Genomic DNA, 115,343 nt, shown 5'->3' with positions numbered 1-115,343 from the left:
GGTGCCGAAGCTCGAGTTGCTCGCGCGGCTCGAGGCAGTCGGGGTGCCGGCCGGGCCGATCAACACCGTCGCGCAGGCGTTCGAGGATCCACAGGTGATAGCGCGGGGGATGGCGATCGACGTGGTGCGGCCGGATGGGTCTCTGGTCCCCGGGCTTCGCACACCAATCCGGTTTTCGGATGCCGATCTCGCGACCGGGCGGGCGGCGCCGATGTTGGGGTCGTCGGAGTAGGCGGACGCCCCAGGGCATCGTCCCTTACACCGCCACCCGAAAACGTCGTCACCCCAGCGCACGCTGGGGTCTCTCGCGGCAGAAGCGCGCGGCTAAAACCGGGAGACCCCAGCTTTCGCTGGGGTGACGGCTGGATCGTTCAGGCTACCACCGGCTTCCGGGCGTACAACCCGTACGCCAGGATCAGCGCGTAGCAGATAGCCGGGAGCAGCAGCGCGAAGTGCAGGCTGCCCGACTTGTCCGCCAGCATCCCCGTCAGATACGGAATGATCGCGCCGCCGACGATCGCGGTGGCGATCACGCCCGAGCCTTCCGCCGCACGCTTGCCGAGACCTTCCGACGCCAGCGAGAAGATCGTCGGGAACATCACCGCGTTCATCAGGCCGATCGCCAGCAACGCCCAGCCCGACAAAGCACCCTCGGTATTCGCCGAGATCAGGATCAGCGCCAGCGTGCCCGTCGCGACGCCCGCCAGCACCTTGCCCGGCGACACCTTGTTCAGCACGTACGCGCCGATGAACCGGCCGACCAGCGCGCCGCCCCAGTAGAACGGCACGTGCTTGCCCGCCGCGACGTCGCTCAGGCCCATCACGCTCGGCTGCATGAGATAGTTGACGATCAGCGAACCGACCGCGACTTCGGCGCCGACATACAGAAAGATGCACGCCGTCCCCATCGCGAAGCGCGGGCGCTTCAGCAGCGTGAATGCGTGGAAAATGCTGCCGGTCTGGTCCTGCTCCTCGTTGAGCCGGTTGCGGCGCGTCCACACCACAGCAGCGACGATCAGCAGCGCGATCGCGAGGCCGATATAGGTGTGCACGACGGTTCGCGAGGACTCGGTCCGGTACGCGTCGAGCGCGGCGCCGGTGAGCTTCGAAGAGTCGACCGTCGCCAGCCCACCGAGGATCAGCGCTGAGCCGACATACGGGAAGATCGTGGTCCCGAGCGAGTTGAACGCCTGCGCGAACGTCAGCCGGCTCGACGCGGACTTGGGATGGCCGAGCGCCGAGATCAGCGGGTTGGCGACGACCTGCACCACGGTGATGCCCGCGCCGAGCACGAACAGCGCGAACAGGAACATGCCGAAGCTCGCCTGCCCTGCGGCGGGGATGAACAACAGGCAGCCCGCGGTCATCGTCACGAGGCCGATCGACGCGGTGCGCATGTAGCCGGCTTTCCGCACGATCGCGGCGGCGGGGATCGAGAACAGCGCATAGGCGAGGAAGAACGCCGACTGGACCAGCATCGCGGTCGCATGGTCGAGCGTGAAGAGCTCCTTCATCTTCGGGATGATGATGTCGTTCAGCGAAGTAATGCCGCCGAAAATAAAGAACAGCGCGAACACGAACACGCGCAGGTCGGGCGCATCGTAGCCGTGGCTGGCATCGCCCCCGGCTGCGGCGGTGGATTTGGTATCGACGTGCATCTGTATTGCGCCCTCTCGCGGTATTATTCGCGCGACATAAGCCGGGCGGCCGCCGCGTGGCAATGCCGGTTGGTGCGATCCCGCGCGGCGCGCTAGGGCGGTGGGCATGAGCCGCTTCACCGTCAACAACGAGCCGATCGAATACAGACTCGATAACGATACGCCGCTGCTGTGGGCGCTGCGCGATGCGTCGAACCTGACGGGGACGAAATATGGTTGCGGCACCGGCCATTGCGGCGCGTGCACGGTCGATATCGACGGGCGCGCGATGCGGAGCTGTCGCGTGCCGATTGGATCGATCGAGGGCGCGTACGTCACGACGATCGAGGGCCTGTCGAGGGAGCGCAATCATCCGGTGCAACTGGCGTTCATCGCGGAGGCGGTGCCACAATGCGGGTTCTGCATTCCGGGGATGATCATGGCGGCGGCGGCGTTGCTAAAGCGCAATGCGGATCCGGGCGAAGAACTGATCCGCGAGCAGATCACCAATGTGTGCCGGTGCGGGGTGTATCCTCGGGTGGTCGAGGCGGTGCAGCGCGCCGGGCGGGCGATGCGCGGGGAAGAGGTTATCCCCGCGGGGCCAAGGCCAGGAATCGATCCGGCGGACTCCGCTCGGCTGGTGCCTGCGCTGGTGCCCCCGCCGGCGCGGTAGTGGGCGCTTCATGATCAACCAAAGCATGTTCTCCCGCGAAGGCGGGGGTCCAGTCTGGGCTCCCGCCTTCGCGGGAGAACAAGGAGGGCGCGCCGTTGGATAGGTCGCCCATGCAACTGCCGTCCGTGTAGCGACCGCCCCTGTAGCTGCCGCCACCCCGCCGCTGCACCACCCCGGCGGAGGCCGGGCCTAGTTGGAACGTCCAGCGTGACAGATCGCAGCACGTCGTTACATTCCATCCCCAACTGGGCCCCGGCCTCCGCCGGGGTGGCGGCTACGACACGATGCAGCGATCAACCGCCCTCGCCCCCCAACCTGTCTGATCGCTGACGAACCCATTCAGCCTCTCCACACACCGATACTTCTAGACCCAACCCATCATAGGAGCCGGCTCGTGCGCCGGCAGTCGAGGACCACGGCGATGACGGGCAAGTTACTCAAACTCTTGATGGCAGCGTCGGCGTTGGTGCCGGCTACGACGATGGCGACCGCCGCCACCGCGCAGCAGGTCGACCAGGACCGCGGCGACCGCGGGGACCGCGGCAGCGATGGTCCGCGCCAAGATCGTGGCCAGCGCCCCGATCGCGGTGACCGCCCCGACCGCGGACCGCGCCCGGACGGTCAGGCTTTCCAGCAGCAACGTCCCGATCGCCCTGCCGCGCCAGACCAGGGCCAGCGCCCCCAGCGCGCCGACCTCGGCGTGCAGGCTCAGGTACGTCGTGACGGCCCGGATGGTCGCGGCCGGCCCGACTGGAACGGTCAGCGTGGCAACCGCCAGGGGTGGAACGGCCAAAATCGTCCCGGCCCGCAAGCCGGTCAGGATCGCGGCGGCTGGAACCGCGACCAAGGTCGCCCCGGCTTCGATCGCGGCAACCAACAGGTAAATCGCGGCCAGTTCGACCGCAATGGACGCAATGACGGTCGAGGCGACGGTCGGGGCGACTGGCGCAACGGCGGCCGTGACGGCTACCAGAACCGCCAGCCCAACCGTGCCTACGGCAACGTCCCGGGCTATGGCCGCGGTGGCTACAATCAGGGGCACTACAACCAGGGCGGCGCTTGGAACCGCGGCTGGCGCAACGACAACCGCTACGCCTGGAGCAACTACCGCGCGTCGAACCGCGGCGCCTATCGCCTTCCGCGCTACTATGCGCCGAGCGGCTGGGGATCGGGCTATCGTCGCTTCGGCGTCGGCTTCTCGCTGAACAGCATTCTGTACAACCAGAATTACTGGATCCAGGACCCGTACACCTACCGCCTGCCCGAGGCATACGGCCCGTATCGCTGGGTGCGCTATTACAACGACGCGTTGCTGGTCGATCTCGACAGCGGCCGCGTGGTCGACACGGTGTACGACATCTTCTGGTAGGCGCCCCCTCTAAGAATTGCGCCTACCCGTCACGCAGTAACAGGGGAGAGCCCCGTGGTGACAGACGTCGCCGCGGGGCTCTTGCGTTTCCCCTCTTGCCTTTCGGGGCGAGTTCGCCAAATCCTGCGGCGTGGGTATCTTTTCAAAAGCCAAGAAGGTCGATCCGGCCATGGCACTCCGCCAGGCCGCCGGATCGCAGGTCGCCGCCCGGCTCAACGCCAATCCCGCGGTGCAGCGCATCGCGATGGACACGGTGCAGTTCTATTACCAGTCCGACTTTCTCGATCCCAAGACCTGCAAGCAGCTGATCGCGATGATCGATTCCAAACGGCGACCATCGACCTTGCTGTCCGATCGCCCGAACAGCAGCTTCCGCACGAGCGAGAGCTGCGACATGGATCGCTGGTCACCCGAGGTACAGCCCACCGACGAGGCGATCGCGACCTTGCTCGGGATCGACCTGCTCCACGGCGAGACGATGCAGGGACAGCGCTACGCCCCCGGCCAGCAATTCCGCGCGCACCATGATTATTTCCACGAGTCCGAAAGCTATTGGGCCAAGATGCAGGAGCAGGGCGGCCAGCGCACCTGGACCGCGATGGTGTTCCTCAACGACGTCCCCGAGGGCGGCGCGACGTGGTTCCCGCAGGCGGGCATCAAGATCGCTCCGAAACGCGGCATGCTGCTCGCATGGAACAACATGAACCCGGACGGGACACCGAACGGGCTGACGCTGCACGAGGGCATGCCGGTGATGGAGGGCGTGAAGTATATCGTGACCAAGTGGTTCCGCGAGCGGCCGTGGATCAAGTGAAGGGGCAGGCTGACCGTCGCGTAACTCACCCCTCCTCCGTCATGGAGCCCCCGGCGCGGATTCCTCATCCCCCCGTTCGTCCTGAGTAGCCGTCGAGTAGCTCCAACGGAGCGTATCGAGACGGCGTATCGAAGGACAGGTTGGCGCGCGGAACCCATGCTTCGATACGCGCCCTCGATACGCTTCTGCGAAGCTACTCGGTCGCTACTCAGCACGAACGGGCGCGGGGGCGGGAGCGTCTTCTCCTTCCACCGCGCCCCACCAACAAGCCCCCTTTCCACCCCTTCACGTCATCCTGACGAAAGTCAGGATCCAGAGCCATGAACGCCCACTCCCGTAATCCTGGATCCTGACGTTCGTCAGGATGACGGTGCGAGCGCTCGTCTTGCCCCCTCCCCGCTCGACAATCCCCCCGCAGCCACTACGTCCAAGGCATGACAGTTCTAGGCGTAACCTCCTCCATCCTCGGCCAACCCTGGCGCTGGCGCGCGCTCGCCGCCGACGGCCGGGATGGCTTTGGCGTCGACGCTTTCGGGGGCGGCTCGGGCGACGATCTCGTCACCCAACTCCTCCTCGCCCGAGGCTGCCCCCGCGACGCGCTCGACGCGCACCGCATGCCTTCGATCCGCGCGTTCATGCCCGACCCGTCGATCTTCCGCGACATGGACCGCGCCGCCGAGCGCCTCGCCGACGCCGTGCAGGCCGGCGAACAGGTCGCGATCTTCGGCGATTACGACGTCGACGGCGCCACCTCCGCCGCGCTGATGGTCCTGGTCCTGCGCGATCTCGGCATCGAAGCCCGCCCCTACATCCCCGACCGCCTACTCGAAGGCTACGGCCCCTCGGGCGAAGCACTCGTCCGCCTTGCCGGCGAAGGCGCCTCGCTGATCGTCACGGTCGACTGCGGCGCGCAAGCGTTCGACGCACTCGACGCCGCGCGCGACGCGAAGGTCGACGTGATCGTCATCGACCATCACAAATGCTCGACCGCGCTCCCGCACGCGCTGGCGCTGGTCAATCCCAACCGGCTCGACGAGACCGAGGGCGCCGCGCATGGCCATCTTGCCGCGGTCGGGATGTGCTTCCTCGCCGCCGCCGCGCTCGTCCGCACGCTCCGCGCACGCGGCTTCTTCAAGGACCGCGCCGAGCCGAAACTGATCGACCTGCTCGACATCGTCGCGCTCGGCACCGTCGCCGACGTCGCGCAGCTCCGCGGACTCAACCGTGCGTTCGTGTCGCAGGGCCTGAAAGTCATGGGCGCACGCAAGAACATCGGCGTCGCAGCCTTGATCGAAGCCTCGCGCCTGACTCGCAACCCGACCTGCACCGACCTCGGCTTTGCACTCGGCCCCCGCATCAACGCCGGTGGCCGCGTCGGTCGCGCAGACCTCGGCGTCCGCCTGCTGACCACGCAGGACCCGGACGAAGCCCGCCAGATCGCCACAGAACTCGATCGCCTCAACGAAGAACGTCGCGCAATCGAAACCGCCGTGCAGGAAGCCGCCGACCTCCTCTCCAGCCGAGACCGTGCGGTCGCCGTCGTCGCCGGCCACGGCTGGCACCCCGGCGTGATCGGCATCGTCGCCGGCCGCCTCAAGGAAAAGCTCGGCCGCCCGGCAATCGTCATCGCGATCGACGAGCACGGCATCGGCAAGGGCTCGGGCCGCTCGATCCCCGGCGTCGACCTCGGCGCCGCAGTGATGGCCGCACGCGAACACGGCTTGCTCGTCGCTGGCGGAGGCCACGCGATGGCCGCCGGCCTTACGATCGCCGAAGCCGCGATCCCCGCCTTCACCGACTTCCTCGAAGAGCGCCTCGCCGCCGCGGTCCAGCGCTCGAATGGCGACCGCGCGCTCCTGCTCGACGCGGTCCTCGCCGCCGGCGGCGTCAACCCCGGCTTGGTCGAATCGATGGAAGCCGGCGGCCCCTACGGCATGGGCTGGCCCGCGCCACGCGTCGCGATGGGCCCGGTCCGCGTCATCAAGGCGGATATCGTCGGCAACGGCCACGTCCGCACGATCGTCGCCGGCGACGACGGCCGCAGCATCAAGGCGATGGCGTTCCGCTCAGCCGAATCCGCACTCGGCCAGGCCCTGCTCGGTGCCGCCCCCCACCGCAAACTCTGGCTGGCGGGCCGCGCGAAGATCGACGACTGGTCCTCGCGGCCCTCCGCCGAGCTTCATGTCGAGGACGCGGCGTGGGCAGACTAAATTCTTGTATCGAAACGCTTGACGCCTCGCCCCCTTCCCCTTAGTCGGCCTCCACCACGCAGGCCCCTTCGTCTAGCGGTTAGGACGCGGCCCTTTCACGGCTGAAGCACGGGTTCGATTCCCGTAGGGGTCACCATCGGCTGAAAACAGCTGATTTTGGTGAGTGCACTTGGAACGATTGCCCTCGACATCGGAATGATTTTGCTCCCAGCCTTCTGGTGGGCGGTTTCCGCGAATTACTGTCAAGGATATGCCGCGACCGCACGGGAATCGTGCCGTCTACGTTGCGCGGTCGAGTATCCGGCGTGCCTGCTTCAGATGTGGTGCGTCCACCATCCGACCATCGACCTGCAATGCGCCCGCCTCCGGCTGTGCAGCGAACGCAGCGACGATTGCGCGCGCATGTGCGATCTGCGCCGCATCGGGCGTAAACGCGGCGTTGATCGTCGCCACCTGCGCCGGATGGATCGCCATCATGCCCGTGAAACCATCGCGCGCCGCGCGCTTTGCATACGCCGCCAGCCCCTCCACATCGCGAAACGCGGGGTAGACCGTCTCGATCGCCGGTACCCCCGCCGCATGCGCGCCGAACAGCGCGAGCGACCGCACCATCTCATACGGCGCCGTATAGCGGCCATCGTCCTCACGCGAGGTTGCCGCGCCAATCGCGGCGGGCAGGTCCTCCGCCCCCAGGTCAGCCCCGCTAGCGGCATGCCGCACGCCGCATAGCTGCCGAGTTGGAAGATCGCGGCCGGCGTCTCGGTCGCGATCGGCAGGATCGGCGTGTCGATCCCTGCCTCGGTTAGCCGCTCTGCAAGCAAGCGAACGCTGGCCGCCCCTTCCGCCTTGGGCAGCACGATTGCGTCGGGCGCCAGGCCGCGCAGCGCCACGAGGTCTTCGCTGCTCAGATCGGTATCGAGCGGGTTGATCCGAACGAAGACCGAGACCCCGCCCCGCTCCGTGCGCAACCGCGCCGCGACCGCCGCTCGCGCGGCGTCCTTGGCCGATGCCGCCACCGAATCCTCGAGATCGAGGATCAGCGCGTCGGCACCACTGGCCGCGGCCTTGTCGAACCGTTCAGGTCGATCGCCCGGCACGAACAGCAGCGATCGCAACCTCATGTCGCAGATCGCTTGATCAGTGCGCTACGCAGGCACTGGCACACGATCTCGTCGCGCTGGTTGAGCAGGCGGTGCGCGAACGTGACGATCCCCGCGTCGGGTCGCGACCGGCTTTCCTTGAGCGCATGCACCTCGGTCTCGGCGCGCAGCGTGTCGCCGATGAACACCGGCTTCGGCATCATTAGCTTGTCATAGCCGAGGTTGGCGACCAGCGTGCCGAGCGTGGTGTCGCCGACCGATAGCCCGACCATCAGCGCGAAGGTGAAGGTGCCGTTGACCAGGATCTGTCCGAATTCGCTTGCGCGCGCGGCCTCGGCATCGAGGTGCAAAGGCTGCGGGTTGTGAGTCATGACCGTGAACAGCAGATTGTCGGTCTCGGTCACGGTACGGCGGATCTCGTGGACGATCGTGTCGCCTACCGTCCAGTCGTCGTAATAACGCCCGGCCATCATTCGCTCCCCTTGTCGATCCGCGCCAGCATCGTGCCTTCGGATACTTGCGCGCCTTCGGTTACCTTCAGCTCCGCGACGACGCCATCGAACGGCGCCAGCAACGCCTGTTCCATCTTCATCGCCTCCAGCACCAGCATCCGCTGGCCCTTGGTCACCGCCTGCCCGTCCTCGACCAGTACAGCGATGACGCGGCCCGGCATGGGGGCCAGGATCGCACCATCGCCCTCGCCCGCCCCAGCGATGTGGTCGGCACGGCGCGGACCGAACGGCCACGCCTCGCCGTCGAGGAACAGCACGCCGTCCGCAACGACCGCCGCCGACGCCTGGTCGCCGGTCACCAGATACGGCTTGCCCGCGACCTCGACTGCGACCTGCGAGGACGGCGCCGCATTGGTGCGGAACCCACGCAGGCTGGTCCAGGGATCGCCGGTCACGGCAGGCAGGATCGCCGCCGCCGCCGCCGCCAGCACCGCCAGCGAAGGTTCGGCCGCCGGGATCAGCGCATCGGCATGGCGCTCGATGAACCCGGTATCGACCCGCCCCGCGACGAAGTCGGGATGCGCTGCGGCACGCGCAAGGAACGCGGCGTTGGTCCTGACCGGCCAGACCTGCGTACCCCCCGCCGCCGCCGCAAGCTTGCCCGCTGCCTCGCCGCGCGTCGCCCCGTGGACGATAAGCTTGGCGATCATCGGATCGTAGTAGGGCGTGACCTCGCCGCCTTCCTCGACACCGCTGTCGATCCGGACGCCGTCCGGAAAGCGTAGCCGGTCGAGCGGCCCGGTCGACGGCAGGAACCCCGTGCTCGGGTTCTCCGCATAAAGCCGCGCCTCCATCGCCCAGCCAGTGATCGACAGCTCGTCCTGCCGCTTAGGCAAGCGCTCGCCCGAAGCGACGCGCAACTGCCACTCGACCAGATCCTGCCCGGTGATCGCCTCGGTCACCGGATGCTCGACCTGGAGCCGCGTGTTCATCTCCATGAACCAGATGCGGTCGGCGCGCAGGCCGTCCGATCCGTCGGCGATGAACTCGATCGTTCCCGCGCCCACATAGTCGACCGCGCGCGCCGCCTTCACGGCCGCCTCGCAGACTGCGGCGCGCGTCGCATCGTCCATGCCGGGTGCGGGGGCTTCCTCGATCACCTTCTGGTGGCGGCGTTGCAGCGAACAGTCGCGCTCGAACAGATGGACCGCCTGCCCGTGCGTATCGCCGAACACCTGCACCTCGATATGACGCGGCGAGAGGATGTATTTCTCGATCAGCACCTGCGTGTTGCCGAACGACGCCGCGGCCTCGCGCTTGCAGCTCTCCAACATCTCGGCGAAGTCGCCCGCGGCATCGACCTTGCGCATGCCCTTGCCACCGCCGCCCGCCACCGCCTTGATCAGCACCGGATAGCCGATCGCGTCGGCCTCCGCTTGCAGGCGCTCAGGTGACTGGTCCGCCCCGAGATACCCCGGCGTCACCGGTACACCCGCGGCGATCATCCGCTCCTTGGCGGCGTCCTTCAGCCCCATCGCGCGGATCGCTGCGGGCGGCGCACCGACCCAGACGAGACCGGCGGCGATCACGCTCTCGGCGAACTCGGCATTCTCCGACAGGAAGCCGTAGCCGGGGTGGATCGCTTCCGCGCCGGTCGTGCGCGCGGCCTCCAGCAGGCGGTCCTGCCGCAGATAGCTGTCGGTCGCCGCCGCGGTGCCGATGCACACCGCCCCGTCGGCCTCGCGGACGAACGGCATGCCGGCGTCGACGTCGGAATGTACCGCGATCGTGCGGATGCCGAGCCGCCGCGCGGTGCGGATGATGCGGCGGGCGATCTCGCCGCGATTGGCGATAAGGAGACTCTGGATCATGCTTAACTCTCCAGTCGCAGGGCGATAGCGTCGGTGCCACGTTCGGCGACCGCGTCCAGGATGACGGTGACGATGCGATCGAACCGCGCGCCGATCGTCGCGCGCGCCGCTGCGGCGTTGGCGATATGCAAGCGGATCGGTGGCGTAACGACCGCTACGAGCAGGTCGAACAGTGCGTCGAGACTGCCGCCATACCACTCAACGCCCGATGCCTCGCGGATCAGCGCATGGAAGGCGGCCTCGTCGGCAACCGTCGCGCCGTCGATGGTCAGGTCCATGCCCATCACATCCGGAACAGGCCGAACTGCGCGCGCTCGGGGATCGGCGCGTTCAGCGTGGCGGAGAGAGCTAGACCGAGCACGTCGCGGGTCTGCGCGGGGTCGATGATCCCGTCGTCCCACAGCCGCGCGGTGGCATAATAGGGATTGCCCTCGTCCTCGTATTTCTGGCGGACCGGCGCCTTGAAGGCCTCGGCCTGCTCGGGCGTCCAGCTGTCCGCGTCGCGGTGGACGGTCGCCAGCACGCTCGCCGCCTGCTCGCCACCCATTACCGAAATCCGCGCATTGGGCCAGGTGAACAGGAAGCGCGGGGCAAACGCACGCCCGCACATCCCGTAATTGCCTGCGCCAAAACTGCCGCCGATCAACACCGTGATCTTGGGCACCGACGCGGTCGCCACCGCGGTCACCAGCTTGGCGCCGTTCTTGGCGATCCCCTCCGCCTCGTATCTGCCGCCGACCATGAAGCCGGAGATGTTCTGGAGGAACAGCAACGGCACGCGCCGCTGGCAGGCGAGCTCGATGAAATGCGTGCCCTTCAGAGCGGACTCGGAAAACAGCACGCCGTTGTTCGCAAGGATCGCGACCGGCATGCCCCAGATCTTCGCGAACCCGCAGACCAACGTGGTGCCGTACAACGCCTTGAACTCGTGGAACTCGGACCCGTCGACGATCCGCGCGATCACTTCGCGCACGTCATAAGGCGCGCGAACGTCCTGCGGCACGATGCCGTACAGCTCCGCCGGATCGTATTTGGGTGCGCGCGGGGTGGCGATCTCGATGTCGACGGACTTCGGACGGTTCAGCGTCGCGACGATATCGCGGACGATCAGCAGCGCGTGCTCGTCATTCTCCGCGACATGATCGACCACGCCCGACTTGCGGCCATGCGTTTCCGCGCCGCCCAGCTCCTCGGCCGAGATAACCTCGCCCGTCGCCGCCTTCACCAGCGGCGGGCCGGCAAGGAAGATCGTGCCCTGGTTGCGAACGATCACGCTCTCGTCCGACATCGCGGGCACATAGGCGCCGCCCGCGGTGCAGCTTCCCATCACGCAGGCGATCTGCGCGATCCCCTCCGCGGACATCTGCGCCTGGTTGAAGAAGATCCGGCCGAAGTGATCGCGGTCGGGAAACACCTCCGCCTGATGCGGCAGATTGGCGCCACCGCTATCGACCAGATAGATGCACGGCAGGCGGTTTTCGCGCGCGATCTCCTGCGCGCGCAGATGCTTCTTCACGGTCATCGGGTAATAGGCGCCGCCCTTCACGGTGGCGTCGTTCGCGACGATCATGCACTCGCGCCCCGACACGCGACCGATCCCGGCGATCATCCCCGCACCGGGCGCGCCGTCGTCGTACATGCCGTTCGACGCCAGCGCACCGACCTCCAGGAACGGCGATCCCGGATCAAGCAGGCGCTCGACTCGGTCGCGCGGCAACAGCTTCCCGCGCGACACGTGCCTCGCACGATGCTGCTCCGATCCGCCAAGCGCGGTCTTCGCGACGGTCGCACGCAACGTCTCCGCCAACGCCCGGTTATGCGCGGCGTTCGCCTGGAACCCCTCGGACGTCGCATCGACCTGTGTCGTGAGCGTCGGCATTACTGGGCCTTGGGCGCGTCGTGGCCGATCAGCTCGCGCCCGACCAGCATCCGGCGGACCTCGTTCGTCCCTGCACCGATATCGAGCAGTTTGGCGTCGCGCCAATACCGCTCGACCGGCCAGTCCTTGGTATAGCCCGCCCCGCCCAGCGCCTGGATCGCCTCGTTCGCGACCTTCACCGCGTTCTCGGACGCCAGCAGGATACACCCTGCCGCATCGAACCGCGTCGTCTGACCCGCGTCGCACGCCTTGGCCACCGCATAGACGTACGCACGCGACGAATTGAGCGCGACGTACATGTCCGCGATCTTCGCCTGCATCAGCTGGAATTCGCCGATCGGCCGCCCGAACTGCTTCCGCTCGCGAACATAGGGCAGCACCACGTCGAGACAGGCCTGCATGATCCCGAGCTGGATGCCCGACAACACCACGCGCTCGTAATCCAACCCCGACATCAGCACGCCGACGCCGCCGTTGAGCGGCCCCATCACTTGGCTCTCCGCCACGAAGCAATCGTCGAACACCAGCTCGGCGGTCGGCGATCCGCGCATCCCGACCTTGTCGATCTTCTGCCCGATCGAGAAACCGGCGAAATCCTTCTCGATCAGGAACGCGGTGATGCCCTTCGATCCGGCGTCGGGGATCGTCTTGGCGTACACGACCAGCGTGTCAGCATAGGTCGCGTTGGTGATCCAGAACTTGGTGCCGTTTAGCCGCCAGCCGCCATCGACCTTGTCCGCGCGCAGCTTCATCGACACGACGTCCGAGCCCGCGCCCGCTTCCGACATGGCAAGGCTGCCGACATGCTCGCCGGAGATCAGCTTGGGCAGGTATTTCGCCTTCTGTTCCGCATTGCCCCAACGGCGGATCTGGTTGACGCACAGGTTCGAATGCGCGCCATAGCTGAGCCCGACCGATGCGGACGACCGGCTGATCTCCTCGCACGCGATCAGATGCTCGAGATAGCCAAGCCCGAGCCCGCCATCGGCTTCCTCGACGGTAATGCCGTGCAACCCCAGCGCGCCCATTTCGGGCCATAGCTCGCGGGGAAAACTGTCCTCGGCATCGATGCGCGCCGCGATCGGCTCGATCCGGTCGAGCGCGAACCGCCGCGTGGTGTCGCGGATCGTGTCGGCCATCTCGCCGAGCCCGAAATTCAGGTCTGCCATCATCATCTCCTGTCGATCTTTTGACGACTATCTACGAGATTGCCCGATCGCTGGAAAATTGAAAGATCGCGATCAACGCTATAGATGATGTCTATGATCGATCGCTATCATCTGCGGTATTTCCTATCCGTCATCGATACCGGCAACTTCTCGCGCGCGGCGGCGGCCTGCAACGTGTCGCAGCCTACTTTGTCGGTCGGGATCGCCAAGCTCGAAACCGCGCTGGGGCACCCGCTGTTCAACCGCACCAACCGGCGCGTCGCGCTGACCGATGCCGGCGCGCGGCTCGTCTCCCATGCCCGCACGATCGAGGCGACCTTCGCCGCTGCCGAGCGCGAGGTGGTCGGCACGCCAACCCAGCAGACGCTGCGGCTCGGCGTGCTGGCGACGACGCCACGTCGCTGGATCGAGGATTTCCTCCGCGAGCATCGGTCGCGTGCCGCGGGCAGCCAGATCGAGATCGTCGAGGGCAAGGAGCGCGACCTGCGCGAGCGGCTCGCGCGCGGCCGGATCGACGTCGCGCTCATGCTCCTGCGCGATGGTGACGATTACGCCAGCAAGCGGCTCTTCACCGAAGGCTACAGTCTTGCGCTAGGCGTGTCGCACCCGCTTGCGGGTCGCGACGTGATCCGTGCGGAGGAGCTCGGCAACGATCCGATGATCGTCCGTCGCCACTGCGAACTGCTGCCCGAGACCAGCCGCTTCTTTACGACGCGGGGCGTGCGCCCGGTGTTCGCGTCGCGCACGACCAGCGACGACAAGGCGCTGAGCTATGTCCGCGCGGGCCTCGGCATCACGGTGATGCCCGACTGTTTCGGCGAGCCCGGCATCGTCCGCGCACATCTTGAGGGCTTCGACTTCACCCGCGACATCGGCCTCGTCTTCGCCCCGCACGCCGACCCGAACGAGCTCGCGCAATCTCCCACGATCACGGCGCTGGTCGCAGCGGTTCATCCCGACGAAACGCGCTGACTATCGGCAGGTCGAGCGCCCTGCCCCGATCCGTGCGACCATGCATTGGCGTTCAGGGCTGCAAGCCGGCGGTGTGACCAAATCGCTTTCGATAGTCCCGCGGGCTCAACCCCATCAGTTTGGAAAATGTCAGGCGGAACGACCCCGGATCGCCATACCCGACATCATACGCGACCTGGTTGATCGGCGTCGTCGTCGTCTCCAGCATCTCCCGGGCCTTTTCGATCCGCAGGCGCTGGTGATATTCGTTAGGCCGCAACCCCGTGGCCCCATGGAACCGCCGCGCGAACGTACGCAATTCGAGCCCCGACCAACCAGCCATGTCGGTGACGCTCGCCTTGAGCGGGCCGCGCGCATGCAAATGCCGCTGCGTCTTCAGGATCGCGGCATCGCCGTGTCCCATCTCGGGCGAGAAGGTGCTGTAGAAGCGCTGCTCCCGCCCCGGCGGATCGATCATCATGAAGCGAGCGGTCTCCATCATCGCGACAGCACCCAGCAAGCGCCGGACGACGACGAGCCCGAGATCGGTCCATGCCATCACCCCGCCGACCGTGATCAGGTCGTCCTCCTCGGTCAGCAACGCGTCGAAATCGACCTGCACGGCGGGGAACATCGTCGCCAGATCGGGTGCGCAGATGAGGTGCGTGGTGGCGCGACGTCCGTCGAGCAGCCCCGTCTGCGCCAACAGGAACGTCCCGCCACAGATCGATCCGAGCACCGCCCCCGCCGCATGACGCGCCGTGAGCCAGTCCGACCATTTGCGGTCGGTCTCGATACCCAGCGCAGCGGTCTCGCACGGAGGGATGATGATGACGCTCGGTACGTCCGACCTGGTGGCCGATCTGGTGGCCGATCCTATCGCTGATTCTACGGCGTTCGGCGCGTCGGGGACCGTATCGAAGGTCCGCATGATCCCGCCGGCGCCGGTATCGGCGAAGTGGCTGAGCCGAACGACCGGCGCATCCATGCCCAGACGCACCCGGCTCAGATCGTCAGTGATCCGGAACAGGTCGGTCAGCCCGTGGACGATACCGAGCATGACCTTGTCCCGCACGACGATGGCGATCTCCACAGGTCGGGGCGCGAGGGTTGTTCGGGTCGTCATTTGTCAGTTTTCCCCCGCGTTTTGTCAGTTCGGCCCGTCACGCCCGTAATAGATGCAAGTTAATACACCCATGGCGGCAACACGCCGACACTATTCGGGGATCACACCATGCCGACGCCCAAGCATTCAGGAATACAGCCACTTCTCAGTGGGTCGCGTCGCGATATTCTTTTGGGAACCGCGATCATATCCGCGCTCGCGCTTGGTGGTGAAAGCATGGCCGGTCCGCTGAAACACGGTCAACACGCTGCAGGAGACAAGACCATGAGCACGATCACCGTCAAGGATGGCACCGAAATCTTCTACAAGGAATGGGGCGCGGGGCAGCCGATCGTGTTTCATCATGGCTGGCCGCTCAGCGGCGACGACTGGGACACGCAGATGATGTTCTTCTCGCAGCAGGGCTATCGCGTGATCGCGCATGATCGTCGCGGACATGGCCGGTCGAGCCCGGCATCCAGCGGCAACGACATGGATACCTATGCCGCCGACGTCGCTGCGGTCACCGCGCATCTGGGTTTGCGCGATGCCATCCACATCGGTCACTCGACCGGCGGTGGCGAGGCGATCCGCTATGTCGCGAAATACGGCAGCAACGGCCGCGTCGCCAAGGCGGTGCTGATCGGCGCGATCCCGCCGCGGCTCACGCGGTCGCCGAACAACCCCAATGGCGTGCCTCCCGAGGCGATCGACGGCATCCGCGCCGGCACCGCCGCCAATCGCGCGGACTTCTACAACGGATTCGCGACCGGCCCGTTCTACGGTTTCAACCGCGCCGGCGCGAAAATCCTTCCCGCCGTCTCCGCCAACTGGATGCGGCAAGCGATGGTCGGCGACATCAAGGCGCAATATGACTGCATCACCGCGTTCGCCGACACCGACTTCACCGCCGATCTGCAATCGATCGACCAGCCCGTGCTGATCCTGCACGGCGAGGACGACCAGGTCTGCCCGATCGATACGACCGGGCGGATGGCGGTCAAGCTGCTCAAGAACGGCTCGATCAAGACCTATCCCGGCTATCCGCACGGCATGGCAACGATCCACGCCGATGTGCTGAACCCGGATATCCTGGCGTTCATCCGTAGCTGAGCGGGACGGCGGACGGGTTATTCCCCCGTCCGCCAACCGACAGATCCTGTTCGTCCATCACGCCGCCGCGTTGCGCGGGCGCGCGGGAGACTCGCCATGTCCTCGACCCTGCCAGACGCCGCGATCCTCACCGTCGTATCCGACCCGCTATCGCACGGCCAGCTACGCGCCCGGTTCGCCGATCTCACTGAGACACCGGCAATCCTGAAGGCGTTCGACTTCGCACGTGATCGCATGTCACCGGTGCTGTTCAACCACGTCACCCGATCCTGGATATTCGCGGCCAAGATCGGCGCGCGGCGCAACGAACCGTTCGACGCCGAGATCGTCGCGGTGACCACCCTGCTCCACGACCTGGGCTTTACCGCGCACGGCAAGGGCCCACACCGGTTCGAGGTCAACGGCGCCAACGTCGCGCGCGCGTTCGTGCGCGACCTGGGATTCGATGATCGCCGCGCGCAGCTCGTATGGGATGGGATCGCGCTGCACGTCACCCACTCGATCAGCCTGTTCAAGGAGACCGAAGTCGCCTTGTCCTCGCGCGGTATCGGCGTAGATTTTGGAACCGCGGACTACGCCACGCTGGATCCGGCCGAGATCGCCGCGGTGATCGATGCGGTCCCTCGGCTCGACTTCAAGACCGAGTTCGCCAGTTGCGCAATCGCCATGGCAACAACCCAACCGGAGTCGACTTACGACACCTTTATCCGCGACTTCGGCGACCGCTATCTCCCCGATTACCACGCCCCGTCATGGGTGGACGCGATCGCCGCCGGCCCTTTTGCGGAATAACTGCCCCTGCCCCGGGGCTCTCATCACGCTCGAACACGTGGGCCGAGCCGCTAAAGCGCGAAGCCAGCCACGATCCACGTTTAGGACGTGAGCTTGTCCTTGGTCTCGGGCATCGCCAGCACGTACAGCCCCAGCCCCAGCGCGGCGATCGTTGCGAGTGTCAGGAAGCTGGCGGTGTAGCCCGCCCAGACGATGATCGCGCCCGCCAGAGTCGCCGACAGCGCCGCGCCCAAACCCTGCGCACTCGCCACCGCGCCCTGGCTGACGTTGAAGCGGCCGGTGCCCTTGGTCAGGTCGGCGATCACAACCGGGAACAACGCGCCGAAGATCCCTGCGCCGACGCCGTCCATCGCCTGCACGCCGACCAGCCACCACGGATTGTCCGACACGGTGTAGAGCGCGCCGCGCGCGGCGAGAAATGCGAAGGCGACCAGGAACAGCGGCTTGGTCCCCCAGCGATCGGTGTTCCGCCCGACCACGATCGCGACCGGCACCATCACCAGCTGCGCCGCGACGATGCAGGCGGCGGTGAGCGAGGTCGCCTGATCCTTGCCGACGGTCCGCGCGAGCAGCTGGCTGACCGAGGTCAGCATCGCCGCGTTGGCGAGATGGAACAGGAACGCGGTCAGCGCGAAGATCATCAGCGGCTTGTTTTCGAGCAAGGCCTTCCACCCGCTCGGCTGCTCGCAATCCTCGTCACCCTCGTCGGGTTCGCAATCGAGCCCGCGCGCGACCGCATTGTCGATATCCTCGTTCTTCAGGCGCGACGCACTGATGATGCTGGCCACGGTCAACCCGCCCATCAGCCAGAACACGACGACCGGGCCGAACTTCCAGCTAGAACGCCCGCCAGCGCCGCCGAGACCGCGTTGCCGGCGTGGTTGAACGCCTCGTTGCGGCCGACGCGCTTGGCGAACAGCTTGGGTCCGACCAGCCCGAGCGTGATCGCCGAGATCGCGGGGGCGAACACCGCGCCGGCGATCGCCGCGATCGACTGCGTCACGGCGACCGCGGTAAAGCCGCTGACGACCGGCAGCGAAATGCTGCTGAGCGTCACCAGCAGGGCGGCGATCATCACGATCCGCGGCTTATTCTTGGCGCGGTCGATCAGGCTGCCGACCGGCGTCTGCGAGATCAGCCCGACGATCCCGGCGATCGTCAGGATCGCACCGACGGTCGCCTCGTTCCAGCCATGCGCGGGCCCACGCACCGCGATAAGGTAGATCGCCAGATACGGCCCGAGACCATCGCGGACGTCGGCCAGGAAGAAGTTCAGCGCGTCGAGGGTCCGCGTGGGGACCTTGCCGGACTGCCCGCTTCCACTTGTGATTTCGGGCGCCTTGTCCGCGGTTATGGCCATCAAGAGTCCTTCGAAGTCGCTTTTCGTCGAGCGCTAAAGATCTGGCCGGCGGCAAAGTTTCCGACGCCGAAGAATATATACGATCCGCTTTTCTCAAATGATCTCGTAGGTTAAACGGAAACTGAACGAGCAGGTTCAGGTTCAAATCATGAAGAAAATGTCACGGAACGATGCCTTCATCGTTGCGCTTGGCTGCAAATGACGGACATGACTTGGAAGCAACTATAATGGCAGGATGCCTGACCTGGATTCACTTTGGCGACCTGCATGTCGACGACGCCGATGGGTATGAAGGACTGTCGCGGTTTCGCGCACTCGTGGCGATGGCGCAGGCGCATATGGGTCGGGGGCCTGAGGGCAGCGCCGTCGATTTTGCATTCCTGCCGGGCGACAATGCCAATCACGGGACGGACGACCAATATGCGCGGATCGCCGACGCGATGACCGGGCTGTCGCTTCCCTGGCATGTGCTGGCAGGCGATCATGACTTCGAACCCGGCGACCTGACCGCGATGCATGCGATCACGGCCAACTTGGCGCCCTATGCCGTCACGATGAACGGCTATCGCTGCCTATTCCTCGATATAGTCTCCGCCGGTGACGGCGGCCCCGACTTCCGGATCGACCCCGACCAGCGGCGGTGGATCGAACGCGAACTGAGCGCCGCGACCGCCGCCGGTCTGCGCAGCGCCGTGTACATGCACGCCTATCCGGGCGATCTTCGCGACGACCCGGACGGGATCGCCGGGCTGTTCGCCGCGCACCGCGTCGCGTTCGTCGACACCGGCCACACGCATTACAACGAGCTGCTCAACGACGGCCGCGTCGTCTATGGCGCCACCCGCTCGACCGGCCAGATCGAAGAGGGCGCACCGGGGTTCTCGGTCGTGACGCTCGACGACGGCGTGCCGAGCTGGCGGTTCCAGGCGATCGACGATCCGTGGCCCTTGGTGCAGATCACCGCGCCAGCCGATCGTCGCCTGATCACCGATCCGGATCATCTCGGCCAGGTTCCGAACGGGTCCTTCGTCGTTCGCGCCAAGATCTTCGGCAACCCTGCCCCGACCCAAACCTTCGCGCAGCTCGACGATGGCGTCGCGGTCGCGATGACGCGCAACGAAGCGGGGCTGTGGGAGGCGACAATCGACGATGCCGCCGATGGTCTCCACCGGCTGACAGTCCGTAGCGATGGCGGCACAGACGTGATCGAGATTCTTGTCCGCGCGCCGCGGCCCGCCGACCGCCCCGGACCACCGCGTCTCAAGCGCAATCCGCCGACCGCGCTCGGCCGCGACGTCCACGCCATTGGCGCATGGCCTGAGCGTGGGATCGACGGTGCGCAGCGTGGCCCGAACAAGAACGGCCTGGACTGGTGATCCGCATGACGAGCGACCATGCTCTAGCCGCACGACAGATGGTTTCTAACGGGGTACCCCATACGTGACACACCCCGACATGGTGGCCCGGTACGCGATCTGGGCGATCTGCTTCATCGCGACGTTCGGCGTCATTACCCGGCCGTTCAAGCTTCCCGAAGCGGTGTGGGCCGTGACCGGCGCGGTCGTGCTCATCGTGTTCGGCCTGCTGCCGATCGGTGACGCGTGGATCGCGGTGCTGAAGGGCGGCGACGTCTATCTGTTCCTGATCGGCATGATGCTGCTGTCCGAGGTGGCGCGCGCGGAAGGGTTGTTCGACTGGGTCGCGGTGCACGCCGTGCGGATGGCGAAGGGGTCGACCAGCCGGCTGTTCGCGCTGGTGTTCGGCGTCGGCATCGTCGTCACGACGTTCCTGTCGAACGATGCGACCGCGGTCGTGCTCACGCCGGCGGTCTATGCCGCGGCGAAGAAGGCGAAGGCGGATCCGCTGCCGATGCTGTTCGCGTGCGCGCTGATCGCCAATGCGGCAAGCTTCGTGCTGCCGATCTCGAACCCCGCCAATCTCGTACTGTACGGCGGCAAGATGCCGACGCTCGGCGCGTGGATGGCGTCGTTCGCATTGCCGTCGGTGATGGCGATCGGCGTGACGTTCGCGATGTTGCGCTGGGTCGAGCGCGAGCGGCTGGGCGGAACGTGCGAGACCGACGTAGAAACCACCACGCTACCACGTGGCGGACTGGTCGCGCTCGGCGGGATCGTCGCGACCGCGGCGCTGCTGATCGTCGCGTCGGCCCGCGGCTATGATCTCGGGCTGCCGACGTGCCTGGCGGGCATCGCGACCACCGCGGCGATCTGCATCGGTGGTCGCAAATCGCCGGTGACGACGCTGCGATCGGTGTCGTGGGCGGTGCTGCCGCTCGTCGCGGGGCTGTTCGTGCTGGTCGAGGCGCTGGCGAGCACCGGCGTGATCGCGATGCTTGCGCGCTGGCTGGCGGAAGGTGCCGCCAATTCGCCTGCCGCAACGGCCGGGGTTGCCGGGACGATCCTCGCGTTCGGATCGAACCTGATGAACAACCTGCCCGCCGGACTGATTGCGAGCACCACGCTAGGCCAGGCACACGTCCAGCAGATCGTCACCGACGGGTTGCTGATCGGCGTCGACATCGGGCCTAACCTGTCGATCACCGGCTCGCTGGCAACAATCCTGTGGCTCACCGCGATCCGTCGCGAAGGCGAGGATGTCGGCTTCTGGCGTTTTCTGAAAGTTGGCGCGGTGGTCATGCCACCGGCGCTGTTCGCCGCGCTGGGCGCGCGCCTGCTGATCGGCTGATCGCATGCGCGAAACGACGCGGGCGTTGTCGCCCGCGTCGCATCTCGGTTCAGGCGCTCAGCTTGGCCGCAGTCTCGGCGATCCGCTTGCCCTGATAGCGGGCGCCATCGAGCTCTTCCTTGCTCGGCATGCGGCTGCCATCGCCGTCCGAGATCGTCGTCGCACCGTAGGGCGAACCGCCCTTGACCGCGTCGACGCCCATCTGCGCCTGGAAGCCATAATCAAGCCCGACGATCGTCATGCCGTGATGGATCAGGTTAGTGATGATCGAGAACAACGTCGTTTCCTGGCCGCCATGCTGGCTGGCCGTCGAGGTGAAAGCACCGCCGACCTTGCCGATCAGCGCGCCCGAGAACCACTGGCCACCGGTCGTATCCCAGAACTGCGCCATCTGCGCGGGCATCCGGCCGAAGCGGGTCGGCGCACCGACGATGATCGCGTCATACTGCTCGAGCGCAGCGGGGCCTTCGATCTCGGCATGCGCGGTATCGGTCTTGAAGTGCGCGGCTTCGACTACCGACTGCGGCGCGGTTTCGGCGACGCGGCGGATATCGACCTCGGCACCACCGGCGCGCGCGCCCTCGGCGACGGCATCCGCCATCTGCTCGATATGGCCGTAGGACGAGTAATACAGCACGAGAACCTTGGTCATTGTCAGTCTCCTGGAAAGTCCGTCACCCCAGCGGACGCTGGGGTCTTAATGAGGCGAGTGCGGCGGCCTGAACCGGGATACCCCAGCGTTCGCTGGGGTGACGGTTAGGTCGCCGCGCGAGTTTATTCCGAGTCGACCAGAACGATCTCGGCATCATCCTGTGCCGTGATCGTGACAGTCTGACCGCCCAGCAGCGCCGCACCGTCCCGTGCGCCGAACGCTTCGTCGCCGATCGTGATCGCGCCGGTCGCGGGCACCAGATACGCGTGTCGCCCCTCGCCGATCGCGTAGTCGACGCTGTCGCCGGCCTTCAGCGTCGCCGCCAGGACACGGGCATTCGCGCGGATCGGCAACGCATCGCCGTCCCCCTCGAACCCACTCGCGAGCGTCACGAATTGCCCCGACCGCTCGCCCTTCGGGAACGGCTTGGCACCCCAGCTCGGCGAGCCGCCCTTGCGCGAAGGCTCGATCCAGATCTGGAAGATCGTCGTCGTCTCGGGTTCGAGATTATACTCGGCATGGCGGACGCCGGTGCCCGCGCTCATCACCTGGACGTCACCCGCCTCGGTACGCCCTTTGTTGCCGAGCGAATCCTGATGCGTGATCGCGCCGCTGCGGACATAGGTGATGATCTCCATGTCCTGGTGCGGATGCGGCGGGAAGCCCGAGTTCGTGGCGATCTGGTCGTCGTTCCACACCCGGATCGCGCCCCAGCCCATCCGCGCGGGGTCATAGTAGCTGGCGAACGAGAAATGGTGGCGCGCGTTCAGCCAGCCATGATCGGCATGGCCGAGGCTTTCGAAGGGGCGGCGGTCGATCTTGATCATCGTCGTGGTCGTCATGAAATGTCTCCACTGGTTGCAGCCAAGATAAGCGCGGCGATCGGAACGTAAATAGAAACGCTGGAAACCGATCGTTTCGGTGCTAGCGTAGCGTCGGTCAGATCAACCACCCCGGCGGAGGCCGGGGCCCAATTGGAAAGGTCGAGATAACGGAGGACTGCGCTTCGTTATCGCCGTCTCCCAATTGGGCCCCGGCCTTCGCCGGGGTGGTACACTTATGATGTTTGCGGAGCCCTCCTTATGCGCCTGCCCGATCTCGAAGCCTGGGCGATCTTCGCCAGCGTCGTCGAGCATCGCTCGTTCAGCGCCGCCGCCGATGCGATCGGGCTGAGCAAGGCGACCGTGTCGAAGGCGATCACCCGGCTGGAGGCGCATCTCGGCCAGTCGCTGTTCCACCGTACCTCGCGCAGGCTCGCGCTGACCGAGGCCGGCAAGCCGCTCGCGGAGCACGCCGCGCGCATCCTCGCCGAAGCGCGGCTTGCGGAGGAATCCGCCAACGACGCGGCCAGCGCGCCGACCGGCCGCGTCCGCCTCGCCGCGCCGATGAGCTTCGGGATTACCAACGTCGCGCCACTGCTCGCCGAATTCCTCGCCGCGCATCCGGGGATCGAGGTCGACCTGCACCTGTCGGACGCGCGGGTCGACATCGTCGCCGAAGGGTTCGACGTCGCACTGCGTATCGCCGAACTCCCCGACAGTTCGCTCCGCGCGCGCAGGCTCTGCACAATCCAGGCGCATCTCGTCGCAGCGCCGCGCTATCTCGAAGCCCATGGTACGCCGACACATCCCGCGCAACTCGGCGAACACAAGCTGTTCGGCTATTCCAACGTCGTCGGACCCTGGCGCTTTCAGGGCCCAGGCGGCGCGGAGGTGTCGGTGCGCGCACACGGGCCGTTGACCGCCAATAGCGGCGAGGCGATCATACCGGCGTTGGTCGCAGGGCTCGGGATCGCGCGACTTCCCGATTTCATCATCGACGCGTATCTCGCCACGGGCGCGCTCACGACGATCCTGTGCGACTGGGCGCCTGCCCCGATCGGGTTACATCTTCTGACCCCACCCAGTCCGCTACGCCCCGCCCGTGTCGAAGCGCTGATAGAGTTCCTGACGCGGCGACTGCGCGACCCGCTCTGAACGCACAGCATGCGCGGCTGCGATTCAGCGGCGCGACTCGTCCCGGCCCCGGCTCGCCCTGACGCGGCCCAGGGCTCACTCCGATTCAGATCGGCATCCTTATGCGGTGACGTGCCGTTCCTGGCGTCGCTTCAAATCGACGTCGGCGCCGAGCGTCGATATGCGCGCAACCGCCAGCGATCGAGATTTTCCTTGTCCACCATCGTTACCGCCGCCGACTATGAGCGGTTGGCCGACGCGGAGCTCAATGCCGCCGCGACTGCCGATACCCTCTCCCAACGTCGGGCGCATCTTGATCAGGCATCGGTCTACGCGACGCTCAGCGAAACGACTCGCCATGACGTCGACCGACAGACGGCACGCGGTTGATGAAATAATTGCCGATGTCGCGGCACGTTTCGCGTCACGGTGCGGGCTCGCCTGGAATTATCCGGCAACCTCGCCGCAGTGCCGATCCGCCGGGCGGCTACATTTCCCCTGCACCCGAGCGCGCGTCGATTTGGCCCGCCACCGTACAGGGCCGCGAGCCTTAGTTCGAAATTAACCTTTTGCCTTCAGATGTTGTGTGGTTAATGAATCGAAGTCGAGCTGCTGACATGGGGTGTCGGGCGGTCTCGCGAAAAGGGGACAACGCATGCGGGTGCTGCTGATCGAGGACGAGCCGACCACGGCGAAGGCTATCGAGCTGATGCTGACGACCGAAGGGTTCAACGTCTACATCACCGATCTCGGGGAAGAAGGCCTCGATCTGGGCAAGCTGTATGATTACGACATCATCCTGCTCGACCTCAACCTGCCCGACATGCACGGCTATGACGTGCTCAAGCGCCTGCGAGTCGCGCGCGTGTCGACGCCGGTGCTGATCCTGTCGGGCGTGAACGAGATGGACTCGAAGGTGCGCAGCTTCGGGTTCGGCGCCGACGATTACGTCACCAAGCCGTTCCACCGCGAGGAACTGGTCGCGCGCATCCACGCCGTCGTCCGTCGCTCGAAGGGTCACAGCCAGTCGGTCATCCGCACCGGCAAGCTCGCGGTCAATCTCGACGCGAAGACGGTCGAAGTCGATGGCAGCCGGGTCCATTTGACCGGCAAGGAATATGCGATGCTGGAGCTGCTCTCGCTCCGCAAGGGCACCACGCTGACCAAGGAAATGTTCCTCAACCATCTTTATGGCGGGATGGACGAGCCCGAGTTGAAGATCATCGACGTGTTCATCTGCAAGCTCCGCAAGAAGCTCAGCCTGGCATGCGATGGCGAGAATTACATCGAGACCGTCTGGGGTCGCGGCTATGTGCTGCGCGAACCCGACGAGGTGCTCGAAGCACAGGTCGCGTAACTCCCCAGTTTTCGGGAGCGCTAGAGGCCGCGGTACCGGGGGTGCCGCGGCCTTTTGTGTGTTTGGGGGACTTCGCTTTATCCTCCCCCGCCAGGGGGAGGTGGCTGGCGCTTGCCAGTCGGAGGGGGAGGACTCGGAACAGAGGTTGCGCAGGTCTCCCCCTCCGTCACCTTCGGTGCCACCTCCCCCTTGCGGGGGAGGATTAGGCGTTGCCCTTACTTCTTCCGGCGCAACCGTCGGAACAACCCGCGTTTGCTGAGCGACTCGAACATTTCCTCCGGCCCTTCGGGATCGAGCACCTCGTTGTCGGCCAGCCATTCCTCGACCGACGTCAGATCGGGCACCTCATAGGGCCGTACCGTCTTGCCTTCGCCGCGCAGCCGCTCGATCGTTTCGATCAGTGAGCCCGTCTCGGCGATCAGATCGGTCACCACCGATACCTCCACACCGAGATGTTCCGCGATCAGCCCATCGCGAATCGCCGCAATGCCCTGCGACGTCGCTTCGTCGCTGGCGCGGATTGCGAGGTCGCATTCGGTATCGAGCCGCAGCGAGCGGTTGTTCATGTTCGAAGAGCCGAGCCGGAACACGTCCTCGTCGGCGATCAGGATCTTGGCATGGCAATAGATCGCCTCGCCCCCCGCGGTGTACGGATGATACATCCGCAGCCGGTTATACGTGTCGCGCCGGTGCAGCGCCTCCATCAGTCGCGCGCGTGCGGTATCCATCGCGATCGGTTCGAGCCAGCCTTGCGCGGTGGTCGGATTGATGATGACGATCTCGGGGCCGTTGGCTTCGCCGAGCCGCTTGGCGACTGCCTCGGCGATCTTCCGCGACGCGAAATACTGGCTCTCGATGTACAGATGCCGCTTTACGCGGGCGATCTGGCCCAGGAACAGCGCCTCACTCTCGTAGACCGGCTCCTGGTCCGACATTTCGGGTTCGCTGCGCGCGATCGCGACGTCGACGTCGTGGAAATCGACCTCCAGCCCCTCGGGCCAGCTCTTCCCGCCTGGCTTGCCTGCCGCCATCTTCATCCCGCCCGCAAGATGCCAACGGCGACGGAACAGCTCTCCCAGCGCATGCGCGATCGGGCCCTGCACCGCGCTGATCGCGTCGTGCCACGGCTTGTACGGCTTGCCAGACGGCTGGACGCGGTGCGGCTCGTCGTCGCGGTGATCGCGCGTGTCCCAGCGATCGCCGGTCATGTCGATCCCGCCGCAGAACGCCAGCGCATCGTCGATGATGACGATCTTCTGATGATGCGACGCCGCGGTCGGATGATGCCCATCGAGCTTGGTATGGATGCGCGGATGCTTCATCCACTTCATCATCGTGAAGATCGTCGAACCGCGGAACAGCGACTTGATCGCGCCGGTATCCCAGCGCAGCACGAACACTTCGAGCTCGGGCTCGCGCTCGACCAACCACAGCATGAATTCGCCGAGCTTCTTGGGTTCGCCGGGCCGCGCAACGCCGGGTTCGAGCTCGATGCGGGCGTCAAAATCCCAGCCGATCAACAGGATACGGCGCTTTGCCCCCATCATGGCGACGCGCGCGGTCCGGAAATACTTCTCCGCATCGACGATCACCGCCATCTGTTCGGCGCGTTCGACCCGCCAGCATTCCGTCCCGACCTGCATTCGCGTCCCTTCGTTTGCCCGTCGGCAGTACCCGCGGCCGCGCGATTGGTTGCGGATGCACCCTGTATCGCCGCCCCCCGCGCGCCTATCTAACGCGCTGATGCTTCCTCCTACCCAGCCTCCCGCGCAGCGCAAGGTGATCCATGTCGACATGGATGCCTTCTATGCGTCGGTCGAGCAGCGCGACGATCCCTCGTTGAAGGGCAGGCCGGTGGCGGTCGGTGGATCGCGTGCGCGCGGCGTGGTCGCGGCGGCAAGCTACGAAGCGCGCGCGTTCGGTGTGCGCAGCGCGATGCCCTCCGTAACCGCAATCCGGCGCTGCCCCGACCTGGTGTTCGTGCCGCCGCGGTTCGACGTGTACCGCGGCGTGTCTGACCAGATCCGGGCGATCTTCGCCGACTACACCGCGCTGGTCGAACCGCTGTCGCTCGACGAAGCGTATCTCGACGTGACCGAGGATATCCGCGGCCTCGGCACCGCAGCGGCGATCGCGGAAGAAATCCGCGCCAGGATCAAGGCGGATACCGGACTCACCGCGTCCGCCGGGGTCAGCTACAACAAGTTCATCGCCAAGCTGGCGTCGGACCAGAACAAGCCCGACGGGATGTGCATCATCACGCCGAAACGCGGCGCTGCGTTCGTCCAGTCGCTGCCGGTCAAGCGGTTCCACGGCGTCGGGCCGGTCACCGCGCAGAAGATGGAGCGGCTAGGGATCCTCACGGGCGCCGACCTGTTCGCGCAGACGCTGACGTTCCTCCAGGCACATTTCGGGAGTTATGCGGACTATCTCTACGGCGCGGCGCGCGGCATCGACCATCGCCCGGTGCGGGTCGATCGGGCGGCCAAGTCGGTTGGGGCGGAGCGCACGTTCGAGACCAACCTGACCACCGCGGAAGACCTCCGCGCGGCGCTTCACCGCGTGGCGGACGCGGCATGGGTACGGATCGAACGGCACGGCACGCGCGGTCGGACGATCACGCTGAAACTCCGCCACGCCGATTTCCGTACGATCACCCGCGCCAGGTCGTCGCAGGCTGCGGTCACCGACAAGGCGGCGTTCCTGGCGGCGGGACTCGAACTGCTGATGGCGCAACTGCCGGTACCCGACGGCGTGCGGCTGCTCGGCCTGACGCTGTCCGGAATCATGGGCGACGACGACGAGGTGCAACCAAGCCTGTTGTGACCTGCTCGGACCGGTCCGCGCTACGCCGCGTTGGAGATCGCTGCATCGGCCGCATCCAGCGTCAGCAACGCGACGGCGCCAAGCCCGGGCCCGTCGCTTTCTAGCCGTAGCGTTCCCTTCATCGCGGCCATCGAATTGGCGCACCAGTGTAGCCCGAGCCCGCCCGACTTGTGCGCCCGCGTCGAGAACCCGCGTTGAAACAGCATCGCCCCGGCTTCGGGGAAAAGCCTTCGCCGTCGTCGCGGATCGCCACGGTGACCCGGCCTGCCGTTTCGGTGATGGTCGCCACGATTGATCCGCTGCCCGTGCCGCGCGCGACGATCGATTCGACCGCGTTGCCGAAGATGTTGCCGATCACCTGACTGAGGATGACCCGGCTCGCCATCACCGGGCTCGGGCCGGCGGGAAAACTGAACGCGATCGACGTGTCCAGCGAATAGCGCGCGATCGTCGCATTTCGGGCGATGATGTCGCTGACGTCGCACACCTCCAGCGCCGGGCGTTCATGCGCGGCGCGTTGTTGCTGGCCGATGATTTCCAGAACATCCGCCATCGCCTCGCGACCGATCGCCAGTTCGCGGCGCATGGTCTCGCGATCGGTGGTTTCGGCGTCGATCGCGGCCGCGACGAACATACTGAGTTTGCGGCGACGTGCATCGGGTATGTCGCCGCGCGCGAGTTCGGCGATCGCACGATCGATCGTCGTCCGGTCGACCGCGGCGGACTGCGTAATCCCCTGGCTGAGGATCGTGCTGATTGGATTCAGCGCGTTGCGGACGTTGTGCATGACCGCGACCGCGCTTTCGCTCCGTCCAAGGTCGAACGACTGGACTTCGATCTGCTCGCGCAGGTCCTTCAGCTGACGCAGCATCGCATTGAAGCTCCTGCCGAGCGAGCCGACCTCGTCGCGCCGGCCGTCCTCTTCCAGCAGCGCCAGCGATCCCGATGCCCGCACCCGCTGCATGTGGCTTTCGACACGGTGCAGCGGGCGCAGCACGAGCCGCTCGATCATCCGCCGGAGCATCACCAGTACCAGCAAGAGCAACATGGTGGAGCCGACAACCGCGAGCAGCAGCATGCGCCGCCCCAACAGCGAGACATCGCGGGGGACGCTGAACCGCGCGCTGGCGACCGCATGACCATCGGCCCCAATCATCGGCACCGCAATCGTCAGCTTCGTGGGGCCGGCGGCAATGGCGACGGCATTGCCGGGCGCTGTGGTGTCGATCTGCGCGCGGGCCCGCAGTACCCTGGACGCTTGCTCGGTCGTCATCACGCGCGCCATCAGGACATACCCGCGCGGAGTGCCGCTACCGTCCGAACGACGGACGCGGGCAACACCGATCGCTGCCACCGAGTCGCCGATACGGGCATAGAACCGTCCCGAGCTGCGCCGGCCAAGCACCGTGGCAAGATCGGTTCGCGCGATCATCGTCGTCAGTTGCTGACGCCGGATGTTCGCCTGCATGCTACCAGCCGCATCGCGCCAGCGGGCGATCACGACGCTATTGGCGGGGCTGACATAGGCCATGCCGTCGACACCGATCTCGTACATCGCCTGCGGTAAAAGGCTTTCGCGATCGAAACCGGCGCGTGGGTCGGCCATGTAGGCATAGCTGCCGTTCCAGTCGCCATAGTCGCGCACCGCACTTTCGACGCTGGCGGCATAGTCCGATACCGCAGCGCGCGCCCGCGCGACCTGCCCGGCGATCGCCTTGTCCTCGAGCTGGGTAAAGCTGGGCGTAATGATGCTGGCGAGCAGCAGCGTGATCGCGATCGTCGCGACCAGCCCGACCGCGGTCATGATCATCACCAGCTTGGCACCGAGCGACGAGCGTGTCCGCGTGCGTCCGAACTGCCGGCCAAGAACAGGCGGCAGCCGGCCCATCGCGGCAGACGGCATTAGCCGCGTATCCCGAACGTCTGGCGGATCTTGTGGTCGTCGTTGGACACGTCGTCGCTACCGTCGACCGTGCCGGTCAGCGCCATCTCGAGCGCGCGATCGGCGGTGACCGGGCGCGAGAAGAAATACCCCTGCATATGGCTCGCACCGGCGAGGCGAAGCGCCTGGACCTGCGCCTCGGTCTCGACGCCTTCCGCGATCACGCCGAGGCCGAGGGCGCGGCCGAGATGGATGATCGAATGGACGATCGCCGCGCTTTCGCGTTCGCGGCCCATGCCATCGATGAACGACTTGTCGATCTTCAGGCAATCGAGCGCGAACTTGCGGATGTTGTAGAGGCTCGAATAGCCCGTGCCGAAATCGTCGAGCGCGATCCGGAAGCCCATTTGCCGAAGTTTGTAGAGCGTTTCGGCGGCACGCTCCGCATCGTCGAAGATCGCGGTTTCGGTGATCTCGATCTGCAGCCGCGCCGGCGCGATGCCAGCGCGCTGAACGCTCTTCATGATATGCCCGACGAAATTGTGGCGACGAAACTGGCGCGGGGAAAAGTTCACCGACACATATTGGCCAGGCCATTGCTTCAGCACGTCGAGCGCCTCGCCCAGTACCCAGTCGCCAAGTTCGTGGATGAGGTTCGATTCCTCCGCGATCGGAATAAAGATCGCCGGGCTCATCAGGCCATATTCCTGTGTATTCCACCGGACCAGCGCCTCGAACCCGACCACCTCGATCGCATCGCGGGAGACGATCGGCTGATAGACCAGGCTGAGTTCGCCTCTTTCGATGGCCTGGCCAAGACCGGATTCGACGCGACGGCGAAAACGGATGCCTTCGTCCATGCTCTCGTCGAACAGCCGGACGATGCCACGCCCGCCGCGCTTCGCGTCGTTGAGGGCAAGGTCGGAACGGCGGATCACGTCGACCGGATCGCCGCCCTGCCCGCCCGCGGTCACGACCAGTCCGGCCGAGGCCCCGCCCTGCACCGAATTGCCGAACACCTGCAGACTGACCGAGCATGCGCTCACGATCAGTTCGCAGGCCATCACCGCCGCCGCCTCGCCCGGCGTCTCGAACAGGATCCCGAACTCGTCGCCGCCGAGCCGCGCGACGATCGCTCCCTCGGGCGCAGCCTGATTGAGTATCACGCAGATTTCGCGGATCAGCGCATCGCCGGCGAGATGCCCGAGCGTGTCGTTGACCAGCTTGAAACGATCGAGATCGATCATCACGGTGGCGAACAGCCCTTCGTCGCGCGTCCGTGCCGCCAGCGCCCGCAAGAAGGCGAGCCGGTTGGGTGCGTCGGTCAGCGAATCGTGCGTCGCCATGTGCAGCGCGCGACTCTCGTTCGCCGCCAGTTCGGCACCCTGTTCCTCGAGTTGCACGACCTGCGCCGCGAGCAGGTCGCGCGCCGTCGCCAGATCACGGTCGTTCCGCCAACGCTGCGCGAGTGCGGTCGCGGTCTGCAGGATCTCGGCAACCTCGAATGGCTTGGCGATGTAGAAGATCTTGTCGGCGGGGCCGGCAACCTTGCTGATTTCGATCGGCGAAAAATCCGAATAGCCGGTGACAATGACGATGTTGATATCCGGATCGAGCGCGCGGATACGTTTCGCGGTTTCGCGGCCATCGATTCCCGGCGGCATCCGCACGTCGATGAACGCAACCGCGAACGGCTCATCGTCGACCACCGCCCGCTCGATCGCGGCGACCGCGTCGAGCCCCTGGTCGCAATAGGTCAGTACGAACGGGGGCGCATCGTCGGTCGCATCGACGCCGTCGTCGCCGAACAGCTCGACCGCCATCGCGTCCAAGGCGGACCCGGTACGCGATCGTGGCCCGGCGAAACTACGCCGGTAGCTGTCGTGCATCGGCGGCTCGTCGTCCACGATCAGAATGCGCATCGGAAACCGCTCCTCGTGAGACACGACCGTCGCCGTCCAGCGATGGCATACGTGCCTCCAGTTCTTGCTACGAAGCGGTAACGAGGTACGGTTAAGACGCCGTAAACGACGTTTCCAGCTGATGGCCGAGCGCCTGTCCGCCGAGCACGATCGCCCCGAGCGGCCCGGCATTGTTGCCGAGCGCAGGCGGCACGATGAACGTGTCGGTCAACGCGACCTCGGGCAGCGTGATATAGCCCCCCAGGCTGCGCGTCATCGCTGCGCGGACGCGGGGGAACAGGTGCGACGCGCCCATCACACCGCCGCCCATCACGATGCGTCGCGGGATCCCGGTCAGCACCAGCGTGTGACACAGCTGCCCCAGCGCATCGGCGACCCCGTCCCAGACCGGATGCTCGGCCGGTGCCTCGTCCGCAGGATGACCGATCCGTGCGGCGATCGCCGGACCGGCGACGAGCCCCTCGATGCAGGCGCCGTGGAACGGGCAATTGCCGATCCAGTCGTCGCCGTGGAACCGCGCAGGCCGGATATGGCCGAGCTCGGAATGCGTCAGCCCGTCGACCGGGCGGTTGTTGGCGATCAACCCCGCGCCGACGCCGGTACCGACGGTCACGTACGCGATATCGGGCAGCCCCTTCGCCGCGCCCCAGAACGCCTCGGCGAGCGCCGCGCCGACGACGTCGCTGTGGAAGCCGGTCGGCACGCCGTACCGGCGCTGCAACCGCCCTGCGACATCGGTGCCCGCCCAGCCCGGCTTGGGAGTCGAGGTGATGTGGCCGTAATCATGCGAATGCCGATCGATCGAGACCGGACCGAAGCTGGCGATGCCGATCGCGACGAACCCGCTCCACCGGTCGAGCACGGCTTCGATCGCCGCCATCGTCTCGTCGGGCCGGGTAGTCGGGATACGCACGGTTTCCTCGATCTGGTCGGGCCCGCGCGCAAGAATACAGATGCATTTGGTCCCGCCAAGTTCGATACCTGCGACCAGAGGTGCTTCCGTCATCCCAAACTCCCAACACGTTGCGGCGGCCCGCTTCCTTTGTGGACGCCACACAGTCAAGGGGGCGCCGACGGGTAATGATGCTAAGCCCACCGAACGCGATCACTGTGAGCGGACAATTCGTTCGCAGTCGATCCGCGCAGTCGTGCGTTCAACGAGTTCGGTTTACGTCAACAGACAGGAATTTCCCGATGGCGAAGAAGCCCGCAAAATTACCCAAGCTCGATACCTCTGTCGAGGCGCAGCCGCAGTACAAGGTCGAATACCGCGAGATTCAGCCTTACGGCACGCTCAAGCGCCTGCCGATCGCGCTGGAAGACAACGCCCGCGCGCAGAGCGTCGCGACGCTGAACCAGGTGCTCGCGGATACGATGACGATCCGCGACATGTACAAGAAGCATCATTGGCAGATGTCGGGCGCCACCTTCTACCAACTGCACCTGCTGCTCGACAAACATTACGAGGAGCAGGCTGCGCTGGTCGATCTCATTGCGGAACGGATCATGGCGCTTGGCGGCATCTCGATCGCGATGGCGCACGACGTCGCCGAGATGACGACGATCCCCCGCCCGCCCAAGGGCCGCGAGGATGTCCCGACGCAGCTCGCCCGCCTGCTCGAAGCGCACGAGATCATCTTGCGCCAGGCGCATGAGGGCGCGGAAGCCGCCGACGAGTCCGGCGACGATGGCACCAACGACCTGCTGGTGAGCAACATCATCCGCACGCACGAGCCACAAGTGTGGTTCCTGGCCGAACATCTTGCCGAGACCGAACTCGTCCGCAGTGACAAGTAAGGCGATGTTGCAATCCTCCCCCGCAAGGGGGAGGTGGCAGGCGCCAGCCTGACGGAGGGGAGGAAAGGAATTACCGCTGTTGCGCGTTCCTCCTCCTCCGTCACCTCCGGCGACACCTCCCCCATGCGGGGGAGGATTTAAACGCTCGCGTACGCTACTCGACCGTGACGCTCTTCGCGAGGTTGCGCGGCTGGTCGACATCCGTGCCCTTGAGCACCGCCACGTGATACGCCAGTAGCTGCACCGGCACCGCATAGACCAGCGGCGCGATCAGCGGGTGGACCTTGGGCATGGTGATCGTCGCCATGCAGCCTTCGCCGGCCGCCTGGATCCCGTCATAGTCCGAGATCAGCACGACCTTGCCGCCGCGTGCCATGACTTCCTGCATGTTGCTGACGGTCTTGTCGAACAGCGGCCCCGACGGCGCGATGACGATGACCGGGACATGCTCGTCGATCAGCGCGATCGGTCCGTGCTTCATCTCGCCAGCGGCATAGCCCTCGGCATGGATGTAGCTGATTTCCTTCAGCTTCAGTGCGCCTTCGAGCGCCAGCGGGTAATCCGTGCCGCGGCCAAGATACAGCACGTCGCGCGCGCTCGCGATCTTGTGCGCCATCGCCTCGATAGCCTCGTCATACGCAAGCGCGCCGTTGAGCGCGGCAGGGGCCTCGGCGAGGTGGCGGACGATCTCGCGCTCCTGATCCCGCGTCAGCAGCCCCTTCGCACGCGCCAGGTTTGCGGCAAGCGCAGCGAGCACGGCAAGCTGGCAGGTGAACGCCTTGGTCGAGGCCACGCCGATTTCCGGCCCGGCATGCGTCGGCAGCAGCAGATCCGCTTCGCGCGCCATCGAGCTGGTCGGCACGTTGACGACGACCGCGATCTTCTGGCCCTCGGCCTTGGCGTGGCGTAGCGCGGCCAGCGTGTCCGCGGTCTCGCCCGACTGCGAGATGAACAGCGCCAAGCCGCCGTCTTCCATCACCGGCGCGCGGTAACGGAACTCCGACGCGACATCGAGATCGACGGGAACGCGTGCGAACTGCTCGAACCAGTATTTGGCGACCATGCCAGCATAGAAGCTCGTCCCGCACGCCACGATCGTCACGCGCTTGATGCTCGACAGGTCGAACTCGGGGATGGGCAGCGTGATCTCGCCTTCCATCCGCTTGAGATACGAGCGGAGCGTCTGCGCGACGACGATCGGCTGCTCGTAGATTTCCTTGAGCATGTAATGCTTGTGGTTGCCCTTCGAGATCACGTCGCCGGTGACGCCCGAGATCGTGATCGCACGCTCGACGGGCGCGTTGTCGCGGTCATAGACCTGGGCGCCGTCACGCGTGAGCACGACCCAATCGCCCTCGTCGAGATAGGCGATCCGTTGCGTCAGCGGCGCGAGCGCGAGGGCGTCGGAGCCGAGGTACATCTCGCCGTCGCCGTGGCCGACAACCAAGGGCGAGCCGAGCCGCGCGCCGATCAGCAGGTCGGGATGCTGGCGGAACAGGATCGCGAGCGCGAACGCACCGTGCAGTCGCGGCAGGATCTCGCGGACGGCGGAGACTGGATCCATCCCCGCCTCGACCTTCTCGCTGACCAGATGCGCGACGACTTCGGTATCGGTCTCGCTGGTGAACACGCGACCGCGCGCGATCAGCTCTTCGCGCAGCGGCTTGAAGTTCTCGATGATCCCGTTGTGGACCACCGCGACTTCGCCGGTCGCATGCGGATGCGCATTGTTGGTGGTCGGGCCGCCATGCGTCGCCCAGCGCGTGTGCGCGATACCGGTCTTCCCGGGCAGCGGATGCGCGGCGAGTTCGTTGGCCAGGTTGACGAGTTTCCCCGACGCACGCCGACGCTCGATCGCGCCGTCATTATCGGTGGCGATGCCCGCCGAGTCATAGCCGCGATATTCGAGCCGCTTCAGACCGTCGAGCAACCGACCCGCGACGTCTTCGCCGCTCAGAATTCCAACGATGCCACACATACGATCTTACTCCAGAAACACGCTTATCGGGCAGCCTTACGGGCTATCATCCGCTCGCGGAAGCGCTTGGCCCAAGCGGGTTTGGCGATCTGCTCCGGGCGTACCAACGCGAGTGCGTCGGCCTCGACATCCGCGGTCACGACCGAGCCGGCCGCAACGATCGCACGGGCGCCGATCGTGACCGGCGCGACAAGGGCCGAGTTGGAACCGATGAACGCCCCCTCACCGATGACGGTGCGGTATTTGAAATAACCGTCGTAATTGCAGGTGATCGTCCCCGCGCCGATGTTCGCGCCCGCACCGATGTCCGCATCGCCGATATAGGTCAGGTGGCTGACCTTCGCGCCCTCGCCGATAACGGCTTTCTTGATCTCGACGAAGTTGCCGACCTTGGCATCCGCGTGCAGTTCCGCGCCGGGGCGGAGGCGCGCGAACGGGCCGACATTGGCTCCCTTGCCAACGGTGGCGCCTTCGACGTGGCTGAATGCGTGGATCGTCGCGCCGTCCTCGATCCGCGCACCAGGGCCGAACACGACGTTGGGCTCGATCACCACATCGCGGCCGAGCTGCGTGTCGTGCGCGAACCAGACGGTGTCGGGCGCGATCAGCGTCACGCCGTCCGCCATCGCCTGTGCGCGCCGCATCGCCTGCCAGGCAGCCTCGACGCCGGCGAGTTCGCCACGGCTGTTGACGCCGGCCACTTCGTCCGCGCCGGTTTCGATGACGGCGGACGAACGGCCGGCGGCGGCAGCAAGCTCGACGATATCGGTAAGGTAATATTCGCCCGCCGCATTGTCGTTGCCGAGCCGGTCGAGCAACGCGAACAGATCGGTCGAACGCACCGCCATCAGTCCGGAATTGCAGAGCGTCACCGCACGTTCCGCCTCCGACGCGTCCTTATACTCCACGATCCGGTCCATCCGGCCCGCAGCGTCGGCGATGACGCGACCATAGGCGCCGGGATCGGCGGGGCGGAAGCCGAGCACGGCCACCGCAGGCATATCATCGCCGTGCAATCGGTCGATCATCCGTTGCATCGTCGCGGCGGTGACCAGGGGCACGTCGCCGTAAAGGATCAGAACGTCGCCTTCGAACCCGGCAAGGGCCGCGCGGGCCTGCGCCACCGCATGGCCGGTGCCGAGCTGTTCGGCCTGGAGCGCGGTGGCGATGCCGTGTGGCGCGACCGCCGCCTCGACCTGCTCGCGCCCCGCCCCGGTGACGACGACCGTCTTCGCGGGGTGCAATGTCGCCGCGCTTGCGACCAGATGCAGCAGCATCGGCCGCCCGGCGATCGGGTGAAGCACCTTGTGCAGGTCCGATTTCATCCGCGTGCCCTTGCCGGCCGCGAGGATCACCACCGCGATCGGATGCGCCGGAAACGGTTGGTCGTTGGAATGCGTCGTCATGGAAGGACCGCTGCCACGAAAGCCTTGCCAATTCCATAGCGTCGCTGGCAGGCCCCTGTGCAATGACGCATTTTTATTCGATATCGTCGGGTTCGACCTCGACGGCACGCTGCTCGACACCAGTGGAGACCTTGCCGCCGCGGTCAATGATGCGCTCGCCTCGGTCGACCGCCCACAGCTTACCGTCGAGCAGGTCAAGCCGATGATCGGCGGCGGCGCGCGGCATATGCTCAAGCAGGGCCTGACTGCGACCGGCGGCTATGACGAGGCGATGCTCGACACGCTGCATGCCAAGCTTCTCGCTTACTACGAGGCGAATATCTGTGTGCATACCAGACCGTATCCGGGCGTGATCGAGGCGCTCGACGCCCTGGCGGCGAAGGGCGTGACGCTCGGCATCGTCACCAACAAGATCGAGCGGTTCGCTCGGACCGTGCTCGCCGAACTCGGGCTGACCGAGCGTTTCGCGTGTATCCTCGGCGGCGACACGCTGACCGAGTCGAAGCCCTCGCCGATGCCGATCCATGCGATGGTGAAGCTGTGTGGCGGTGGCCGCGCCGCGTTCGTCGGCGATTCGGTCTTCGACATCCAGGCCGGACAGGCGGCGGGGTTGCCGACGATCGCGTGCAGCTTCGGCTTCCTGATGCAGCCGGTCGCCGAGCTTGGCGCCGACGCGGTGATCGACGGCTACGACGAACTGCTGCCGACGCTGGAAAGGCTCGGCGCATGAGCCGGACGCTGCTCACGCGCATCGCGCTGGTGCTGGCGGTGGTGTTCGCGGTGACGATGGCGCTGCTGCCGAAGCCGCCGCATATGCCGTTCGACCAGTTCGGCGACAAGTTTGGACACATGCTCGCCTTCGCGACGATCGCGCTGCTGGCCGCGCTGTCGTTTCCGACCGCGCGGCTGTTCCGGATCGGCGAGCGGCTGTCGTTCCTCGGTGCGCTGATCGAGGTGCTGCAGTCGATCCCGTCGCTGCACCGCGATTGCGACATCCACGACTGGATCGCCGATACGCTGGCGATCACGTTGGTGTTGCTGATTGTCTGGGCGGCCCGGCGCGGGCGCGGCGCGCGATTGCCTTAACGCCGGGCGAGCTGAAGCCCAGCGTCCTCCTCCCGGTCTCCGCCGTCTCCGAATTCCCGTCACCCCATTCCCGTCACCCCAGCGAAAGCTGGGGCATCCCCCTTGGCGGGCGATGCGGCCTGTACGATGAGATCCCAGTTTTCGCTGGGATGACGACGGGAGAGATGGGAGATGATGGGCGTAAAGCAGCGGCTCTGGAGACCGAGACAGGCTCACCCCTTCCTGAACTTTGTCCAGAGATGCCGCGCGAGCATCGCCGGGGGCATCCGCAGCCAGTGTGAGCGGACATAGAAAGCGAACCGGGTCAGCGGGCGCGTCGGTCTGCCCCAGCCGTCCCGCGCGGTAAGGCGGCGAATGTAGAGGCGATCGATACCGCGCGTGCGGCCCTCGCCGAACAGCGCATCGACCAGCCGCAGCGATCGCGCCACCTCCCGGTGCAGACCGTGATGAAGCGCGTCCGCGTCGAGCCCATCGGTGCCGAACTCGTCGACCAGACAGCGGATGTCCCACAGGTTGCGCAACCCGCCCGCCAGATCGCCGTCCGCGAACAGGTGCGCCGCGGCGTGGACGATCATCCCGTTCGACGACAGCGTGCGCAGGCCGTTCTCAAGCGCCACGCTCCCCTCGATCAGCGCCGCCGCATGGGGCGTGATCCGTGCGGTCAGCGGCAGGATCGTGTGGTGGACGTCGATCATCCGATCGCGATCGCGGTGGATCAGCGGCGGGAGTTCGTGCATCCAGCGGCGGTAATACACGTCGTCATACGGGTCGGGCTTCACCCATTCCCACCCCGTCGCGAGCAACGCCGCCTCGACTCCGTCGAGCGAGGCGCGCGGCGCCAGGATGTCGAGATCGCCGATCGATCGCCCCTGCCCCGCCGACAACCCCGCCGCGACGAACGCGGTGCCCTTCAGCAGCACGACCGGGCAGTCGACCGCGGCGAGCGCGCGCCGTGCCATCTCCGCCTCCCACAACGCCGCGCGCCTGCCGTGCTCCGCGGCGGCCCGCGCGTCGGCGAGGATCGCCTGCACCGCGGTCGGCATCGCCAGGCCGTCGAGCCGCAGCGCCAGCGTCCCGATCAACTGCTCCGCGCGCGCCATCGCCAGCAACGCGGTCCAGCCGTCCGCATCGAGCCCGACAACGCTCGACGGATCGGCCAGCGCCCGCGCGAGCATGCGGGCGTCGGTCACAGGTCCGCCCATAAGGCCTCGACCTGTTCGATCGCGCGCGGCCCATCGGGATAATCCACCGCGATCGCGGGCACGTCGGCGATCAGCCCGGTCAATCCGCGAAACCCCGCCTCGCCGAGCGCGACATAGTTGGTCGAGGCCTGCGTCATCCGCACGAATGCCTCGCCGGGCTGGACCGACCGCGTCTCGGGCGCGAACCCGTAGCGCGGGAATACCAGCAACGCCGGCCGCGCGGGCACGTCCATCGCCGCGATCGCCCGCGCATCGGGGACCATGTGACGGATGTCGCCCTTCGGCGTCGCGCGCAGCAGCGGCCCCATCCGCGCCTCGGGCCATGCCGCCTCGGCCGCAGCAATCCCCTCGTTCTTCAGGCTGATCAGCCGCGGGAACGCGTGGACGAGGCCGGTCGCCGGATCGAGCAGCACGAACTCGTCCCCCATGAACCGCCAGCCCTTCGCCGCCAGCAGCGTCGCGAGCGTCGACTTCCCCGCCCCCGAGATGCCGGTCATCAACAGCGCACGCCCGTCGCGCTCGACTGCCGACGCATGCAGCAACAGATACCGCCGCGCGCCCAGCGCCATCTGCAAGTTCATCGCCATCTCGGCGGCGAGCAGCCCCTGCCGCAACGGCAGCGGGGCAGCCTCGGGCAGCATGTAATCACCGCCGATCTCGACCGACGGGCGAAGGAAACGCCGCCAAGGCCGACGCGCGAACAGGCGCACGGTGAAGTCGGGCACGCCGTCCGGCGGCTTGGGATAATCGCGGTACAGCGTCTCGAGGTGTGCGATCGGCGCGCGCCAGTCCGAACCGATGCGGAAGCCGACCGGGCCGATCCGCACGGAGAAGGCATGCCTCATGCGCGCTCGACCAGCCCGGCCTCCACCAGTTCCTCGAGCCGCGCCGCCAAAGCCTCGCGGGTACCGTCGGTGAGGTCATAGTCGCGCCCAAGCCGATCGAGCAGCGCATCGAGCGACCGAGCACCATCCTGCACAGCGACGAGTATCTGCGGCGCGGGGTCGGTCAGCAGATGCGTGACCCCCGACGCACGGTGATAGACCGCGGTAAACTCGTCGAGCGGTGCGATCAGCAGGCCATCGCTCGGCGGTGCGCGATAGACCGCATGATCCACGGCCTCAGCCGCGCGGCATCTGCAGCGATGCGAAACAGGTGAAGCCGCCCTGGCCACGCTGCAACCGGCGGATATATTTGACATAGGCGCGGCTGCGCTCGGAGTCGGTCCCGGGCAGCGTGCTGCCATTGGCCATCGCGCGCTTGACCTCTTCGCCCTTGAACGGACGTGGCGACGAGGGAAACGCCCCCTGGTACGCGCGGGAACGACCTTGCCATCGGCATCGATGTAGCTGCCTGCGCGGCTCGCATCGGGGACGGGTATTTCGCAGTTCAGTACCGACCCCGCGGTCTGCGCGAGCGCGGGCCGGATCGACATCACCGCACCGGCCGTCACCGCACCGAGCGCCAGCACGCGCCGCCGCGACGGCACGTCGGCGCTTGCGGCGGCATCCGGGTTAGGCGGGTCCTGAGTGAATCGCGTATCGTCCATGATGCCCCTGCTATAGTGCAGCCCTTTCACAATCCTGAAGCGCTGACAATATAGCCGCGCCGACCGTACCGAACTAGGACGGGCGAGCGCCCAGTCTGTGCGCCCTGGAGATTACAATGCTGTCGGGATTTGGCCTGCGTACCTTCTGGGCGATCGTCGTCGTCGTCGTCGCATCGATCGGCGTGTTCGCGATTACGCGCGACGTGCAGGGTGCGATCGTCGCGGTGGTCGGCGGGATCGCCGCCGCGCTGGTCGCGGCAGGGACTGGCGACGAGGCGCCTGCCCCCGACGATGCGGCGCATACCGCGCCGTCCGTGCTCGACGACGTGCTCGATGCGATCGTCGCGCCGGTGCTGCTGGTGCAGGACGGGCGCGTGACGCTCGCCAACCGCGCGGCGCGGACGTTGCTCGGCGCGCATATCCTCGGCGAGGATGCGCGCGTCGCGATCCGGCATCCGGCGGCGGCCGAGCGCCTCGGCACGCCGGGACCGATCGATGGCGAGCGGCCGATCGAACTGGTCGGGCTCGGCACGCGCGACCAACGCTGGGAGATGCGGCTGAGCGAGGCATCGGACGGCCAGCGGATCGTCCACCTCGTTGACCAGACCGGCAACTACGCCGCCGAACGGATGCGGATCGATTTCGTCGCCAATGCAAGCCATGAGCTACGCACGCCACTCGCGTCGATCCTCGGCTTCATCGAGACGCTACGCGACGAGGCGGGGGAAGATGCGGACGTGCGCGCGCGCTTCCTCAAGGTGATGGACGACGAGGCGCGGCGGATGCAGCGACTGGTCGAGGACCTGATCTCGCTGAGCCGAATCGAGGCGGAGAAGTTCCGCCTGCCCGACAGCGCCGTCGATCTCGCGCAATTGGTCGAGGATACGCGCGAGGAACTGGCCGACGCAGCTGGCGATCGCGGGCAGGATCTGGTCGCGACGATCGCTTCGGACCTGCCGGCGGTATCAGGCGACCGCGTCCAGCTGTCGCAGATGCTCCACAATCTGATCGGCAACGCGATGAAATACGGCCGCGCGGGGACGCCGGTGACGATCGCACTGAAGCGCGACGATGCTGGCATGATCCGCCTTTCGATCCGCGACGAGGGCGACGGCATCGCGGCGGTCCATATTCCGCGGCTGACCGAGCGCTTCTATCGCGCCGATGCAGGCCGCAGCCGTTCGCTCGGCGGCACCGGGCTCGGCCTCGCGATCGTCAAGCACATCGTCGAGCGGCATCGCGGGCGGCTCGATATCGCCAGCCAGGTCGGCGTCGGCACCACCGTCTCGGTCATTCTGCCGCCAAGCGGTGTGGCGGCAAAAGGCGGTGTCATAAAAGGGTAACGCAACTGTCACACAGGATCGCCTTAAGTACCGCTAAGGCCGGTGCATGACGGGAATTCTGGTGCAGCGGTTCGTTCTTCTAGGAGTGTTGGGGGCGGTGACGGGCGCTCTGACGGCGTGCGTCGATCAGGCGAACGGCGGCGGTGCAGGCTCGCGCGACCAGATCACCGCGGTCGGGTCCTCGACGGTCTATCCGTTCACGACGATGATCGCCGAACAGCTCGTCGCCAACGATCCCGATGCGAAGGCACCGGTGATCGAATCGACGGGCACTGGCGCCGGGATGAAACTGTTCTGCGCAGGGATTGGCGCGGCGCACCCCGATATCGAGGATGCATCGCGGCGGATGAAGGCGAGCGAATATAAGAGCTGCGCCGAGAATGGCGTGCGCGACGTGATGGAAATCCAGGTCGGGATCGACGGCATCGCCTTTGCCGAGGCGAAGAACGGCCCGAAGATGCAGCTGACGCCGACCGACCTCTACAAGGCGCTCGCCGCTAATCCGGGCGGCAAGGTGAACACGGCACGGGTTTGGCGTGACGTGAACCCGGCCCTGCCCGCGGTGCCGATCCAGGTCTACGGCCCGCCCGCAACGAGCGGCACGCGCGATGCGCTCGCCGAGCTGATCCTCACCAAGGGGTGCGAGGCGAGCGATCCTTCGGCCAAGCCGCTCGCGAAGTCCGATCCCGATGCCCACAAGGCGCTCTGCACGCGGGTGCGTGAGGACGGGGTGTATGTGGACGCGGGCGAAAACGACAATCTGATCGTCCAGAAATTGCAGTCGAACCCGAATGCCATTGGCGTGTTCGGGTACAGCTACCTCGAAGAGAATAAGGACGCGGTGAACGGCGTGTCGATCTCAGGCGTCGCGCCGACCTATGCGACGATCGCGGACAATGCGTATCCGGGGTCTCGGCCGCTCTATATCTATGTGAAGAAGGCGCATCTGACCGCCATTCCGGGATTGCGAAACTTGTTGAAGCTGTATGCGGCGAATTGGGGTGCAAGCGGGCCGCTGGTGAAGCGCGGGCTGATCGCGGCGCCGGCCGCGATCCAGGCGCGGTCGGCTGCGATCATCACGAACGAGACGGTGCTGGATCCGGCGGTGCTGTCGTGATCGGTTTCCTGTTCACTACGCCCGCCTTCTTTTCGGTTCCCTCGCGAAAGCGGGGGTCCAGGGGCCAAGCTCGATATCGGAACTTAGCTGGGCCCCCGCGTCCGCGGGGGAACGGGGGTTTGGCGACGTTTGGTTCACACAACAGGGCAACCACCCCAGCGACCGCCGCCACCCCGGCGAAGGCCGGGGCCCAGTTGGGCACCGTTGCATTGGTTGGCGATGCGCATAGTTACCTCGACCTTTCCACCTGGGCCCCGGCCTTCGCCGTGGTGGCGGCCGGTGAGGTGGTGCGTATGCTCGCAACCAATCATGGCGGGCAAGAAGCATAATGTCCGCCATCGCACTCCTCTTCCTCGTCGCCGGGCTAGGCCTGATCGGCTGGCTCACCGCGCGCGTCCGCGCCACGCGGTTCCGCGCCGGTTCCACCGCCAGGTTCAGCTCACTCCCCTCGCATCACGGCTGGTACGTCGCGCTGTGGACCGCGATCCCGCCTCTCGTGTTCCTCGTGGTGTGGTCGGTGACGTCGCCCGCGCTAGTCACCGATGCGGTCCTCGCCACCCCGGCGGCGATCCAGCTCCCCCACCCGGCTTCGACCGCGCCTCGATCCTGTCCGAAGCGCGCAGCCTCGCCGAGGGGCGCAGCTTCGGCGCATTCCACGGTCTCGCGCAGACGCTCGCCCCGTCCTACGCCGCCGCGCAATCGCGCTACGACTGGATCGCCACCGCCGCCGCGTTGCTGCTCGCCTTTGCCGGTGGCGCGTTCGCGTTCACGCGCGTGAAGCCCGGCTTCGGCGCGCGGACTCAGATCGAGCGGGTCGTCATGCTCGCGCTGCTCGGCGCGTCGCTGATCGCGATCCTCACCACCGTCGGGATCGTCGCGTCGCTGCTGTACGAATCGGTGCGGTTCTTCTCGGTCGTGCCGATCACCGACTTCCTGTTCGGGACGCATTGGAGCCCGCAGGTGATCGACGCGCGCGATCCGGGCGCGTCGCTCGGCGCGGTGCCGTTGTTCTGGGGGACGTTCTTCATCGGCGCGGTGATCGCGATGATCGTCGCGATTCCGTTCGGTCTGATGAGCGCGATCTACCTCACGCAATATGCCAAACCCACGACACGCAAATGGATGAAGCCGATCCTTGAGATGCTCGCGGGCGTGCCGACCGTCGTCTACGGCTATTTCGCGGCACTGACGGTCGCGCCCGCGGTGCGCGATCTCGCGGTGTCGATCGGGATCAGCTGGGCGTCGTCCGAAAGCGCGCTCGCCGCGGGGCTCGTGATGGGCATCATGATCATCCCGTTCGTCTCGTCGATGGCGGATGACTCGATCGCCGCGGTCCCTTCGTCGATGCGCGACGGCAGTCTCGCGATGGGTGCGACCTCGTCCGAGACGATCCGCCGCGTGCTGCTCCCGGCCGCCCTCCCCGGCGTCGTCGGCGGCGTGTTGCTCGCCGTGAGCCGCGCGATCGGCGAGACGATGATCGTCGTGATGGCCGCGTCCGGCGTCGCCACGCTGACGCTCAACCCGTTCGCCAGCACCACCACGGTGACCAAGCAGATCGTCGACCTGCTTACCGGCGAGGCGGAGTTCGACAGCCCCAAGACGCTCGCCGCGTTCGCGCTGGGCCTGACGCTGTTCGTCGTCACGCTGCTCCTCAACATCGTCGCGCTCCGCGTCGTCAAACGGTACCGCGAAGCCTATGACTGACACGCTCGTCACCCCCTGCCAATCAGCACGGCCGAGCCAGTGCGCCGCGTGCCGACAGACTGGACGACGCAGGCGATGCAATCGCGCATCCGCCGTCGCTACGCGTCGGAGCGCCGCTTCCGATTCGCCGGGCTCGCCGCGGTGTGGATGTCCGCGGCCTTCCTCGCCTTCCTGCTCTTCTCGATGCTGAGCCAGGGCGCGAGCGGGTTCGTCGAGACACGCGTCGCATTGCCGGTCGATCTCGCGGCGGCAAAACTGCCGATCGAGCCTTCGCGGCTGGTCGGACGCGGCGCCGATCTCGCGCTCGCCGGTGCCGGCCTCGAAGGCACAGTGCTGGCCGCAGCGAGCACCGCGTACGGCAAGGACGGCGCGAACCTGTTGTCCGACGGCGCGTGGGCGGTGGTGCGCGATGCGATCAAGGCCGACCCGTCGCTGCTCCAGCGCAGGACGGTGTTCGAAGTCCCCGTCTCCAGCCCGATCGACGTTGCCGCCAAGGGTGTCGGCACGCCCGAAGCCGAGGCGACCTATGCACGCCTCAACGCCCGCGGCGCGGTGTCGCGCGGGTTCAATGCCGGGTTCCTGACCTCCGCAGACTCGACCGACGCCACCCGCGTTGGGATCTGGGGCGCGTTCAAGGGATCGCTGTTGACGATGGCGGTTACGCTGTTGCTCGCCTTCCCGATCGGCGTGCTGTCGGCACTGTACCTCGAGGAATATGCGCCGAAGAACCGCTGGACCGACCTGATCGAGGTCTCGATCAACAACCTCGCGGCGGTCCCGTCGATCATCTTCGGCCTGCTCGGGCTCGCCGTCTTCCTCGGCACGTTCGGCATGCCGCGATCGGCGCCGATCGTCGGTGGCCTGACGCTCGCGCTGATGACGATGCCCGTCATCGTGATCGCCGGGCGCAACGCGATCAAGGCGGTCCCGCCGTCGATCCGCGATGCAGCACTCGGCGTCGGCGCATCGCCGGTGCAGGTCGTCTTCCACCACGTCCTGCCGCTCGCACTGCCCGGCATCCTCACCGGCACGATCATCGGCATGGCGCGCGCGCTGGGCGAGACCGCACCGCTGCTGATGATCGGCATGCGCGCGTTCATCGCCGCGCCGCCGTCGGGCCTGAACGATCCGGCGACCGTGCTGCCCGTCCAAATCTTCCTGTGGTCCGATCAGGTCAGTCGCGGCTTCGTCGAAAAGACGTCGGCGGCGATCATCGTCCTGCTTGTCTTCCTGCTCGCGATGAACGGCGTCGCGATCTACCTCCGTAACCGATTCGAGACACGCTGGTGATGACCAAGAACCTGAAAATGCCGATTCTCAAGATGACGGCGCGCAACGTCTCCGTCGCCTACGGCAGCAAGCTGGCGATCAACGATGTCTCGATTGACGTCGACCAGGACGAGGTGGTCGCGTTCATCGGCCCGTCCGGCTGCGGCAAGTCGACCTTCTTGCGCACGCTAAACCGCATGAACGACACCGTCGCCAGCGCGCGCGTCACCGGCGAGATCAAGCTCGACGGCCAGGACATCTATTCGCCCGACATGGACGTGGTGCAGCTCCGCGCCCGCGTCGGCATGGTGTTCCAGAAGCCCAACCCGTTCCCGAAGTCGATCTACGAAAACGTCGCCTACGGCCCGCGCATCCACGGGCTGGCCGGTGCGAAAGCGGACCTCGACCGGATCGTCGAGAAGTCGCTCCGGCGTGCGGGCCTGTGGGACGAGGTCAAGGATCGCCTAAGCGACAGCGGCACGGCATTGTCCGGCGGCCAGCAGCAGCGGCTCTGCATCGCCCGCGCGATCGCGGTCGATCCAGAGGTCATCCTGATGGACGAACCCTGCTCGGCACTCGATCCAATCGCGACCGCCAAGATCGAGGAGCTGATCCACGAACTGCGCGGCCGCTACGCCATGGTGATCGTCACGCACAACATGCAGCAGGCCGCGCGCGTCAGCCAGAAGACCGCGTTCTTCCACCTCGGCACGCTGGTCGAATACGGCAACACCTCGGACATCTTCACCAATCCCCGCGAAGAGCGGACCAAGGATTACATCACCGGCCGTTACGGCTGAGTCGGGAAACGACCATGAACACGCATACGGTCAAGGCCTTCGACAACGACATCGGCGAGCTCCGCGGGTTGATCTCGCAGATGGGCGGGCTCGCCGAGGACGCGATCGACAAGGCGATGCAGGCGCTGCAACGCAACGACCTCGCGCTCGCGGAACAAGTGCGCGTCGCCGACAAGCAGATCGACGTCATCGAGGCGGAGGTCGAGCGACTCGCGGTGCGGATCATCGCACTGCGCGCGCCGATGGCGGTCGATCTCCGCGAGGTGGTCGCAGCGCTGAAGATCGCCGGCGTCGTCGAGCGGATCGGCGATTACGCCAAGAACATCGCCAAGCGCGTGCCGATGATCGAGAGCGAGCACCGGATCGAGCCGATCTCGATCCTGCCGGCGATGGGCCGAATGGCGAGCGAGATGGTCCACGACGTGCTCGACGCGTTTGCCGCGCGCGATCCCGAGGAAGCCGTCCGCGTCGTCGAATGCGACAATGCGCTCGACGATTTCTACGACAGCATATTCCGCACGCTCGTCACCTACATGGTCGAGAATCCCAGGACGATCGGCCAGGTTGCGCATCTGCTGTTCGTCGCCAAGAACCTGGAGCGGATCGGCGATCACGCCACCAACGTCGCCGAGATGGTCTATTTCGCCGCGACCGGCACGCAGATGGTCGATCGCGAACGCGGCATAAAGAAGGAGCAGGCATAATGGCACGCGCGAAGATGCTGCTGGTCGAGGACGACGCCGCCCTCGCCGAATTGCTGGTCTGGCATTTCAAGCGCGAGGATTTTGAGATCGCGCATACTCCGGATGGCGAGGAAGCGCTGCTGCTGGCCAAGGAGAAGGTGCCCGATATCGTCCTGCTCGACTGGATGGTCGAAGGGCTTTCGGGGATCGAGGTATGCCGTCGCCTTCGCCGCGCACCCGAGACGCAGAACGTGCCGATCATCATGCTCACCGCACGCGGTGAGGAAGAAGATCGTGTCCGTGGCCTCGAGACTGGTGCCGACGATTATGTGACCAAGCCGTTCTCGCCGCGCGAACTCGTCGCCCGCGTCGGGGCCGTGCTGCGCCGCGTCCGCCCTGCCCTCGCCGGTGAAGCGCTGAGCTATGCCGACATCGAGATGGATACGGTCGGCCACAAGGTCCGTCGCTCGGGCGAAGTCGTGTCGTTAGGGCCGACCGAGTTCCGGCTGCTCAAGCATTTCCTCGAGCATCCGGGCTGGGTGTTCTCGCGCGAACGGCTGCTCGATGCGGTGTGGGGGCATGACTCGGATATCGAGAGCCGGACGGTCGACGTGCACATCCGGCGGCTACGCAAGGCGATCAACGTAGGCGAGCGTCCGGACATCATCCGCACTGTTCGTTCGGCCGGCTATTCGCTCGATACGGGGGATAAGGACTCTGTCCCGCTATGGGTCTAGCGGCGGGACGAATGGAATCGGATGCGAAACGAAGGACCCAAGCGCGACTTAGTGCGTTCAGACGTCGCGCTACCAAAATGGTGCACCCATTTAGGAGATTCATATGAAGTCCATCCTTCTCGCCGCCGCCGCTCTTCTCGCGTCGCCCGTGATTGCCCAGACGACGCCGCCGGCAGACCCCGCCGCGCAGACCGCACCGGCCGATCCCGCGATGCAGGCACCCCCGGCCGATCAGGCTGCACCCGCCGATCCTGCAGCGCCTGCTGACCCTGCAATGGCGGCCCCGGCCGATCAGGCTGCGGCACCGATGGCAGCCGCACCGATGGCACCGGGCGCAGGCCGCGTGACGTTCGGTCAGCCGACTGTGACGCCGCCGACGCCAGCACCCGCCGAGTATCCGGTGTGCTCGAAGACGGTGAAGGACGGCTGCCGCAACCGCGGCGGCAAGTAACCGGCCAGGCGCTGGCGGCAGGTGATCCTGCCGCTTGCGTAGACAGCTTTACGTTCTAGGAAAGGCGCTCCAACTATAAGAGAGGAGCGCCTTTTCCATGTCTATAGGTTTTGAGGGCCGCGTCGCGATCGTCACCGGCGCTGGCGGCGGTCTGGGCCGCGAATACGCGCTCGAGCTCGCCCGCCGTGGCGCGAAGGTCGTCGTCAACGATCTCGGCGGCGCCCGCGACGGCACGGGCCATTCCGACGCTGCGCTGAAAGTCGTCGAGGAAATCGAAGCGGCTGGCGGCGAGGCGATGTCGAACGGCGGCAGCGTCACCGATTACGACCAGATGGTCGAGATGGTCGCGCGCGCCTCTGAAAAATGGGGCGGCGTCCACATCCTGATCAACAACGCCGGCGTGCTGCGCGACAAAAGCTTCGCCAAGATGGAACCCGCCGACTTCAAGTTCGTCGTCGACGTCCACCTCAACGGCTCGGCCAACGCCACCAAGGCGGTATGGGACACGATGCGCAGCCAGAATTACGGCCGCATCCTGATGACCGCGTCGTCGACCGGTCTCTACGGCAATTTCGGCCAGGCGAACTACGGCGCCGCCAAGCTCGGCCTCGCCGGCCTGACCAAGACGCTCGCGATCGAGGGTGCGAAGAACAACATCAAGGTCAACACGATCGCGCCGACCGCAGGCACGCGGATGACGCAGGACATCTTCCCCGAGGAAGCGTTCAAGGCCTTTTCCCCCGACAAGGTCGCGCCCGCCGCGGTATTCCTGGTGTCGGAGGATGCCCCCACCAACATGATCGTCGGTGCCGGCGCTGGCGTGTTCCAGGCGGCGTACGTGACGCTGACGCAGGGCAAGCTGCTCACCGGCGACGATCTGTCGGTCGAGGGCGTCGCGGCGCACTGGGATGCGATCATCGACCGCGCGGGCGAGATCGTGCCGCAGTCGGGCTCCGAACAGTCGATGAGCATCCTGGGGAAGCTCCAGGGGCGGTGACGGGCGCGGGGGCGGTAGGGCCGCACGGCCTGTCTGCTCCCCCGGGGCCTTCCAAATCGTCAATCGACCCACAACTCGTCAATCGACCCAAAGCCCGTCATCGACCCTCAACTCGTCATCCCAGCGAAAGCTGGGATATTTGTGTGGCAGCACGCACCCGTAATCACGGGGATATCCCAGCTTTCGCTGGGATGACGGGTTGTGGGTGAGCTCGCACCGGCCCTGGGAACGCTCGAGGTACTGACCTGAAAGCCAGCGAGGCGAACGTATCGGCTACCGCTCGTAGGGGTTGTTCAACTCCGCAAGCCAGCCCGCGGCAGGCGGCGTGACCTTTTCGTCAGCACCCCGCCGCGATCGCGCGCGCGCGACGTCGATCGGCGTATGGAACTTCAATCCCGCCAGTCCACCTCGCACCCAGACGACGTCCGCGGGGGCCGACTGGACCTGGCCGATCGCGACGACCACTACGCTACCCACCACGAGGCCATCCGGCTGCACGATGCAGATCCCGGTTTCCGAGATATTGGTCACGCGATGACTTTCAGCGGCGCTGTGATTGAGCCGAAACACATCGGCCTTGAGCATCACACTGGTTCGCGTAGCTCGCGATAAGGGAACGGCCCGATCCATCTTCCACTCGATAATTACGCACCGTCGCAATCGCGCGTTGCCGTGGCGGGTGCAACACCGGCGGAGAAAAACTTCAAGGCTGGCGGTCCACTACTCCGTCTTCTTATCGGAGCGGCGGCGTTCTTGCTCGTCCGTACGCCGCTCCACCCCGACAGACACTGGCCGCCGCCCGTCAGATCATCGGCGCCTAGTGCCAGATCCGCGATCCGTCACTTCGGGCCGTCGCCGCGCAAGGGTGCGACCGCGTCCTTGCCGAACTTCATGATCATCTCGCCGATCTCCCGCGCCTGGCTCATGCTGCGCTGACTCTGCTCGCGGAGGTAATCGCCCTGGATCTTCATGACCTGCGTCAGATCCTTCGCACTGGCCGCCTCGCGCATCGCCGCGAACGCCTCGCGCGCATTCTGCTCGGCCTGGTCGATCATCGTCTTGCCGATCGTCGCGCCGCCCTCGGCGATCTTCCCGCCCGACTCCTTCATCGCCTCACCGGCGCGCTTGGCTGGATCGAGAACCTTCTCGGAGAACGCGTTGCGAGCCTGCTCTGCGCCAGCCTGCATCGTGTCGGTTGCATCCTTGGCGGCGCGGGCCGCGCGGTCCGTCGCCGCCTTGTTCTGTGCAACGCCCTCGTCGATTGCGCTTTTGATGTCCCCGGCCATGCTATCGCTCCTTTTGCGGTGAAGGATAATGATGTGAGATCAACCGGCGCCGCGGCGTTTGGTTGCGCGATCGCGGCGGGTCTCCAAAGGCGCGTTTCATCCGCACGGCCTTTGCCGTCGGCTCTGGCATCGGCACCGATGTCCCCACCGGCAAAGCCGTCGCCGCCCTCCTGCCCCGGTCCTTACAAGTCACCCGCAGGTCGCTTGCATGCCCACTCGTTTATCCCAATAGGGAGCTCGGGTCTCGAGGAACGTGAATATGCGCATCACAATGATCGGTTCAGGGTATGTCGGTCTCGTTTCCGGCGCGTGCTTCTCGGATTTTGGGCATGACGTCTGCTGCGTCGACATGGATCAGGCCAAGATCGACGCGCTTCATGCCGGCCGCATGCCGATCTTCGAACCCGGGCTCGACCTGCTCGTCGCCTCCAACGTCGCCGCGGGCCGCCTTACCTTCACGACCGATCTCGCCAGTGCGGTAGCGGGCGCGGATGCGATCTTCATTGCTGTCGGCACGCCGTCGCGGCGCGGCGACGGGCATGCCGATCTCCGCTATGTCTTTGCCGCGACCGAGGAAATCGCGGCGGCGATCACCGGTCCAACCGTGGTCGTGACCAAGTCGACCGTGCCCGTCGGCACCGGCGACCGGGTCGAGGCGATCCTGCGCGAGAAGCGGCCCGACATCGACGTCGCGGTCGTTTCGAACCCCGAATTCCTGCGCGAAGGCGCCGCGATCGGCGATTTCAAGCGCCCCGACCGGATCGTTATTGGCACCGAGGACGAGCGCGCCAAGCAGGTGATGCGCGACGTCTATCGCCCGCTATATCTCAACGAATCGCCGATCCTGTTCGTCGGCCGGCGCACGTCCGAGTTGATCAAATATGCGGCCAACGCGTTTCTCGCGACCAAGATCACCTTCATCAACGAGATCGCGGACCTTTGCGAAGCGGTCGGCGCCGACGTCCAGGACGTCTCGCGCGGGATCGGGCTCGACAACCGGATCGGCAAGAAATTCCTGCATGCAGGACCAGGCTATGGCGGTTCGTGCTTCCCCAAGGACACGCTGGCGCTGCTCAAGACCGCGGAAGACTACCAGACTCCGGTGCACATCGTCGAAGCAGTGGTGAAGGTGAACGACAGCCGCAAGCGCGCGATGGGACGCAAAGTGCTGGCGACGCTCGGCGACAGCCCGCGCGGCAAGACGGTCGCGCTGCTGGGTCTGACCTTCAAGCCGAACACGGACGACATGCGCGACGCCCCGAGCCTGGCGATCGCGACCGCACTGGCAGATGCGGGCGTGACGGTACGTGCGCATGATCCCGAAGGCATGGAGCAGGCCAAGGCGATGCTGCCCGATCTGGTATACTGCACCGACGCCTATGATGCGGCCGACGGCGCCGACGCGGTGGTGATCGTGACCGAGTGGGACGCGTATCGCGCGCTCGATCTCCCCGGTTGAAGGGGCTGCTTGTAGCGCCGGTAATGGTCGATCTCCGCAACGTGTATCAGCGCACCGACGTCGAACAGGCCGGCTTTACTTATACCGCCGTAGGGCGCTGAGCCGGACGAACCTTGTTCTCCCGCGAAGGCGGGAGCCCAGTCTGGGTCCCCGCCTTCGCGGGGACACAAGCTGCCTCAATATGCCAGCGCACACCCATCCGCGCGCATCTCGCTCGCCGCCGCATACACGCGCGTAGGTCCATCCATGCGGTGCTCGACGCATTCGTAGCGCCCGAACCCGCCATCTGGATCGCCGATCGTCCAGCCGATCTCCGCGAGCCGTTTCCGCGTCGCCAGCGGCACGCCGCTCTCCAGCCTGAGCAACCCGGTCGGCCCCAGCCCCGCGGAATCCTCGCCCATCGACTGCGACGATCCCTCGTGATGCCAGCGCGGTGAATCCCCCGCCGACTGGATTTCCAGCCCGTAATCGACGCGGTTGACGATGATCTGCGTCTGCCCCTGCGGCTGCATGTCGCCGCCCATCACGCCGAAGCTCATCCACGGATCGCCCCGCGCGTCGCGAACCCCGGAATGATCGTCTGGAACGGCCGCTTGCCCGGCGCATAGATGTTGGGATGGCCGTCCTTCAGGCTGAACAGCTGCCCGCGATCCTGGAACATGAAGCCCAACGTCCGTCCATCCGGCCCGTCCGCCACCAGCCCCGATCCCATGCCGCGGAAATTCGACTGGATCATCGACACCATCAGTCCGTCCTTGTCGGCACAGCTGAAATAGGTGGTGTCACCACGGCTTGGTGCCTGCCCCGGATAGACCGGGGTCAGGATCCGGTCGGGCCGGATCAGCTTCGCGCGTTCGGCCGCATACTCCTTCGAGATCAGCCACTCGACCGGCTGCTTGGCGAAATGCGGGTCCGCGTAATAGCGAGCGCGGTCCTCGTACGCCAAACGCTTGGCCTCCGCCTGGAGGTGGATCGACAGCGCCGACTGGAACCCCGCCTTCTTCAGATCGAAGCGTTCGAGGATGTTGAGCATCTGCAACGTCGCCAGTCCCTGCGTATTCGCGCCGAGCGCATGGACCGTCGTCCCGCGATAGTCGGTCTGGTTGGGCTCGATCCATTCGGAGCGATGCGCGGCAAGATCCTCGTACCGCAGCCACCCGCCGATCCGCTTGAAATACCGGTCGGCGGACCGCGCCAGATCGCCCTGATAGAACGCATCACGGCCTCCCGCGGCGATCGCGCGATAGGTGCGCGCGAGATCGGGGTTGCGAAACACCTGCCCCAGCGCCGGCCCCTTGCCGTCTGCCAGGCCATAGGTGCGCAGCGCGTTGGCGACCTCCTCCAGCCCGTTGCCGGGCCGCTGGAACGCAACCAGGCTGCGGCGGATATAATAAGCGATGATGTCGGGAACCGGCGCGCCCGCCTCGGCATGCGCGATCGCCGGCTGGAACAGGTCGGCCCAGGGCAGCTTGCCGTAGCGCTGGTGCATCTGCCACCACGCATCGACCGCGCCCGGCACCGAGACGCTGAGCGCGCCAAGCGCCGGCAACGCGCCGTTCTTCGCCCGCGCCCGCACCGTCTCCAGGCTCAGGCCGCGCGGGCTTTTGCCCGATCCAGCGAGCCCGACGACCTTCTTCAGCTTCGGATCCCAGATCATCGCATAGGCATCGCCGCCGATCCCGCTCGACGTCGGCTCCAGGAATCCGAGGCACGCATTGATCGCGATCGCCGCATCGACCGCCGAGCCGCCGCGCTTGAGGATATCGATCCCCGCCTGCGTCGCCAGCGGATGTGCGGTCCCCGCCGCACCGTTCAGGCCGTAAGCCGCGGTGCGCGATGCGAAACTCGCGCCGACCGGGCGATCGCCCGCATGCACGTCGGGGCGGATGAAGCGATCCTGCCCGGCCTCCCACACCGGCGGCAACGGGGCTTCAGCGGCAGTTGCGGGTTGCGGCGCACCACCCTGCCCCGGTCCTTGCGCGCCCTGACTACCCGGCGTGCCTCGCGTGCCGGTCTGCGCTCCCGACATCGCCGGCAACAGCGCGGCGGCGGGCAAAGCCGCGATGAAAGTCCGACGTTGCATGATCTACTCCCCTGACACGCGCGTATCCTCGCCTGCGATGATCGGAACGGCAACCCCGTGCCTGCTCCCCCGCTGAGCAGAGCCGAGCCCAAAGCGTTCTACTCGCTGGACGTTTCGCCGTGCGTCCCTATATACCGACCGGTATGAATAGGCTTTGCACGCTCACCGCCCCCAAGGGCCGCCCCCGCGAGTTCGATCTCGACGAAGCGCTGGCGGGTGCGTTGCGCGTGTTCTGGCGCAACGGATATGAAGGCGCGTCGATGGCCGAACTGACCGCAGAGATGGGCATTACCAAGCCCAGTCTCTATGCGGCGTTCGGCAACAAGGAGGCGCTGTTCCACAAGGCACTCGACCTCTACGAGCGCGAGAAGCTGGCCTATATGACGTCTGCGCTGGCCGCACCGACCGCGCGTGCCGTAGCGGAAAACCTGCTGCGCGGTGCGCTCCAGATGCAGATGAGCACCTGCGATCCCAAGGGGTGTCTCAGCGTCATCAGCAGCGTTGCGTGCAGCGCCGAAGCCGAGCCCATCAGGGCCGAAGTCGCGAAGCGCCGCGCGTCGTCCGAAGCCGCGCTTATGAAGCGGTTCGACGAGGCCAAGGCGGCGGGCGAGTTCCCCGAGGGCCTCGAGTCGCACGCATTGATGCGCTACCTGTTCGCGATCATGCAGGGTCTGTCGATCCAGGCTGGATCGGGTGCAACCTGCGTCGAGCTGAAACAGCTCGTCGAGACCAGCATGCTGATGTGGCCGACCAAATAGACACGGTTTCTACCGCGCTGCGGGAAAAATACCGGCCGGTACAAAAGTATGTTGACTAGATGAACCCCAGGTTTATATACCGACTGGTATCGAAGCTCTCTCCTACTTCGGATGGAGCAACCGGGGACACCAACCCATGACCACGGTTAAAACCTAGGCTTCGGCCAAACTTTCGAAAATTCCAAGCGGGCAAGCGCGGCACGGGGATGTGCCGGCAACGACCGCGCACGCCTTGCGACCAGCTGACGTCGGTGGACCGTCCACCGACGAAGGCCAGCGCTTGCCCAAAATCAAAAGGGGGACAATCCCATGGCTTATCTCGACCTCGACAACATGTTCGCCTCACCCGTCACCAGCCGTGCCCAGACGGTGGCGGCCCCTGCCCCGACCGGCTTTTCCGCGCTGGAATGGAGCGTCATCGCCCTCGCCAAGCGCGACACGTTGCGCAGCCTGTCCGGCCCCAGCCGCATGTCGCGGGCAATGGGCAGCCTGTTTGGCCTGAGCACCGCGTCGCGGCTCGCCGATCCCCGCCTCGAAGCGCTGCGCCGGATCGCGGTGTACGCCTGGCGCCGCGGTTTCGCGCTGCCGATGGCCGAGATTCAGAACTTCCTCGCCGCCGGCTTTGCCGAGGCACAGATCGAAACGCTCGTCGAGAGCGTGACCGGCATGCGCGTCGGCATCCAGCAGAAGCGGAGCATCGCAGCGTGAACCAGATGACCACGATCACGGCCGCGAACGACGCCGACGTCGTTTCGTCGCCACCTGCTGGCCGCCACCGACGGCCGGCGTGGCAGCGCGGCGCGATGGTGCTCGTGCCGATCGCGCTGCTCGGTGCGGTCGGCGTGAAGATGTTCGATCATCCCGACGCGGCGATGGCGGCGCCCCCGCCGGCCTCCGTCACGGTCGCGTCGCCGCTCGTGCGGCAGGTCAGCGAATGGGACGATTATGTCGGCCGGTTCGCACCGAGCAGGACGGTCGAGATCCGTCCGCGCGTCGCGGGCGAAGTCACCGGCATCCATTTCCGCGACGGCGAGATCGTCAGCAAGGGCCAGTTGCTCTTCACGATCGACTCCCGCCCGTTCGCAGCGGCGCTCGCCGAGGCGCATGCCAACGTCGCAAGCGCACGCAGCGCCTTGTCGCTGGCCCGCACCGATCTCGGTCGCGCGCAACGACTAGTTGCCGACGAAGCGGTCTCGGCAGGCGAAGTCGACGCCCTCCGCGGCCGGCTCGAAGCCGCTCAGGCCGCGCTCGCCGCGGCACAGGCTCGCGAGCGCGCACGCGCTTTGGATGTCGGCTTCACGCAGGTTCGCGCACCGATCGGCGGTCGTATCTCCGATCGCCGCGTCGATGCGGGCAACCAGGTCGCGGGCGGCGAAGGCACCGGCGGCACCGTGCTGACGACGATCAACGCGCTCGACCCGATCTACTTCACCTTCGACGGCTCCGAGGCGCTGTACCTCAAGACCCAGCGTGCGCGTCAGCCCGGCGCGACGCCGGCGGCGGTCGAGATCCAGTTGCAGGACGAGACCGAGCATCGCTGGAAGGGCAAGCTCGACTTCACCGACAACGGCCTCGACCAGCGGTCGGGGACGATCCGTGGCCGCGCGGTCCTCGCCAACCCGGGGTATTTCCTGACACCAGGCATGTTCGGCAACATGCGGCTTGCGAATGCCGGGACGCGACAGGCGCTGCTGGTGCCTGACGATGCGGTGCAGACCGATCAGGCGCGCAAGGTTCTGCTGACGATCGATGCGAAGAACGTCGTGAGCCAGAAGCCGGTCGAGCTTGGGCCGGTGGTCGATGGCCTCCGGATCGTGCGCTCGGGGATCGGGCCGAACGACCGGATCATCATCTCGGGGACGCAGATGGCGATGCCCGGCGCGACAGTTGCGCCAAAGGTCGGCCGGATCGTGGTCGCTTCGGGTGCGACAGCGCCAGCGTCCGTCCAGCCGATCTCGGGTGAGGCCACGCTTTCCAAGTAACCACCGTTCCCCGGCGAAGGCCGGGGCCCAGGTGGCATAGCGTTTCGAACTAATCACTGCTGTTCGCCCAACTGGGCCCGGCCTCCGCCGGGGAACGGCTGGTGCTGCGCGCCCCTCTACCGAGGAAATTCCCATGCGCTTCTCGCGCTTCTTCATCACCCGGCCGATCTTCGCGGGCGTGATCGCGGTGATCATCACGATCGTCGGCGCGATCGCCTACATGACGCTGCCGGTGTCGCAATATCCCGACATCGTCCCCCCACCGTCACCGTCAGCGCGACCTATCCCGGCGCTTCGGCCGAGACGGTCGCCGAAACCGTCGCCGCGCCGATCGAGCAGGAGATCAACGGCGTCGACAACATGCTGTACCAGTCGTCGCAATCGACCGGCGACGGCAAGGTCACGATCACCGTCACCTTCAAGATCGGCACCAACCTCGACGCTGCGCAGGTGCTCGTCCAGAACCGTGTTGCGGTCGCCGTCCCCCGCCTGCCCGAAGACGTCCAGCGTCTCGGCGTGGTGACGCGGAAGACGTCGCCCGACTTCCTGATGGTGGTGAACCTCGTCTCGCCCGACAACTCTCTCGATCGCGGCTACATCTCCAACTACGCGCTGACGCAGGTCCGCGATCGCCTGAGCCGCATCGACGGCGTCGGCGACGTGCAGCTGTTCGGCGCGCGCGACTATTCGATGCGCGTCTGGATCGATCCCGGCCGCGCCGCCGCACTCGACCTCACCGCCGGCGAGATCGTCGCGGCGCTGCGTGCGCAGAACGTCCAGGTCGCCGCCGGCACGCTCGGCCAGCCGCCCTATGGCAAGGGCAACAGCGCGTTCCAGCTCAACGTCGAGACGCAGGGCCGCCTGACCGATCCCAAGCAGTTCGCCGACGTCGTCATCCGGACCGACGCACAAGGCCGCCAGGTCCGCGTCTCGGACGTCGCCCGCGTCGAACTCGGCGCGCAGGATTACGGCGCGAACACCTATCTCAGCGGCAAGCCCACGGTCATCGCCGCGGTCTTCCAGCGCCCCGGCTCGAACGCACTCGGCGCGGCACAGGCCGTCACCGCCGAGATGGAGAGCATGTCGAAGCGCTTCCCCAAGGGCCTCGAATACAAGGTCATCTACAATCCGACCGAGTTCATCGCGCAGTCGATCGACGCGGTGAAGCACACGCTCTTCGAAGCGATGATCCTCGTCGTGCTCGTCATTCTCGTCTTCCTGCAGAAGTGGCGCGCGGCGATCATTCCGATCGTGGCGATCCCGGTCTCGCTGATCGGCACCTTCGCGGTGCTCGCCGCCGCCGGGTACAGCCTCAACAACCTGTCGCTGTTCGGCCTCGTCCTCGCGATCGGCATCGTCGTCGATGATGCGATCGTCGTGGTCGAGAATGTCGAGCGCAACCTCGAGCACGGGCTCTCCCCGTTGGAGGCGGCGCGCACATCGATGGACGAAGTGTCGGGCGCGCTGGTCGCGATCGTGCTCGTGCTCTGCGCGGTGTTCATCCCGACCGTCTTCCTCACCGGGCTGTCGGGCGCGTTCTACCGCCAGTTCGCGGTGACGATCTCGACCGCGACGATCATCTCGCTGCTGATCTCGCTGACGCTGTCGCCGGCACTCGCCGCGATGTTGCTCAAGCCGACTGCCCCCGCGGACTCGGGCAACCGCCTGACCCGCACCGTGCGGCGTGCCGGCGATGCCTTCAACCGCGGGTTCGAGCGGATGAGCGACAGCTATGCCCGCCTCACCGCCCGCCTCGTCACCGCGCCGAAGCGGATGATGACCGCCTATGCCGCGCTGATCGCGGTCACGGTCGGCGTGTTCATGGTCACGCCGTCGGGCTTCGTTCCCGCACAGGACCAAGGCTACTTCCTGACCGTCATCCAGCTTCCGCCCGGCTCGTCGGTCGAGCGTACCGACGCCGTCATGCAGAAGGTCGCGAAACGCATCCTGCCGCTCGCCGGCGTCAAGGGCGCGGTCATGCTCGCGGGCTTCGACGGCCCCTCGCAGACGCTCGCTCCCAACTCGGCCGCCGCGTACATCCCGCTGAAGAGCTTTGAGGAACGCAAGAAGCTAGGCGTTACGCTCGCGAGCATCATGGCGGAATCGCAGAAAGCGACCGGCGACATCACCGAAGCGCGCCTGCTGATCGTCCCGCCGCCCCTGATCCAGGGTATCGGCTCGGCCGGCGGCTATCGCTTGATGGTGCAGGACCAGGGTGGCCACGGTTACGCCGACCTCGGCAAGACGAGTTACGCGCTGATCGGCCAGGCGAACCAGACCAAGGGTCTCGCCCAGATCTACACGTTCTTCGACACCGCCACCCCGCGCATCTTCGCCGACGTCGATCGCGCCAAGGCCAATCTCCTTGGCGTCCCACCGGAGCGCGTGTTTGAGGCGTTGCAGGTCTATCTCGGCTCGGCGTTCGTCAACGACTTCAACCTGCTCGGCCGCACCTACCGCGTCACCGCGCAGGCCGACGCACCGTTCCGCAACACCACCGCGGATATCGCCAACCTCAAGACGCGCTCCAACTCGGGCCAGATGGTCCCGGTCGGCTCGGTTTCGACGTTCAAGGACAAGACCGGCCCGTACCGCGTCGTCCGCTACAACCTCTTCCCCGCGGTCGAGGTCGATGGCGACACCGCCAAGGGCTATTCGTCGGGCCAGTCGCTGGTCGCGATGGAGAAGCTCGCCGATGCGTCGCTCCCTGCCGGCTACGCGCACGAATGGACCGGCATCGCCTATCAGCAAAAGGCCGCCGGCAGCACCGCCGCGCTCGTCTTCGGCATGGCGGTGGTGTTCGTCTTCCTCGTGCTCGCGGCGCAATATGAGAGTTTGACGTTGCCGCTCGCGATCATCCTGATCGTGCCGATGTGTCTGCTCGCGGCGATGACCGGCGTGAACCTGCGAGGTATGGACAACAACGTTCTCACGCAGATCGGTCTGGTCGTGCTGATTGCGCTAGCCGCCAAGAACGCGATCCTGGTCGTGGAGTTCGCCAAGCAGGCCGAGGAACAGGACGGGCTCACCCCGGTCGAGGCGGCAGTCCGCGCGGCGAAGGACCGGTTGCGGCCGATCCTGATGACGAGCTTCGCGTTCATCCTCGGCGCCGTGCCGCTGGTGATCGCGACCGGTGCCGGTGCGGAATTGCGCCAGGCGCTCGGGACGGCCGTGTTCTTCGGGATGATCGGCGTGACCGGGTTCGGTCTGCTCTTCACCCCCACCTTCTATGTCGTCGCACGGGCGCTGGCACTGCGATTCGAACGCCGCCGTCCAGCCGCACCCGCCGCGGCCCTCCAGCCAGCCGAATAGGACCAGCACCATGAAGTCCGCCCTCCTCGCGAGCCTCTCGGCGCTGACGCTCGCCGCCTGCGCCGCCGGCCCCGACTACGTCACGCCGATCACCCCACCCAAGGCGGCGGCGTCGTTCGTCACCGCCAACGCCGCCACCGTCGCGACCGCGCCCGACAACGACTGGTGGCGGATGTACCGCGACCCGGTCCTCGACGGACTCGTCGCGGATGCGTTGGCAGCAAACACCGACCTCCGCGTCGCGGTCGCGCGGCTCGACAGCGCCCGCGCATCCCTGCGCGGCGCCAAGACCGACCGCGAACCACAGGTGAACGCCGGCGCCAGCGGCAATTACGCGCGCACCTCGCAACTCCAGAACCTGCCCGGCCTCGACCGCGAGCGCGCCACCTACGATGTCGGGCTCGACGTCAGCTATGAGGTAGATCTCGCCGGCCGAGTCCGCCGCAACGTCGAAGCCGCTCGCGGTGACGTCGGCGCGTCGCAGGCCGATGCGGACGCCGTCCGCGTCTCGATCGTCGCCGCCACAACCCGCGCCTATGTCGATGCAGCCTCGTCCGCCGAACGTCTCGCGGTCGCCCGGCGGATCGTCGACCTGCTCGACAAGTCGAACACGCTGACCGGCAAGCGCGTCGACGCCGGTCGTGCAGCCCGCCTCGACCAGGTCCGCATCGCAGCCCTGCGCGATCAGCGCGCCGCCAACATCCCGCAGATCGAAGCCGAGCGCCAAGCCGCGCTCTTCCGCCTCGCCACACTCACCGGCCGCACCCCGCAGGACCTGCCCGCAACCGCCGGCGCGCGCACCACCACGCCCCGCCTCGACCAACCGATCCCGATCGGCGACGGCGCGACCTTGCTCGCGCGCCGCCCAGACGTCCACGCCGCCGAACGCCGCCTCGCGGCCGCCACTGCCCGCATCGGCGTCCAGACCTCGCAACTCTATCCGCAGATCTCGCTGGGCGGGTCGATAGGCTCGACCGCACTCAGCGTAGGCGACATCTTCACCGGCGGGCCGATCCGCTGGCTGCTCGGGCCGCTGCTGAACTGGTCGCTCAACCAGTCGGCGGCCCGCGCGCGGATCGCCGGTGCCGAGGCGGACTCACGCGGCGCCCTCGCCAATTTCGACGGCAGCGTCCTCACCGCGCTCGAGGAAACCGAGACCGCGCTGTCGAACTACGCCCGCGAACTCGATCGCCGCACGCAGCTCCAGTCAGCACACGACAACGCCGCGACGGCCGCGCGCATCACCCGCGCCCGCCAGCGCGAAGGCCAAATCGATTTCCTCGATGTCCTCGACGCCGAACGTACGCTGGCCGACACCGACACGGACCTCGCCGCGGCGGATGCGCGGATCGTCGGCGCCCAAGTCGACCTGTTCCGCGCGCTAGGGGGCGGCTGGCAGACGCGCACCTGAAACTCCCTCCCCTTCAGGGGAGGGGTTGGGGTGGGGCTTCACCACGGGCGGCTCACGCGGGGAACTGCCCCACCCCCAACCCCTCCCCTGAAGGGGAGGGGAGCAGAAGTGCCTTACAACCCGATCTGCAAGCTCGCCCGCAGCGACAGCGCCACGCGGCCCTGTTGCTGCTCGGCGCCGAACTCGCCGCCCATCCGGAACGCCGCGCTGCCGCCGACCGCGCGCAGCTTGCCGACCCAGCCGCTGGTCCGCTCTTCCGGCGTCAGCGTGAACGACTGCCCGCCCTCGAACGACGCCGTCGTCGCCCCGAGTCCCCCACCGACCAGTTCGCGCCGACCGCCCTCGGCCTCGACTCGGAACCAGCCCTGGTCCGGGCTCAAGCCGCCGAAGTTCAGCCCCAGCGCCGTGCTGGCCGTCACCGCCAACTCGTCGCTCGTACGCGAGCGCACCACGAGGTCGATCGCCTTGCCGCCACCGGTCTCGCTGTAACCGTCCTCCTTGAGCTTGTAATAGTCGATCGCGAGCACCGGCCGGAACACGAACACGCCCTTGCCGCCGTCCCACGACACACCACCCGACGCGGAGTATAGCGTGCCGTTCCAGTCGCCCTTGGACGTGCGATCGACCGCCTCGCTGCCGATCGCGCCGCTGAACTGGCGGGTGCCGTCAAACGCTATCCGTGCCCCGGAAATGCGCGCATTGGTCTGAAGATCGCCCCAGTGGCCGCGCCAATATCCGGCCAGCTCATATTGGTTCGACCGCACTTCATTGTCGGTCCCGTCATCGGCATCCTGGCCGTTGAGATACGCGAGCGAAGTGCCGAAATTGCCGACGCCGGTCTTGTACTCCGCGCCTGCCGAAACGCCCCAGCCGGTGATGTCATAGCCCGCGGTATCGGCGATGCTCTTCGACGTTCCCCACGCGACTTGCGTCACCCAATAGCCCCATTTGCCCTCGTCCTTGAACGGGCCGTGCGGGTCGGCGAGCACGCGGGCGGTCGCGCGCGAGCCCATCGTGACCGCCTCGAACGTGCCGCCGGCATGGTCGGGCAGCATCTGGCGGACCGAGCCCCGGAATGCGTCGCCATCGGTGATGGTGAGGAACGCGCCGCCGACCTTCGCGTCGTTGCCGAGCGCCTTGTAGACCGCATCATAGGCCGACGCCTGCGAGCGATTGAAGCCGAGTTCGGTCGACGATTTGCGCAGCACGTCGACGGTCAGGTCGTTGCCGGTATTGGTCGCGATGCTGCCCTTGTAGAGGAAGGGCAACGCGGTCGTCGTCGCGGTCAGATTGGCCGCCCCCGTCAGCGTGCCGGCGCGCAGCACGACGTAACGCCCCTCCGCATCGACAACGCTGGTGAGCTTCAGCGCGAGCTTGGAATCTTTGTCGAAGGTTGCGGTGCCAGCGACCTGGATCATCGTGCCGGTGCCCCCGGTCTTGTCGAGCGTTACCGCCAGCACGCCGCCGCCAGTCACCGCCAGCGAGGCGATCGACGCAGCCTTGGTGATGTCGAGCGTGCCACCATTGACCGCAACCGCAAGCCCTTGCGCATTGGCGAGCGTGCCGGCGAAGCGCGCGGTGCCGCCGAGAGTCAGCGTATCGCTGCCACCGCCGAAGTCCGCCGCACCGCTGAACACCGACGTACCGGCGAGCGTGAGCGCGTCATTGCCCGCGCCGAACACCGCGCCGCCGGTGAAGGTCGCATCGCCTGAGAGCGAGAGCCGGTTGTTGCCGGTGCCGAACCGTGCGGTGCCGGCGACGGTGCCGTCGGCAACGTCGAACAGGTCGTTGCCACTACCAAAGCGCACGTCACCGACGATCGCGGGCGCGGCAATGCCGGTCGCGACCGCGGTCTGGCGGACGATCGTGCCGGTGGTGTTCGCCGACAGGTCGATCGCGACGTTGCGCTCGGAAGTGGCGAGCGCACCCGCTGCGCCGATCCCGCCGCTATTCTCCACCAGCGTCACCGTTCCCGACCGGTCGAGGATGCCGATCGCCGTACCGTCGGCGGCCTGCGCGGTGGCCTTGATCGTGCCGCTGTTGCGGATCGTCGCGACCGAGGCACCGGTGTCGACGAGGACCGCGGTCGAGCGCGATGCCGCCGTGCCGCCGCCTGCTGCCGAGATCGTGCCGGCGTTGCGGATCTCAGCGATCGACGCACCGCTGCCGAGCTTCAACGCGGTTGCGCTCGCGCCGTTCGCCGCCGCCGCCACGGTCCCGTTGATGCCGATCCCGCCCGCGATCGTCACCGTGCCGCCGAGCCCGCCGATCGCGAGACCGGTGCCTTCGACGCCGCCATAGACACCGCTCCCCGCGATCCCGCCGTCGATGATCAGCCCGAAACCGGTGCCAGAGCCCGCCACCGCACCGATCGCCACCGTACGCGTTGCCGAGCCGATCTGCACCGCGGGCGCCGCGCCATAGGAGGTGATCGCCGCCGAACCTTCGGTGCTGTCGAGCAGTCCGTCCTTGTCCTCGTCGGTATCGGTGGTGCTCGCATCCTTTGGCGGGACCGCGAAGATGATCCCGCCCGAGACGTTGCCGGCGACGATCAATGCGGAGCCGCCCTGCAACAGGTCGTCGGCGTCGAGCTTGCTGGTATCGGCGGGCGCGGTCACCGACCGATAGCCGGTCGAGCCCAGCGCGCCCTGGACGACGAGCGCGCCTGCTATGTCGCCATCGACACGCGCGGCGACTGCGCCTTGCCCGATCGCCGCGATCGTGCCGGCGAGCCGGACGTTTCCAGTGACGTCGGCGATCCGCACGCCGGTCGATCCGTCGCCGGTGATCGAGGTCTGGCCGTCATGCGTGAACGCGCCGGTCAGCGGTCCGCCGAGCCAGATGCCGGCGGAGTTGTTGCCCTCGATCGTGATCGCGCCGCTGTTGACGATCGCGCCGGTATACGCGCCCGCGGTGCGGATCCCGGTGCGGCCGGTGCCCGCCGCGAACGGGCCGTCGAGGTCGCCGTCCTTGTCGGTGTCGGTGGCCGTGTAGCTCTCGTCGATGATGATCTTGCCCGCCGCGGCGTTGGTGATGCCGCCGCCGGTGCCCGCATTGGCGAGGATGCCGGTCGAACCGTCGGCGTTGGTGACCTGGATCGTGCCTTCGTTGACGACCGAATTGATGCTGTCGACGGTCACCGCGGTGCCGCTGGTCGGCGTGACCGACCCGGCCGCGACGATCTTGAGGTTGTCGGCCGCGCCTGCCTTGATCGTCGAGGTCCGCACCGCATCGGTCCGCTTGGTGTCGATGACGGTCTGCGCATGGGCGCCCGTCGTCACGGCAAACAGGCAGGTGGTGGTCAACAGGAGACGACGCATACGGAACCCTTTTCGATGTGTTTTCGAAGAGAGGACGGAGGCGTGGCCCGCTAACCTTGAACTGCGGTGCATTATCGCGCGGCACCAGGATCGCGGCGGCGCGTTATCGGCTCGATAATTTCAGGGAATTGCCAGCATGATCACCACTATCGCCGAACTCGACCGCATCCGCGACGACAGCAAGCGTCTCGTCACGACGCGCTCGATGATGTCGGCGGGCGCGGCGGTGGTGCCGATCCCCGGCGCGGATATCGTCGCGGACATCGGCCTGCTTACCAAGCTCCTGCCCGAGATCAGCAAGCGCTTCGGGCTCGATCACGATCAGGTGAAGACGATGGAGCCGCAACTCGCGCAGCAGGCGCTGGTGATGGCGTCGAGTCTGGGCAACACGATGATCGGCCGGATGGTGACCAAGCGCATCGTCGCCGCCCTGCTGCGTCGCGTCGGCGCTCGCGTGGCGGTCGGATCGATGGCGAAGTTCATCCCGTTTGCGGGCTCGGCGGTGGCCGCGACGATCAGCTTCGGCGCGATGAAGCTGGTCGGCAATTCGCACGTCGATGACTGCTACAAGACGGCCCTCGCACTGCTCCCTGCCGACCAGCGCGCACTGGCGAAGGTCTGAGCTTTGATCCTCCCCCGCCAGGGGGAGGATCGAACGGTTAGCTAGAACGCAGCGTCCAGCCCGATCCGCACCGTCCGCGGTCTCTGCGGCGTAATCTGCCCGCTGCCCACTTGGAACGGCGTCCCCAGCGCGAACCGGTTGCCGACGCTGTCCGTCAGGTTCGTCACGCCGAGCGTCACCCCCAACGAACTCCTCCCGACCCGCGCGGTCAGCGCGGTATCGAGATAATCCCCCTGCTCCTCGCCGAGCACGGGCCCCACGCCCAGCCGCGATCGACCGACATAGCGTGCCCAACCATAGACCCGCAGTTCCAGATCGCGGCCGACATCGCGTCGGTAATCCGCCCCCAGCCGCCCGGCGTAGCGCGCGATGTTCGGCACCTGGCTCATCCGCGCGAGCGCCACGAACAGATTGGCACTGGGTTCGGTCACGCGGCTGTCATTGTAGGTGAAGCCCGCGTCGAGCGTCAGCCCCGCGACCGGCTTCCACCCGCCGGTTGCGCTGAACGTCCAGATCCGCCCGTCACCGATATTGGCAGTACTCGGCAGGCCCGTGGCGTCGATGAAGTCCGCCTGGATATCCTGCCAGATCGTGTGCGACACGCTTGCCGACAGATACGCGCTGTCGACCCCTGCCAGCCCATAGCGCACGCCGCTCTCCAGCGTCCGCACGCGATCATTCTCGAACCGCCGCACGAAATCGCTCTCGATCGCGAGGCCTCCCGGACGGAATCCCTGTTGATATCGCCCATACAACGACAATTTTGGCAGCACCGCGGCGATCAGCGAGGCGGACGGCAGCACGCTCGTCTCGATCCGGTCTGCGGTCACGCGCGCGCGGGCCAGCGCAACCGTCTCCAGCCGCGCCGGCGCGATGTCCTCACCAGTCCCGGCCAGCGATGCCCGCGTGACGCGCGCGCCCGCCGTCGCGGTCAGCCCGCGGACCAGTTGCACGCTACCCTCGCCGTACAGCGTCGCCTCGTCGATGCTGTTGGTCACGCCCGTCACCGGCGCAGGCGCATCGACCGGGCCGAGCGAGCGCGACAATCTCGTGCGATTATGCGTGAAGCTGCCGCCGACAACCCAGCCAAAGCCGTTCCGCATCGGCCGCCATACCCGCGTCTCGTTCGCGATCATGTCGGTCGCATTGCGCTGGGCGAACACACGCGGGCTGCCCGCAGCTGTCGTCAGGGGACTGCCGAATGCAGGCCCGTTGGTAACCGGTAGCGTCGGATCGACTACTGGCAGGGTCGCATCGTACCGTTCGGTCAGCGTCTGGCGGACGATCCCGGTCGAGGATCTGACCTTTAGCCCGCCGATCGCGCCCGATACGACGACCTGCCCCATCATGTAATCCGCGGAGAAGCCCTGCACGATCGCGCTCGACCGTGTCAGAGCAGGCGCATCGCGATCGGCATATTGGCTGTCGTCGCCCTTGGTCCATTGCCCGATCCCGCCGAGATCGACGGTCCAGCCGCTCCCCGCATCGAGCCGAAGCATCGCGCGTCCGCCACCGATCCGAGTCCGGTTGACGTCGCGCCGGTCGAGCACCGGATTGTCGATATACCCGCCCTCGCTCACCCCGTATCCCACGACGCGCAGCGCCACCCGCTCGCCGAGCGGCACGTTCAGCGTCGCGCCCAGGTCCGCACCTGGATCGCCGTGCCATGTCGCCGAGAGCCCGCCCGCGATCGACGCGGAGACCGCGCCCAGCTCCGGCGCGTTCGGCACGGTACGGATGATCCCGCCGAGCGAGCCCGCGCCGTACAGCGTGCCCTGCGGCCCTTCGAGCACCTCGACCGATGCGATATCGTACAGCCGCAGATCGGGATCCGGCGCGTTGTAGCTCAGCCGCAGGTCACCGAAATACTGGCCCACCGTCGTTTGCGTAGGCCCGGTGAAGCTGGAATCGGCAATCCCGCGGATGAACAGCTTGTTGCGCCCCGCCCCCAAATGCGTCGACGATACGCTGGCCAGCCGCGCGAGGATCGCCTCGGTCCCGCCCGCACCGCCGAGCGCGAGATCGACCCCGTCGAGCAACGCTACTTGGCCTGCGAAATCGCGCAACCTGACGTCGCGCTTGCTGCCGGTCACAACGACGTCCGCACCTTGTAGCGTCGCGGAGGCCACGGGAACGGGTTTAGCCTGCTTCACCCGAACGGAGACACGTGGCGCACGGCCCACAAGCCGCCATCCGAGCGGTCCCGCTGCGACGACATCGGCGTTCGCTGCAGTCGCCAACCGATCGAGCGCCTCTCGTGCGGTCATCCGCCCGCGCACCGCGGGTACGCGCCGCCCCCATAGCCCCGGATCGCCGACGACGATGCTCGTTCCCGACTGCCGCCCAAGTGCCAGCACCGCGTCCCCGAGCCGCCCCGCCGGCAAATCGACCGCCGGCACTCTAGTAGTTAGAGGGCCCGCTTGCGCAGGAGCGGCGACGGCGAGCGCCGCGACGACCAGACATCCGCGCATCCTCACGAGCGCGTGGACATCACCCAGTGACCGCCGGTCTTGCGGATCGCGACACCCAGCAGCGGCGCGGCGAGCCGGGGATCGCCCGCCAGCTTGGCGGTCGCGATGCTGCCGCTGAACGGCCGCTTCGCCACGGTCGGGTCGGCGCGCAGGTCGACGCCCAGCGCGCGCGACAGGTCGTCCGCCACCTCCGCCAGCGTCGCGCCCTCATAGGCCAGCACGCTGTCGCGCCACGATCCGACGCTGGCGACATCGACGGCCGTGACGGTCGCCGTGCCGTCGCGCACGAGCAGCCCCTGCCCCTTTACGAGCCGGATGCCTTCGCGTCCCGGATTGTAATCGACCGCGCCCTCCGACACGGCGACGCGTGTTTCATCCCGCGCGAACTTCACGTCGAACGCGGTGCCGACGTCGACCAGCCGCGCGCCGCCGACGCTCACCTCGAACGGATCGCTATCGTCGTGCCGGATTACGAACATCGCCTCGCCGCGTTCCAGCGTCGCGATCCGCGGGTCGTCGCGATCCAGCATCAGCCGCGTCGCACCGCCCATCGCGATGCTGCTGCCGTCAGCGAGCCGAACCGTCCGCATCGCCCCCGCCGCCGTCTCGACGGAATAGGGGTGCGTCCTCGTCTGGGTCGCTTCATAGCCGACGAAGAGCGCCAAAGACGCCGCGATCGCCCCGCCGGCCCAGACCGGCCAGCGGCGACGCGCGGCTGTCACGACGACCGGCGCGGCCTGGACGGGCGGTACGGCGGCCGCCATATCCTCAAGATCCGCCGATATCGCATGATACGCTGCCGCATGACGCGGGTCCGCCTCCAGCCACGCCTGGAACGCCGACCAGTCGTCGAACGCATCGCTGCCGGTCCGGACGACCCAGTCCAGCGCCGCCAAGTCCAGCGCGCGTGCGTCGATATCGTCATGCTCCGCCATCATGGCCTCCTATAGCCGAAGACGGAGGCGATCGCGTACGCCCTTGAAGATTCACGACTCATAGCGGCGCTTCGCCTCGATCATCGCGCGGTAGGCTTTCCGGAGGTCGCCCTCGACGGTGCTGAGGCTCACCCCGAACTCCGCGGCGACCGCGCGTTGCTCGACCCCGTCGATGCGGTGGCGCCGGAAGATCCGCGCGGCCCGGTCGCCGACCGATTGCAACGCCGCCTCCGCAAGCGCGGCCTCTTGGCGCGAGATCACGACGCGTTCGGCGGACGGCTCCTCGGACCGATCGAGCGAAGGCCCGCCCGTCGCCTCGGTCCACGCCCGATCGCGCTTCTCCGCCTGCCGCGCCGCGCGGTGGCGATCGAGCATCAGATTGTTCGCCATCCGGTACAGATACGACAGCGGCGATGCGATCGGCCCGCTCGGCGCCGTCTGGATCCGCACCCACAGTTCGTGCAGCAGATCCTCGGCCGCATCGGCCGCGCCGAGCGAGCGGATAAACCGCAGCAGCGCATCGCGGTTTGCGAGAAAAACGGCCTCAAGGCCCGAGGAATCCATGTTTCGCCCGTGTCGTTAGGCCGCCGATCGGCGCTCGACGGCACCGTGTTCCCGGCGGGACGTACCGCGCTTGCCCCGGACGTACAATGAGCACGACCTATCGCACCTCCGAGGCAAGGCACCGAGATCCGCCCGAATCCGGTAATGCGGCTAGATCCTACGCGATCCGCGCGGCATCAACCGATATTCCGGATGATCGCTCTGCACCGCGGCCAGGTGCGCATCCATGACCTGTCGCATCGCCTCTGCGGTGTTGGCGATACCGGGGCCAGGCGCCCCGTCCTGATTGAGCGATCCACAGTTGCAGGGTGGATCGAGCAACGCGACGATCCCTCGCTCCATCGCGCGGAGGTGCGGATCGAGCGTAGCCTTGTCCATCCCCGCCAGCCGACCGTGCAGCGATGGCCGCAAATATACGAAGGCGAACCGCGCCAGCATCGCTTCGTCGAGTAGCGCGAAGTCGTCCCAGTGCCGCGCCGCGAACCGGAACTTTTCATAGTGCATTTGCAGTGCGCCGGCCGTCTTCGATAGGCGCGCGCGATCCGCCGCCAACAGCAGGTCGCCGAGGCGGGACGGCGCGTCGTCGCCAATCTGGTTGAGTGCCCGTTCGCCGATCGTGACGCCGTGACCGCGAAAGCTCATTCCCGCGATATGCTTGGTCCAGCGTTCACGGGCGACGTTGCCATTGGTCGGCCGGCCGATACCCGCAAACGTGCCGATATAGAAAAGCTCCCGGTCCCAGAAACAGGCATAGATCCCCGGCCCGCTATGCCCGTCGCGCGCGATCGCCCGCTGCCCGGCGTCGATGGGCCGGTAGTCGACGCGCAGGTTTGCCAGCGCATGCGTGCCGGGCGTACTCACGGTCCGCAGTCCGAGCAGGTCGTCGCCGCGGATCGAGATCGTCGGCAGGACCATCGGGCTGATCTGTTCACCCTCGATATTGTGATAATAGTTCATCGTGCGTGGGCCGACATCGCATTTCCCGGACACTGGATGGGACCCCGTCGGTAAGCGCGGCGACACGGCGGCGTCAGTCCGGGAAATACCCCGGTACACGGCCTCCGGTCATGCTGGCGGCCTCCTGTCCGGGTATTTCCCTACTTCTGCCCGGCGTAGTTCGCGGTATCGAGGCGGGGATGGCTTCCGTTCCCCTTACCGCCGCCGATCGTGCCGCCGAACGCGCCGCCGAACGCGCCGATGCTGCCGAGCTCGCAGCACTGGCGCCATCGCGCGACGGCCAGGCACGCTGGTTGCCGCGCGAGCGCGAATGGCTGGTGCTGGCAGGATACGGCGTCATCTTCGTCGCGCTGCACCGGCTGGCGGTCCTGTGGGGCGGGGTTGGCTATTATTCGCTCTGGTTTCCGGCTGCCGGGGTTCGCCTCGCCTTGTTCTGGCGGTTCGGCGCGCGTCTCGCACCGGCCGCGGCGATCACCGAGATCATCGTCCAGTGCCTGACCGGGGTCGTCGTGTTCACGCAACCCGAATGGCCACGCGGTATAATCGGTGTCGCCAGCCCCGTTCTCGCATACGGCATCGCGGTCGCGGTGGTGCGCCGGGTTGCCGATGGCGCCACCGGTAGCCTGGCGACCGCGCCGATGCCGCTCGGGCTCGCCTCCGTTCTGGCGCCGCTGGCCGCCGTCGCGTTCGCGTTGCCCTGGTCGATCATGCGGCCCGACATCACGAACGTCGCCAATGTCCGCGACGTGATCGCGTCGTTGACCGGATTTGCGGTCGGCGACATGCTCGGCGTCCTGCTGATCGCGCCGCCGCTGCTCTGGATCGCCGATCTGTCGAGCGGCAGGACCGCGATGCCTGCAATGTTTCCGTCGCACCGGCATATTGCGGAAGCCGTGCTGGTGCTTGGCGTGTCGCTCGGGCTGGTCGGAACGCTGGCGACGATCGGCCTCGGCATCCCGGCGACGCCGGTATTGCTGGCGATCGCCTGGATCGGGTTGCGGTTCGGCCGCGCCGCGGCGTGGGCCGCGATCGTCGTCACCGCGATCCTCGTCCTGCCCGAAACGACCGGCGCGATGGCCGTCGACCAACGGCTCGCGCTCCATATGAGCCTCGCTGCAGTCGCCGTGGTCGGGTATCTCGCAGGCAGTTTCGCCGATGCCGAAGCGCGCGCGCTTGCCGCGGTGGCTCGGCGCGACCGGATGCTGTTCCAGGCCGAACGGCTCAAGACGCTGCGGGCGATGTCGGTCGCGGTCATCCACGAGATCAGCCAACCGCTGTCCACGCTCGCGATCGAGGCGCGTCATCTGGTCGAGATCAGCGGCAACGCCGATCCCGATATCGCCGAGACGGCGCGGCTCATCGAACGCAAGACTGCGACGCTGTCGACGCTGGTCCGCCGACTGCGCCGGTTCGGCGGTCGCGCGGTCGACGAGCCGTCGCTGTTGCCGATCGGGACCCTGCTCGACACCGTCACGGCGCTGACCCGGCCCGAGGCAAGCGTCGCGGGTGTCGCGATCCGGGTCGCACCCGTCGATCCCGAGTGGACCGTGCTGGCGCAGGAGATCGAAATTGCGCAGGCGCTCGTCAATCTGGTTCGCAACGCCGTGCAGGCTACCGACGACGGCGTGGTCGAGATCGCCGTGACCCGGCGTGACGAACGGATCGCGATCGCCGTCGTCAATCATTGTGCCGATCACCCCCTCGTCCATGAGGGCATGGGCGTCGGCTCGCTCGTGGCGAAGGCGATCGTCGAGGCGCATGGCGGCACGCTGTCCCGCGCCGATCGTGGACTGGCGCGGATCGCGCATGTCGTCACGCTCCCGCTGGTCGGCACGCTCGTCGGAGACGCCGCATGACCTCGATCGCTTCCAGACCGACGGCGGTGTACGTGCTCGACGATGACGCCGATCTGGGCGCCAGCGTCGCGCGGCTGCTCGCCCGGCACGGCCACGCCGCCCGCGCGTTCGTCGAGCCGATCGCGTTGCTACACGATTATCCGCGCGACCCTGCCGCCTGCATCATCTCCGACGTGATGATGGGCGACATGGATGGCTTCACCTTTGCCGATGCGGTCCGCGAGCTCGATCCGGATGTCGCACTGGTGTTCATGACGGCGTGGCCGACCACCGCTAACGCGGTCGACAGCGTCCGCCGCTATGGCGGGCTCGACTATCTCGAAAAGCCGATCGACGAGGATCGCCTGCTGACCGCGGTTGCCGAAGGCGTGGCATGGTCGAACAGCCGCCGCCTCCTGTCACGCCGTACCGCGTTGCTGACGACGCGCGAGCGCCAGGTGTTCGACATGCTCGTACGCGGCCATAGCAACAAGGCGATCGCGGGGGCGCTGGGGCTCAGCATCAAGACGATCGAGAACCACCGCGCCGCGATCGTCACCAAGACCGGCACCAACGGATTGGCGCAACTGATCGCGCTCGTTTCGTGAGCGCTGGGATGGCCCCGTTCGACAGCGGGTCGCTGCGCCAAACACCCGAAAACTCTGGATTTACGATGACCCGATCATGTCTCCCCGTCTCACATTTGAGACTCGTGGACATTTCGCCATTGTACAATCTCGATCAAGTGTTGGCCTTGGCAGGGAGTGGTCGACGCTGGTCGTGCACACCCGAGAATGGGATGTGACGATGCTGGTTTTTCCGATGCGCTCGACGACGGCCGTCGACGGGGTGATGGTGGCAACACGCTCGGTGGAGGGCGAATTGCGGTCGCGGATCGATGCGCTCGGCAACGTGGGGCACCGCCCGGCGGGCGCTTTCGATGTCTCGCGCCTGCCGGGAACCGCGCGGATCCTGGTGATCCCTGAGGGTACGCGGGTGTCGGCGCGGATCCGCAACCGATATTATGATCGGCTGCCCGATGTCGCCATCGTCGGTCCGTCGAGTCGTCCGGTCGCGTTGCAGATCGATGGCAAGGCGCCGGTCGAAATCCCGCTGAGCCCGCTCGACTGGTCGCGGCTGACGCCCGTTGTCGCCGCGACGGTGGCTGATCGGATCCTCGGCGCGGCCGATCTGGGAATCACGTGCCTCGACGACGTCGCCGATACGAACAAGGGCGATATCGCTGGCAGGACGATAGCGCGTCTCGCCGATGCGGTGGTCGCACGCGGCACCGCGTCGCTCGATGGCACGACCGTCGCGCTGATCGCGCAGCTGACGGCGTTGATTGATGCAGGGGACATCGACGATGCCGCAACGGCCGCCGATCATCTGTCGACCTCGCCGCATAATCTTCGCCGGATCGCGCTGCGCTGGTTTGGCTTCCCCAAGACGCTGTTGATGCGGCGTCGCTTCATCGCCGCGCTCGAGCGGTTTCAGGAGGCCGGAATGGACTTCGCGACGATCACGAATTTTGGGTATTTCGATGCATCGCACTTCCTCCGCGACGCCAACCGGTTTTTGGGGACCACGCCGCGGCGCTATCTTCGCCGCATCGATGCCTCGGCTCATGGCAAGTCGGCATCCGACCGCCCGGATTACCGGTAGCGCGAAGGCTGGGATTGATGATCCAGATCAACGTCCAACGACAAGGACACGAGCATGACCAGTGAACGGTCGGACCCTCCGACCACGACCGAAGCGTGGCAGGATCGGGTCGCCTACCACCGCGACCGCGCGGTTCAGGAGAAGCTGCTTGCGCAGCGCTCGAAGACCGAGGCGGCGCGCGCGGCACATCTCCTACTCGCCGATCAGCATCTCCAGATGATGGCGTCGGCAGAGTTTGTCGTGGCGATGACCGACCCGGAGATGCCCCAAAGCTCGTCGCTGCAGGTCACGGGGTGGCTCATGCGGCAAAGTTATAGCAATTAACTCGAAAGATGGTCCGACGTCGCGTCGGCATCGATCTTTCCGAGATTGATTCCGTCGTACAGCGCTAGCAACGCGGTCACTTCCTCGACCACGGTCTCCTGCTCGGCCCGCCATCGCGCCGTGGCATCGTGCTGCGGCATGCCGCCATGCCCATCGTGCAGAGTAAAACCCTGATCTATCAACCAGATCGCATCTGCCGCCCGCGCACGCTGGCGACGCAGATGATAGACCCATTGTTCGATGATTCCCGATGGAACCAGCCTATCCAGATCGCCCATCCGTCATCCGGTACGGCAAGCATCGCGGCAACGCCAGAGTCCGGTCGCGCAAATTCTGCCGCGTCGAAAACGCAACCTCGCGCAAGGCGGCAGGCTCGATCCGAGCGGAAACACGCGTACGGCGCTTTGCGCGCGGCACGCAGATCGCTAGAGCGCGCGGCGATGACCGATCCTTCCATTATCCGCCGCCTGTACGGCCGACGCCAAGGCCATAAGCTCCGCCTCGGCCAGGCCGCGCTCGTCGAGGAAACGCTCGCCGACCTGTCGGTGCCCGAAGAGGGCCCGATCACCGCTGCGATGTTGTTCGGCGAAGACCGTCCGCTGCATGTCGAAATCGGCTTCGGCGCAGGCGAGCATCTTGCGCGCCAGGCCGCGGCCAATCCCGAGATCGGGTTCATCGGCTGCGAGCCGTTCCTCAACGGCGTCGTTGGTGCGCTCTCGCACATCCGCGATGGCGAATTGACCAATGTGCGGCTGTACATGGGCGATGCGCTCGAAGTGATCGAGCGGCTGCCCGATGCCAGCCTCGACCGGCTGTACCTGCTTCATCCCGATCCGTGGCGGAAGGCACGCCATGCCAAGCGCCGCATGGTCAATCACGGTCCGCTCGACACGATCGCCGCCAAGCTGAAGCCCGGTGCCGAATTCCGGCTCGGCACCGACGATCCGACCTATTGCCGCTGGTCGATGATGATCATGAATGCGCGGCGCGATTTCGTCTGGCAGGCAGAGACGCCGCACGATTTCCTGACGCGTCCCGACGACTGGCCCGAGACGCGGTACGAGCGAAAGGCGCGGCGCCAGGGCCACGAGGTCTGGTATTTCCGGTACGTCCGGGTCTGACCGCGCACGGGGCCTAGCGGGACTCTGAAGCGCCGGACGGGATCGACGGTGTCGGTGATTGTCCGGCGCGAAGCTTCTCGCCTACAAGGGGCGCAACGAGGCGCGTCGGCTCCCGCTGCGCCCAGGGAGAGATCATGGCCCGTCAGCTCGAACGATTCCCGAACCTCGTCGCGATGTTCTTCGCGCGCGCCGCGGAGAAGGGCGATGCGCCGTTCCTGTGGACCAAGACGAGCGGCACCTGGGTCGCCACCAGCTGGGCCGACGCCGCACGGCAGGTCGCTGCTCTCGCCACCGCACTCACCGCAATCGGCGTGAAGCGCGGCGACCGCGTCATGCTGGTCAGCGAGAACCGCCCCGAATGGTGCCTCAGCGACCTCGCGATCATGGCGGCAGGGTGCATTACCGTGCCGACCTACGTCACCAACACCGAGCGCGATCACCTTCACATCATCGAGAACGCCGGCGCCTGCGCGATCATCGTCTCGACCGCCAAGCTCGCGAAAACCCTCCTCCCCGCGGTGATCCGCTCGAACCAGGCGCAGACCGTGATCGGCCTAGAGGACATGAAGGTCCCCGCTGGAATCGACTTCCATAACTGGCACGCACTGATCGCCGCGCACCCGACCGCGCCCGAGACCGCCGCCGCCCGCGCCGACTTCGAACGCGAAGACCTCGCCTGCATCATCTACACGAGCGGTACCGGCGGCGCGCCACGCGGCGTCATGCAGCATCACGGCGCGATCCTCCACAATTGCGCCGGCTGCGCGTCGGTCATCTCGGAGGATTTCGGCTGGGACGACGAGGTCTTCCTGTCGTTCCTTCCCTTGAGCCACGCCTACGAGCACACCGGCGGCCAGCATTTCCCGATCTCGCTAGGCGGCCAGATCTACTACGCGGAGGGCCTCGAAAAGCTGGCCGCGAACATCGAGGAAACGCGGCCGACGATCATGTTCGTCGTCCCCCGCCTGTTCGAAGTCCTCCGCACGCGCATCTCCAAGACGATCGAGAAACAGGGCGGCGCCTCCGCCTATCTCCTGCGCCAGGCCCTCGACATCGGCGGCAAGCGCTACGCCGGCCGCCTCCGCCTGATCGACCGCCCGATGCAGGCCGCCGTCGCCACGCTCTTCAAGCCCAAGATCTCGAAGAAGTTCGGTGGCCGGCTGAAGGCGATGATCTCGGGCGGCGCACCGCTCAACCCCGAGGTCGGCCTATTCTTCGAAGCGCTCGGCCTTACCTTCCTGCAAGGCTATGGCCAGACCGAAGCCGCCCCCGTGATTTCCTGCAACCGCCCCAAGGCCGGCGTGCGGATGGACTCGGTCGGCCCGCCGCTCAACGACACCGAAGTCCGCATCGCCGACGACGGCGAGATTCTGGTGCGCGGCGAACTCGTCATGCACGGCTATTGGCGCAACGATGCCGAGACTGCCAAGGTGCTGAAGGACGGTTGGCTCCACACCGGCGACATCGGCAAGATCGACGATCGCGGCCGCATCCGCATCACCGACCGCAAGAAGGACCTGATCATCAACGACAAGGGCGAGAACGTCGCGCCCCAGAAGGTCGAGGGGATGCTGACGCTGCAGCCCGAGATCGCGCAGGCGATGATCGCCGGTGACAAGCGACCCTACATGGTCGCGCTGGTGGTGCCCGATCCGGAGTGGACGCAGGAATGGTGCGCGGCCAACGGCGACGCCTGCAGCTTTTCGCGACTGGCGGAGAACAGCGAGTTCCGGACCGCGATCGGCCACGCGATCGAGCGGGTGAACAAGGAGCTGACGGTCACCGAACGCATCCGCCGCTTCGTGCTCGCGGATGGCCCGTTCACGATCGAGAACGAGCAATTGACGCCGAGTTTGAAGATCCGCCGCCATGTGCTCAAGCAGGCGTACGGGGAGCGGCTCGACGCGCTGTACAAACCCTAAAAACCCCTCTCCCTTCAGGGGAGAGGAAGGGGCCCACACGCTCTTGCGTGTGGGAGGGTGAGGGCACGGCGCGCCAAAGCACGTGCCCTCAACCTCCCGTCGCAAGTGCTCCTCCTTCCCTCTCCCCCAAGGGGAGAGGGGTTAAGCGGTCACTTCTTCGCGGCCGCCGGCACCACGGCCATCGTCCAATCCTTCTCCGGCCGCAGATACTTCGCCGCCGTCGCCTGCAACTCCACCGGCGTCGTCGCCACCAGATCGCTCGCAATCCGCTGCGTCGCCGCGATCCGCCTTGAATCGAACGTGGCCCCGCCCAGCTGCTGCAACCAGAACTGATTCCCGGTCGAGGCGCGCAGGATATACTGCCCCATCGGCTTCTTGATCCGGTCCAGCTCGTCCGCCGCGATCGGCGTCGACACCAGCTCCGCCGCGATCTGCCGCGCGATCTGGAAGAAGAACGACACCTTGTCCGGCGCGACCTGCCCGATCGCGACCATCCGCCCGCCGGTCGCCATTCCCACCGGCCACTGGCTCGACACGTTCGGGCTGTAGCTCGCGCCTGCCGCCTGCCGCAGCCGCTCGAACAGCCGATCGCTGAACACTTGAGCCAGCACGTCGAGACGCCGCGCCTCGACGATGTTGTCGATCCCGCCGCCGGTCGGCCACGCGATCACCGCCGCCGCCTGGTTCTCCGGGCCGGTATGCGCGCGCATCACCGGCGTCGCGTTGTGCGCGGGAAAGCCGACCGGCGCGCCGACCGTCGACACCGCCGTCCGCGGCTTCATCGCCCCGAACGACTTCGCCACCGCCGCGATCGCATCCTCGGTCTTCACGTCGCCGAAGATCGACACCTCGACCGGTCCGGTCTTCAGGATCGGCTCCCAGAACGCGCGAAAGTCCTTCGCATTCAGCGCCTCGACGGTCGGCTTCGACGGCGTACCCCAACGTGGATCACCCGCCCGCAGCAAACCTTCGAGATCGCGCGACAACACGCCGTCCGGCGACGAGTCATACCCCGCAAACCCCGCCAGCGCCGCCACACGGGCACGCGCCACCGGCGCCGGATCCCAGGCCGGGAACGCGAGTTTCGCCGCCATCAGCCGCAACTGATCCGCATAATCCGCCGGCGACGTGATCGCGCTCAGCGTGAACGCATCATCGTCGATCCCGAAGTCGAGCCCGATCCGACGACCCGCCGTCAATTGGTCGAGATCGCCCTGGTCGAGCTTGCCGATACCCCCAGCCACCAGTGCGAGATCGCCCGCCCATGCCGGCGTCGGCCGGTTCGACGGGATCGCGGTATAGCCGCCGCCGAACCGCACGCGCACATACACCCGCCCGGTCTCGCCGGCGTTCGGGAACAGCAGCACGCGCGTCCCGTTGGCGAAGTTCACCTGCTCCATGTCGAACGCGGCGATCTTCTCGCGGCTCGCGACCTTGCCCGGCGTACCGAGCGACGGCAGCTTCGAGAAATCGACCGCAGCCTGCGCACGACGCTTGCCCGCCAAGCCCGAAACATCGGCCTTCAACGCGGTCGCCAGCTTGTTCGCAGCCCCCGCATCAGGCGTCTGCGTATTCACCAGAGCCCGCGTTGCCGTGCCCTCGAAGATCGCCTTGCTCGAGGCGAGCAGCGTGGCGGGCGTGAACATGCCCTTCGCCCTGGCATCCTGCAAAATCTTGTACGACGTTTCCGGCCCCGCCACCGTCTCGCGGATGTCGAGCGCGCCGACCATGTCATCGGCCTGCTTCGACCCCGCCTCGACCTTGGCGGTCTCGACGCTGGTCCGCATGATCGTGTCGAAATCGGCGTATTCGCGGTCGACTTCGGCCTGGCTCGGCGCATTGGTCTGCGCATCGGCGATCACCGCGCGCACGTCCTTCAACGCCGCCTCCCAGTCGGTCCCGATCGGCACGATGTTGACGCTGGTCAGGTTCGCCGAGCGCGACACGTCGTCGATCGACACGCCCGCCTGGAGGAAACTGCCGCCCGCCCGCGCCCGCGTTTCCAGACGACGACTGATGAGCCGCGTCGCGAGCACGTCGACCAGCCGCTTCTGGTTCATGATCGCGGTGTCGTCCTTATACTCCCAAGGCCGCACCACGCCAAGCGTCACCACCGCCGGGATCGCAGGCTCGGCAATCGTCGCGGAGACCGGCGCTTTCGGGTCGGGCTTGCCGAAATCGGGTGCCGGCACAACCGGGTCGGTGCGCTTCCAGTCGGCGAAGTTCTTGACGATCAACCGCCCGAACAGCGCCGGATCCATGTCGCCCGAGATGATGACGACGGTGTTCTCCGGCCGATACCAGCGATCGTGAAACGCCTTCACCGTGGCACCAGTGGCGGCTTCCAGCGTCTTGATGTTGCCGATCGGCGAGCGATCCGCGAGCGGCTGCCCAGCAAAGAACGTCGCCCGGATCGCATCGCCGAACCGCACCTGCGGCCCCGGCTGCTCGCGCTGTTCGGCGAGCACGATCGGGCGCTCGGCGGCGACCGATGCGTCGGTGATCGTCGGCTTTTCCATCATGCCCGACATGATCTTCAGGCTCTCGTCGAGCCCCGCCTCGGTTGCCGAGGGCAGGTCGAGCTTGAACGTGGTCGAGGTCGGCGTCGTCTGCGCGTTAGTGTCCGACCCGAAGGTCGCCCCGAACCGCTGCCACACGCGCTTCGCCTCACCGTCGGGGACGTACTCGGACCCGCGGAACGAGAGATGCTCGATGAAATGCGCAAAGCCGCGTTCGCTGTCGGTCTCGTTCAGTGAGCCCGCATCGATCCGCACGCGCACCGACACCTGGCCCGGTGGCACGCCGTTCTTGCGCACCGCAAAGCGCATGCCGTTGGGCAACGTGCCGAACTTCCACTCCGGATCCCGCGTGAGATCACTGCCCTTGTAGAGCCACGCGGTCGTATCGATTCCCGGCAGTTCGGGAAGCGTCGGCGCTTCCTTGGCGGGAGTGGAAGCGGCCTGTTGCGTCGCCATCTGGCCGCTTGCCGGAATGGCCAGCCCGAGCACGAGGGGGAGCAGGACGGGAGCGCGATACAAGCGCGAGAAAGACACCATGGTGCATCTGTAGCGGTCGCAGGCGTCGCTCGCCAGTGCCCTGCCTCCGCACCCGGCGTGCGGATGCCATCATTTCGTCCAACACTGCCGGTATATCGTGTTCTAACAACGGGATCGGCCGCGCGACGCGCCGGGATACAGGGTAGAGATGACGGTCGAAGCCGAACTGAGCCACGAACTGGGCCATGAACTGAGACAGTCTTCATTGTGGCGGGAATCGGGCGGGCCGGCAGTACGCCGCGGCGCCCGAATGCCCGATCTGAACGTGATCTCCGGCGCACCCAAACCCGGCGCGCCGATGGTCGCCGAAGCCAACCGCCCATTGATCATCCGCGTCGGCAAGCACTTGCGCGGCGTATTCGACCGGATGATCGCGTCGTCCTCGCTGGTCGCCAACGATCCGGTGCTCGACGTCCGCGACTTCGCCTGGACCGCGGGCTTGCGCGAGAACTGGGCCGCGATCCGCGACGAGGCGGTCCACGTCGCGCTCCAAGGCGAGGCATCCCCCAGCCTCGCGACGATCTCGCCCGATCACCGCTCGATCGCGGAAGTCGACAAATGGCGCTCGTTCTTTCTCTACGGCTACGGCTATCCGATCGAGGAGAGCCTCGCGCGCTGCCCGCACACGGCGGCCGCCGTCGCGCGCATCCCCGGTCTCAACAGCGCGTTCTTCTCGATCCTCGCGCCGGGCACGCACATCCCCGAGCATCGCGGCGTGACCAAGGGCCTGATCACCTGCCACCTCGGCCTGATCGTGCCGCGCGACGGCGACGTCCGCATGCGCGTCCACGACCGCGTCGTGCGTTGGGCCGAAGGCGAGACGCTGGTGTTCGACGACACCTACCAGCACGAGGTCTGGAACGACACGTGCGGTACGCGGGTCGTCCTGTTGATCCAGTTCGAACGCCCCCTGCGCAACCCGGGCAAGTGGATCGCCGACCTGTTCCTGGGCGTCGTCCGCCGCTCCGCCTTCGTCCAGGACGCGGTCCGCAACATCGGCAGCTGGAACGCCGCGGTGAAGGCGATGGACGTCTGAGTTCACCCCACCTGCCAACCCGTCGCTAATACAAACTCTGTCGCCACTACAAACTCCGTCACCCCAGCGAAAGCTGGGGTATCTCGGTTCGAGCCACGCGCTTCCCAGTGGGGATACCCCAGCTTTCGCTGGGGTGACGGACTTGAGGGACTACGAATTTGGGGGAGGCCCGGTCCGTCCAAAGCATGTTCTCCCGCGCAACGTCCCCCTCCTCACCCCCGAAAGAAACCGTTTCCCGTTCCGCGCTTGATCCACCGCCCCCGTCGGGCCACATGCGGTGCATGCTCATCGAAACGGAATCCACCCCGAACCCCTCGACGCTGAAGTTCCTGCCGGGACGCACCGTCATGGACGCTGGCACGCGCGACTTCGCCACGCCGGAGGAGGCCGAGACCAGTCCGCTGGCCGAGGCGATCTTCAATCTCGGCGACGTGACCGGCGTGTTCTTCGGCCGTGACTTCGTGTCGGTGACCGCGGGGCCGGGCGTCGCCTGGTCGGACCTCAAGCCCGACGTGCTGGCGATCCTGCTCGATCACTTCTCCGCCGCGATGCCGCTGTTCAAGCCCGCGCGCGCCGGCTTCTCGGTGCCATCGGACGAGCCCGCGCTGTCGGACGATCCCGCCGACGCCGACATCGTCGCGCAGATCCGCGAACTCATAGACACCCGCGTCCGGCCCGCAGTGGCGAACGACGGCGGCGACATCGTCTATCGCGGCTTCGACAAGGGCAAGGTGTTCCTTCAGTTGCAGGGCGCCTGCGCAGGCTGCCCGTCGTCGAGCGCCACGCTCAAGAACGGCATCGAGCAGCTGCTGAAATACTACGTCCCCGAAGTCACCGAAGTGAGAGCCGTCTGATGCGTCAGAAACTCGACGACACCGTCCTCGACGCCGTCTTCCGCGACGCTCGCAGCTATAACGGCTATACCGACCAGCCGGTCGCCGAGTCCGAGCTGCACGCGATCTGGGACCTGATGAAATGGGGCCCGACCTCCGCGAACCAGTTGCCCGCGCGTCTGATCTGGGTGGTCAGCGACGAGGCCAAGCAGAAGCTCGCCGACGCCTGCAGCGCGCAGAACCAGCCGAAGATCCTCAAGGCGCCCGTCTCGGTGATCATCGGCATGGACACGAATTTCCACGAGCACCTGCCCGAGCTGTTCCCGCACGCCGATGCAAAGTCGTGGTTCGACGGCAACGCCGAACTGCGTGAGGCGTCCGCGTTCCGCAACTCGACGTTGCAGGGTGCGTATTTCATCATCGCCGCGCGGATGCTCGGGCTCGATACCGGGCCGATGTCGGGCTTCGATGCGGGCAAGGTCGATGCGGCGTTCTTCCACGACACGCCTGCGGTCCGGACGAACTTCATCTCGACGCTCGGCCACGGCGATCCCGCGACGATCTTCGGACGGTCGCCCCGCCCCGATTTCGCGAAGTTCAACACGATAGCCTGACCGCGCTAGCCAACGGCGCTAGCCAACGGCGCTAGCCAAGGCCGTCACCCCAGCGAAAGCTGGGGTCTTCCCGTTAATGGCCAGGGCCTTCGCCAGCCGGGAGACCCCAGCCTGCGCTGGGGTGACGGGCGTTGGGACGTTGGGATGTGACGGAATAAACAATGCGCACTTTAGTAATCGAAACATCCACCACCGCCTGCTCGGTCGCGCTCATCGAGGACGGCGCCGTCCTCGCCCGTGCGCACGAAGTCGTCGGCCGCGGCCATGCCGAACGGCTCATCCCGATGATCGCCGAGCTCCCCAACGGCGGCCGCGCCGACCGCATCCTCGTCGATTGCGGCCCCGGCAGCTTTACCGGCGTCCGCGTCGGCATCGCCGCAGCCCGCGGGCTAGCACTCGGTTGGGATGCGGAAATCGCCGGCTTCTCCTCGCTCCCGCTCATCGCCGCCGCCGGTTTTGCCGACCGCTTAACCGACGATATTGCGGTCGTCATGGAAGGCGGGCATGGCGAGGTCTTCATGCAGGCCTTTGCCGCCGATCTGTTGCCGCGATCCGACATGGTATCGCTGAAGCCCGCCGCCGCGCTCGCCGCGCTGGCGGGGCGGCGTGCGGTCGGCAACGGCGTCCGCTGGCTTGCTGCACTGGATGCCCAGTTCGAAGGGAGCCTCGACCTCACCGAAGCGCTACCCGACGCAGCTTTCGCGATCCTGCTCCCAGCATCGCTGACCGCCCTTTCACCAAGCCCGATCTACGGCCGTGCCCCCGACGCCAAGCCGTCGGTTCCGAAATAATGGCCACGCGCCAAGCCGCCACGCGTGCCGTCACGCTGCGTACCGGCGACGCACGCGATCTCGCGATCGTCGACGCACTGATGACCGACGCGTTCGACCCGCGCTACGGCGAAGCGTGGACGCGCAGCCAGTGCCTCGGCGTGCTAGCGCTCACCGGCGTCCACCTCACGCTCGCGTTCGTCGACGACTTCCCCGCGGGGTTCACGATGACCCGGTCGGTCGCCGACGAAGCCGAACTTCTCCTGATCGCAGTCGCCCCCGACTATCGTCGTCGCGGCGTCGGCACCGCACTGATCCGCGCGGCCATCGCGGAATGCTCGGTCGGCAATATCGCCAAACTCCACCTCGAAGTCCGCGCCGGTAACGACGCGGTCAAGATGTATGCTACACACGGCTTCGCGAAGGTCGGCGAGCGCCGCGCCTATTACCGCGGCAAGACCGGCGCCGCGTATGACGCACACACCTATTCGAAAGATATCAACAGCTAAGGCTTATTGCGAGCCACTATCCCTTTTCGCAACAGCGCGGACGCCCTACATGGGGTGTAACGAGGGAATGACACATGCCGCGCAAGATCGATCTGGAAGCACTCTGCAACGAGAAGGGCCTGCGCATCACCGAGCAGCGCCGCGTCATCGCACGCGTGCTGTCCGAGGCGGACGACCATCCCGACGTCGAGAAGGTCTATGAGCGCGCATCGCAGATCGACCCCGGCATCTCGATCGCGACGGTGTACCGCACCGTCCGGTTGTTCGAGGAAGCCGGCATCCTCGACCGCCACGATTTCGGCGACGGCCGCGCCCGCTACGAGCCTGCGCCCGAAGCGCATCACGATCACCTGATCGACGTCGAGAGCGGCAAGGTCATCGAGTTCGTCGATCCCGAGCTTGAGCAGTTGCAGAAGGCGATCGCCGAGAAGCTGGGCTTCCGACTGGTCGATCACCGCATGGAACTCTACGGCGTCGCGCTAGCCCGCAAGGACTGACGCGATCGGCCGAATCCGCTTTGGCGCGCGGTTGGCGGCGCTGTTGCTCGCGCTGATCCTGGCGCTTCCGTTACATGGCGCGTGGCGGCTGTTCGGGCGGAAGTCGCCTTGGCCGCCGCGGTTCCTGGGACTGGTCGCGCGGATCGTCGGCGCTCGGGTTCGGGTGGTCGGCATGCCGCTCCGCCACGACGTCGTCTTCGTCTCGAACCATCTGAGCTGGATCGACATCCTGCTGCTGTCCGGCGCGACCGGCAGCGCGTTCGTCGCGAAATCGGAACTCCGCGCGGCCCCGCTGGTCGGCTGGCTATGCACGCTGAACCGCACAATCTTCGTCAGCCGCGCCGACCGCATGGCGGTAACCGCCCAGATCGCCCAGGTCCGCGACGCGCTTGCGGCAGACTGGCCCGTAACCTTATTCCCCGAAGGCACGACGGGAGACGGCACGACGCTCCTCCCTTTCAAGGCGGCATTGCTGGCGGCCCTGGACCCGCCCCCGCCGGGCGTCCGCGTGCAACCGGTCCGCATCGATTATGGCGCGGCGACCGATGAACTCGCGTGGGTCGGCGACGAGCCCGGCCAACACCACGCCGCCCGCGTCCTGAAGCGCAAAGGCAGCTTCGTCGCGACGCTGCACTTCGCAGAACCGTTCGATCCCGCGGAATATGGCGACCGAAAAGCCATAGCCGCCGAAGCAAGGCGCCGCATGGAAGCGCTGTAGCCCGAACAAAGAGTGTTCCCCCGCGAAGGCGTGGGCCCAGTCTGGACTCCCGCCTTCGCGGGGGAACAAGAGAGGGAAGCTCCCACCTATCCCCAATCTCAGCCGCCACCCCGGCGAAGGCCGGGGCCCAGTTGGAAAGGTCGCAGTAACGAGGCGCAGAGCTCAATTTGCGAGGTCCCCCAACTGGACCCCGGCCTCCGCCGGGGAGGTGCAAATCGCCAAGCGCCCTTCCACACTCTACCAACCCAACAACGCCCCCTCCCCCACGCCCACAAATTTGGTAGGGCCTCCCGCATGTCCCCTCCCAAAACCTTCCACGTAAAATCCTTCGGCTGCCAGATGAACGTCTACGACGGCGAGCGCATGGCCGAACTGATGGCCGCCCAGGGCCTCACGCAAGCCGACGCAGTCGACGCCGACGTCGTCGTCCTCAACACCTGCCACATCCGCGAACGCGCCACCGAAAAGGTCTATTCGGACATCGGCCGCCTCCGGAAGGACCAGCGCCGCAAATCCGGCAAGACGCCGATGATCGCCGTCGCCGGCTGCGTCGCGCAGGCCGAGGGCGAGGAGATCTTCACCCGCGCCAAGGTCGACATCGTCGTCGGCCCGCAAGCCTATCACAACCTGCCCGAGCTGGTCGCGAAGGCCGCCGCCGGCACACCCTCGCTCGACACCGACATGCCGCTCCTGTCGAAGTTCGGCGCACTCCCCGCCCGCCGCAAAGTCGCCCCTTCAGCGTTCCTCACCGTGCAGGAAGGGTGCGACAAGTTCTGCACCTACTGCGTCGTCCCCTACACGCGGGGCGCGGAAATCAGCCGCCCGTTCACAGCGATCGTCGACGAGGCGAAGGCGCTGGTCGACGCCGGCGCGCGCGAGATCACGCTGCTGGGCCAGAACGTCAACGCGTGGTCCGAGAATGCCAATACTTCAGATGGGCGCGGCCTCCACGACCTGATCCGCGACCTCGACCGCATTCCCGGCCTCGCGCGGATCCGCTACACCACGAGCCACCCCAACGACATGACTCAAGGCCTGATCGACGCGCACCGCGACATCGAGAGCCTGATGCCGTTCCTCCACCTTCCCGTGCAGGCCGGCAGCGACCGCGTCCTCAAGGCGATGAACCGCAGCCACACCCGCGACTCCTATCTCCGCCTGCTCGACCGCGTCCGCGCAGTCCGCCCCGACATCGCGCTGTCGGGCGACTTCATCGTCGGCTTCCCCGGCGAGACCGACGCCGAGTTCGAGGACACGCTGAGCCTTGTCGACGCGGTCGGCTACGCGCAGGCCTACAGCTTCAAATACAGCCCCCGCCCCGGCACGCCTGCGGCCTCGATCGTCGAACAGGTCCCGGAATCGATGATGGACGAGCGCCTCCAACGCCTCCAGGCCGCACTCAACCGCGACCAACACGCCTTCAACGCAGCCACCGTAGGCCGCACCTGCTCGGTCCTCCTCGAACGCGCGGGGAAACTCCCCGGCCAGCTGATCGGCAAGTCCCCGTGGCTGCAATCGGTCCACTTGATCGGTAACCACGCGATCGGTGACCTGGTCGAGGTAACGCTAGCCGCCGCCGGCCCGAATTCCCTGACCGGCATCGAACGCGTGCGCGAAGCCGCCTGAAACCTATCCTCCCCTGATAGGGGAGGTGGCAGCCCGAAGGGCTGCGGTGGGGTGACCGCGCTATCGAGAGGGCGTCACCCCTCCGCCTGGCAAGCGCCAGACACCTCCCCCTACAGGGGATGATCAGTGAGGACCTCTCCCTGCCGAGGCGCCAAGGTACCGATTTCGAGCCTTCGCGCGGACCCGCTTGATTCCCCTATCCTCCATCCCAATCCCCTGTCACACTCGCCGGCGATGCAGTTGCGCCCGCGCGATCCGATGCTCTTCCGACCCGCCGTCATGGCGCGGGTTGAAGGTCGGCGCCCCGCTCCTCATCTTCCTTCCAGAGGTTACGGTTCGACGCTTCCAAGCGTAGCCTTTGACATCTCGAAAGGACCGTATGAGCCGTAAACCCGTTCCCGCCCAGTCCGGTGACCGCGCCCGTGTCGAGCTGCTGTTCGACAAGCCCCAATTGCTCGTCCGGCTGTTCGGCCAGTACGACCAGAATCTGGTAGCGCTCGAGAACCGCCTCGGCGTCTACATCACTGCACGCGGGAACAAGATCGGCTTGGAGGGCACCGCCGAACAGGTCGCCAAGGCGCGCGACGTGCTCCACGACCTCTACGCCCGCATCCAGCGCGGAGAGGATGTCGACACCGGCCTCGTCGATGCGTCGATCGCAATGGCCGACGAGCCCGTGCTCGAAGGCATCATCCGCGCCGATGCCGGCGGCGGCGGTGCCCCGCCGATCATGATCCGCACGCGGAAGAAGACGATCGTCCCACGCACGCCAGCGCAGGCGCACTACATGCGCGAGCTTGCCAACAACGACATGATCTTCGCGCTCGGGCCAGCAGGTACAGGCAAGACCTATGTTGCCGTCGCACAAGCCGTGCAGCAGCTCATCACCGGCAGCGTCCAGCGCCTGATCCTCTCGCGCCCCGCGGTCGAAGCCGGCGAACGCCTCGGCTTCCTCCCCGGCGACATGAAGGAGAAGGTCGATCCCTACCTCCGCCCGCTCTACGACGCGCTCTACGACTGCCTTCCCGCGGAACAGGTCGAACGCCGCATCGCCAGCGGAGAGATCGAGGTCGCCCCGATCGCCTTCATGCGCGGCCGTACGCTGGCCGACGCGTTCGTCATCCTGGACGAAGCGCAGAACACCACGCCCGCGCAGATGAAGATGTTCCTCACCCGCTTCGGCCAGAACAGCCGCATGGTGATCTGCGGCGATCCCAAGCAGGTCGACATCCCCGGCGGCGTGGCGGCCTCGGGTCTCGCGGATGCCGTCACCCGGTTGGAGGGCGTCGAGAGCATCTCGATGTGCCGCTTCACCGTCGGCGACGTCGTCCGCCATCCGATCGTCGGCCGCGTTGTCGCGGCTTATGAAGGTACCGATGCTTGATGCACGGGATATCCTGGAGTACATCTTCAGGATATCCCCGGAGTCGGACGATGGCATCGCTCTATATCAAGAACGCCGATACCGCCGATCTCGCGCGTGAGGTCGCTGGGCTGCTCGGCACCAGCAAGACGGCAGCGGTCCACGACGCTCTCCTGCACCGCAAGCGTATGCTCGAAACGGAAAAGCGCGCGAGTATCCATGACCGGTTCGCGGCTTGGCGAGCGGCTCATCCGCTAGGCGAACCGACGGGGTTGGAAGCGGACAGGGCCTTCTACGATTCGCTCAACGACGAAGATGACGATTGATCGCATTCCTGGACGCATCCGCAATGGTTGCGATCATGACGGGCGAGCCCGAAGCCTTCTCCCTCGAGAAGCGATACGGTCAGGCTGACGCGGTACTGTGCTCGGCGATGTCGCTATGGGAAACGGTCCGCGCAATAGCACGCAAGCGCAAGGTTCCCGTTGCCGTCGCGCACGCCGAAGTCGAGACGTTCATGGTCGACTTCGCACTCCGCCTCGTCCCTATCGGCGAGACCGAGACCCGGGAGGCCATCATGGCTCACGAACGCTACGGCAAAGGGAACCACCCCGCGAAGCTCAACATGGGCGATTGCTTCGCCTATGCCTGCGCGAAAACCCATGGTGCGGAACTTCTCTACAAGGGTAATGATTTCGCCCTCACCGATCTCGCCTGATCTCGCCTGAAGGACCTGCATGCTCGAAATCGCGCTCTCTTCCGACGCCCCCTGGCCGGACCACGACTGGGACGCGCTCGCCCTCCGCGCGGCGACGGCAGCGATCGAGCGAACTCCGCATGGCGAGTTGCTGACCAGCGCCGCGACGGTCGAGATTTCGATCCGGCTCGCGTCGGACGACGAAGTGCATACGCTCAACAAGCAATATCGCCAGAAGGACAAGCCGACCAACGTCCTGTCCTTCCCGATGGTCCAGCCCGACCTGTTGGAGACGATCACGCAGAACTCCGACGACGGTGAGGTGCTGCTCGGCGACATCATCCTCGCGCACGGCGTCTGCGTCGCGGAAGCCGCCGAGCGCAATATCTCGGTCGAGGATCATGCGATGCATCTGATGGTGCACGGCACGCTGCATCTGCTAGGCTATGACCATATCGACGACGACGAGGCCGAGGGCATGGAGCAGATCGAGCGCGACACGCTCGCCGCGCTCGGCCTTCACGACCCTTACTTGATAACAGAGGACTGACGACCACGATGGCCGATGGCCCCAATGCCGGTAACGGCGATAGTAGCGACAGTATCTGGCGCGGGCTCAAGGGCCTGATCTTCGGTGCTCAAGACGAGTCTCTCCGCGACCAGCTCGAGGATGCGATCGACCGGCACGAGGGCGACCCCGCCCCCGATGCGAAAGGCGATCTCACCCCGCTCGAGCGCCAGATGGTCCGCAACCTGCTCCACTTCAGTGAGCGCGATGCAGGCGACGTCGGCGTGCCGCGCGCGGACATCATCGCGGTCGAGGAGGACACGCCGTTCGCGGATTTGGTGAAGCTGTTCGCCGAGGCGGGCCATAGCCGCCTGCCGGTCTACCGCGACAACCTCGATACGATCATCGGCATGGTCCACATCAAGGACGTCTTCAACATCCTCGCGACCGGTGCCGAGCATCCGACGTCGATCACGGGGCTGATCCGCGAGCCTCTCTACGCGCCAATGTCGCGCGGGGCGCTCGATCTGCTAGCGGACATGCGCCAGAAGCATGTCCATCTGACGATCGTACTCGACGAATATTCGGGCACCGAGGGTCTGGTGACATTCGAGGATCTGATCGAGGAAATCGTCGGCGAGGTCGAGGACGAGCATGACGAGGCGCCACAGGTTCTGATGACGCCGATTGAAGGCGGCGCCTGGGATGCCGATGCGCGCGCCGAGCTGGAGGACGCGGCAGAGTTGATCGACCCACGCTTGGCAGAGGTAGACGGCGATATCGATACACTCGGTGGCCTCGCCGCGCTGCTGGCCGGACATGTCCCGCAGATCGGCGAGTGCGTCGATCATCCGAGCGGGTGGAAGCTGGAGATCACCGACGCGGACGAGCGCCGCATCAACCGGCTGCGCCTGCATCCACCGGTGATCGAATTGGTCGAAGACTGATCAGTCTCGCTATCCTGTAAACGGCGGTTCATTGCGGCTGGCCAATGATCTCCTTCTCGAAAAAGGGGATCAGCGATGAAGTATGCAGGCGTGATGGCAGCGATGATGGTAGCGAGCCCAGTGTCGGCCCAGGAAGTGGAGCTTCCCTTCACCGGTCCATCGGTGGGTGTCGAGGCCGGACTACTCGAACACCATTTCGTGCTTCAGTTCGAAAACTACGAGAACGACACGCTCGTCGCCAGCTATGATCGCTATTATAGGGCCAGCGGCTTTGGTGGCGGCGTGTTCGCCGGCTATGACATCGCCGCATCCCGCAACTGGCGGCTCGGCCTCGAGATTGCCGGTACCACGGGAGGCCAGGACAACAGGGCGACGTTCGAGACGCTGGTCTACGAACAACGGCCCCAGTTCGGTGTTCGGGGCACGGCGCGTGCCGGCTACGTCCTGACACCGCGCCTCATGGCGTACGGATCGGTCGGCTATGGCGGCAACAGATACCGTATTCGCGATGCGCTCGGTATCGGCGACACGAATAAGTGGGGCAGCAGCTTCGTCGTCGGCGGTGGTGCGGAATACCGTCTCGATCGCCGTTACGGGGTCCGCTTCGACGTCAAACACGTCGACAACCAGACGTGGCAAGCGTTCGTGGGCATGCCGATCCGGTTCTGATCTCCGTCGTGTTCGAGATGCCGGCGGCCTTTTATTCCTCCCCGGCACGGGGAGGGGGACCGCGACGCACAGCGGCGAGGTGGAGGGGGCTCATTGTGAGCGCATCGCCCGTGGAAGCCCCCTCACCCGTCATTCCAGCCAAAGCTGGGATCTCCCGGTTCGGGCCACCGCACCTACCTCATGAATGTCCCAGCTTTCGCTGGGATGACGGACGCGGCGAGCGTTGGGGCGACGGGGAGGTTGCCGTAACCATTGCCCCAACCCCCTCGCCCCCTAATCTCCCCGCATGCGCAAACACATTCTCATCGTCCTTGGCCTGATCCTGCTAGTGATCGCGGCGGGCGTCACCTATGTCGCCTGGCCCGACACAGCGGAACTGTCGGTCGACCAGGTCGCGGGCAAGCTGCCCAAAATCACCGATCCGCGCATCCAGACGATCCCGACCGTCAAGGTCGCCAAGGTCGTCGGCTGGCAGAACGGCGCGATGCCGACGCCAGCCGCGGGCCTGAAAGTCCAGCCGTTCGCGACCGGGCTCGATCATCCGCGCTGGATGTACCGCCTGCCCAATGGCGACGTGCTGGTAGCGGAAACCAACTCGCCGCCGCGCGAAGGCGGCGGGATCACCGGCTGGGTGATGAAGGTCCTGATGGGCCGCGCCGGTGCCGGCGTGCCGTCGGCGAACCGCATCACGCTGCTCCGCGATGCAAACGGTGACGGCGTTGCGGAAACGAAGTCGGTGTTCATGACCGGGCTCAACTCGCCGTTCGGCATGACATTGCTCGACGGCCAACTCTACATCGGCAACACCGACGCGCTGGTCCGCGTCCCCTACACCGACGGCGCGACCAAGATCACCGCCAAACCCGAGCTCGTCATCAAGCTCAACCCCGGCGGCAATCACTGGGCGCGCAACGTCATCACCGCGGCGGACGGCAAGACGCTGTACGTCGGCGTCGGCTCCTCCTCGAACATCGCCGAGAACGGCATGGACGCCGAGAAATACCGCGCGAACATCCTGCAGGTCTGGCCGAAGGACAAGAACTGGCGGATCTACGCCGCGGGCCTGCGCAACCCCAATGGCATGGCGATCAACCCCAAGTCGGGCGGGCTGTGGACCGTCGTCAACGAACGCGACATGCTCGGCTCCGATCTCGCGCCGGATTACCTGACGCAGGTCGAGTTCGGCGATCACTTCGGCTGGCCCTGGTATTATTGGGGTGGCTATCCTGACAGCCGCGTCGAACCAAAGAACCCCGCGCTTCAGCAATATGCGAAGCGTCCCGACTACGCGCTCGGACCCCACGTCGCCGCGCTAGGCCTGACCTTCTCGGCGGATGCGAAGCTCGGCGCGAAATTCGCCAACGGCGCGTTCGTCGGCGAGCACGGATCGTGGAACCGCAAGCCGGTGTCGGGTTACAAGGTGGTCTACGTACCGTTTGGCGATACCGGCTTCCCGGCAGCGAATGCCAAACCAACCGACGTGCTGAGCGGGTTCCTGAACAAGGACGGCGACGCACAGGGCCGCCCGGTCGGCGTCATCACCGACAAGACCGGTGGTCTGCTGGTGGCGGACGATGTCGGCAATGCGATCTGGCGGGTTAGCGCGGGGGCTGATCTCTGCGGAAGGCGGGCAAAGGTCTTGCCCTTTTCCGTCACCCCGGACGTGTTCCGGGGTCCACCGTTCCGCAAACGCGAACCCACGTAGCTTGCTGAACCGTGGATGCCGGAACAAGCCCGGCATGACGGATACCGTCGGTTATTGGAGAGCGCAGAAGTGTTCGCTTAATCTGGCGCCAATTTACTGACGCCTAACGCACTCGCTCACCCCGCTAAAATCCCCCTAGCCTCGTCCAGATCGTCTTCGTCGACCATCACGCGAACCGGGATCAGCAACCAGCTACCCTCCATGATCGACATCCCACCATCGAACGCGATCGCCGGGATGCCTTCGCTCTCGAGCCGCCCGACGATGATATGCGCCTCGTTGCGGCCGTACCGCCCCAGTTCGACGAGGCTCATTCTCCGGCACAGTCCGGCAACACGGTCGCGACTCGCACCGGCAGCCCGTCGATGCTCGTGGTCCGCCCCGCCCATTTCGCCAGCCGCTCGGTCCCCGTCTGCGCTGCGTGATATTTCGACAGCGTCTGGCGCTCGCGGTCCAAAGTCATGAACGGCACGCCCCAACCGCAACTCGTCTGCACCTCGTCGACATCGATCACGAAGATCTGCCGCGTACCCGGCAATGGCATGAACCGCGCGTAAAGCTCGGCCCAGCCGTCATCCTGCGGCAACACCGCACGCCCCTTGCCATAGATGCGGAAGATCAGCGCGGGCTGGTCGAACGCGCAGAACATGATCGTGATACGCCCGTCCGCACCCAGATGCGCGTTGGTCTCGTTTCCCGACCCGCCGACATCGAGATACGCGACCGTCTTCGGATCGAGTACGCGAAAACTTTCCATGCCCTTGGGACTGAGATTGATCCTCGCGCCTTCCGCGGCTGTCGCAACGAAAAATACCGGCTGCCGCGCAACGAACGCGCGATGATCGTCGGTGAGCGCGGGGAAGAAGTCCATCGTTTGGCTCCGAATTGACGCGCATCGTTGACGCGCATACTCTATGCTCATGAAACATGATCCCATCGCAACCGGCAAGCGCAAATCGGTCAATATGTCGCTCGATACCGGCATCGTAGCGGCGGCACGGGAGGCAGGGCTCAACCTCTCCCAGATCAGCGAACACGCTATCAGGCAGGCAACGAAAGTCGAACAGGAGCGGCGCTGGAAGGAAGAAAATCGCGAGGCGATCGAGGGCTGGAACCACTGGTACGAAAAGAACGGCGATCCGCTCGCGCATTTGCGGTCGCTCTGAATGGCACAGTTCGACGTCTACCGCGTCCGCGGCAACGTTCTGGTGATCGATTGCCAGTCTGATCTTCTGGCTGATTTGCCGACCCGCTTCGTGGTGCCGCTTCGCCCGACCGACACCGTCGCACTCAAGAGGCTTACGCCAACCTTCGTTATCGACGGCACGGCACTGACCATGATCACGCCGCTAGCGCGCGCGATCGATGTCCGCGATATCGAAGATACCGTCACTACACTCGACGCAGCACAGTTCGAGATCAAGGCTGCGCTCGATATGTTGATCTCTGGGTTTTAAGCAGCCGTCCCGCCGACCGTCAGTCCGTCGACCAGCAACGTCGGCTGCCCGACGCCTGCCGGTACCGACTGCCCGCCCTTGCCGCAGATACCGATGCCTTCGTCGAGCGCGAAGTCCTTGCCGATGCCGCGCACCTTGGTCAGCGAACTCGGGCCGTCGCCGATCAGCGTCGCGCCCTTGATCGGGGCGCCGAGCTTGCCATCCTCGATAAGATACGCCTCGGTGCAGCTGAACACGAACTTGCCCGACACAATGTCGACCTGCCCGCCGCCGAACGCCTTCGCAAAGATGCCCTTCTTCACGCGGCTCAGCAGCTCGGCGGGATCGTCGTTGCCGGCCTTCATGAAGGTGTTGGTCATCCGCGGCATCGGCGCATGCGCGTAACTTTCGCGGCGGCCGTTGCCGGTCGCCTCGACGCCCATCAGCCGCGCGTTGAGGCGGTCCTGCATATAGCCCTTGAGGATGCCGTCCTCGATCAGCACGGTCTCGCGCGTCGGCGTCCCCTCGTCATCGATCGTCAGGGAGCCGCGGCGATCCTGGAGCGAGCCGTCATCGACCACGGTGACGCCCTCGGCTGCGACACGCTCGCCGATCCGGCCGGAGAAGGCCGATGTGCCCTTGCGGTTGAAGTCGCCCTCGAGCCCGTGGCCGATCGCCTCGTGCAACAGGATGCCGGGCCAGCCATTGCCGAGCAGCACGGTCATCTCGCCGGCGGGCGCGGCGATCGAATCGAGGTTTACGAGCGCCTGCGACAACGCCTCGTCGATCGCGCGGTTATAGGTCTCCGGTTCGAACAGGTCGGTGTAGAGATACCGGCCACCGATCCCGTAGCTCCCCGTCTCCCGGCGGCCGTTCTGCTCGGCGACGATCGAGACGTTGAGGCGAACCAATGGCCGGACGTCGGTCGCAACGAAACCGTCTGCGCGAACGATCTCGACCACCGACCACGTCCCCGAAAGACTGACCGACACCTGCGCGACGCGCGGATCGCGAGCGCGGGCGGCGGCGTCGATCGTCTGGCAAAGGTTCACCTTGTCGGCGAATGGTACGAGGTCGAGCGGATCGGCGGCGGTGTAGCGATGGCGGTTGGTGCCCTGGGGAGGACCAGCCTTGGCGGCGACACCCGGCTCGATCAGCGCCATCGTCTCGGCGGCGCGACGGATTGCGGCGGGGGTCATCTCGTTGGAATGCGCGAACGCGGTCATCTCGCCCGACACTGCGCGCAGGCCGAACCCCGAGCTCGTATCGTACGAGGCGGTCTTCAGCCGACCATCGTCGAAGCCGAATGCCTCGGCCTTGCGATACTGGAGATACAGCTCGCCATCATCGGCCTTGCCGAGTGCCTTGGCGGTCAGCGCCTGCGCCTGCTCGGGGTCCAGGGTATCGCGGTAGAGGAACGAACGGGGGTCTGCTGCTATCGTCATCCGATAGATATAAGCGGCTTAGCGCCCTGCGCCATCCCCGTGATCGCGCAAAGTCGACTGGTCCGCGCCATCGGCCGCACCGCCAACCAGGATGAAGCGCCGGTCGCAATAGCCGCAATCGACATAGCCGGTCTCGTCGATCTGCAACCAGACGCGCGGATGGCCGAGTGCCGCACCGCCGGGAATGTCGGTGGCGCCGTCGCAGGCGACGCGGGCGTGGGTGACGCGGGTGGTTTCGAGCGGCGGATGCATGCGCGGTCGATAGCAAGGGTGCGCGGGCCGGGCAATTGCTTCTTCCCGTGATCCAGAAGGAAGAATGGGTTCACGCGGAGGCGCGGAGACGCGGAGGTGTGCGCTTGTCGCGAAGCGACCTTCCGATCATCTAACGGCGGCACAGATAGTTGCGTCTCCCGACCGATAGGCTGGACGAGGCACCTCCGCGTCTCCGCGCCTCCGCGTGAACAAATCTTCTTTGCAACGCCCGAGGGGATGACCAGCCCGCGACGCCCCGCTATGCCGCTGGCATGACCGAAGCCGCGATCGCCATCAAGAACCTCTGCAAGACCTACGCCCCCGTCGGCACCGCGCCGCCCAAACGCGCGCTCGACGACGTGACGTTCGACGTTCCCCGCGGCCAGATCTTCGGCCTGCTCGGCCCCAACGGCGCGGGCAAGTCGACGCTGATCAACATCCTCGCCGGCCTCGTCAACAAGACCGACGGCAGCGCGGCGATCTGGGGGTTCGACATCGACGAGCACCCGCGCAACGCCAAGGCGTCGATCGGGATCGTCAACCAGGAGATCCTGTTCGACCCCTTCTTCTCGCCCTTCGAGACGCTCGAGATCCAGGCCGGGCTCTACGGCGTGCCCAAGGCGAAGCGCCGCACGATGGAACTGCTCCGCGCGGTACATCTCGAGGACAAGGCGCACGCCTATGCCCGCACGCTGTCGGGCGGCATGAAACGCCGCCTGATGGTGGCCAAGGCGATGGTCCATTCGCCCCCGTCCTCGTCCTCGACGAGCCGACCGCGGGCGTCGACATCGAACTCCGCCAACAGCTCTGGACCTATGTCCGCAGCCTCAACCAGGCCGGCGTCACCGTGGTCCTCACCACGCATTATCTCGAGGAAGCCGAGGAACTCTGCGACCGGATCGCGATCATCAACAACGGCCGCCTGATCGCGAACGAACCGACGCGCGAACTCGTCGGCAAGGCGCAGGAGAAGATCGTCGCGGTCACCGTCGATCGCGACGTGACCGACATCCCCGCGAACGCCTGCTTCCAGAAGATCAACCTGAAAGGCACTCGCACCCTCGAAATCACCTATTCGAAGGACCGGGTAAACGCCGGCGAAGTCCTCGCCGCGATCCAAGGCAGCGGCTTCGGCATCGTCGACGTCTCGACCAAGGAACCCGATCTCGAGGACGTCTTCCTCAGCCTGACCCGCGCCGCCAACGCATGACGAGCGACATCCTGATCGTCGGCTCGGGCGCCGCAGGTCTCACCGCCGCGCTCAACCTCGCCGACCGCTTCAAGGTCACGGTGCTGGCGAAGGGCGCGCTCAACGAAGGCTCGACCGCCTGGGCGCAGGGCGGGATCGCCGCCGTGCTCGAACCCGGCGACACGTTCGAGAACCATGTCGAGGACACGATGGTCGCCGGCGCCGGGCTCAACGACCGCGCGATCGTCGAGATGGTCGTCGAGGGTGCCCCCGCCGCGATCGAGCGCCTGACACGTCTCGGCGTACCGTTCGAGACCGAAGGCAATGCGCTCCACCTGACCCGCGAAGGCGGCCACTCGCACCGCCGCATCGTCCACGTCGCCGACGCGACCGGATGGGCGGTGCAGGAAGCGTTGCAGAAGGCCGCCGAAGCACATCCGAACATCACCCTCGTCCCCGACCAGATCGCGATCGACCTCGCAACCGGCCGCCACGAGGAACGCTATTCGGGCTCGGGCAACGTCTGGGGGGTCTACGCGGTTGACCGCAAGACCGAACGCGTCGCGCTCTACACCGCGCGCGCGACGATCCTCGCGACCGGCGGCGCAGGACGGACATACCTGTTCTCGACCGCCCCGCGCGGCGCGACCGGCGACGGTATCGCGATGGCGTGGCGCGCGGGCGCCCGCGTCTCCAACATGGAGATGATGCAGTTCCACCCGACCTGCCTCTACAATCTGGAGGTCAAGAATTTCCTGATTACAGAGGCAGTTCGCGGCGAAGGCGGGCGGTTGATCAATCCGTCAACCGGCAAGCGTTTCATGACCTATTACGACCCGGCGCGCATGGAACTCGCCCCGCGCGATATCGTCGCGCGCGCGATCGACGCCGAGATCAAGCGCTACGGGCTCGACTACGTCCATCTCGACATCAGTCACATGCCGGCCGAATTCATCCGACACCATTTCCCGAATATCCACGAGAAGCTGCTCGGTCTCGGCATCGACATGACCAAGCAGCCGATCCCGGTTGTCCCGGCGCAGCATTACACCTGCGGCGGCATCGTCATCGACGAGCACGGCAAGACCGATCTGCCCGGCCTGTATGCCGCGGGCGAGTGCACCGAATCCGGCCTGCACGGCGCCAACCGCCTCGCGTCCAACTCGCTACTCGAATGCTTCGTGTTCGGCGAAGCGGCGGCGGACAGCATCGCCGCGAACTGGGACACGCTCCCCGCCCCCGCCGATCCGCCCGTGGGACGAAAGCCGCGTCACCGACTCCGATGAAGAGGTCGTGATAAAGCAGACTTGGACCGAAATCCGCCGCTTCATGTGGAATTACGTCGGCATCGTCCGCACGACGAAACGCCTCGAACGCGCGCAACACCGGATCAAGCTGCTCAACGAAGAGGTTGCCGAATATTACCAGCATTTCCGCGTCACGCCCGACCTGATCGAACTGCGCAACCTGCTCCAGACCGCCGAGTTGATCGTCCGGTCCGCGCTGCACCGGCACGAAAGCCGCGGGCTGCATTTCACGCTCGATTATCCCGAGACACTGCCGGACGCGGTCGATACGGTTCTCGTTCCCTGATCGCCGCGCGATTGGGCGCACCGTCGGCGCGCTTCGTCGCAGCGCCGCTTGGCCGCTGTTTCGCGCGCCGGATCAACGGATAAGGGTCGATGCTTCAGTGCAGGGCGTTCCATCGATCATGACATCCGCGAGTGCGTTCAAGCGTCTTTTGACCACGACCCTGTTCGGCATGGCGCTCGCCGGATGCGGATCGGCGTCGCGGCCAAGCCCGCCCGCAGTCGGGCCGGTGCATCAGGCCGAGGGGTTCGTGTCGATCCCGGTGCCACCACCGCTGCCACGCGCGCTGCGACCCGCGCCGGCGAGCCTGGTCAACGCGATCTCCGAATTGCAGAGCGGCTTCCAGGGCAAGGCTGGCATCGCGGTGCGTGCGGTCGACGATGGCTGGACGGTCGAGGCCGGCGGGCGTCAGTTGCTGCCGCAGCAATCGGTCAGCAAGCTTTGGGTCGCGATGACCGTGATGGACCTGCGCGACCAGGGCAAGCTGCGTCTCGACGAACCGATCGTCGTCCGCTCGCAGGATCTGACGCTCTTCCACCAGCCGATCGCGATGCTGGTGAAAGGCGACGGGTATCACACCACGATCAACGACCTGCTGACGCGTGCGCTGACGCACAGCGACAATACCGCGAACGACCGGTTGCTGGCGCGGGTCGGCGGGCCGTCGGCGGTGCGGTCGATGATCGCGCGGAAGCAGCTCGGCGCAATCCGGTTCGGGCCGGGCGAGCGGCTGTTGCAGAGCGGCACCGCTGGGCTCGTCTGGCAGCCGTCCTACGCCGTCAACGGCGGCTTCATGACCGCACGCAACCGATTGTCCCCGGCGGTGCGTGAGGCCGCGCTGAATGCGTATGTCCGCAATCCGCCCGACGGTGCGGCGCCGATCGCGATCGCCGATGCGATTGCGCGGCTGGCGAAGGGGGATATCTTGTCGGAGACCTCGACCAAGATCCTCCTCGACACAATGGGGCGTTCGGTCACCGGTCGCGCCCGGCTTCGTGCGGCGCTCCCCGGCGGCTGGGAGATCGCGCACAAGACCGGCACCGGGCAGGACCTGGGTCGCCGCAATGCCGGCTTCAACGACGTCGGGCTGCTGACTGCGCCAGATGGGCGGCGGTATGCGATCGCGGTGATGATCGGGGATACGATCAGGCCAATGCCGGAGCGGCAGCGGCTGATCCAGGCGGCCGCGGCCGCGGTCGCGAAGTATGCGGCGACCACGCGGCCTTCGCACTGAGATCAGCGGTATCGGGGCGAATGAACTCCACCCTACCGTCATCCTGACGAAAGTCAGGACCCAGGATCACGGGCGATACCGTATCCGGCTCTGGGTCCTGACTTTCGTCAGGATGACGGAATAGTAGGCGTTATCTACCGAACACTATCAGTCGAACCCGTTCGACAGAAACCGCTCCGCCACCGCGCAGTGCATCGCGATGCCATGCGCCATCACACGCTCGTCGATCGTCATCTTGGTATTATGAAGCGGCGGGTTGGTACGCGGATCGCTGCCCTCGGGCGCCGCGCCGATGAACGCCATCGCGCCGGGAAGTTTCTGGAGCACGTACGAGAAGTCCTCCGCGCCCATCATCGGCGGCATGACCTGATACGCGCCCTCGCCGCCGATCGCAGTCGCGCACGCCTTCATCAGGTCGGTTGCGCGTTCGTCGTTGACGGTGACCGGATAGCCTTCCTCGATCGTCGGCGTGCCGACAGCGCCGTGCGCGGCGGCGATACCTTCGACCATCCGGACGAACGCCGCGCGGACCTGCTCGCGCGTACGCTCCGATAGGGTGCGCATCGTGCCCAGCATCTCGACGGTCGACGGGATCACGTTGTGCGCGCTGCCGGCGTTGAGCTTGGTGATCGACAGGACGGCGGGGTCGGTAACCGCCACCTGCCGTGCGACATACGTCTGCAAGGCCGTGACGATCTCGCAGGCGATCGGCAGCGGATCGAGGCAGTCGTGCGGCATAGCCGCGTGTCCACCACGCCCGGTGATCGTCGCGCGCAACGTGTCGGTCGAGGCCATCAACGTGCCCGCGCGGCTGACGACATGGCCCATCGGCATGTTGGGCGAGATGTGCAGCGCGAAGCCCGCCTCGGGCAACGGCGAGTCGAGCAGGCCATCGGCGATCATATGGCGGGCGCCGTGATGGCCCTCCTCGCCGGGCTGGAACATGAAGACGACCGTGCCGGGAAGCTCGTCGCGTCGAGCGCACAGCGCCTTGGCCGCGCCGACCAGCATCGCGGTATGCGAGTCGTGCCCGCAGGCGTGCATCGCGCCATCGATTTTCGACGCGAACGGGAGACCGGTTTCCTCCTGCATCGGCAGCGCATCCATGTCGCCGCGGAGCAGGACGGTGCGGCCGTTGCCGCCGGCATTGCCTGCGCGGCCACCGCGTAGGATCGCGACGAAGCCGGTGGTGGAAGTGCCTTCGCGGATTTCGAGCGGGAGACCGGCGAGCGCTGCCTTCACCTTGTCCGACGTGCGCGGGCAGTGAAGGCCGACTTCAGGATCGGCGTGGATCGCGCGGCGGAGCCTGATCGCGTCGTCCAGACTATCTTCGCCGACGGCAGTCCAGTCGGTCGGGGCCCAATCGGCGGCGGATTCGAAATCGAGGGACATCGGGAACTCCTGTCTAGTATTTGAGCCCCACCCCGGCGGAGGCCGGGGCCCAGTTGGGGAACAGCGGTAACGGCGGACGGCGCTCCGTTACATCGACCTCGCCAATTGGGCCCCGGCCTTAGCCGGGGTGGCGTTTGTGTGGGGCAGCCCGCCCCCGATCGCTGAGGTAGTCTACCCCGGAAGAGGCCGCCTAACACCCCGCGCAACACGGTGCCGACCAGACCACCGCTCGACGACGACCGGCGCGACTTGGTGCCGAAGACCTGCTTGCCGATCTCGTTGGCGACCTGACGGCCGATCGACGAGCTGGCGGCGCGCGTCGCCGACGATGCCATCTTGGTCCAGGGCGAGTTGGCCGTCTCGCGGTCGGCTTCACGCTGCTGGCGATCCGCCTCGCGCTGGTCCGCGATGCGCGCGCGTTCCGCCTCTTTCGCCGCCTTCGCATCGAGCTTTGCCTGCGCCGCCGCAGCCTTCTCCGCCTCGGTCGTCGCCTTTGCCTCGGCGGCAGCAGCGCTCGCCTCCTGCGTCTTAGCGGCCAGCAATTCCTCCGCCGACTCCCGATCGACCAGCGTGTCGTATTTCGCACCGATCGCATCGGTCTCGATCATCACCTTCCGCTCGGCCGCCGTGATCGGGCCGACGCGCGAGGCAGGCGGCTTGATCAGCGTGCGCTCGACCGGCGTCGGCGCGCCATCGGCCTGAAGCAGCGACACCAGCGCCTCGCCGACCTTCAGCTCGGTGATAATCGTCGCGACATCGACGCCGGGGTTCGCCCGGAACGTCTCAGCCGCCGAGCGCACCGCCGCCTGATCGCGCGGGGTGAACGCGCGCAACGCATGCTGCACGCGGTTGCCGAGCTGCCCCGCCACCGTGTCGGGAATGTCGATCGGGTTCTGCGTGATGAAATACACGCCCACCCCCTTCGAGCGGATCAGGCGGACTACCTGTTCGATCTTCTCCAGCAGCGCCTTAGGGGCCTCGTCGAACAGCAGATGCGCCTCGTCGAAGAAGAAGCACAGCACCGGCTTGTCGGGATCGCCGACCTCGGGGAGATGCTCGAACAGCTCGCTCATCAGCCACAGCAGGAACGTCGCGTAGAGCTTCGGCGAGGCCATCAGCTTGTCGGCGGCGAGGATGTTGACGACGCCCCTGCCCCGGTCATCGACGCCGATAAAGTCGTTCATCTCGAGCGCCGGTTCGCCGAAGAAATTCTCCGCACCCTGCGTGCGCAACTGAAGCAGGGAACGCTGGATCGCGCCGATCGACTGCTTCGAGACGTTACCGTACGTCACCGTCAGTTCGTCCGCGCGGCCCGCGCATTCGGTCAGCATCGCTTGAAGATCATCGAGGTCGATCAGCAGCAGCCCCTCCTTGTCAGCGACGTGAAAGGCGATCGTCAGAACGCCCTCCTGCACCTCGTTGAGGTCCATCAGCCGCGCCAGCAGCAGCGGCCCCATCTCGCTGATCGTGGTGCGGATCGGATGGCCCTGCTCGCCGAACAGATCCCAGAACTGCACCGGATTGTCGGCATAGGCCCAGCTGTCGTCGCCGATCGCGTTGGCGCGCTCGGCAAACGTCGCGTGCGTCTTCGCGGTCGGCGACCCGGCCATCGCTAGGCCCGACAGGTCGCCCTTCACGTCGGCGACGAAGCACGGCACGCCGTTCGCGGAAAAGCCGTCGATGATGCCCTGCAACGTCACCGTCTTGCCGGTACCGGTCGCGCCCGCGATCAGGCCGTGGCGGTTGGCGCGCTTCAACTCCAGCGTCTGCGGCTTGCCGTCCACGCTCGCGCCGATGAAGATGCCGTCGGTCATGGGTCTCGTCCTTTGTATCCGGAGCCGACCCTAACCCCGCGCGCCGCAAAGAAAAGGACCGCCGCTCGGGTGAGCGACGGTCCTTTCACATCAGTCGTGTCGGTCGTGGATTACTTGATCTTGACCGGCAGGAACTGCGCCGGGCTGCGGCCACGCTTGACCTGCAACAGGACCTGCGGGCGACCGGCGGCCTTGGCGACGTTGACCGCGTTCTGGACGTCGACCGCAGTGCGGACGGGCGTGCCGTTGACCGAGATGATGACGTCGCCGCGCTTGAGCTTGCCGAACGCATCGCTGGTCGGTGCGACCACGGCGATCACGACGCCCTGCGTGTTCGTCTCGACACCGACCGCCTGCGCGATCGCCGGGGTCAGCGGCTGGACGCCGATCCCGAGCGCTGCACCTGCCGTCGGTGCGGCGGGGGTGGCGGAATCGTCGCCATCATCGCCGTCATCGGTGCCAAAGCCCTGCGCGTCGCCACCCAGCGTCGCGGCCAACTTGTCGGCGCTCGGACGTGGCACGACGACCACGTTGGCGACCACCGGCTTGCCGTTGCGCAGGATATCGAGACGCGCGGTCTGACCGGGCTTCACGTTCGAGACGAGGTAGGACAGCGACTGGTCGACGGTGACGACCTGGCCGTTGACCTTGGTCACGACGTCGCCTGCGCGCACGCCGGCCTTCGCCGCCGGGCCGCCTGCGGTGACGTCATTGATCAGTTCGCCCTGGTTCTTGGCGATGCCGAGCGCCGCGGCGGTATCCTCGTTGATCGTGCCGCCGGGCTGGAGCTGGACGCCGATATAGCCGCGCTCGATCGTGCCGCCTTTCATGAAGGTGGCGATGATCGGCTTGGCGACGGCTGCGGGGATCGCGAAGCCGATGCCGATATTGCCGCCCGACTGGCTGAAGATCTGCGAGTTCACGCCGATCACGTTGCCGTTAAGATCGAACATCGGGCCGCCCGAGTTGCCCTGGTTGATCGAGGCGTCGGTCTGGATGAAGCGGTCATACGCGCCGCCCTGGCCGGTGACGCGGTTGATCGCCGAGACGATACCCGCGGTCACGGTGCCGCCGAGGCCGAACGGCTCGCCGATCGCGACGACCCAGTCGCCGACGCGGGCGCCGTTCGAATCACCGAACTTCACGAACGGCAGGTTGGCCGCGTCGATCTTCAGCAGCGCGAGATCCGATTCCTGATCCTTGCCGATGACCTTGGCGACATATTCCTTCTTGTCGCTGAGCGTCACGGTAATCGAATCGACCGTCGCGCCCTGCGCGCCCGGCGAGATCACGTGGTTGTTCGTGACGACATAGCCATCCGGCGAGATCAGGAAGCCCGAGCCGAGCGAGGCGCCTTCGCGCTTCACCGGCGCGCCACCCTGGCCGCCGCCGCCCATGCCGCCGAACAGGTCGCCGAACGGCGTGCCCGCGAACGGATTGGTCTGCTGCTTCTGGACGATCGTCTGCTTGGTCGAGATGTTGACGACCGCGGGCTGGAGCCGCGCGACCATGTCGGCGAAGCTCATCGGCGCGCCGGGTTTCGGCGAGACCGCCTGGATCGCGCCGGGTTCGTTCTGCGCAACCTGCGCGCCGCTCGGCTGGAGCGCGAGCGTCGCGGTCGCGCCGCCGAGGAGAAGAGCACTGGTAATGGCGTAGGCGTAACGCACTAGATGTTGTCCTCTCGTTTCATCAATCGAAACAGGTGGCGCTTAGCCACACCGTCCTGAATGATGCTTGAATATGAACAGGGGTTCAAAGGTTCCGCAGGCTCAACGCCCGCGGCCCTCGAATTCCCGTAGATAGCTGTTGTTCGGCGAAAGAATGATCGATGTCGAACCGGTCGGTGCCGTACCGCCATCTGCGCCGAACGTGTGCCGATACGACTGCATCGCGCGGTAGAAGTCGTAGAAATCGGCGTCCTTGCCGAAGCTCTCGGCATAGATCTTCGCCGAATCCGCATCGGCCTGTGCACGGACGATCTGCGCCTGCTTCTGGCCCTCGGCACGGATCGTGATCGCCTCCTGCTGGCGTGCGCTCGACATGCGCTTGAGCGCGCTTTCGAGCGGCAGACCGACGGGGAGGTTCGCCTGCTTGATGCGGACATCGACGATCTCGACGCCGTACTGGCTGGCGACGCGCTGGAGACCCTTCTGGATGTTGTCCATCAGCTCGGACCGCTCGGGGCTCAGCAATTCGACGAAGCGGCGCTTCCCGAGTTCGTTGCGCAGCGCCGAGCCCAGGATCGGGCGCAGCTGATCGGGAATCCGGTCCTCGCTACCGACCGCATTTCGCATCTTCCGCGGATCGACGATTCGGTAACGCGCATAGGCATCGACCTCGAGCCGAAGCTGGTCGGTCGACAGCACCAGCGTGTTGTCGAGTTCGAGATCCTGCACGCGCTTGTCGATCCAGACGATCCGGTCGACGAACGGAATGCGCGCGATCAGGCCCGCGCCGGTCTGGCCGAACGCGGTGTTGGGCTGCCACGCGTTGACCGTGCGGATCGGCTGGCCGAAGCGCAGGATCACCGCCTGCTTGGTCTCGGGGACGATCGCAAAGGTCGATGCGGCGAGGATCACCAGCAGCAGCGCGACGATGCCGGCGACGATCGGATTGCGGAAACTCACGGCGTTCACTGATCGGCTCCAGACTGGGGGCAGCCGCCGCCGCGGCAGGCGCTGGCGTCGACTGGACAGCCTCCGGGTTCGGCAAGCGCTTGGCGTTCGACAGCGGCAGATACGGTACCACCCCGCCCGGCGTCTCGACGATCGTCTTGTCGCTTTTGGCGAGCACCGCCTCCATCGTCTCGTAATACATACGGCGGCGCGTCACTTCGGGGGCGAGCTTATACTGCTCATACACCTTGTCGAACGACGCGGCCTCACCGTGCGCGCGCGCCACGACCTGTTGCGCATACGAGCGAGACTGGTTGAGATTGGCGATCGCCTCCTGCTGCGCGGCGGTGACCGCGTTGAAGTCCTCGACGATCCGTGCTGGTGCTGCGGCCTGCTTGATCGCGACGCCCTGGATACGGACGCCCGACTTATAGTCGTTGAGGATCTGCTGGGTCAGTTCGGCGACGCGCTGTTCGATCGTGGTACGACCGGTGCCGATCGCCTGATCGAGCGTCGTCGTCGCGACTACCGCGCGCATCGCGCTCTCGGCAGCGGCACGGACGGTGTCGTTCGGCTCGGCAAGCTGGAACACGTAATCGCGCGGGTCGGAAATATCCCAGCGCACCGAATATGCCAGATCGATGATGTTCTGGTCGCCGGTCAGCGTCAGGTTCTCGCCATCCCCGACGGGGAAGTTATCGGTGCGGATCTTCTGCACGTCGACCACCGTCACGTCGGCGATCGGCGCCGGCATCGTCAGGCGAACGCCCGGATCGAGCGTACCCGCGTATTTGCCGAAATAGGTGACGACGCCGCGCTGCTGCGGACCGATCTGGTGGACCGAGGTGAACAGGATCCAGACGACCGCGATGATCGCGACGCCGATCGCCCAGAGCGCACGGGCGTTGGCGCCCGACGGCAAGCCCCCGAAGCCGCCATTGCCGCCGCCACCGCCGCCGCCCGATCCGCGTGCTTTGCGCAGAAACTCGTCGAGCGCGGTCGGTTTGGCAGCAGGCTTGCGGCCACCCGGAGGTTGCGCCCAGGGATTGCGAGGGCCGCTATTACCGTCGTCGCCCGAGCCGCCCCAAGGGCCTTTCGGTGTTTCGGTGGCGAGGATATCGGGGCGCCGGAACCAGCGCGAGAAGATCGTCATACCAACCTTTATAGGTGTGCGGCGGCGGAAAAACAGTGCCAAGCGGCCTTAGCGGCCCTATCTGGTCCGCATGATCGACATCGAAGGCGTAAAGGCGGCGGTTGCCGCAGTGGCAGGCAAGCGGGCGACCGTCCGGATGGAAGGCGCGCGAGCCGGCATTATCATCGATGCGACCGGGCTCGACCCGCAGGCGCGCGATGCGCTGGAGGCGACCGTGCGGATGGCGGCGACGCAACCCGGTGTGTCCGAAGTGCGGATCGCGGTAACCGCGGAACGCTCGACGCGCCGGCTGATCGCAGTCGCCAGCGGCAAGGGCGGCGTCGGCAAATCGACGCTCGCCGCCAACCTCGCGATCGCGATGTCCCGCGCGGGTCGTCGCGTCGGGCTGGTCGATGCCGATATCTACGGACCATCGCAGCCGCGGCTGATGAACGTCGAGGGCACGCGCCCAACCGCAAAGGACAAGGTCCTCGACCCGGTCCCGACCCCGTACGGCGTACCGTTGCTGTCGATGGGCCAGCTCGTCGAGCCGGGCAAGGCGATCGCGTGGCGCGGGCCGATGGCGGCGGGTGCGCTCGGTCAGTTGGTCGAGGCCGACTGGGGCGTGACCGATACGCTGGTGCTCGATCTGCCGCCCGGCACCGGCGACGTCCAGCTGACGATGGTCCAGAAATACCGGCCGGCGGGGGCAGTGATCGTCTCGACCCCGCAGGATCTCGCGCTGATCGACGCACGCCGCGCGATCGACCTGTTCGAGAAGGCCGGCATCCCGATCATCGGGCTGGTCGAGAACATGGCCGGCTATATCTGCCCGCATTGCGGCGAGGCGTCGGACCCGTTCGGCAATGGCGGCGCCGAGGCGGCGGCGCGCGAACTGGGCATCCCGTTCCTCGGCCGTGTGCCGCTGACGATCTCGATCCGCACGGCGTCTGACGCGGGGACACCGCCAGCTTCGAATCCCGACGATACGGTGTTCATGCCGATTGCGGCTCAGGTCGTCGCATGGCTCGGAAAACTGTGAAACTCGCGGGCCTGATCTACGTTGTCTTATTACCGGTCGTACCGAGTGGCCTTCTGCCACGGTACGAGCGGACCAGGTTTCCCTCATAGGAGGCATCGATGCCCTTGACCGCCGATGCCGATATCAAGGCCTTGCTCGAAGGTGCTCGGACGATCGCGATGATCGGCGCCTCCGACCGCCCGGATCGCCCGTCCTACGGCGTCATGGCCAAGCTTCAGGCGCACGGCTACCGCGTAATCCCGGTCAATCCGCAGATCACCGGCGAGCATGTCCACGGCGAATTCGTCTTCCGCGACCTGTCGCAGCTGGGCGACCCAATCGACATCGTCGACATCTTCCGTAACTCGGCAGCAGCCGGTGAAGCTGTCGACCAGGCGATTGCGGCGGGTGCAAAGGCCGTGTGGATGCAACTCGGTGTCATCAACGAAGAAGCGGCAGCGCGCGCCGAAGCTGCAGGGCTGCAAGTTGTGATGGACCGCTGCCCGGCGATCGACATTCCCCGACTCGGAGTCGCCAAGATCGAGCAATGACGCTTGCTCCTTCGGACGATCGCGGCCAGTCTGCGTGTCAGTCCGGGAGATGCCGATGCTGGTCATGCTGCTATCGATACTGATCGAAGACCCGCTGATGGCGACCGCGAAAGCGCGTATGGACGCCGAGCGCCCCTGCCCGACCAGTGTCGATGCGACAGACATCACGGTCTGCGGCATGCGAACCGCCGATCGGTTTCGCGTGCCGTTCGTCGTCCATGACGCCGGTGATCCCAAGCATGAAAGCCTCAGGGACGAACGCACCCGCCTGCTCCAACGCACCTCGCCGCTCGCCGATCTCAGCCCCTTCCAGGTCGGCGGCGGGATGGCAGGCGTCACCATGACGGTCGGCGGCGAAGGCGGCACATCGTTCCGCAAGCCCGCGCCGTAAGGCCCGCGCCGCGCCTTAGGAATCCAGTATGATCGCCGTACTTCTATCTGCCCTGCTTCAGGTGGCCGCGGCCCCGGTGGCGCCGCCCGTGCCCGAGCGTTTCTCGATCCTCGTCGATCCGTGCGCCACGCAGACGCAGGACGGCAATGAAGTGGTCGTCTGCGGCAAGTCCGCGACGACGACCCCTCGCCTGCCGATGCGCGATGATCGCGGCCCGCCCGACCACGCGGTTGCCTCGAACCCCAACCTCACCGCCGTCCGCGCGCTGGAGTTGTCGGAGACACCGTGCGCCGCCCGACAGGGAGGATGCCAGGTCGGCTTTGGTCCACCGATCGCCCCGATCGCGAAGGCTGCGGTGGGATTGATCAAGAGCGCGCTGGCGAAAAAGCCCGACAAGAGCGGCCGGGTGCCGATCGATCTCGACGGCCCCGTCGGCACCGTGAACTAGGTGAAGCGACGTAACGGGGGCGCACAGTGATCCTGCTGTTGGTACTGCTGCAAGTCGCCGCATCGGCACCCCCGGCGAGACCGATCGTGGCGCCGCCGCCGCAGAGCTGGTCGATCCTCAATCCGCCCGCCTGCCCCGGTTCGAGTCCGACCGAGGTGATCGTCTGCGGCGGCAAAGGCACATCCGAGCAGCGTCTGCCACTGCCCGGCGAACGCCCGCCGCAGGATCGCCCGCGCAAGCCGACCGGCGATCCGCGCGCGGCGCTCGACAATAGCGGGCCGGTGTGTCCGCCGGGCGGATGCACGGGCGTCGACCTGTTCACGGTCCCGGTCGTGCTGATCCGCGGCATCGGCGCGCTGATCGATCCGCATAGCTGTTGCGAGAATAACGAGGGCAAGGACGCCATGGCGCTGGTGCGCGACGTCGGGCGGAAGTTTCGAAAGAAGCCGGACAAGTCGAACCGCGTGCCGATCGTGCTCGACGACCCGGTGAAATAAGGTAGCGCAGCGCATCACGTCAGGAAGACCGCCCTCCCCTGTTTCCCCGCGAAGGCGGGGACCCAGTCTGGACTCCCGCCTTCGCGGGAGAACAAGGAGGAGGTTGCGCAAGTCAGCAACAGCACCACCCCGGCGAAGGCCGGGGCCCAGTTGGGGGACGAAGCTAACGAAGCGCGCGCGCCGTTACTGCGACCTTTCCAACTGGGCCCCGGCCTTCGCCGGGGTGGTCGCTTTAGACGGGAGTGGCAGTCATTACCGCCCCCTCAATCCAGAATATGCATCCACATCGGCTGCCCCACCAGACTCTGCGACCCCCGCAGCTTCTCCAAAGCCTGCGCGATCGAGCGTTCCGGGCTTTCATGCGTCACGATCGCCACCAGCACGCTGCCATCGGCAATCGCCCCCCGCTGGATCAGGCTCTCGATCGAGACACCCGCATCGCGCATCGCCGCCGCGATCTCCGCCAGCACCCCGACCCGGTCCGCGACGGTGAACCGCAAATACGCCCGCCCCCGCCGCTCGCCGCTGTCCGCCTTCGGCGCCGCGGTAAGCGACACCACTGGCATCGCGAACGGCGGGCCGAACTCGCCCCGCGCAATGTCGATCAGGTCGGCAACCACGGCGCTCGCGGTCGGACCGTCACCCGCACCAGCGCCCTGGAACAGCAACCGGCCAACGAAATTGCCCTCGGCCACGACCGCGTTGAGCGATCCGGTAACATGCGCCAGCGGATGATCGATCGGCACGAGATGCGGGTGGACGCGCTGGAACAGCCCGTCCGCGCCTGCTTCCGCGAGGCCCAGCAGTCGCACGCGATACCCGAGCGCCGCCGCCTCGGCGATATCCGCGCCTAACAAATGCCGGATGCCGCTGATCGCGACGTCGTCGAACGCCGGCTGCGTCCCGAACGCGACCGCAGCCAGGATCGACAGCTTGTGCGCAGCGTCGACGCCGTCGATGTCGAAGCTCGGATCGGACTCTGCGAACCCCAGCGCCTGCGCCTCGGCAAGCACCTCGGCAAAGTCGCGACCTTCCGATTCCATCTTCGACAAGATGAAATTGCACGTCCCGTTGAGGATCCCATAAACGCGCGCGATCTCATTCGCCGCGGCGCCTTCGCGAAGCCCCTTGATAACCGGGATGCCCCCCGCGACCGCCGCCTCGAACTTCAGCGCGACCCCGGCCGACTCCGCCGCCTGCGCGAGTTCGAGCCCGTGATGCGCGATCATCGCCTTGTTCGCAGTAACGAAACTCCGCCCCGCCCCGAGCGTGCTGCGCGCGAGAGTCAGCGCCGGTCCGTCCGATCCCCCGATCAGCTCGACCACGACATCCGCCCCCGGCTGCTTCGCAAGCGCGGTAGTGTCGTCGACCCAGGCAAACCGGGACAGATCGACGCCGCGATCCTTGCCGCGATCGCGTGCGGAGACCGCGACGATCTCGATCTCGCGCCCGGCGCGCCGCGCAATCAACTCGCGGTTCGCATCGAGCAGCCGGATCACCCCGCCGCCTACCGTCCCCAGCCCAGCCAGGGCTACACGCAATGGTTCGCTCATTTTCGTCCTCCACTCGCGCGTCCGGTTACGTTTCACAGACGTTTTGCGCAATCCTGATGACGCACGCGTGCGTCATCCCTATCTGGGCGTCATGTCCGGCCGCTTCGATCACCTCCCCAACCGTCGCACGATCATCGATCGCCGCGCCGTCGCCGAAACCATCGCTGCGCTGGAAGGCGTCGACGCAACTGCGCTCCGCCGCGACGCGACGACGCTGCTGAAGGCCGCACTCGAGAAAGGCCGGGTCGAGGTCGAACGCCGCCTCGTCGAACACCCCTCGCGCGGGTTGGAAGCGTCTAGCGCGCAGGCGTATCTGATCGACGCGCTGCTCCGCATCCTGTTCGATTTCACGACGCAGCGGCTCTACCCCCTGCCCAACCCGACGATCGGCGAGCGCCTGACGCTGATCGCGGTCGGTGGGTATGGCCGCGCCGAAATGGCGCCGCATTCGGACGTCGATATCGGCTTCCTGACCCCCGGCAAGCAGACGCCCTGGGCCGAGCGCGTGATCGAATCGATGCTGTACGCGCTGTGGGATCTCGGGCTGAAGCTCGGCCAGTCGAGCCGCTCGCTCGACGAGATGGTCCGCCAGGCCAAGGCCGACGTCACCGTCCGCACCGCGCTGCTCGAGGCGCGCTACGTCTGCGGCGACACCGAACTGTATGAACAGGCGTCGCATCGGTTCAAGACCGAAGTCCAGGCCGACACCGCGCGCACCTTCATCGCCGACAAGCTCGCCGAACGCGACGCGCGCCACCGCAAGATGGGCGACACCCGCTATGTCGTTGAACCCAATGTCAAAGAGGGCAAAGGCGGCCTGCGCGATCTTCACGCTTTGTTTTGGATCGGCAAATACATCTACGACGTCCAGCGCGCCGCCGAGCTGGTCGAGGTCGGGCTGTTCACCAAAGCTGAATACCGGCTGTTCCACCGCGCCGACAATTTCTTCCAGGCGGTGCGCTGCCATTTGCACAGCATCACCGGGCGCGCCGAGGACCGGCTGACGTTCGACCTGCAACGCGAGATCGCCGACCGGATGCGGTTTTCCGATCGCCCCGGCAAGTCGAAGGTCGAGCGGTTCATGCAGTTCTACTTCCTGCAGGCAAAGACCGTCGGCACGCTCAGCGGCGTCTTCCTCGCGCATCTTGACGAGAAGTTCGCGGCGCGTGGCCGGCGGTTCGGGTTGCCGACGATCCGCCGTAGCCCACGCAAGCTCAATGGCTTTGTGCTCGATCGCGGTCGATTGGCGCTGCCGAGCGACGACTTCTTCCAGGCCAATCCCGAGCGCCTGATCGAGATCTTCCAGCTCGCCGACAAGCACGGCGTCGAGATCCATCCGCTGGCGATGCGCGCCGCCGCGCGGGACGCGAAGCTGGTCGACGACGTGCGCGCTAGTCCAACCGCCAATGCGCTGTTCCTCGACGTGCTGACGAGCCCGCGCGATCCCGAACTCGTGCTGCGCTGGATGAACGAGGCGGGCGTGTTCGGCCGCTTTGTGCCCGATTTCGCGCGCGTCGTCGCGCAGATGCAGTTCGACATGTACCATCACTACACCGTCGACGAGCACACCATCCGCGCGATCGGCCTGCTCGCGCGGATCGAGAGCGGGGCGTTGAAGGAGGAGCACCCGCTTGCCAGCGCGATCTTCGAACAGATCGTGTCGCGACGCGCGCTGTACGTCGCGGTGCTGCTGCATGACATTGCCAAGGGGCGCGGCGGCGATCACTCGATCCTCGGCGCGGAGGTAGCGCAGCGGTTGTGCCCGCGCTTCGGTTTAACACCAGCCGAAACCGAGACCGTCGCCTGGCTGGTCCGTTGGCACCTGCTGATGTCGGCGACCGCGTTCAAGCGCGACCTCAGCGACTTCAAGACGATCCTCGATTTCTGCGACGTGGTGCAGAGCCCGGAGCGGCTGCGCCTGCTGCTGACGCTGACGATCGTCGATATCCGCGCGGTCGGACCGGGTGTCTGGAACGGCTGGAAACGCCAGTTGCTGGGCGATCTGTACGAAGCGGCGGAGGAGGTCCTTCGCCTCGGTCACAAGCAGAAGGGCCGTGCGGAGCGGATCGCCGCAAAGCAGGAGCATCTGCGTGACGCACTCGGCTGGGACGAGGCTACGTTCGCGACGCTAGTCCACCGCCTGCCCGAAGCCTATTGGATCGCCGAGCCCGAAGACGTGCTGGCGCACAACGCCCGCTTTCTCGCCGATACCGGCGAGGCGCAACTCGCGATCGACGCGCACGTCTATCCGGGGCGCGGCGCGACGCTGGTGACGATCTACGCGGCCGATCATCCCGGGCTGTTCTACCGCATCGCCGGCGCGATCCACGTCGCCGGCGGCAACATCATCGACGCGCAGAATCCATACCACGCGCGACGGGATGGCGGTCGATAACTTCCTCGTTCAGGATCCGTTCGGGCGGCCGTTCGACGAAACCGGCCAGTTGTCGCGCCTGAAGACCGCGATCGAGGATGCGCTCGCCAACCGCGGCAAGCTCGCCGATCGGCTAGTGGCAAAACCCCTGCCCCGGACGCGCGCCGAGGCGTTCGACATCGTCCCCAACGCGCTGGTCGATAACAAGGCGTCGAACCGGTTCACGGTGGTCGAGGTCAATGCGCGCGACCGGCCGGCGCTGCTCAACCAGCTCGCCAATGCGCTGTTCCAGTCGAAGGTGACGATCCACTCCGCGCATGTCGCGACCTATGGCGAGCGGGCTGTAGATACGTTTTATATCACCGACCTCACGGGAGACCGGATCACCCAGCCTGCTCGGTTGAGAACCTTGGAGCGCAGGTTGCTGGCAGCAGCGGCGGGGGAAGAGATAGATTTGGCGGCGTAGGGCGTTTCTCATCCTCCCCTGCAAGGGGAGGTGGCGCCAAGCGACGGAAGGGTATCGTGCTATCGAGCGCAGCGCCCCCTCCGTCAGCGCTACGCGCTGCCACCCCCTTGAGGGGAGGAAACAGACATGAAAAAGCCGGCCCGCATCTATGTGCGGACCGGCTTTTTCCTACCCTAAACCTCCGATCAGAAGCGCGAGCGGAGCGTCAGGCCGTAGGTGCGAGGTTCGGCCAAATACGAGGTGAAGATCTGGTTCGCGGTCGTGCCGAACGCCTGGGTCTGCGCCTGGCTGCCCGCGCCCTGGAACGGCGCGTTGAACGCAACCTGCTGGTAGTTGGTGTCGAGCAGGTTCTGTGCCCAGACCTCGAGCGCCCACTTCTGCTGCGGCCCACGGATGCCGACGCGGGCGTTCATCAGGAAGAAGCCGTCCTGTGCCTTTTCGGGGAACAGGTCGG

Annotated in this window: 96 protein-coding genes, 1 tRNA gene and 12 pseudogenes (2 of these 109 cut by a window edge); 66 read left to right on the top strand and 43 right to left on the bottom strand. The window is 66.4% G+C overall.

What is annotated here, in order from left to right; all coding sequences use genetic code 11:
- Positions 1-232, top strand: a pseudogene (locus QP164_RS18950) (CaiB/BaiF CoA transferase family protein); it begins 901 nt to the left of the window's first position.
- A gap of 139 nt (positions 233-371) precedes the next feature.
- Here QP164_RS18950 and QP164_RS18945 read toward each other — a convergent pair.
- Complete coding sequence (locus QP164_RS18945; RefSeq protein ID WP_333924113.1) at positions 372-1,658, bottom strand: sugar MFS transporter; 1,287 nt, start codon at positions 1,656-1,658, stop codon at positions 372-374.
- Between the two features lie 106 nt (positions 1,659-1,764).
- On the opposite strand from QP164_RS18945, the gene QP164_RS18940 reads away from it, so the two are divergent.
- The 5 genes from QP164_RS18940 (at position 1,765) to QP164_RS18920 (ending at position 6,839) form a co-directional block, all read left to right on the top strand.
- Entirely contained in the window at positions 1,765-2,310 is a 546-nt protein-coding gene (locus tag QP164_RS18940) for a (2Fe-2S)-binding protein (RefSeq protein ID WP_333924112.1), read from the top strand.
- A gap of 421 nt (positions 2,311-2,731) precedes the next feature.
- On the top strand, positions 2,732-3,679 hold the full coding sequence (locus tag QP164_RS18935) for an RcnB family protein (RefSeq protein ID WP_333924111.1): 948 nt from the start codon (positions 2,732-2,734) through the stop codon (positions 3,677-3,679).
- 169 nt (positions 3,680-3,848) lie between these two features.
- The gene (locus tag QP164_RS18930) at positions 3,849-4,493 is read left to right on the top strand and encodes a prolyl hydroxylase family protein (RefSeq protein ID WP_132896193.1); all 645 of its coding nucleotides are present in this window, start codon (positions 3,849-3,851) and stop codon (positions 4,491-4,493) included.
- A 434-nt stretch (positions 4,494-4,927) separates the two neighbouring features.
- The gene (recJ, locus tag QP164_RS18925) at positions 4,928-6,703 is read left to right on the top strand and encodes a single-stranded-DNA-specific exonuclease RecJ (RefSeq protein ID WP_333924110.1); all 1,776 of its coding nucleotides are present in this window, start codon (positions 4,928-4,930) and stop codon (positions 6,701-6,703) included.
- 61 nt (positions 6,704-6,764) lie between these two features.
- A tRNA-Glu gene (locus tag QP164_RS18920) sits at positions 6,765-6,839 on the top strand.
- A gap of 143 nt (positions 6,840-6,982) precedes the next feature.
- Here the strand turns inward: QP164_RS18920 and QP164_RS18915 are convergent.
- From QP164_RS18915 to QP164_RS18890, 6 genes and pseudogenes are all read right to left on the bottom strand, one after another.
- Positions 6,983-7,824 (bottom strand): annotated as a pseudogene (locus tag QP164_RS18915) (HpcH/HpaI aldolase/citrate lyase family protein).
- A complete protein-coding gene (locus QP164_RS18910; RefSeq protein ID WP_333924109.1) occupies positions 7,821-8,273 on the bottom strand; it encodes a MaoC family dehydratase in 453 nt (150 codons plus the stop codon). Before QP164_RS18910 ends, QP164_RS18915 begins: the two are co-directional and overlap by 4 nt.
- Complete coding sequence (locus QP164_RS18905; RefSeq protein ID WP_333924108.1) at positions 8,273-10,126, bottom strand: acetyl/propionyl/methylcrotonyl-CoA carboxylase subunit alpha; 1,854 nt, start codon at positions 10,124-10,126, stop codon at positions 8,273-8,275. Before QP164_RS18905 ends, QP164_RS18910 begins: the two co-directional genes overlap by 1 nt.
- A 2-nt stretch (positions 10,127-10,128) precedes the next feature.
- Entirely contained in the window at positions 10,129-10,404 is a 276-nt protein-coding gene (locus QP164_RS18900; protein ID WP_333924107.1) for a barstar family protein, read from the bottom strand.
- Between the two features lie 5 nt (positions 10,405-10,409).
- On the bottom strand, positions 10,410-12,005 hold the full coding sequence (locus tag QP164_RS18895; RefSeq protein WP_333924106.1) for a carboxyl transferase domain-containing protein: 1,596 nt from the start codon (positions 12,003-12,005) through the stop codon (positions 10,410-10,412).
- A complete protein-coding gene (locus QP164_RS18890) occupies positions 12,005-13,174 on the bottom strand; it encodes an isovaleryl-CoA dehydrogenase (protein ID WP_333924105.1) in 1,170 nt (389 codons plus the stop codon). Before QP164_RS18890 ends, QP164_RS18895 begins: the two co-directional genes overlap by 1 nt.
- Positions 13,175-13,267: 93 nt before the next feature.
- Between QP164_RS18890 and QP164_RS18885 the strand changes: the two genes are divergently transcribed.
- Positions 13,268-14,146: a LysR family transcriptional regulator gene (locus QP164_RS18885; protein ID WP_333924104.1), complete on the top strand. Its 879-nt coding sequence runs from the start codon at positions 13,268-13,270 to the stop codon at positions 14,144-14,146.
- 52 nt (positions 14,147-14,198) lie between these two features.
- On the opposite strand, the gene QP164_RS18880 is transcribed toward QP164_RS18885, so the two are convergent.
- Positions 14,199-15,251, bottom strand: a complete 1,053-nt coding sequence (locus QP164_RS18880) for a GlxA family transcriptional regulator (protein WP_333924103.1) — start codon at positions 15,249-15,251, stop codon at positions 14,199-14,201.
- 264 nt (positions 15,252-15,515) lie between these two features.
- Between QP164_RS18880 and QP164_RS18875 the strand changes: the two genes are divergently transcribed.
- Positions 15,516-16,343 carry an alpha/beta fold hydrolase gene (locus QP164_RS18875; RefSeq protein ID WP_333924102.1) on the top strand — a complete coding sequence of 276 codons (828 nt, stop codon included), beginning with the start codon at positions 15,516-15,518 and terminating at the stop codon, positions 16,341-16,343.
- Positions 16,344-16,439: 96 nt separating this feature from the next.
- A complete protein-coding gene (locus tag QP164_RS18870) occupies positions 16,440-17,135 on the top strand; it encodes an HD domain-containing protein (protein WP_132896184.1) in 696 nt (231 codons plus the stop codon).
- 80 nt (positions 17,136-17,215) lie between these two features.
- Here the strand turns inward: QP164_RS18870 and QP164_RS18865 are convergent, their stop codons facing one another.
- Positions 17,216-17,950 carry an MFS transporter gene (locus QP164_RS18865; RefSeq protein WP_333924101.1) on the bottom strand — a complete coding sequence of 245 codons (735 nt, stop codon included), beginning with the start codon at positions 17,948-17,950 and terminating at the stop codon, positions 17,216-17,218.
- The gene (locus QP164_RS18860; RefSeq protein WP_333924100.1) at positions 17,938-18,495 is read right to left on the bottom strand and encodes an MFS transporter; all 558 of its coding nucleotides are present in this window, start codon (positions 18,493-18,495) and stop codon (positions 17,938-17,940) included. The genes QP164_RS18865 and QP164_RS18860 overlap by 13 nt, the downstream gene beginning before the upstream one ends.
- 227 nt (positions 18,496-18,722) lie before the next feature.
- Between QP164_RS18860 and QP164_RS18855 the strand changes: the two genes are divergently transcribed.
- Together QP164_RS18855 and QP164_RS18850 are read left to right on the top strand one after the other, a co-directional pair.
- Positions 18,723-19,871: a metallophosphoesterase gene (locus tag QP164_RS18855; RefSeq protein WP_277984051.1), complete on the top strand. Its 1,149-nt coding sequence runs from the start codon at positions 18,723-18,725 to the stop codon at positions 19,869-19,871.
- Positions 19,872-19,950: 79 nt separating this feature from the next.
- On the top strand, positions 19,951-21,201 hold the full coding sequence (locus QP164_RS18850; RefSeq protein ID WP_333924305.1) for an arsenic transporter: 1,251 nt from the start codon (positions 19,951-19,953) through the stop codon (positions 21,199-21,201).
- A gap of 49 nt (positions 21,202-21,250) precedes the next feature.
- On the opposite strand, the gene wrbA is transcribed toward QP164_RS18850, so the two are convergent.
- Positions 21,251-21,853: an NAD(P)H:quinone oxidoreductase gene (wrbA, locus tag QP164_RS18845; RefSeq protein WP_277984050.1), complete on the bottom strand. Its 603-nt coding sequence runs from the start codon at positions 21,851-21,853 to the stop codon at positions 21,251-21,253.
- Between the two features lie 122 nt (positions 21,854-21,975).
- Positions 21,976-22,695: a pirin family protein gene (locus QP164_RS18840; RefSeq protein WP_333924099.1), complete on the bottom strand. Its 720-nt coding sequence runs from the start codon at positions 22,693-22,695 to the stop codon at positions 21,976-21,978.
- Between the two features lie 240 nt (positions 22,696-22,935).
- Here QP164_RS18840 and QP164_RS18835 point away from each other — a divergent pair, with 240 nt between their 5' ends.
- The 3 genes from QP164_RS18835 to ctrA all read left to right on the top strand — a co-directional run bounded on the left by QP164_RS18835 (position 22,936) and on the right by ctrA (position 25,165).
- Complete coding sequence (locus QP164_RS18835; RefSeq protein WP_132896179.1) at positions 22,936-23,829, top strand: LysR family transcriptional regulator; 894 nt, start codon at positions 22,936-22,938, stop codon at positions 23,827-23,829.
- Positions 23,830-23,940: 111 nt separating this feature from the next.
- The gene (locus QP164_RS18830) at positions 23,941-24,198 is read left to right on the top strand and encodes a hypothetical protein (protein ID WP_132896178.1); all 258 of its coding nucleotides are present in this window, start codon (positions 23,941-23,943) and stop codon (positions 24,196-24,198) included.
- A 265-nt stretch (positions 24,199-24,463) separates the two neighbouring features.
- Complete coding sequence (gene ctrA, locus QP164_RS18825; RefSeq protein ID WP_055872989.1) at positions 24,464-25,165, top strand: response regulator transcription factor CtrA; 702 nt, start codon at positions 24,464-24,466, stop codon at positions 25,163-25,165.
- Between the two features lie 215 nt (positions 25,166-25,380).
- Here the strand turns inward: ctrA and QP164_RS18820 are convergent, their stop codons facing one another.
- A complete protein-coding gene (locus QP164_RS18820; RefSeq protein ID WP_333924098.1) occupies positions 25,381-26,808 on the bottom strand; it encodes a phospholipase D-like domain-containing protein in 1,428 nt (475 codons plus the stop codon).
- Between the two features lie 100 nt (positions 26,809-26,908).
- On the opposite strand from QP164_RS18820, the gene dinB reads away from it, so the two are divergent.
- A complete protein-coding gene (gene dinB / locus QP164_RS18815) occupies positions 26,909-27,991 on the top strand; it encodes a DNA polymerase IV (RefSeq protein WP_332755476.1) in 1,083 nt (360 codons plus the stop codon).
- 118 nt (positions 27,992-28,109) lie between these two features.
- On the opposite strand, the gene QP164_RS18810 is transcribed toward dinB, so the two are convergent.
- From QP164_RS18810 to QP164_RS18800, 3 genes are all read right to left on the bottom strand, one after another.
- Positions 28,110-29,894: a CHASE4 domain-containing protein gene (locus tag QP164_RS18810; RefSeq protein ID WP_333924097.1), complete on the bottom strand. Its 1,785-nt coding sequence runs from the start codon at positions 29,892-29,894 to the stop codon at positions 28,110-28,112.
- Positions 29,894-31,795, bottom strand: a complete 1,902-nt coding sequence (locus tag QP164_RS18805) for a GGDEF/EAL domain-containing response regulator (protein WP_333924096.1) — start codon at positions 31,793-31,795, stop codon at positions 29,894-29,896. The genes QP164_RS18810 and QP164_RS18805 overlap by 1 nt, the downstream gene beginning before the upstream one ends.
- Positions 31,796-31,886: 91 nt before the next feature.
- A complete protein-coding gene (locus tag QP164_RS18800) occupies positions 31,887-32,801 on the bottom strand; it encodes an ROK family protein (protein ID WP_132737796.1) in 915 nt (304 codons plus the stop codon).
- A 188-nt stretch (positions 32,802-32,989) separates the two neighbouring features.
- Here QP164_RS18800 and QP164_RS18795 point away from each other — a divergent pair, with 188 nt between their 5' ends.
- A complete protein-coding gene (locus tag QP164_RS18795) occupies positions 32,990-33,592 on the top strand; it encodes a Dps family protein (RefSeq protein WP_132737793.1) in 603 nt (200 codons plus the stop codon).
- Positions 33,593-33,746: 154 nt separating this feature from the next.
- Here QP164_RS18795 and glmS read toward each other — a convergent pair whose 3' ends face one another.
- A complete protein-coding gene (glmS, locus tag QP164_RS18790) occupies positions 33,747-35,570 on the bottom strand; it encodes a glutamine--fructose-6-phosphate transaminase (isomerizing) (protein ID WP_333924095.1) in 1,824 nt (607 codons plus the stop codon).
- A gap of 23 nt (positions 35,571-35,593) precedes the next feature.
- The gene (gene glmU / locus QP164_RS18785; RefSeq protein ID WP_333924094.1) at positions 35,594-36,976 is read right to left on the bottom strand and encodes a bifunctional UDP-N-acetylglucosamine diphosphorylase/glucosamine-1-phosphate N-acetyltransferase GlmU; all 1,383 of its coding nucleotides are present in this window, start codon (positions 36,974-36,976) and stop codon (positions 35,594-35,596) included.
- On the opposite strand from glmU, the gene QP164_RS18780 reads away from it, so the two are divergent.
- Together QP164_RS18780 and QP164_RS18775 are read left to right on the top strand one after the other, a co-directional pair.
- Positions 36,975-37,706: an HAD family hydrolase gene (locus QP164_RS18780; RefSeq protein WP_333924093.1), complete on the top strand. Its 732-nt coding sequence runs from the start codon at positions 36,975-36,977 to the stop codon at positions 37,704-37,706. The two genes, glmU and QP164_RS18780, sit on opposite strands and share 2 nt — an antisense overlap.
- A complete protein-coding gene (locus QP164_RS18775) occupies positions 37,703-38,062 on the top strand; it encodes a hypothetical protein (protein ID WP_333924092.1) in 360 nt (119 codons plus the stop codon). Before QP164_RS18780 ends, QP164_RS18775 begins: the two co-directional genes overlap by 4 nt.
- Positions 38,063-38,274: 212 nt before the next feature.
- On the opposite strand, the gene QP164_RS18770 is transcribed toward QP164_RS18775, so the two are convergent.
- The 4 genes and pseudogenes from QP164_RS18770 to QP164_RS18755 form a co-directional block, all read right to left on the bottom strand.
- Positions 38,275-39,264: a nucleotidyltransferase domain-containing protein gene (locus QP164_RS18770; protein ID WP_333924091.1), complete on the bottom strand. Its 990-nt coding sequence runs from the start codon at positions 39,262-39,264 to the stop codon at positions 38,275-38,277.
- On the bottom strand, positions 39,249-40,109 hold the full coding sequence (locus QP164_RS18765; protein ID WP_333924090.1) for an HprK-related kinase A: 861 nt from the start codon (positions 40,107-40,109) through the stop codon (positions 39,249-39,251). The genes QP164_RS18770 and QP164_RS18765 overlap by 16 nt, the downstream gene beginning before the upstream one ends.
- A complete protein-coding gene (locus QP164_RS18760) occupies positions 40,106-40,381 on the bottom strand; it encodes an HPr-rel-A system PqqD family peptide chaperone (RefSeq protein WP_333924089.1) in 276 nt (91 codons plus the stop codon). Before QP164_RS18760 ends, QP164_RS18765 begins: the two co-directional genes overlap by 4 nt.
- Before the next feature lie 4 nt (positions 40,382-40,385).
- Positions 40,386-40,813 (bottom strand): annotated as a pseudogene (locus QP164_RS18755) (hypothetical protein).
- Positions 40,814-40,929: 116 nt separating this feature from the next.
- On the opposite strand from QP164_RS18755, the gene QP164_RS18750 reads away from it, so the two are divergent.
- The 9 genes and pseudogenes from QP164_RS18750 (at position 40,930) to QP164_RS18710 (ending at position 49,914) form a co-directional block, all read left to right on the top strand.
- Entirely contained in the window at positions 40,930-42,156 is a 1,227-nt protein-coding gene (locus QP164_RS18750) for an ATP-binding protein (protein WP_333924087.1), read from the top strand.
- Between the two features lie 46 nt (positions 42,157-42,202).
- Complete coding sequence (locus tag QP164_RS18745) at positions 42,203-43,273, top strand: substrate-binding domain-containing protein (protein WP_333924085.1); 1,071 nt, start codon at positions 42,203-42,205, stop codon at positions 43,271-43,273.
- 328 nt (positions 43,274-43,601) lie between these two features.
- A pseudogene (gene pstC / locus QP164_RS18740) lies at positions 43,602-44,977 on the top strand (phosphate ABC transporter permease subunit PstC).
- 75 nt (positions 44,978-45,052) lie between these two features.
- Entirely contained in the window at positions 45,053-46,267 is a 1,215-nt protein-coding gene (pstA, locus tag QP164_RS18735) for a phosphate ABC transporter permease PstA (protein WP_333924304.1), read from the top strand.
- A gap of 17 nt (positions 46,268-46,284) precedes the next feature.
- Positions 46,285-47,046, top strand: coding sequence for a phosphate ABC transporter ATP-binding protein PstB (gene pstB / locus QP164_RS18730; protein WP_333924083.1), 762 nt, complete (start codon positions 46,285-46,287; stop codon positions 47,044-47,046).
- 14 nt (positions 47,047-47,060) lie between these two features.
- Positions 47,061-47,750 carry a phosphate signaling complex protein PhoU gene (phoU, locus tag QP164_RS18725; protein WP_056057297.1) on the top strand — a complete coding sequence of 230 codons (690 nt, stop codon included), beginning with the start codon at positions 47,061-47,063 and terminating at the stop codon, positions 47,748-47,750.
- Positions 47,750-48,466: a phosphate regulon transcriptional regulator PhoB gene (gene phoB, locus QP164_RS18720; protein ID WP_333924082.1), complete on the top strand. Its 717-nt coding sequence runs from the start codon at positions 47,750-47,752 to the stop codon at positions 48,464-48,466. Before phoU ends, phoB begins: the two co-directional genes overlap by 1 nt.
- Before the next feature lie 103 nt (positions 48,467-48,569).
- Positions 48,570-48,917 carry a hypothetical protein gene (locus QP164_RS18715; protein WP_132737757.1) on the top strand — a complete coding sequence of 116 codons (348 nt, stop codon included), beginning with the start codon at positions 48,570-48,572 and terminating at the stop codon, positions 48,915-48,917.
- 97 nt (positions 48,918-49,014) lie between these two features.
- Complete coding sequence (locus tag QP164_RS18710; RefSeq protein ID WP_132896162.1) at positions 49,015-49,914, top strand: SDR family NAD(P)-dependent oxidoreductase; 900 nt, start codon at positions 49,015-49,017, stop codon at positions 49,912-49,914.
- Between the two features lie 273 nt (positions 49,915-50,187).
- Here QP164_RS18710 and QP164_RS18705 read toward each other — a convergent pair whose 3' ends face one another.
- Together QP164_RS18705 and QP164_RS18700 are read right to left on the bottom strand one after the other, a co-directional pair.
- The gene (locus QP164_RS18705; RefSeq protein WP_165886498.1) at positions 50,188-50,499 is read right to left on the bottom strand and encodes a PilZ domain-containing protein; all 312 of its coding nucleotides are present in this window, start codon (positions 50,497-50,499) and stop codon (positions 50,188-50,190) included.
- A gap of 254 nt (positions 50,500-50,753) precedes the next feature.
- Positions 50,754-51,200: a phasin family protein gene (locus QP164_RS18700; protein WP_333924081.1), complete on the bottom strand. Its 447-nt coding sequence runs from the start codon at positions 51,198-51,200 to the stop codon at positions 50,754-50,756.
- A 259-nt stretch (positions 51,201-51,459) separates the two neighbouring features.
- Here QP164_RS18700 and QP164_RS18695 point away from each other — a divergent pair.
- A pseudogene (locus QP164_RS18695) lies at positions 51,460-52,760 on the top strand (UDP-glucose dehydrogenase family protein).
- A 75-nt stretch (positions 52,761-52,835) separates the two neighbouring features.
- Here QP164_RS18695 and QP164_RS18690 read toward each other — a convergent pair.
- Positions 52,836-54,742: pseudogene (locus QP164_RS18690) on the bottom strand (gamma-glutamyltransferase family protein).
- A gap of 143 nt (positions 54,743-54,885) precedes the next feature.
- Between QP164_RS18690 and QP164_RS18685 the strand changes: the two are divergent.
- The 5 genes and pseudogenes from QP164_RS18685 to QP164_RS18665 all read left to right on the top strand — a co-directional run bounded on the left by QP164_RS18685 (position 54,886) and on the right by QP164_RS18665 (position 62,205).
- Positions 54,886-55,500 (top strand): TetR/AcrR family transcriptional regulator, encoded by a 615-nt coding sequence (locus QP164_RS18685; RefSeq protein ID WP_333924080.1) that lies wholly within the window; start codon positions 54,886-54,888, stop codon positions 55,498-55,500.
- A 309-nt stretch (positions 55,501-55,809) separates the two neighbouring features.
- Positions 55,810-56,208: a hypothetical protein gene (locus tag QP164_RS18680; protein WP_333924079.1), complete on the top strand. Its 399-nt coding sequence runs from the start codon at positions 55,810-55,812 to the stop codon at positions 56,206-56,208.
- A complete protein-coding gene (locus QP164_RS18675) occupies positions 56,205-57,482 on the top strand; it encodes an efflux RND transporter periplasmic adaptor subunit (RefSeq protein ID WP_435368368.1) in 1,278 nt (425 codons plus the stop codon). Before QP164_RS18680 ends, QP164_RS18675 begins: the two co-directional genes overlap by 4 nt.
- 133 nt (positions 57,483-57,615) lie before the next feature.
- Positions 57,616-60,794: pseudogene (locus tag QP164_RS18670) on the top strand (efflux RND transporter permease subunit).
- A gap of 10 nt (positions 60,795-60,804) precedes the next feature.
- A complete protein-coding gene (locus QP164_RS18665; protein WP_333924078.1) occupies positions 60,805-62,205 on the top strand; it encodes a TolC family protein in 1,401 nt (466 codons plus the stop codon).
- A gap of 113 nt (positions 62,206-62,318) precedes the next feature.
- On the opposite strand, the gene QP164_RS18660 is transcribed toward QP164_RS18665, so the two are convergent.
- The gene (locus QP164_RS18660; protein ID WP_333924077.1) at positions 62,319-65,525 is read right to left on the bottom strand and encodes an autotransporter outer membrane beta-barrel domain-containing protein; all 3,207 of its coding nucleotides are present in this window, start codon (positions 65,523-65,525) and stop codon (positions 62,319-62,321) included.
- A 136-nt stretch (positions 65,526-65,661) separates the two neighbouring features.
- Here QP164_RS18660 and QP164_RS18655 point away from each other — a divergent pair, with 136 nt between their 5' ends.
- Positions 65,662-66,147 carry a hypothetical protein gene (locus tag QP164_RS18655; RefSeq protein WP_333924076.1) on the top strand — a complete coding sequence of 162 codons (486 nt, stop codon included), beginning with the start codon at positions 65,662-65,664 and terminating at the stop codon, positions 66,145-66,147.
- A 41-nt stretch (positions 66,148-66,188) separates the two neighbouring features.
- On the opposite strand, the gene QP164_RS18650 is transcribed toward QP164_RS18655, so the two are convergent.
- From QP164_RS18650 to QP164_RS18635, 4 genes are all read right to left on the bottom strand, one after another.
- Positions 66,189-68,546 (bottom strand): TonB-dependent receptor, encoded by a 2,358-nt coding sequence (locus tag QP164_RS18650; RefSeq protein ID WP_333924075.1) that lies wholly within the window; start codon positions 68,544-68,546, stop codon positions 66,189-66,191.
- Between the two features lie 74 nt (positions 68,547-68,620).
- The gene (locus QP164_RS18645) at positions 68,621-69,553 is read right to left on the bottom strand and encodes a FecR family protein (RefSeq protein WP_333924074.1); all 933 of its coding nucleotides are present in this window, start codon (positions 69,551-69,553) and stop codon (positions 68,621-68,623) included.
- A gap of 51 nt (positions 69,554-69,604) precedes the next feature.
- Positions 69,605-70,117 (bottom strand): sigma-70 family RNA polymerase sigma factor, encoded by a 513-nt coding sequence (locus tag QP164_RS18640; protein ID WP_333924073.1) that lies wholly within the window; start codon positions 70,115-70,117, stop codon positions 69,605-69,607.
- Positions 70,118-70,267: 150 nt separating this feature from the next.
- The gene (locus QP164_RS18635) at positions 70,268-71,074 is read right to left on the bottom strand and encodes a hypothetical protein (RefSeq protein WP_333924072.1); all 807 of its coding nucleotides are present in this window, start codon (positions 71,072-71,074) and stop codon (positions 70,268-70,270) included.
- Between the two features lie 179 nt (positions 71,075-71,253).
- Here QP164_RS18635 and QP164_RS18630 point away from each other — a divergent pair, with 179 nt between their 5' ends.
- From QP164_RS18630 to QP164_RS18615, 4 genes are all read left to right on the top strand, one after another.
- A complete protein-coding gene (locus QP164_RS18630) occupies positions 71,254-72,930 on the top strand; it encodes an ATP-binding protein (RefSeq protein ID WP_333924071.1) in 1,677 nt (558 codons plus the stop codon).
- Positions 72,927-73,517: a response regulator transcription factor gene (locus QP164_RS18625; protein WP_132737713.1), complete on the top strand. Its 591-nt coding sequence runs from the start codon at positions 72,927-72,929 to the stop codon at positions 73,515-73,517. Before QP164_RS18630 ends, QP164_RS18625 begins: the two co-directional genes overlap by 4 nt.
- Positions 73,518-73,716: 199 nt before the next feature.
- Complete coding sequence (locus tag QP164_RS18620; RefSeq protein WP_333924070.1) at positions 73,717-74,574, top strand: helix-turn-helix domain-containing protein; 858 nt, start codon at positions 73,717-73,719, stop codon at positions 74,572-74,574.
- Between the two features lie 54 nt (positions 74,575-74,628).
- Positions 74,629-74,898 (top strand): hypothetical protein, encoded by a 270-nt coding sequence (locus QP164_RS18615; protein WP_132896149.1) that lies wholly within the window; start codon positions 74,629-74,631, stop codon positions 74,896-74,898.
- On the opposite strand, the gene QP164_RS18610 is transcribed toward QP164_RS18615, so the two are convergent.
- A complete protein-coding gene (locus tag QP164_RS18610) occupies positions 74,895-75,176 on the bottom strand; it encodes a hypothetical protein (RefSeq protein WP_132737704.1) in 282 nt (93 codons plus the stop codon). The two genes, QP164_RS18615 and QP164_RS18610, sit on opposite strands and share 4 nt — an antisense overlap.
- 162 nt (positions 75,177-75,338) lie before the next feature.
- Between QP164_RS18610 and trmB the strand changes: the two genes are divergently transcribed.
- Together trmB and QP164_RS18600 are read left to right on the top strand one after the other, a co-directional pair.
- Positions 75,339-76,019, top strand: coding sequence for a tRNA (guanosine(46)-N7)-methyltransferase TrmB (trmB, locus tag QP164_RS18605; RefSeq protein WP_333924069.1), 681 nt, complete (start codon positions 75,339-75,341; stop codon positions 76,017-76,019).
- A 134-nt stretch (positions 76,020-76,153) separates the two neighbouring features.
- The gene (locus QP164_RS18600) at positions 76,154-77,941 is read left to right on the top strand and encodes an AMP-dependent synthetase/ligase (RefSeq protein WP_333924068.1); all 1,788 of its coding nucleotides are present in this window, start codon (positions 76,154-76,156) and stop codon (positions 77,939-77,941) included.
- A gap of 149 nt (positions 77,942-78,090) precedes the next feature.
- Here QP164_RS18600 and QP164_RS18595 read toward each other — a convergent pair whose 3' ends face one another.
- Complete coding sequence (locus tag QP164_RS18595; protein WP_333924067.1) at positions 78,091-80,997, bottom strand: M16 family metallopeptidase; 2,907 nt, start codon at positions 80,995-80,997, stop codon at positions 78,091-78,093.
- Positions 80,998-81,247: 250 nt separating this feature from the next.
- Here QP164_RS18595 and QP164_RS18590 point away from each other — a divergent pair, with 250 nt between their 5' ends.
- The 15 genes from QP164_RS18590 (at position 81,248) to QP164_RS18520 (ending at position 93,489) form a co-directional block, all read left to right on the top strand.
- On the top strand, positions 81,248-82,033 hold the full coding sequence (locus QP164_RS18590; protein WP_333924066.1) for an aspartyl/asparaginyl beta-hydroxylase domain-containing protein: 786 nt from the start codon (positions 81,248-81,250) through the stop codon (positions 82,031-82,033).
- A gap of 281 nt (positions 82,034-82,314) precedes the next feature.
- The gene (locus tag QP164_RS18585; RefSeq protein ID WP_056050182.1) at positions 82,315-82,887 is read left to right on the top strand and encodes a NifU family protein; all 573 of its coding nucleotides are present in this window, start codon (positions 82,315-82,317) and stop codon (positions 82,885-82,887) included.
- Positions 82,887-83,480, top strand: coding sequence for a malonic semialdehyde reductase (locus tag QP164_RS18580; RefSeq protein WP_333924065.1), 594 nt, complete (start codon positions 82,887-82,889; stop codon positions 83,478-83,480). The genes QP164_RS18585 and QP164_RS18580 overlap by 1 nt, the downstream gene beginning before the upstream one ends.
- A 161-nt stretch (positions 83,481-83,641) precedes the next feature.
- On the top strand, positions 83,642-84,271 hold the full coding sequence (gene tsaB, locus QP164_RS18575) for a tRNA (adenosine(37)-N6)-threonylcarbamoyltransferase complex dimerization subunit type 1 TsaB (protein WP_333924064.1): 630 nt from the start codon (positions 83,642-83,644) through the stop codon (positions 84,269-84,271).
- Positions 84,271-84,759 carry a GNAT family N-acetyltransferase gene (locus tag QP164_RS18570; protein ID WP_333924063.1) on the top strand — a complete coding sequence of 163 codons (489 nt, stop codon included), beginning with the start codon at positions 84,271-84,273 and terminating at the stop codon, positions 84,757-84,759. The genes tsaB and QP164_RS18570 overlap by 1 nt, the downstream gene beginning before the upstream one ends.
- A 74-nt stretch (positions 84,760-84,833) precedes the next feature.
- The gene (locus QP164_RS18565; protein WP_055873135.1) at positions 84,834-85,256 is read left to right on the top strand and encodes a Fur family transcriptional regulator; all 423 of its coding nucleotides are present in this window, start codon (positions 84,834-84,836) and stop codon (positions 85,254-85,256) included.
- Positions 85,257-85,299: 43 nt separating this feature from the next.
- A complete protein-coding gene (locus QP164_RS18560) occupies positions 85,300-85,974 on the top strand; it encodes a lysophospholipid acyltransferase family protein (protein ID WP_333924062.1) in 675 nt (224 codons plus the stop codon).
- Between the two features lie 294 nt (positions 85,975-86,268).
- On the top strand, positions 86,269-87,600 hold the full coding sequence (gene miaB / locus QP164_RS18555) for a tRNA (N6-isopentenyl adenosine(37)-C2)-methylthiotransferase MiaB (RefSeq protein ID WP_333924061.1): 1,332 nt from the start codon (positions 86,269-86,271) through the stop codon (positions 87,598-87,600).
- A gap of 379 nt (positions 87,601-87,979) precedes the next feature.
- Complete coding sequence (locus QP164_RS18550; RefSeq protein ID WP_132737677.1) at positions 87,980-88,984, top strand: PhoH family protein; 1,005 nt, start codon at positions 87,980-87,982, stop codon at positions 88,982-88,984.
- A gap of 50 nt (positions 88,985-89,034) precedes the next feature.
- Positions 89,035-89,289 carry a type II toxin-antitoxin system VapB family antitoxin gene (locus tag QP164_RS18545; RefSeq protein WP_333924060.1) on the top strand — a complete coding sequence of 85 codons (255 nt, stop codon included), beginning with the start codon at positions 89,035-89,037 and terminating at the stop codon, positions 89,287-89,289.
- Positions 89,286-89,681, top strand: a complete 396-nt coding sequence (locus QP164_RS18540) for a type II toxin-antitoxin system VapC family toxin (RefSeq protein ID WP_333924059.1) — start codon at positions 89,286-89,288, stop codon at positions 89,679-89,681. The genes QP164_RS18545 and QP164_RS18540 overlap by 4 nt, the downstream gene beginning before the upstream one ends.
- A 19-nt stretch (positions 89,682-89,700) precedes the next feature.
- Positions 89,701-90,210: an rRNA maturation RNase YbeY gene (gene ybeY / locus QP164_RS18535; protein WP_333924058.1), complete on the top strand. Its 510-nt coding sequence runs from the start codon at positions 89,701-89,703 to the stop codon at positions 90,208-90,210.
- A gap of 8 nt (positions 90,211-90,218) precedes the next feature.
- The gene (locus QP164_RS18530) at positions 90,219-91,115 is read left to right on the top strand and encodes a hemolysin family protein (RefSeq protein WP_132737665.1); all 897 of its coding nucleotides are present in this window, start codon (positions 90,219-90,221) and stop codon (positions 91,113-91,115) included.
- 75 nt (positions 91,116-91,190) lie between these two features.
- Entirely contained in the window at positions 91,191-91,784 is a 594-nt protein-coding gene (locus QP164_RS18525) for an outer membrane protein (RefSeq protein WP_333924057.1), read from the top strand.
- A 286-nt stretch (positions 91,785-92,070) separates the two neighbouring features.
- On the top strand, positions 92,071-93,489 hold the full coding sequence (locus QP164_RS18520) for a PQQ-dependent sugar dehydrogenase (protein WP_333924056.1): 1,419 nt from the start codon (positions 92,071-92,073) through the stop codon (positions 93,487-93,489).
- 116 nt (positions 93,490-93,605) lie between these two features.
- Here QP164_RS18520 and QP164_RS18515 read toward each other — a convergent pair whose 3' ends face one another.
- Together QP164_RS18515 and QP164_RS18510 are read right to left on the bottom strand one after the other, a co-directional pair.
- Complete coding sequence (locus tag QP164_RS18515) at positions 93,606-93,803, bottom strand: putative signal transducing protein (protein ID WP_056057596.1); 198 nt, start codon at positions 93,801-93,803, stop codon at positions 93,606-93,608.
- Positions 93,800-94,360: a pyridoxamine 5'-phosphate oxidase family protein gene (locus QP164_RS18510; RefSeq protein ID WP_277984270.1), complete on the bottom strand. Its 561-nt coding sequence runs from the start codon at positions 94,358-94,360 to the stop codon at positions 93,800-93,802. Before QP164_RS18510 ends, QP164_RS18515 begins: the two co-directional genes overlap by 4 nt.
- A gap of 43 nt (positions 94,361-94,403) precedes the next feature.
- Between QP164_RS18510 and QP164_RS18505 the strand changes: the two genes are divergently transcribed.
- On the top strand, positions 94,404-94,655 hold the full coding sequence (locus tag QP164_RS18505; protein WP_333924055.1) for a type II toxin-antitoxin system CcdA family antitoxin: 252 nt from the start codon (positions 94,404-94,406) through the stop codon (positions 94,653-94,655).
- Complete coding sequence (locus QP164_RS18500) at positions 94,656-94,946, top strand: CcdB family protein (RefSeq protein WP_060523792.1); 291 nt, start codon at positions 94,656-94,658, stop codon at positions 94,944-94,946. It abuts the gene before it with no gap.
- Here QP164_RS18500 and tldD read toward each other — a convergent pair.
- Positions 94,943-96,370, bottom strand: a complete 1,428-nt coding sequence (tldD, locus tag QP164_RS18495) for a metalloprotease TldD (RefSeq protein WP_277984271.1) — start codon at positions 96,368-96,370, stop codon at positions 94,943-94,945. The two genes, QP164_RS18500 and tldD, sit on opposite strands and share 4 nt — an antisense overlap.
- Positions 96,371-96,388: 18 nt before the next feature.
- Positions 96,389-96,622 carry a zinc-finger domain-containing protein gene (locus tag QP164_RS18490; RefSeq protein WP_031393477.1) on the bottom strand — a complete coding sequence of 78 codons (234 nt, stop codon included), beginning with the start codon at positions 96,620-96,622 and terminating at the stop codon, positions 96,389-96,391.
- A 272-nt stretch (positions 96,623-96,894) separates the two neighbouring features.
- On the opposite strand from QP164_RS18490, the pseudogene QP164_RS18485 reads away from it, so the two are divergent.
- The 3 genes and pseudogenes from QP164_RS18485 to QP164_RS18475 all read left to right on the top strand — a co-directional run bounded on the left by QP164_RS18485 (position 96,895) and on the right by QP164_RS18475 (position 100,635).
- A pseudogene (locus tag QP164_RS18485) lies at positions 96,895-97,832 on the top strand (ABC transporter ATP-binding protein).
- Positions 97,829-99,404: pseudogene (gene nadB / locus QP164_RS18480) on the top strand (L-aspartate oxidase). Before QP164_RS18485 ends, nadB begins: the two co-directional pseudogenes overlap by 4 nt.
- A 118-nt stretch (positions 99,405-99,522) precedes the next feature.
- The gene (locus QP164_RS18475) at positions 99,523-100,635 is read left to right on the top strand and encodes a serine hydrolase (RefSeq protein WP_333924054.1); all 1,113 of its coding nucleotides are present in this window, start codon (positions 99,523-99,525) and stop codon (positions 100,633-100,635) included.
- A 147-nt stretch (positions 100,636-100,782) separates the two neighbouring features.
- Here the strand turns inward: QP164_RS18475 and QP164_RS18470 are convergent, their stop codons facing one another.
- The 5 genes and pseudogenes from QP164_RS18470 to hflK form a co-directional block, all read right to left on the bottom strand.
- Entirely contained in the window at positions 100,783-102,027 is a 1,245-nt protein-coding gene (locus QP164_RS18470; RefSeq protein ID WP_333924053.1) for a M20 metallopeptidase family protein, read from the bottom strand.
- Between the two features lie 170 nt (positions 102,028-102,197).
- Positions 102,198-103,841: pseudogene (locus QP164_RS18465) on the bottom strand (helicase HerA-like domain-containing protein); the annotation flags it as partial.
- A gap of 110 nt (positions 103,842-103,951) precedes the next feature.
- The gene (locus QP164_RS18460) at positions 103,952-105,508 is read right to left on the bottom strand and encodes a Do family serine endopeptidase (RefSeq protein ID WP_333924052.1); all 1,557 of its coding nucleotides are present in this window, start codon (positions 105,506-105,508) and stop codon (positions 103,952-103,954) included.
- Between the two features lie 102 nt (positions 105,509-105,610).
- The gene (gene hflC, locus QP164_RS18455; protein ID WP_243693216.1) at positions 105,611-106,477 is read right to left on the bottom strand and encodes a protease modulator HflC; all 867 of its coding nucleotides are present in this window, start codon (positions 106,475-106,477) and stop codon (positions 105,611-105,613) included.
- 22 nt (positions 106,478-106,499) lie between these two features.
- A pseudogene (gene hflK, locus QP164_RS18450) lies at positions 106,500-107,609 on the bottom strand (protease modulator HflK); the annotation flags it as partial.
- A 70-nt stretch (positions 107,610-107,679) separates the two neighbouring features.
- Here hflK and QP164_RS18445 point away from each other — a divergent pair.
- The 5 genes from QP164_RS18445 to QP164_RS18425 all read left to right on the top strand — a co-directional run bounded on the left by QP164_RS18445 (position 107,680) and on the right by QP164_RS18425 (position 110,496).
- Positions 107,680-108,630 (top strand): Mrp/NBP35 family ATP-binding protein, encoded by a 951-nt coding sequence (locus QP164_RS18445; protein WP_333924051.1) that lies wholly within the window; start codon positions 107,680-107,682, stop codon positions 108,628-108,630.
- A gap of 98 nt (positions 108,631-108,728) precedes the next feature.
- Positions 108,729-109,160 carry a CoA-binding protein gene (locus QP164_RS18440; RefSeq protein WP_132737632.1) on the top strand — a complete coding sequence of 144 codons (432 nt, stop codon included), beginning with the start codon at positions 108,729-108,731 and terminating at the stop codon, positions 109,158-109,160.
- Positions 109,161-109,215: 55 nt separating this feature from the next.
- Entirely contained in the window at positions 109,216-109,551 is a 336-nt protein-coding gene (locus tag QP164_RS18435; protein ID WP_333924050.1) for a hypothetical protein, read from the top strand.
- Positions 109,552-109,579: 28 nt separating this feature from the next.
- Entirely contained in the window at positions 109,580-109,999 is a 420-nt protein-coding gene (locus QP164_RS18430) for a hypothetical protein (protein ID WP_333924049.1), read from the top strand.
- Between the two features lie 26 nt (positions 110,000-110,025).
- On the top strand, positions 110,026-110,496 hold the full coding sequence (locus QP164_RS18425; RefSeq protein ID WP_333924048.1) for a hypothetical protein: 471 nt from the start codon (positions 110,026-110,028) through the stop codon (positions 110,494-110,496).
- Between the two features lie 263 nt (positions 110,497-110,759).
- Here QP164_RS18425 and QP164_RS18420 read toward each other — a convergent pair whose 3' ends face one another.
- Positions 110,760-112,049 carry a homoserine dehydrogenase gene (locus QP164_RS18420; RefSeq protein ID WP_333924047.1) on the bottom strand — a complete coding sequence of 430 codons (1,290 nt, stop codon included), beginning with the start codon at positions 112,047-112,049 and terminating at the stop codon, positions 110,760-110,762.
- A 91-nt stretch (positions 112,050-112,140) separates the two neighbouring features.
- Between QP164_RS18420 and QP164_RS18415 the strand changes: the two are divergent.
- Positions 112,141-114,889 (top strand): annotated as a pseudogene (locus QP164_RS18415) ([protein-PII] uridylyltransferase).
- A gap of 185 nt (positions 114,890-115,074) precedes the next feature.
- On the opposite strand, the gene QP164_RS18410 reads toward QP164_RS18415, so the two are convergent.
- Positions 115,075-115,343, bottom strand: the 3' end of a protein-coding gene (locus tag QP164_RS18410) for a TonB-dependent receptor (RefSeq protein WP_333924046.1). 2,548 nt of this gene lie beyond the right edge of the window; 269 of the gene's 2,817 nt are visible here — the last part of the coding sequence; its start codon lies off the right edge, out of view; its stop codon occupies positions 115,075-115,077.

It is taken from the genome of Sphingomonas sp. LR59, assembly GCF_036855945.1.
GTDB lineage: Bacteria > Pseudomonadota > Alphaproteobacteria > Sphingomonadales > Sphingomonadaceae > Sphingomonas.
Note: the sequence above shows the minus strand (reverse complement) of the source record. Positions and strands in the feature narration are given on the sequence as shown.

Bases quoted from the DNA above. Each gene is read 5' to 3' on its own strand.
- QP164_RS18945 (WP_333924113.1), bottom strand. From the start codon at position 1,658: ATGCACGTCGATACCAAATCCACCGCCGCAGCCGGGGGCGATGCCAGC.
- QP164_RS18940 (WP_333924112.1), top strand. From the start codon at position 1,765: ATGAGCCGCTTCACCGTCAACAACGAGCCGATCGAATACAGACTCGAT.
- QP164_RS18935 (WP_333924111.1), top strand. From the start codon at position 2,732: ATGACGGGCAAGTTACTCAAACTCTTGATGGCAGCGTCGGCGTTGGTG.
- QP164_RS18930 (WP_132896193.1), top strand. From the start codon at position 3,849: ATGGCACTCCGCCAGGCCGCCGGATCGCAGGTCGCCGCCCGGCTCAAC.
- recJ (WP_333924110.1), top strand. From the start codon at position 4,928: ATGACAGTTCTAGGCGTAACCTCCTCCATCCTCGGCCAACCCTGGCGC.
- QP164_RS18910 (WP_333924109.1), bottom strand. From the start codon at position 8,273: ATGGCCGGGCGTTATTACGACGACTGGACGGTAGGCGACACGATCGTC.
- QP164_RS18905 (WP_333924108.1), bottom strand. From the start codon at position 10,126: ATGATCCAGAGTCTCCTTATCGCCAATCGCGGCGAGATCGCCCGCCGC.
- QP164_RS18900 (WP_333924107.1), bottom strand. From the start codon at position 10,404: ATGGACCTGACCATCGACGGCGCGACGGTTGCCGACGAGGCCGCCTTC.
- QP164_RS18895 (WP_333924106.1), bottom strand. From the start codon at position 12,005: ATGCCGACGCTCACGACACAGGTCGATGCGACGTCCGAGGGGTTCCAG.
- QP164_RS18890 (WP_333924105.1), bottom strand. From the start codon at position 13,174: ATGGCAGACCTGAATTTCGGGCTCGGCGAGATGGCCGACACGATCCGC.
- QP164_RS18885 (WP_333924104.1), top strand. From the start codon at position 13,268: ATGATCGATCGCTATCATCTGCGGTATTTCCTATCCGTCATCGATACC.
- QP164_RS18880 (WP_333924103.1), bottom strand. From the start codon at position 15,251: ATGACGACCCGAACAACCCTCGCGCCCCGACCTGTGGAGATCGCCATC.
- QP164_RS18875 (WP_333924102.1), top strand. From the start codon at position 15,516: ATGAGCACGATCACCGTCAAGGATGGCACCGAAATCTTCTACAAGGAA.
- QP164_RS18870 (WP_132896184.1), top strand. From the start codon at position 16,440: ATGTCCTCGACCCTGCCAGACGCCGCGATCCTCACCGTCGTATCCGAC.
- QP164_RS18860 (WP_333924100.1), bottom strand. From the start codon at position 18,495: ATGGCCATAACCGCGGACAAGGCGCCCGAAATCACAAGTGGAAGCGGG.
- QP164_RS18855 (WP_277984051.1), top strand. From the start codon at position 18,723: ATGGCAGGATGCCTGACCTGGATTCACTTTGGCGACCTGCATGTCGAC.
- QP164_RS18850 (WP_333924305.1), top strand. From the start codon at position 19,951: ATGGTGGCCCGGTACGCGATCTGGGCGATCTGCTTCATCGCGACGTTC.
- wrbA (WP_277984050.1), bottom strand. From the start codon at position 21,853: ATGACCAAGGTTCTCGTGCTGTATTACTCGTCCTACGGCCATATCGAG.
- QP164_RS18840 (WP_333924099.1), bottom strand. From the start codon at position 22,695: ATGACGACCACGACGATGATCAAGATCGACCGCCGCCCCTTCGAAAGC.
- QP164_RS18835 (WP_132896179.1), top strand. From the start codon at position 22,936: ATGCGCCTGCCCGATCTCGAAGCCTGGGCGATCTTCGCCAGCGTCGTC.
- ctrA (WP_055872989.1), top strand. From the start codon at position 24,464: ATGCGGGTGCTGCTGATCGAGGACGAGCCGACCACGGCGAAGGCTATC.
- QP164_RS18820 (WP_333924098.1), bottom strand. From the start codon at position 26,808: ATGCAGGTCGGGACGGAATGCTGGCGGGTCGAACGCGCCGAACAGATG.
- dinB (WP_332755476.1), top strand. From the start codon at position 26,909: ATGCTTCCTCCTACCCAGCCTCCCGCGCAGCGCAAGGTGATCCATGTC.
- QP164_RS18810 (WP_333924097.1), bottom strand. From the start codon at position 29,894: ATGCCGTCTGCCGCGATGGGCCGGCTGCCGCCTGTTCTTGGCCGGCAG.
- QP164_RS18805 (WP_333924096.1), bottom strand. From the start codon at position 31,795: ATGCGCATTCTGATCGTGGACGACGAGCCGCCGATGCACGACAGCTAC.
- QP164_RS18800 (WP_132737796.1), bottom strand. From the start codon at position 32,801: ATGACGGAAGCACCTCTGGTCGCAGGTATCGAACTTGGCGGGACCAAA.
- QP164_RS18795 (WP_132737793.1), top strand. From the start codon at position 32,990: ATGGCGAAGAAGCCCGCAAAATTACCCAAGCTCGATACCTCTGTCGAG.
- glmS (WP_333924095.1), bottom strand. From the start codon at position 35,570: ATGTGTGGCATCGTTGGAATTCTGAGCGGCGAAGACGTCGCGGGTCGG.
- QP164_RS18780 (WP_333924093.1), top strand. From the start codon at position 36,975: ATGGAAGGACCGCTGCCACGAAAGCCTTGCCAATTCCATAGCGTCGCT.
- glmU (WP_333924094.1), bottom strand. From the start codon at position 36,976: ATGACGACGCATTCCAACGACCAACCGTTTCCGGCGCATCCGATCGCG.
- QP164_RS18775 (WP_333924092.1), top strand. From the start codon at position 37,703: ATGAGCCGGACGCTGCTCACGCGCATCGCGCTGGTGCTGGCGGTGGTG.
- QP164_RS18770 (WP_333924091.1), bottom strand. From the start codon at position 39,264: ATGGGCGGACCTGTGACCGACGCCCGCATGCTCGCGCGGGCGCTGGCC.
- QP164_RS18765 (WP_333924090.1), bottom strand. From the start codon at position 40,109: ATGAGGCATGCCTTCTCCGTGCGGATCGGCCCGGTCGGCTTCCGCATC.
- QP164_RS18750 (WP_333924087.1), top strand. From the start codon at position 40,930: ATGCTGTCGGGATTTGGCCTGCGTACCTTCTGGGCGATCGTCGTCGTC.
- QP164_RS18745 (WP_333924085.1), top strand. From the start codon at position 42,203: ATGACGGGAATTCTGGTGCAGCGGTTCGTTCTTCTAGGAGTGTTGGGG.
- pstA (WP_333924304.1), top strand. From the start codon at position 45,053: ATGCAATCGCGCATCCGCCGTCGCTACGCGTCGGAGCGCCGCTTCCGA.
- pstB (WP_333924083.1), top strand. From the start codon at position 46,285: ATGCCGATTCTCAAGATGACGGCGCGCAACGTCTCCGTCGCCTACGGC.
- phoU (WP_056057297.1), top strand. From the start codon at position 47,061: ATGAACACGCATACGGTCAAGGCCTTCGACAACGACATCGGCGAGCTC.
- phoB (WP_333924082.1), top strand. From the start codon at position 47,750: ATGGCACGCGCGAAGATGCTGCTGGTCGAGGACGACGCCGCCCTCGCC.
- QP164_RS18715 (WP_132737757.1), top strand. From the start codon at position 48,570: ATGAAGTCCATCCTTCTCGCCGCCGCCGCTCTTCTCGCGTCGCCCGTG.
- QP164_RS18710 (WP_132896162.1), top strand. From the start codon at position 49,015: ATGTCTATAGGTTTTGAGGGCCGCGTCGCGATCGTCACCGGCGCTGGC.
- QP164_RS18705 (WP_165886498.1), bottom strand. From the start codon at position 50,499: ATGCTCAAGGCCGATGTGTTTCGGCTCAATCACAGCGCCGCTGAAAGT.
- QP164_RS18700 (WP_333924081.1), bottom strand. From the start codon at position 51,200: ATGGCCGGGGACATCAAAAGCGCAATCGACGAGGGCGTTGCACAGAAC.
- QP164_RS18685 (WP_333924080.1), top strand. From the start codon at position 54,886: ATGAATAGGCTTTGCACGCTCACCGCCCCCAAGGGCCGCCCCCGCGAG.
- QP164_RS18680 (WP_333924079.1), top strand. From the start codon at position 55,810: ATGGCTTATCTCGACCTCGACAACATGTTCGCCTCACCCGTCACCAGC.
- QP164_RS18665 (WP_333924078.1), top strand. From the start codon at position 60,805: ATGAAGTCCGCCCTCCTCGCGAGCCTCTCGGCGCTGACGCTCGCCGCC.
- QP164_RS18660 (WP_333924077.1), bottom strand. From the start codon at position 65,525: ATGCGTCGTCTCCTGTTGACCACCACCTGCCTGTTTGCCGTGACGACG.
- QP164_RS18655 (WP_333924076.1), top strand. From the start codon at position 65,662: ATGATCACCACTATCGCCGAACTCGACCGCATCCGCGACGACAGCAAG.
- QP164_RS18645 (WP_333924074.1), bottom strand. From the start codon at position 69,553: ATGGCGGAGCATGACGATATCGACGCACGCGCGCTGGACTTGGCGGCG.
- QP164_RS18640 (WP_333924073.1), bottom strand. From the start codon at position 70,117: ATGGATTCCTCGGGCCTTGAGGCCGTTTTTCTCGCAAACCGCGATGCG.
- QP164_RS18635 (WP_333924072.1), bottom strand. From the start codon at position 71,074: ATGAACTATTATCACAATATCGAGGGTGAACAGATCAGCCCGATGGTC.
- QP164_RS18630 (WP_333924071.1), top strand. From the start codon at position 71,254: ATGGCTTCCGTTCCCCTTACCGCCGCCGATCGTGCCGCCGAACGCGCC.
- QP164_RS18625 (WP_132737713.1), top strand. From the start codon at position 72,927: ATGACCTCGATCGCTTCCAGACCGACGGCGGTGTACGTGCTCGACGAT.
- QP164_RS18620 (WP_333924070.1), top strand. From the start codon at position 73,717: ATGCTGGTTTTTCCGATGCGCTCGACGACGGCCGTCGACGGGGTGATG.
- QP164_RS18615 (WP_132896149.1), top strand. From the start codon at position 74,629: ATGACCAGTGAACGGTCGGACCCTCCGACCACGACCGAAGCGTGGCAG.
- QP164_RS18610 (WP_132737704.1), bottom strand. From the start codon at position 75,176: ATGGGCGATCTGGATAGGCTGGTTCCATCGGGAATCATCGAACAATGG.
- trmB (WP_333924069.1), top strand. From the start codon at position 75,339: ATGACCGATCCTTCCATTATCCGCCGCCTGTACGGCCGACGCCAAGGC.
- QP164_RS18600 (WP_333924068.1), top strand. From the start codon at position 76,154: ATGGCCCGTCAGCTCGAACGATTCCCGAACCTCGTCGCGATGTTCTTC.
- QP164_RS18595 (WP_333924067.1), bottom strand. From the start codon at position 80,997: ATGGTGTCTTTCTCGCGCTTGTATCGCGCTCCCGTCCTGCTCCCCCTC.
- QP164_RS18590 (WP_333924066.1), top strand. From the start codon at position 81,248: ATGCCCGATCTGAACGTGATCTCCGGCGCACCCAAACCCGGCGCGCCG.
- QP164_RS18585 (WP_056050182.1), top strand. From the start codon at position 82,315: ATGCTCATCGAAACGGAATCCACCCCGAACCCCTCGACGCTGAAGTTC.
- QP164_RS18580 (WP_333924065.1), top strand. From the start codon at position 82,887: ATGCGTCAGAAACTCGACGACACCGTCCTCGACGCCGTCTTCCGCGAC.
- tsaB (WP_333924064.1), top strand. From the start codon at position 83,642: ATGCGCACTTTAGTAATCGAAACATCCACCACCGCCTGCTCGGTCGCG.
- QP164_RS18570 (WP_333924063.1), top strand. From the start codon at position 84,271: ATGGCCACGCGCCAAGCCGCCACGCGTGCCGTCACGCTGCGTACCGGC.
- QP164_RS18565 (WP_055873135.1), top strand. From the start codon at position 84,834: ATGCCGCGCAAGATCGATCTGGAAGCACTCTGCAACGAGAAGGGCCTG.
- miaB (WP_333924061.1), top strand. From the start codon at position 86,269: ATGTCCCCTCCCAAAACCTTCCACGTAAAATCCTTCGGCTGCCAGATG.
- QP164_RS18550 (WP_132737677.1), top strand. From the start codon at position 87,980: ATGAGCCGTAAACCCGTTCCCGCCCAGTCCGGTGACCGCGCCCGTGTC.
- QP164_RS18545 (WP_333924060.1), top strand. From the start codon at position 89,035: ATGGCATCGCTCTATATCAAGAACGCCGATACCGCCGATCTCGCGCGT.
- ybeY (WP_333924058.1), top strand. From the start codon at position 89,701: ATGCTCGAAATCGCGCTCTCTTCCGACGCCCCCTGGCCGGACCACGAC.
- QP164_RS18530 (WP_132737665.1), top strand. From the start codon at position 90,219: ATGGCCGATGGCCCCAATGCCGGTAACGGCGATAGTAGCGACAGTATC.
- QP164_RS18525 (WP_333924057.1), top strand. From the start codon at position 91,191: ATGAAGTATGCAGGCGTGATGGCAGCGATGATGGTAGCGAGCCCAGTG.
- QP164_RS18520 (WP_333924056.1), top strand. From the start codon at position 92,071: ATGCGCAAACACATTCTCATCGTCCTTGGCCTGATCCTGCTAGTGATC.
- QP164_RS18515 (WP_056057596.1), bottom strand. From the start codon at position 93,803: ATGAGCCTCGTCGAACTGGGGCGGTACGGCCGCAACGAGGCGCATATC.
- QP164_RS18510 (WP_277984270.1), bottom strand. From the start codon at position 94,360: ATGGACTTCTTCCCCGCGCTCACCGACGATCATCGCGCGTTCGTTGCG.
- QP164_RS18505 (WP_333924055.1), top strand. From the start codon at position 94,404: ATGCTCATGAAACATGATCCCATCGCAACCGGCAAGCGCAAATCGGTC.
- QP164_RS18500 (WP_060523792.1), top strand. From the start codon at position 94,656: ATGGCACAGTTCGACGTCTACCGCGTCCGCGGCAACGTTCTGGTGATC.
- tldD (WP_277984271.1), bottom strand. From the start codon at position 96,370: ATGACGATAGCAGCAGACCCCCGTTCGTTCCTCTACCGCGATACCCTG.
- QP164_RS18490 (WP_031393477.1), bottom strand. From the start codon at position 96,622: ATGCATCCGCCGCTCGAAACCACCCGCGTCACCCACGCCCGCGTCGCC.
- QP164_RS18475 (WP_333924054.1), top strand. From the start codon at position 99,523: ATGACATCCGCGAGTGCGTTCAAGCGTCTTTTGACCACGACCCTGTTC.
- QP164_RS18470 (WP_333924053.1), bottom strand. From the start codon at position 102,027: ATGTCCCTCGATTTCGAATCCGCCGCCGATTGGGCCCCGACCGACTGG.
- QP164_RS18445 (WP_333924051.1), top strand. From the start codon at position 107,680: ATGATCGACATCGAAGGCGTAAAGGCGGCGGTTGCCGCAGTGGCAGGC.
- QP164_RS18440 (WP_132737632.1), top strand. From the start codon at position 108,729: ATGCCCTTGACCGCCGATGCCGATATCAAGGCCTTGCTCGAAGGTGCT.
- QP164_RS18435 (WP_333924050.1), top strand. From the start codon at position 109,216: ATGCTGGTCATGCTGCTATCGATACTGATCGAAGACCCGCTGATGGCG.
- QP164_RS18430 (WP_333924049.1), top strand. From the start codon at position 109,580: ATGATCGCCGTACTTCTATCTGCCCTGCTTCAGGTGGCCGCGGCCCCG.
- QP164_RS18420 (WP_333924047.1), bottom strand. From the start codon at position 112,049: ATGAGCGAACCATTGCGTGTAGCCCTGGCTGGGCTGGGGACGGTAGGC.